Genomic DNA, 115,343 nt, shown 5'->3' on the forward strand with positions numbered 1-115,343 from the left:
TCATGGCAATACTTAAACGTCCCGATAACTCGTTTTTAGAGCTGGCTACGGTATTAGCAAAGGCTTCGCATTGCTGAAGCAGTTCTATCGATGCCTGATAAGTGATGGCGCCAGCGTCTGTAATTTCAAAACCACTGCGGCCACGTTTACATAATTTAATACCAAGCCTTACTTCTAAATCTGATAAATGCGCACTAATGGTGGAGCGGCCAATATTCAAACGTGACTCTGCGGCTGAAAGCCCACCACACTCAACAATTGCTACAAAAACGCGCAATAAGCGCAGGTCTACGTCATGAACTTGCATAGCTCTTCTTTTAGTTCGATAAATCTGGAATGAATAACGATAATTATGCATTTGTAAAACAACTAGAGCAAGCTAGACTCCATCTAAATAAAACTTAATCCTGTTCTTTAGGAGTTAAAAATGACATTTAAGTATGGTGTTGACCAATTAACGTTAGATAGCGTTAATGCTATTGCAGCCGGTACGTTACAGGCAGAGCTTTGCCAAGAAGCAATTGATAAAATTAATAAAAGCCGCCAAAACGTAGACAAAATGGCTGCCTCAGATAAAGCCATTTATGGTATCAATACGGGCTTTGGTCCATTGTGTGATACACAAATTTCTCCAGAAGAAACTAACTTATTACAAAAGAACTTATTGATCACACACGCTGTTGGTGTGGGTGAGCCAATCGCTAAACCTATTTCAAAGCTGATGCTAATCACCAAAGTACACGCATTAAGCCAAGGTTTTTCGGGTATTCGTTTAACCGTTGTTGAGCGTATGCTTAAGTTTATTGAACTTGATATTATCCCAGTTGTTCCAGAGCAAGGCTCAGTTGGCGCGTCGGGCGACTTAGCACCGTTATCGCACTTATTCTTACCTCTTTTAGGTGAAGGTGAGTTTTGGGTAAACGACACAATCAAGCCAGCAGCAGACGTATTAAAAGAGCACGGTTTAGCGCCTTTAGATTTACATGCTAAAGAAGGCCTAGCATTAATTAACGGTACTCAGTTTATTTTATCGCATGCCATTACTGCGCTTACTAAAATGCGTTACTTATTAGACCTTGCTGATGTAGCAGGTGCTATGAGTATTGAAGGTATGCAAGGTAGCGAATCGCCGTTCCGTGAAGAGTTACACGCAATTCGTGCTTTTAAAGGTAACGTTGAAGTTGCAGCGCGCATGCGTAGCTTTTTTGCAGGCTCTGAAAACATGGCTTCACACACTGATTGTGACCGTGTTCAAGACCCTTACTCATTGCGTTGTATTCCACAAGTTCATGGTGCATCACGTAACGCGTACTACCACTTAAAAGAGCTTGCTGAAACAGAAATGAACTCTGTAACAGATAACCCAATTGTGATCAGTGAAGAAGAAGCTATTTCGGGTGGTGGTTTCCACGGCCAACCACTTGCTATGGTTTTAGATTACGCATCAATCGCAGCGGCAGAGCTTGGTAACATTGCTGATCGTCGTTGTTACTTATTGCTTGAGGGCTTACACGGCTTACCACGCTTGTTAACGACATCGGGTGGCTTAAACTCTGGCATGATGATCCCGCAATATGTGACTGCTGCACTGGTAACAGAAAATAAATCATTGTGTTTCCCGCCATCAGCAGACAGCGTACCAACATCAATGGGCCAAGAAGATCACGTATCTATGGGTAGTATCTCTGGTCGTAAGTTAAACCAGATTTTAGGTAATCTTGATAAAATCTTTGCTATTGAGCTGATGTATGCAGCGCAAGCAATCGAATTTAGACGTCCTAACAAGTGTTCAGACATCATTGAAGAAAACTTTGCGCTAATTCGTAGCAAAGTTACCAAACTAGAAGAAGACCGCTTACTTAAGCCAGACATTGATGCCATGGTAGAACTTGTTAAATCGCAAGCGTTTAAAGTTAACTAAGGGAGCAAATAATGACTTTTCAAGAACAAATTAAGCAAGGTATCCCGAGCGTATTACCCGAGCCAAAACCGTATCCAAGTGATGCAAACCGTGCTCCAAAACGTAAAGACATTTTATCGGCTGACGAAAAGCAATTAGCGATTCGTAACGCATTGCGTTATTTCCCTAAAGAATGGCACAAAGAATTAGCCGCTGAATTTGCCGCTGAGCTTAAGCAATTTGGCCGTATTTATATGTATCGCTTTAAGCCTAACTATGAGCTTAAAGCGCGCTCAATCAGCGATTACCCGGCTAAATGCGAACAAGCTGCCGCTATCATGTTAATGATCGACAATAACCTTGATCCTGCAGTAGCACAGCATCCTGAAGAGCTAATCACTTACGGTGGTAACGGTGCGGTATTCCAAAACTGGGCGCAGTACTTATTAACTATGAAGTACCTAAGCGAAATGGAAGAAGACCAAACGCTACACATGTACTCGGGTCACCCTATGGGCTTATTTCCATCATCAGTTGAAGCACCGCGTGTGGTTGTAACAAACGGTATGATGATCCCGAACTATTCAAAGCCGGATGACTGGGAAAAATTCAATGCACTGGGTGTAACTCAATACGGTCAAATGACTGCGGGTTCATTTATGTATATTGGCCCACAAGGTATTGTTCACGGTACAACCATTACAGTAATGAATGCATTCCGTAAAGTGCTCGAAAAAGGCGAATCACCAAAAGGTAAGATCTTCTTAACTGCTGGTTTAGGCGGTATGAGTGGTGCGCAGCCTAAAGCAGGTAACATTGCTAACTGTATTACCGTATGTGCCGAGGTTAACCCTAAGGCAGCTATTAAGCGTCATCAACAAGGTTGGGTTGATGAGCTTATCGATAACATGCCAGAGCTAGTTGAGCGTGTACGTACGGCTCAGCAAAATGAAGAAGTGGTTTCAATTGCCTTTATCGGTAACGTGGTTGATGTATGGGAAAGCTTCTTAGCTGAAGATATTTTCATTCACTTAGGTTCAGACCAAACTTCACTTCATAACCCATGGTCAGGCGGTTACTACCCGGTTGATATTAGCTATGAAGAGTCAAATCGTTTAATTCGTGAAGAGCCAGAAGTATTCAAGGAAAAAGTACAAGCGACACTTAAGCGCCACGCCGATGCTGTTAACAAGCACACGGCAAAAGGTACTTACTTCTTTGATTACGGTAATGCGTTCTTGCTAGAAGCATCACGCGCTGGTGGCGATGTAATGGCTGAAAATGGTATTGATTTTAAATACCCATCTTACGTACAAGATATTCTTGGCCCAATGTGTTTTGACTACGGTTTTGGCCCGTTCCGCTGGGTATGTACGTCAGGTAAACCAGAAGATCTTGATAAAACAGATGCGATTGCTGCAGACGTTTTAAATAAAATCATGGCGGACTCGCCAGAAGAGATCCAACAGCAAATGCAAGACAACATCACGTGGATCAAAGATGCGAAGCAAAACAAACTTGTTGTTGGTTCGCAAGCTCGTATTCTTTATGCAGACGCACAAGGCCGCGCTGAAATCGCTAAAGCCTTTAATGATGCTATTAATCGTGGTGAAATTGGTCCAGTTGTACTTGGGCGTGACCACCATGACGTAAGTGGTACTGATTCACCTTTCCGTGAAACATCAAACATCTATGATGGTAGCCGCTTCACAGCAGACATGGCGATTCATAACGTAATTGGTGATGGTTTCCGTGGTGCTACTTGGGTATCTATCCACAATGGTGGCGGTGTTGGCTGGGGCGAAGTGATCAACGGTGGTTTTGGTATGCTACTAGATGGTAGTGAAGCTGCCGAGCGTCGTTTGAAATCTATGCTATTATTTGATGTAAACAACGGTATTGCTCGTCGTAGTTGGGCACGTAACGAAGAAGCTAATTTTGCGATTAAACGTGAAATGGCGCGTACCCCTAAACTTAAAGTGACCTTGTCTAATAACGTTGATGATGAAGTTTTATCAAACTTAGATTTCTAAGTTGTGTCAATGCAAAAAGGCCATGTTGTAACCGCAACATGGCCTTTTTTATTGCCAAAAATTATTAAATAGCGCATCGTTTAGGGAATAAATTTTTAGCTTAGCGAATAAGGAGATAGATATGACTAGACTACTTACAGGCGGATGCTGTTGCGGCGAAGTGAGTTTTAAAGTCGCTGATAACTTTAGGCGCTTTTTCTTCTGTCATTGCGAACAATGCCGCAAACTAACCGGCACTGCTCACGCTGCAAATTTGTTTACCTCACCTGATGCTATCGAATGGGTTAAAGGCCAAAATCACATCACGCGGTTTAATTACCCTGGTCGTGCATTATCTAGGGCGTTTTGTAAAACCTGTGGCTCTGCGCTGCCATTTGAATCACAAGACAGTAAATACCTACTTGTGCCTGCAGGCAGTTTAAATGAAGAGCCAAGTAAGGAATTAGACGCGCAAATATTCTGCGAAGAGCAAACCGAATGGCATAAAAAAGGTTCAAATGGCAAAAAGTTGATTGGTTTTGGTCGTGATTGAGCCCGATTAAAGGGGAAAGTTAGCGAGATACGAGGGTAAAGTTAGCGAGATACAAGTTTGTAGGAGGCGTTTCAACGCCGAACAAGTAGCTTCGATTTTACATCGCGTCCCAGAGCCTAAATCCTAGCACCTTATGTTTTCAAAAGTAGGCGTGAAACTTGTTTCGCGCGTTTGTAGGTCGTGCTTCAGCGCGTTTAAAAGAGAATTTAGAGAGATGCTAGAGTAAAGTTTGACCAGTTGGTCGAGTTTGATTAATCTGTAAAACACATTTTAAAAGGAGGTTTAATATGTTTAAAGTTTTAACCTTAGCTGCTTTAGTCTCGTTAGCTGTGCCTACAAACGCAAATGAAATTACAGCTGAGTTTATTAAAAAAGAGCTTGAACTTGCTCATTCTCAGTACATCAAAGGTTCGAGCGATAGTGCGCTTTATGCGTTAAATGCACTTGCAAGAATTCTTGAGCTTGATAGCGCTAAAACGCTGCAAACAGAGTTAGGCCCTAATAACCTTGCTTTTACTTATCTTCGAATTGGACTCATTCATGAGCATGCTGGTGATCAGCAGAAAGCCAACAGCTATTTTGCCAAAGCGATGAATGCTCACCAAGGCGAAAAACTTCAGCTTGCAGAGCTCAAAGCTTATATAACTAAATTAGATATATCAGCTGCTCACTTAATTTAAATATAATTGGAAATACAAGGAAGACGATGATCAAATGGCACGAACTAAATAAATATCAAAAAGCTGCATTTTGGTGCTTGATAGCTATTGTTGGTTGGTTCTCACCTGAGATTGCACTGTTATTTCATTTTGGTGGAATAGAAGTTGTATTTGCTTTTTTAGCAATGTACAGCTTGCCTATCATCAGAGGAGTGCGTTCTTACTTTCTAAAAATTAAAGAAAATCTGTTACTTGCCTATGTGTCATTTCAAAAAAGTGCCTCTGGTAAACCCAACGTATTTTTAATGCAAACGGCATTTTGCTGTCTTGCAGTCGCACTCACCGGCTCATTCTCTTTTGCAATGGTATTTTTATTGCCAGGAATGATGTTAAACAATATGCTTGTTTGATTGTATTAAAGTTAGCGAGATACGAGAGTAAAGTTAGCGAGTAATAAGTTGTAGGAGGCGTTTCAACGCCGAACAAGTAGCAGCGATTTTACATCGTGTCCCAGAGCCTAGTGCCTAATGTTTTTTCACGCGTTTGTAGGTCGTGCTTTAGCGGGATTAAAGAGTAAAGTTAGCTAGTTACAAGGGTAAAGTTGCTAGGAGATTTTACGCCGAATAACTAAGAATCATGGCTCAAGCCGTTCCTCCCAGAGCAATGGTAAAACACTGTAAATTATGAATGAATTGATAGAGATAGGTTTAAGCACAGTAAAGCAAGAGCAGTCTTTACCGTTTTCGATTTACTGCGCTAATGATGAACAACATATTGTTAATGTGCCTATCGCAAACCCATTACTTGTCGTTGTATTATCTGGCAGCAAAACGCTAATAGATACAGAAGAAGTTAACTGCAATGCAGGTGATTTTGTCTTTATGGCAAATACACCACAGGTTGCGATGCGTAACATTCCGCGAAACTTTGGCTATATTGCGCTATTGATTGAATTTGATTACACCGACTTTGAGTGCTTGAAATATCAAGCCAGCACAAAGAAAAATTTCATCACTGGGCAAGTCGATCCACTGTTTCAAATGACCTTAAAACAATTCATTGAATGGGCTGCAGTAACACCACCACAATTATGGCAAATTAGAAGACAAGAGCTGCTGCAAGTACTATATTCGCAGGGCTTCAAAGACTTAGGTTCAATTATTGAGCCACCAACACTGACTCATAAAGTACATACTATCATCGCTGGTGATTTAACGCATGATTGGGATGCAAGTAGTATTGCAGCTACGTTAGCGATGAGCGAATCGACACTCAGAAGAAAGTTAACCGCAGAAGACAGTAGTTTTCAATTAATTAAAGATAACGCGCGTTTAAGCCATGGACTACACTTGATTCAAAGTAGCTCACAGTCTATTGGCAGCATTGCACAGCAATGTGGTTTTTCGTCGCAATCTAGATTCACCGATAAGTTTAAACTTTTGTTTAATACGACTCCAACAGCCCTTCGTAAAACAATAATGAGCGAAGTAGGCTAATAATTGACAGTTTTGGTACTAATTTGATCTGTCTTTGCTAGGTATTATGATTATTCTTATTAATCGGAGAATATTATGAAATCATCAACATTGAAAATTGCTATACCGTTATTTTTGCTATGTTTATCTGGCACCACATTCGCTGAGACATTTACTCTAACAAGCAAAGACATTGCCCATGGTGACTTTATGGGGAGTGAGCAAGAGTTTAAAGGGTTTGGTTGTAATGGCGATAACCTTTCTCCACAACTTGCTTGGCAAAATGCACCTAAAGGAACAGAAGCATTCGCATTGACAGTTTATGATCCAGATGCGCCTACAGGGAGTGGCTGGTGGCATTGGCAAGTTGTGAATATCCCTAAGTCGGTATCAAGTTTAGCAAGCGGTGCAGGCAGTGCAGAGAAGAACGCAATGCCAAAAGGCAGTGTGCAGATCACAAATGATTACGGTTTCAAAGGCTTTGGCGGCGCTTGCCCTCCAGAAGGCCATGGCGCTCACAGATATCAATTTACACTACATGCGCTATCACAAAAACTTGAAATACCAGAGAACGCATCAGGCGCGTTAGCAGGTTATATGATTAATGCCTATTCGCTTGATTCAGCAACAATTGAAGCGCTTTATAAGCGTTGAGAGAGTTAGCGTGATACGAGTTAAAAGGGTAAAGTTAGCGAGATACAAGTTTGTAGGAGGCGTTTTAACGCCGAACAAGTAGCAGCGATTTTACATCGCGTCCTAGAGCCTAAACCCTAGTGCCTGATGTTTTCTAAAGCAGGCGTGAAACTTGTTCTCGCCTTTGTTTTTTAAATAGTCGCGGCGGAAAGACGCCGCTGCTTGTGAAACTGTATAGGCTCTAACATCCTGACTCGCATCTCGCATCTCGCATCTCGCATCTCGCATCTCGCAACTTTAATCTTCTTTCTTGGATTTTTTCGCGAGAATTTCAACTTCGGCTTTCTCGGTTACGCCTGCCATACTGAGGGCTGTGCTGCCTACTGATTCATATTCAAGTTTGATTTTATCGAGTTTAGCGTCGTTTTTGTCTGGCAAATTTAAGCTACGTGATGACATTCCTTTGGTTAAAACACCTAGGTTATCAAATACTTTTTCTTCACCGTTGTTCATAACGACTTTAATTTTCTTAAGATTCACAGTGCCATGGGTGCACTTAACTTTAATATGGCTGTAGTGGCTGCTGGTGATAGGGTTAACGGTATCGGTTTCGCTTTTGTAGCTGACCTTTTTCTCTGCGATTGTTTTCCAATCGTCATCACCAGCTAGGCTTTGAGTACTGGTTAAGGCCAAAAATGTGGTTAAAGCGATGAGTTTGACTATTTTCATTTGATTCCCTCCAAAAATTATCATCATTAAAATTTATAGCATATAAACAGGTTGGTTGCCTATGCAAAGTTCATAAAATAGAACCAAAAGCATTTTTTAATCGTATTAACTAATACGTTATAAATTCACCAACCTTAATCAGCATGCTATGCTAGTAAAGTGTCTATAAGTTTATGGATTTTCAATGAGATATTACTTTTGTTTAGTGGCTTTTTTACTATCAACCTCGTCAATTGCCAGCGCTCTGCTGGATGTAAAGCCGAGCAATAAAACACAGTTTTTGGCTCTGATAAAAGACAAACAAGGTGATTACAAAACAAAAGAGGGCAGCGATGCGGTTTGTCAAAGCGCATCTTTTTCATTGATAAAAGACCCAACGCAAGGCTTTAGCTTAGGGACGTTAATCGATTTTAGTGATTTACATAACGGCACGCAGGTAAAGAAGATACCTAACTTTTGCGTTGTCAGTTCGAAGTTAAAATACTTTGTAAATGGCATTGTTAGAACTAAGCGCTACTTTCGCTGTGATAATGAAGACGACAACGGTTCAACAACTGAGGATCTGCGTTTTAAAGAGAACGGCAGTATTACTTACACGCTGAATAAACCTGAAGTCTCATGTGTATTCGAGAAGCAATGAAATCCCATCTAACTGATGAATTTTAAAAGCCAAATTCGAAGGTAACTTGCCATATCCGTAAACATAAAAAAAGCAGCCTAGGCTGCTTTTTTAAGTTTTAGCAAATTACATTTGAGATTGCAGGTAATTCTCAAGCCCTGCGGTTTTGATTAACTGCTGCTGTGTTTCAAGCCAATCAATCTGTTCTTCTTGCTCATTTAAGATGTTATCTAGCGCTTCACGGCTGATGTAATCTTTTTTCTCTTCAGCAAGTTTAATTGCCGCTTTAAGATCAGGCAGAGAATCAAGTTCAAAGCTCATGTTAGCTTCGATCATTTCTTCAGAGTTTTCACCAATACGTAGGCGACCTAAATCTTGTAGGTTTGGTAAACCTTCTAAAAACAAAATACGCTCAATTAAACGGTCGGCGTTTTTCATTTTTTGAATAGATACTTTGTAATCAGCTTTGTCTAATTTAGAAAAGCCAAAATCTTTAAACATACGAGCGTGTAAAAAGTATTGGTTAATACCTACTAATTCATTCGCTAATACTTTATTAAGTGCAGCAATGACGCTTTTATCGCCTTTCATACAATTAGCCTCTATTCGCCCATTTGAGATTGATGGTAGTTTTGGCTACCAATTTTGTCGATTAGACCAAGCTGTTGTTCTAACCAATAAACATGATCTTCTTCTGTATCAAATAATAGCTTTTCAAGCACTTCGCGTGATTGATAGTCTTTTTCTTGCTCACAGATTGCAATTGCTTCTTTAACACAATCAACCACTTCTAGTTCAAGTGTTAAATCGTTTTGCATCATGCTTTTCACGTCTGAGCCAATTAATAGATCACGACGCTTAGTCATGTTTGGTACGCCTTCTAAAAATAGAATACGTTTGATCAACCAATCAGCGTGATCTTTTTCTTCTTCCATTTCGTGATTAAGACGTTCATACAGCTTATTTAGGCCCCAATCGTCATACATACGAGAATGAATAAAGTATTGATCTATAGCAGCTAATTCGTTTGCGAGTAGTTTGTTAAAACTATCTATGACTTTTTGATTACCTTTCATAATGCTGTCCTCAAATTCCAAGTTGCGGTAATTGTAGTATATAAAAACAAGATTGCAAACTTTTTCCTTTGTAAATCAGTTGTTTACTATTGAGTGTGATTCTCGTTTAAGTTTGCGTTAATGGTTGATAAATGAACAATTTATCGTTTCTATTCTTAAATGAAAAAGCCCTTACTAAGAAGGGCTTGTTGTTCTAAACAAAGTTTAATTTAGAAACTATAGGTTGCACCAAGTGTCACTGTAGTACCTAAACCTTTAATGTTATAGCCACCGTAGGTGTATGACTGGGCACGGGCAGGGTAGTAATCATTGTTAAATAGGTTTTCTACACCCATAAACGCTTGCCAGTTATCGCTAAAGTTATAACGACCGCTTAGGTTAAATAGGTTGTAACTGCTAATTGGCCCTTGGTCGCCAACATAGTCGCCGTCTGCATTTGGTTCAAAGCGTTTGCGTGAACCCACATATAAATAACTCACCGTAAGTGATAACTCATCATTAGGCTGCCAGTTTAAGTTAGCAGTGCCTTTTGGTGGGCTTATTTGGCGTGAACCTAAGTAAATGTCGTCTTCGGTGTTTTTACCTTCAACATAGCTGTAAGTTGCAACCAGTTTTAGAGTTGGGTTAATTTTATAATCAACTAATGTTTCGTAACCCCAAATCTCTTGCGGTGCACGTACCGGCTCATAAACACCGGTTACTTCATTAAAGCTGTTTGTGGTGCCAAACTCTGATGTACTGCGGTAAGCTGCAAATTCAAAACGTAAGTCATCAAACTGTGAGGTAAAACCAATTTCATAGTTATCAATGATTGATGCTTCTGTTTGAATTAGACCAATATCATTCACCGTTGCTGAACGTAGTAAGCGGCCAATATCTGAGATATCAGACCCTTGTGAATAATTGGCAAATGGGCTGAAAGCCTCAAGTAAATTGTATTTAACACCTACATTATAGGTGGTTGCATCGTAATCAATGGTGTCGCCTTTTACGCTAAGTGGCACAGAGCACTGTGTTTCTGAACGGCAAAGCTTTAAGGTATTGTAATCATCAACGGTTAAATCAATGCTCTCTTGGCGCACACCTGCTTTAATAACTAAATCATTATCGATTACCCATTTTGTTTGTAAAAAGCCAGCAAGGCTTTCCATATCCATTTCTGGTACCCAGACACGGCCATCTACAAGTGGCTGAGAAGTCACATCATTCAGTGCATCTAGGCCATAAATGAAGGTGGCTTCAACATTGTCAAAATCAACAAGGGTATTAAAGGTAGCGCGTGCCCCTTTCTTTTCAGAGCGAATAATTGATTGGCCGCCTTCGTAACCTTCGTCTGGGTTAGCTAGGTTGGTAGAAAAGAAAAACACATTCTCGATATCTTGCATGTAAAGGTCGAGCGTCATTTGTGTATTAGTAAACAGGGCGTAGTCTGTGTATTTTAAGGTAATGTTTTCGTTACCGTCTGGGCCTTGTGGTTTACCTTGCTTTTGCAGCTCTTTAGGTACATGAATGGCATACGTTTTTTCGCCATCGTTTAGGTTACCAACTACGTCACCTAAATCGGTTTTTTGTTGAGAGCTAAAGTAGTTATAGCTAAATTGCAGTTGTTTTTCATCGTCAAAATCATAACCAAGCTTGGTGAAGTAGTTTTCTGTTACTGCATCAGATAAACCATATTGTAAGCCAAGAATATCGCCTTCGGCGTCACGTTGAACACCATTTTCTTCGTAACTTGCGGTAAATAAATAGCTGAGTTTATCTGCTCGGCCATTAACCGCAGCAGAGACTCGCGCACCGGCGCTTTCTTCTAACTTAACTGCACTAAAACGTGACGATAGGCTGATCTCACCTTCTGGCTGACCATCACTTGTTGCCTGCTTTGTGATGTAATTAATAATACCGCCCGATGCACCATTACCATAAACAGAGGTAGCACCTTTGATCACTTCGATACGCGCAATGGCACTTGGGTCGAGTGTTTTAACTCCCAAAGAGCCGTTTCTGAGTGGTGTAGATTGTGGCACACCATCAATCATCACAAGTGGTGCACGGCCACGTAAACTCTGACCTGTATTACTCGAACTACCTGTATCTGGTGCAAGGCCTGGTACCATTTGCGCAAGTAAGCTTTGTAGTTCTGGATTAACTTTTAAATGTTCTTCAATTTGCTTTTGGCTAATAATCGTTACAGAAGCGGGTACTTCATCAATGCTTTCAAATACACGGCTGCCTGATACAACAACGTGTTCCATTTCTTCTGCGGTGAGTTTTTTATTGATGGCATCATCAGCAAATGCCTGGCTGCTAATTGCAAGAGCGACCAGAGTCAGTGAAGTTTTTAACATGTTTATCCTTGTTAAATCGGTATTTATTATGTGATTGTGCGGCAGTCTAAATGTAAAGAAGTGTAAAGGCAAGGCTAATGATAATTATTTGCAATAAATTATTGTATTGTTTTGTACCTACTTATTTAAATTAGTTATTAAGCAAATAGCTATTAGGATTAGCAGGACAGTAGCTGTGTTTTTATACCAATCCGTTGTTCTAAATGAGAAATTTTTAACGCAGTTAGCGACAGTTTTAATCCCTCAAAATGATTAAGTATTATTGCGGGTTGGTATTAGCTGGCGCTAGTTTAAAAAACGTTTTAAGTCGTCTGGAATAGGCATTGGTTTGAAAGGGCTAACATTAGTGCCGCCGGTATTACCGAGTGGGACCCAAACACGCGAAAATACAATTGAAGCTGCCATGCGAGCAAACTGACCAATTATTTCCTTGGCATTATGGGTTTTAAAACCAATTTTACACATCCACCAATGAGAGTAAGTATGCGCAATGATATAGCTTTGACCCAGAATATGAGCCCGCTCTAAGTGATAAAAAGCGGTTGTGTAATCTTCTTTCTTATAACTAGTTTTAGCCAATATCATTTCGGCGTTAAAGGCATTTTTGAGCTCAATATTCATGGCGAATGGTATGTTTAGTAAAAGTCGTTTATTTGTAGTGCCGTTTGTACCAAAAGTAAACACCTGAAATCGTGAAAAATAACGGTGACAAAGCAAATAGTAACCACAGTAGTTGCACTATAGGGCCTGCAAAATCACCAATATGAAACTTATATTTAAAGTTCCATGTTTGCGTGGTCCAAGAGCTTTGGCTGGCATCATAGCTTGCAACAATATCTGCTGAATATGGGTTTGCCCATACCCAACTATAGGCATGGCTTTCACCCGGGTTCTCTATTCTAAAACCAATGTTATCAGTTGACTTTTTCGGTAAATAAATTCTAAATAACTTACCCTTAGGAAATACAGTTTGTGCGTTATCAAACGCTTTTTGCACTTGAAAAGGCGTATCCGCTAAAGGGGGAATAACGGCTGGCGGTTTTGGTCTATCTTCAACTGTGCCTTGCATCACAAATTCTAATACGGCTTTGGTTTGTGGTTTCCAGTTAAACGCCATACCTGTGTAAGCAATTAAAATGAGTGGAATTAAAAAGTACACACCCAGAACGGTATGTAGCTGATACATCAACACTCTAAATTTAGCTTTACGCTTAATAGCCAAGCGCTTCATGCGATTTTTTGGTTTAACCCAAATATAAAAGCCGAGCAGAATTTCAATAATAAGAATGAGCGCACACACCGATACCCAGTTTCTTAGGGGGCGGTTTTTATCGCCATCTTCATAAAGTAGCCAGCGGTGCAAAGCCATGGTAAAGCCATAAATCGTAGTGTAGTAATCGTACTCATGTAACACTTGACCACTGTATGGATTAACACTTACATAGAGGTTGTTTGCCAATTGTAATTGCCAAGCAAGATCACTTCGCTCCTCAGGCATCAACAGGGTAACTGGTTGTTTGGTTGAAGCTGAAACATGTTTTATGAGGTCATCAAAATCAAGTGTTGAAGCCGCTGGCGTTACAGTCCATTTATCGCTTTGAGTAAGGTATTGAATGTCTTTTGCGTAAATAAGCAACGCACCGGTCAAACTTAAACAAATCAAAAATAAACCGCTTACTAAGGCAAGCAAGAAATGCGTACGACGTAACCACAACTTCAACAAGGTTTGTTCCTTCAGTTTGCTGTTAAAAAGAAAACTGAATGGTAAATGATAACGCGTAACATTTACACTAAAACTTGTTCAATGGTGCAGCTTTCAATTGCAAAGTTATCATGCAAAAAGTGACGTATTTCATCGTTATTGATGTTGTGTTTGGCACTAAACTTGAGCTCGCAATGAACGTGATGATCATCTACCTGCCATGTTTTGAGGTAATCAACATCAGTGATTGCAAATTGGGCTTTAAGCTCATTAATAGCATCTGTTAAAGCAAAATTATCAGGGGCTGCCTGCATCAAAATTTTACTGCTCGCCATTAACAACAAAACACCATGGTAAATGACATACACAGAAATCAGCATAGTGGCAATTAAATCAACAATATACCATTGATAAAGAATGATTAAGGTACCTGCTATTATCACCACCACAGAAGCTAATGCATCAGACACATTATGTATAAACGCAGCACGAATATTCATACTGTCTTTTGCGCCTGCTTTGTAAGTTAAAAGGGCGGTGACTAGGTCAACAACCAGTGCAAACCCAGCAACCCAAATGATTATCCAGCCATCAATGGGCTCAGGGTTTAAGTAGTTGGAGATGGCTTCAACAATTAGGTAACCACCAATCACAATTAAACTTAAGCTGTTAAATAGGGTTGCTAAAATTTCAGCGCGTTTGTAGCCGTATTGATAACGATCGTTGGCAGGTTTGGCGCCAATTTTTCGGGCAATTAGGGCAATGAATAACGACGAGGCATCACTTAAATTATGCAGTGCATCAGCAATTAACGATAAGCTGCCAGAAACAAGGCCGCCAATCACCTGAGCGACAGTTAATAACACATTGATTGCAACTGCCAGCATGAGTTGGCGGGTGCTTTGGTTATTTGTATCGTGATGATGATGGTGGTGTCCGTGTCCCATAAAAATACCGAGTTATTGATTTGCTTTATTTTTATACCATGCGTGCCGTGGTATTGAAATGTTTGTAATGATTTGTTCGTGTGCGGATTATAATTTACTGTTCAAATGCGGGTGGATTTGTTAATTTAGCGCCGTTGTACCAATTTTTAGTTCTAATTTTTAGGCTCAATGTGAAAGCTGCATTTATTATTTTGATAAGCGTATTATTGCTCCAGCCCTTGCTGGATAGCTTTGATGTGGCCGATCATAATGCTGCGTTTAATCACACCTCGGTACTGCTATCAGAAGAAATTGACCTTGAAGCCCATTGTGCAGCCAATGGCGACCACCTGTTACATCAATCAGAACATGCCGAGCTTAGCAAACAGTTGTCTGACTCAGCCGAGAAAGGCCATTGTCATGTTTGTCACAGCCCAGCGTTTGTCGATTCGCTGCAATTGTCTGAACCTACAGATGTCTATTTCACTAAAATTGAATCTCTTGATTTCAACTTCAAATCGGCTGACTTAGCACCGCTTCATCGCCCACCTATTTTAGCTCTTACTTAATCCAAAACCCTTTTTAGATTTTATTTGGGCTTAGCCCATTTTAAGTAAGAGACACTATATGTATTTAAGAAATTTTATGCGTTACGCATTGCTGTGCGTATGCTATATGGCTGTGACAAATATTTATGCGACAGAGCAAGCGCATAACCATCAAGAAAATGAGCAAGCTGAACATGCTAATGAAGTCAGTTTAACTGAGCAGCAACAGCAACTCGCTAATATCAAGGTTGAGCGCCTTGTACTGAAAAAACACAAGCAAACCTTGTATGCACCGGGCGAAATTAAAGCCAATGGCTATGCCAGTTATGTGGTGTCACCGCGTGTTGATTCTATCGTTGTAAAACGCCATGCCTTATTAGGACAGCATGTAAATAAAGGAGACTCTTTAGTTACTTTATTTAGTGGCGAAGTGGCCAGCCAGCAAACAGAATTTAGATTAGCAGAAGCCGAGTGGCAACGCGTTACTAAAATGACCCCGGGCACAGTCAGCGAAAAGCAAATCTTAACTGCCAAAGCCGAGTATGAAGTGGCTTATAGCCGGTTAGTTGCCTTTGGCTTATCAAAACAAGCTATTGCAAAAACACTCACCATAAGCCCAGAAAAACTCGGTGAATACACCCTGTTTGCACAAACATCGGGAGCTGTTTTAACCGATAACTTTGCCCAAGGTCAGCGAGTTGATTCGGGGATTGAGCTGATGCTAATAGCCGATGAATCTGCACTTTGGGTTGCTGCTCAGCTTTCAGCTAATCAAGACCGTACTATCAGTAATGGTTCTACGGCGCTGTTAGAAGTTAACGGCAATCGTTATCAAGCAAGGGTTATTCAAGAAGCACATACGATTGATAAACAAACACGCTCACGAACTGTTAGGCTCGAGGTAAAAAACACGCAGCATAGTTTGCACCCCGGCATGTTTGCCGATGTGTACTTTCATTTTGAAACCGATCAAGTGGTACTTGCCGTACCTGAAAATGCATTAACACGCAGTGCAGATGGTGACTGGCAGTTATTTGTCGTTGATGACGATGGCGGCTTTGCTGCCCAAGAAGTAACCCTTGGCAGAAGTTTTGGTGATTATCGTGAAGTATTAGGTATTAAAGCCGGGCTTGAAGTTGTCACCCAAGGTGCATTTTTTATTGCATCACAGCTAGCTAAAGGCGGATTTGATCCGCATAACCACTAGAGGTGACGCATGTTTAATTTATTAATTGAGGCGGTGATAAAGAACCGTCTACTGGTGGTATTGGCCTTACTTGCAGCGATTGCAGTGAGTGCATTTATGATCCCAAAACTTAATTTAGATGCCTTTCCTGATGTGACGAATGTGCAAGTTGCGGTGAATACCGAAGCACCAGGGCTTGCGGCTGAAGAAGTAGAGCAACTGATCACATACCCGATAGAAGCAGTGATGTATGCACTTCCCGATGTAGAGCAGGTGCGTTCTATTTCTAAAACGGGGTTATCGGGTGTCACTGTGGTATTTAAAGAAGGTGTTGATATTTACTTTGCTAGGCAACTGGTTTTTGAGCGTTTGCAGTCTGCTAAAGAGTTGATCCCAGCTGGTGTGGGTATGCCAACCATGGGCCCGAATACATCAGGGCTTGGACAAGTCTACCAGTATTTACTTGAAGCAAAACCTGATGCCAACATAGATAGCATGGCACTGCGTAGCTTAAATGATTGGGTGGTTAAATTACTTATATTACCCATTGATGGGGTGACCGATATTCTGTCTTTTGGCGGTGAGGTTAAGCAGTATCAAGTGAACATAAACCCCAATAAGTTACTTGCTTATGACTTAACACAGCAAGATGTTAGTGACGCTCTAGATGCTAACAACAGTAATGTGGGTGGCTGGTACATGAACCGTGGCCAAGAGCAGCTTGTTATTCGTGGTACAGGTTGGTTTACCCCAGGCGACAAAGGGCTTGCTGAGATTGCGCAAACGCCTATCAAAACCATTGATGGTACAGTCGTTAAAGTGGCCGATGTTGCGAATGTTGAGCTTGGCAGTGAAATTCGCCAAGGTGCCGTCACCTTGTCTAAACGCAATGAACAAGGCGAAATAGTCAATCGTGGTGAAGTGGTGACTGGTATCGTGCTCAAGCGAATGGGGGCAAATACCAAGCAAACGATTGATGGCATTAACGCGCGTATTGAGATGATAAATCAAGCACTGCCAAAAGGGGTTGAATTTAAAGCCATTTACGACCAAGCAGAACTTATTAGCCAAGCGGTACAAACGGTTATTGACGCACTGCTTTTAGCTTTTGTGTTTATTATCATTGTATTAGCGCTATTTTTGTTAGATTTAAGAGCAACATTTTTGGTGTTGTTGTCGATCCCTATTTCGATTGGTTTAGCACTGAGTGTAATGGCATGGCTTGGCTTGTCGGCAAACTTAATGTCGTTGGGTGGGATTGCTGTTGCCATTGGTATGCTGGTAGATGGCTCAGTTGTGATGGTTGAGAATGTATTTAGGCACCTAGGGCTTAAGCATAATCAACATAAGCCTTCTTCGCAGCTGGTGGCTATTGCTGCAAAAGAAGTGGCACGGCCTATCTTTTTTGCCTCTTTGATTATTCTAACGGTATTTTTACCGCTGTTTAGCTTTGAAGGCGTTGAGGCGAAGTTATTTCAGCCAATGGCAGTGAGTATTATGCTTGCGATTATTAGCGCTGTGATCGTTGCCTTGGTTGTGGTGCCTGCTCTGTGCGTGTACTTATTTGCCAAGGGCGTGACAGTAAAGCAAAGTATTTTGTTAAAACCTATCGATATGCTTTATCAACGGGCTTTACAAAAAGCATTGCAGGCCAAACGCAGCGTTTTAGCTATAGCAGGGTTATTGTTGATTGTAGCGGCCGTTATGTTACCTAGGCTGGGTACTGAATTTGTGCCAGAGCTTGAAGAAGGCACTATTAACCTACGTGTGACACTTGCTCCATCAGCAAGTCTCGATACGGCAATCTCAGTGGCACCAAAGCTTGAAGCCATGTTGCTTGAATTTAGTGAGGTAGAATATGCGCTTAGCCGAATCGGTAGGGCTGAAGTGGGGGGAGATCCTGAACCAGTTAACAACATTGAAATCTATTTAGGCTTAAAACCTCATGAGCAATGGGTAAACGCGAAAACGCGGGTCGAATTACAGCAACTAATGGAAGCCAAGCTTGAGCAGTTCCCTGGGCTTTTGTTTAACTTTTCACAGCCTATAGCAACGCGAGTAGATGAGCTTTTATCCGGTGTTAAAGCGCAATTGGCAATAAAATTATTTGGTAGTGACCTAGGCGTTTTAACTGAAAAAGGCCAAAAAATTGAGCAGTTAGTTCAGCAAATACCTGGTGCTAAAGATGTCGCGATGGAGCAAATAGGCGGTGAAGCACAGCTGATAGTTAAACCTAACCGTTTAGCATTGTCGCGCTTTGGCTTATCGGTGGCTGATTTAATGGATGTAGTTCAGCACGGTATTGGCGGGCAATCTGCAGGGCAAATCATTAATGCTAATGAGCGCTATGATATTTATGTGCGTATAGCAAAAAGCTTTCGGCAAAACCCAAATGTGATTGCTGATCTTCGACTGCAAACCCCAACGGGTGCCATTGTAAGGGTGGGGGATGTAGCCGATGTACAAATTGAGTCTGGCGCTGCGCAAGTTCGTCGTGATGATGTTCAAAGGCGGGTGGTTATTCAAGCGAATGTGCAGGGGCGAGATATGGGCTCTGTAGTTGCAGATATACGCGCTGCCATTGCCGATAAAATGCAGCTACCTAGTGGTTACAGTGTGGTGATTGGCGGTCAGTTCGAAAACCAACAACGGGCACAACAGCGACTTATGATAGTAGTGCCAGTGGCCTTATTACTGATTGCGTTATTGCTTTATTTTGCTTTTAGTAACCTATCGCAAGTGGTGCTTATTCTTGTCAATGTTCCCTTGGCTGTAATTGGTGGGGTGATTGCATTATATGTATCTGGGCAATACTTATCTGTACCTAGTTCAGTAGGATTTATCACGCTATTTGGCGTGGCGGTCTTGAATGGTGTGGTGATGGTCGAAAGCATTAATCAAAGGATTAGTGCAGGAGATAGCAAAGATAAAGCAGTATTTGAAGGCGCTGTTTCACGGCTAAGACCCGTACTGATGACCGCGCTTACCTCAATGCTTGGACTAATTCCAATGCTCCTAAGCACAGGAATAGGAGCCGAAATACAAAAGCCCCTTGCAACGGTTATTGTTGGCGGCTTGGTCAGTGCAACCTTCTTAACTTTATTTGTACTTCCGGTACTTTATAAGTCGATGAGTAAATAAAGCATAATGGGGCTAACTTTTAGTAGCCCCTTTTTAATGCCGTGTATTTCTGTAAAGGGCGTTTACACTATGCTAAAGCCCTTATAAACTGGGCGTTACAATAATGATGTAAAAAAGGAATACAGAGTGAGTAACGCAATTACAATTCGTCCGGCAGTCGCGAGTGATGCTGCAACAATCCTACATTTTATTACCGAACTTGCTATTTACGAAAAAGAACCCGACGCAGTTAAAACAGACGAGCAAGCTATTTTAAAAACGTTGTTCAGTGAAGGTGCAACGGCGCATAGTGTCATTTGTTTAGAGGGCGATACACCAATTGGCTTTGCTGTGTATTTTTATAATTACTCAACCTGGCTTGGTAAAAATGGTTTGTATTTAGAAGATCTTTACGTCAGTGCAGATAGCCGAGGTAAAGGTGCTGGTAAGCAAATTATGCAATATCTCGCTAAGCAAGCACTCGAAAAAGACTGTGGTCGTTTTGAGTGGGTGGTACTAGATTGGAATAAACCAGCCATTGATTTTTACGACAGCATAGGTGCTAAACCGCAAAACGAATGGATTATTTACCGCCTGACAGGCCAAGAGCTTATCGACTTTGCGCATCAATAAGTAATGTTGATATAGCTTAAAGTAACAAATAACAACATAAATAAAAATCATTTGCATTTGATCTTTTCTGTGTGTAGTTTAAATACACATAGAATGATTGGTATAAGTGCAGGTGATTTTTATGACTCAAACAACACGCCACACACCGTTAACTTCGAACGCCATTGATGACGCGCTTGCCCCTTGGCAAAGTGCAATTTATCAAGGCAACTTAGCATTTGAATCTGGCGAGCTTATTACTGCGCGTGATCATTACACCGTTGCGAGTAGCTGTGCCGAAACACTACTTGCACAGTTTTCTAATATTCCAATCAACCAGTCGGTAACTCGCTCGTTAGAGCATTGTATTGCAGCATTTGTTGTTGCCACTTTGAATCTTGCCGACACCTTTAAAGTCATGCAAAAACCCGATAAAGCCTGCACCTGGCTTTGTCATGCTCATCAACGATTAAGCGTGCTATTAAATCACCCAGAGCAGCAAGTTCGCACCTTGGTGCTGCACCATCATCATAAAACCTATTATGAGCTGGTTAAGTTTGCGAGCATGGCATCGGCATTTCCAACACTAATTAACCGAATCAACCAGCTATTAGCTGACTATCCCCATAAAACTCAGTTATTACATTAACGATAAGGAATCAGTATGCCTTTTACATTACCCGATTTAGCTTATGACTATGATGCACTTGAACCGCACATTGATGCGAAAACCATGGAAATACATCACACCTTGCATCATCAAACCTATATCAATAAAGCGAATGCTGCACTAGAGGGTAGCCATTACTCTGAGCAAGATGCTGAAACATTACTACGCACTATTTCATCAATGCCTGAGTCTTTACAAAAAGCAGTACAAGAGCATGTGGGTGGCCATCATAATCACTCATTATTTTGGCAAGTTATGTCACCTAATGGCGGCGGCGCGCCAAGTGCAGAGTTAAACACTGCAATAGTTGATACATTTGGCAGCTTTGACGCATTTAAAGAGCAATTTACTAATGCCGGGGTAAGCCGCTTTGGCAGTGGCTGGGCTTGGTTATGTGTTGATGAAAATAACCAATTGATTGTTGAAAGTAGCCTCAATCAAGATAGCCCATTAATGCATAATCATACGCCTATTTTAGGGCTTGATGTGTGGGAGCATGCATATTACTTGAAGTATCAAAATCGTCGCCCTGAATATATTGCGGCATTTTACGAAGTGATCAATTGGCCGGAAGTTGAGCGCCGATATTTAGCCGCAGTTAAATAGCTGTTTAAATAGTTAAGGTCCGAAACTGGCTAGTCAAAAAATAATATTCAGTTAAGCTAACGGTATTAGCGTGTAACGAGAAGAATTATGACTAGCCAACAATGGCAAACTGCAAGGCAAAGCCGCGACCCACGCTTTGATGGTGTGTTTTTTGTGGCGGTAAAAAGTACTGGCATTTATTGCAGACCCATTTGCCCCGCACCAACAGCACAAGAAAAGAACGTGGAATATTACCAATACGCCCACTTGGCTGCGCAAGATGGTTTTCGGCCATGTATTCGCTGCCGCCCAGATAGTGCACCGAATAGCCCTGCTTGGCTAGGTACTAAAACAACCGCATTACGCGCCAAACAACTGATTGATAAAGGCGAGGCCTACGACTGTGAGGTTTTAGCAGACAGGCTAGGGGTGTCGAGCCGCTATTTACGCCGTTTGTTTAATCAACATTTTGGACTGTCGATCACCCAATATCGATTATTTAACCAGTGCAATTTTGCCAAGCAGCTTTTACAAGAAACAGATTTATCGGTGGCAGATATCGCATTTGCTTCTGGTTTTAATAGTATACGTCGTTTTAATGATGCTTTTTTAAAGCAGTTAAATATCGCTCCTTCAAAGTTACGCAAGACAGATAAAAAACCAGCCTCAACATTAACTCTAACACTGGCATTTAGGCCGCCTTATAACTGGCAAGCACTCCATGACTTTTTGAAGCGCCGTTTAATTAGTGGCCTAGAATGGTTGAGCGCAACGAGCTATGGTCGCACTTTTAAAGACAAATATTGCGAAGGGCAATTCACAGCACATTTTGTTGAGCATAAAAATCATTTTAAAGTGGTTATTGATATTGATAACACTCGCTATTTACAGCAAGTGATCCATAACATTCGCCGTGTGCTTGATTTAGACGCCGACACGCACACTATTGAACAACATTTACATGCAGAGCTAAAAGGCGCAATGCCGCTTTGTGTTGGGCTGCGTTTGCCGGGAATTTGGTCTGAATATGAAGCAGGTATTCGTGCGGTACTTGGTCAGCAAGTGAGTGTTACTTCGGCTCACAATCTCGTTACACAGCTTGTAAGTGAGTTTAATCAGCAAAGTAATAACCACTATTTTCCAAGCCCTGAATGGGTTGCCAATTCTGAACTCGATTTTTTTAAAATGCCACAATCACGTAAAGATGCGCTACGGCGTTTAAGTGCTTATTGTCAGCAAAACCCAGATAATCAAGAGCTTGATAATTGGTTAGAGCTTAAAGGCATTGGCCCGTGGACAGTTAATTACGCCAAGCTACGTGGTCAAAGCCACCCTGATATTTTATTGGCAGGCGACTTAGGGGTTAAAAAAGCCCTCGCTGGAATCAGCGAATTTAATAGCGAGCACTGCGCGCCATTTCGCTCTTATTTAACTTTTCAACTATGGCAACAATTATGAGTATGCAACAAGTTATTATGCCAAGTCCCATTGGCGATATTACCATTCAAAGTACATCAAAAGGCGTAAGTTACGTTGGCTTTTACCCGGTGATTGCGATGCAAACAGAAGTTGTTGATGAGCACACCCTTACACCCATTTTAATATGTATAAGTGAGCTTAATGAATACTTTAACGGTGAGCGTACGCATTTTACTGTTCCCCTTGATACCCAAGGTACTCACTTTCAAAAGCAAGTTTGGCGTGCGCTGATGGATGTTGAGTTTGGCCAAAGCAAAAGCTACCAAGATATTGCACTTGCCATTAATAACCCAAAAGCGGTGCGTGCAGTAGGCGCTGCAAATGGTAAAAACCCGATTAGCATTATTGTGCCTTGCCACCGGGTTATTGGCGCAAACGGTAAACTCACAGGCTATGCAGGTGGCCTTGAAAGAAAAGAGTGGTTACTGAAACACGAAGGCTTGTTATAAAACAGCAATTTTACTGGGACAACGATTGAGATAATAAGAGTAAGGTAATAGATGATGTTGTCGCGCGATTAAGGTAGCATATTGCGACTTAAAATTTTGGACAACATCATGGCACAGCTGTACTTTTATTATTCTGCAATGAATGCAGGCAAATCTACCACACTTTTACAATCTGCATTTAACTACCGCGAACGTGGTATGGAACCGGTTATTTTAACAGCGGCTATTGATGATAGAGCAGGTGTTGGCAAGGTGTCTTCACGTATTGGTTTACAGGCTGATGCGCATATTTTTGATGCAGATAAAGATGTATTTGAGCTAATCAAATCATTAAATGAAGAGCAAAAGCGCCATTGTATTTTAGTTGATGAGTGTCAGTTTTTATCGAAAGACCAAGTAATGCAATTAACAGATGTGGTTGATGAGCTTGGTATTCCGGTGCTGTGTTATGGCTTACGTAACGATTTTAGAGGCGAGTTATTTAGTGGTTCACAATATCTACTTGCCTGGGCAGACAAACTAATTGAGTTGAAAACAGTGTGTCATTGCGGTCGTAAAGCTAACCATGTACTGCGTACTGATGAGCATGGCAATGCGATTGCAGACGGTAATCAGGTAGAAATTGGCGGCAACGACCGATATGTATCGGTGTGCCGCAAACATTATAAAGAATCGTTAAATCTCGGCCGCTAATGCCGAGATAAAGCTATCAATATCTTGCTTAGTGACGCCTAAATGGGTCACTAAGCGCAGTGGTTTACCCGGTGAAAACAGCATGTTTTGCTCTTTTAACGCATGTGCCACTGCTTTTAAATCGATATGTTCGGCAAAATTTGCGTAAACAATGTTGGTATCGATTTGAAAAGTTGACGTATCAAAACCAGTTAACGTGTTTAACTGCTCTGCTAAATACGCCGCGTTATCGTGATCTTCAGCAAGCCTTGCTACGTGATGCTCAAGTGCAAACTGGCCAGCAGCTGCCAGCATACCCGCTTGGCGCATACCACCACCGAGTACTTTACGCCAGCGGCGTGCTTTATCAATCAGTGCTTTGCTACCTAATAATAGTGAGCCAACAGGCGCACCGAGTCCTTTTGATAAGCAAATAGACACTGAATCAAAATATTGGGTGATCTCAGTGATATCAACACCTAACTTAACCGCCGCGTTATACACGCGGGCACCGTCTAAGTGCAGAGCAAGGTTATGTTTATTAACACACTCTCTGGCTTCTTTTAGATAACTTAGCGGGAGAACTTTGCCACCAATGGTGTTTTCTAAGCTAAGTAGTTTGGTTTTAGCAAAGTGAAAGTCATCAGCTTTAATTGCAGCCACAACTTTGTTTAAATCTATGCTGCCATCGGCATTATTTTCAATTGGTTGCGGTTGAATAGAACCTAATACAGCGGCACCGCCACCCTCAAATTTGTAGTTATGTGCTTGTTGACCACAAATATATTCATCGCCACGTTCACAGTGTGCCATTAATGCTAGTAAATTGGCTTGCGTGCCAGAGCTACAATAAAGAGCACTTTCGAAGCCATGGCGCTCAACAGCATATTGTTCAAGCTGATTAACGCTTGGGTCGTCACCATAAACATCGTCGCCTACTTGGGCGTCATTCATGACCGCGCGCATAGCTGCTGTTGGTTTTGTAACTGTGTCTGAACGAAAGTCGATCATCTTATTATCCTTATACTAGTTCGTTAAGAATGGCTTCGCGGTCGGCTTGGTCAAAATAGCTCCAAGCAATAAAGCGACTCATTTTTTGGCCTTGTGCCATTTTTATAACTTTTACTTCTTTCACATCAAGTGTGCTAAGTAGCTTTTTTACATGCGGTAAAGTGTCAGACTTAGAAACAAGTGATGTAAACCAAATACATTGCTCTGCAAACTCTTGGCTCTCAATACACATTTTACTGATAAATTCGCGCTCACCGCCTTCACACCAAAGCTCGTTTTGACGGCCACCAAAATTAAGCGCTTTTTGTGGCGCTTTGTTTAGGTTTTTCCATTTACGCTCAGTACCTGCTTTGGCCTGTTGCTCGCTGGCATGAAACGGTGGGTTGCATAAAGTTAGGTGAAAAACATCTTTATTCGATATCACGCCCGTAAACATTTTATCGGCGTTGTTTTGCTGCTTAACATTAATTTTGAGGCGGTTGAATTGCACAATTTGTTTAGCAATTTTAACAGACAAGGCATCAATATCGGAGCCCGTGAAGTGCCAGCCATATTCGTGATTACCAGTAAGCGGGTAAATCACATTTGCACCTGTGCCTACATCAAGCACTTTTACTTGCTTACCCGTCGGAATATAACCTTGGTTATCGCTTGCTAATAAATCGGCCAAGTGATGAATGTAATCCACTCTGCCAGGAACCGGTGGGCAAAGGTAGTTGTCGGGCAAATCCCAAAAATCGATTTTATAATGGCTTTTTAATAACGCTTGGTTGAGGGTTTTAACCGCTAATGCATTGGTGAAATCAATGGTATCAGTGCCCGCTGGTGTTTGCGTTATATAAGGTGTTAGGGCAGGAGTATCTTTGCATAGCAAAGTAAAGTCGTAGCCATTTAAGTGGCGATTTCGCGGATGCATTAAGGAAAACCTATCTGTTAGCCATATCAAAGGCTGATTGTACCAAATAAATCTTAGCTTTGAGTTAGTTTGCGGTGGATATATTTTTGCTTAGTAGCATTAATAGGTGGTGAGCAAAAATAAGTTGAGAACTGATTGAGTGGATTTGCTTAAAGTATGGGCTAGTTGAGGTTAAGAGCGAAAGAACGGGCATTTTGGCCATGATACAAGCAACTAAAATTAGTGTTTAAAAATTTCTACTCAAATTGGGTCACATTGGGTACTACCATAAGACATTTAAAGCTGATAAATTCGTAAGTGATTAAATCAAGGAAAATAATAAAAATCATGGTTAAAAAGATACTTAAAGGAATTGGTATAACATTTTTAGTGTTAATTAGCTTATTTGTACTTTTAGCAATTTGGACTGCGAATAAATCCTCTGCTTACAAAGCAACTGCTATTCCTTACCTAAATTCAGCAATTACAGATATCTCTAAATGGGACCCTCAGACTCTCAAAAACTATATGACCCCATCATCAATTGAAAATGCGACAGATGAAGATATTTCTAAAATCATGCGTGCATTCTCAAAGTTGGGCGAATTAAAAGAACTAGGTGAATTTGAATTTATAAATGTTAGCTCTAAAGCTGTTACCGGAGGTGGTTCTGGTACTTATGTTACTTATTTAATTCCAGCTTCATACACTAATGGAGACGCACAAATAACCGTCACATTAAAAGAAGAAGGTGAGTCATTTTCTATTTATAACTTCAATTTAAATTCGATGGCGCTTATTGATTAAGTTTAGGGGTAAGAGTAACGACTGGTCTCATTGTTTTAGTCTTTTCGTTAATAGTTGATGAGCCAAAATGTCACGTATCAATTCTCAAAGGACTAAATATGCAATAGCATGAACCCTCTACTAAGCCCTTTATGGGTTCATATTGTGTTTGGAAAGTCATAACAACAAGGAAGCCAATGAAACAACTATTCGCGGTGTGTTTATTCATTTTTATATCTTTTACATCTCAAGCAATGGGAAATACTGAGCAAGCTGAAAAAGTACCATTTGCAAAATCAGATGAAAGGAATGAGCAAAATAACCTAAGGCTTTACGAAATTTTTGTTCCTAAGAAAAATGGTGATCTTTTTTTAACAGAGATTAATTTGTACAAAGAGAACGAGCAAAGTGTTAGCTTAAAATTTGAAGATGCTCACATTTACCCAGATTTTAAAGAAACTTACATCGTTATTAACCCTAACTTGGTAAACACTTTCGAGATTTATTTAAATTACTCAACAACCAAAGATGGTGGCCTTGTGATGTGTGGCGGTAATAGAGTAAAGCTAAATATCAATGATTTATTATTCGTTGAAAGCCCTCCTGAAGTTATCCCACCGCCGAGGAAACCATAGCAGATTTTGCATGATATAAATTAAATTACTCCTAAAAAACATTGTTGTGAGGGTTAAAAGGTAAGGTTATGGTTCGTTGTCGGTAGTTAAACAGAACTGTAAAATATTTTGCTGCATTTCTGAATGGTTAAATCGGTTTCAATATGATTTAGTTTTATCAAAAATAGCAAGCGCAACTGGTTGTATTTAAATAGTTTATTTTCAAAGGAATGTTTATGTCTAAAATTAAAAAAATAGTGATAGCTGTAGTAATTGTGCTAAGCCTTGGCGCAATTGCTAAACAATACAATGAGCACAATCACACAGAGATGGCAATTAAAGAGTGTGGTAATAAAGACAACATCGCTAAAGTCGACTCTAAAGGTTTTGAATGTAAAGACTAATAGAGAATAGCGACAGTTGATTGATGTTATAAATACGAAGCAGCTGTTACGTTAAATAATGCTTTATGAATAAGGAGTTAGTTTAAACTATGAATGAAGCAGAGAAAAAAATCCTACAAGTCATTGAGCAATATGGGTGTTATGTAACATCAGTTTTTGATCCTGAAGGTGAGAGCCCCAACTTTACATATTCAACAGGTATCAGTAAAACATATGATGCACCCGAACTTATTATACTCGGTTTAAACAGCAAACTAGCCCACTCAATAGCAAATAATTATGCAGGACGTTTAAAAAATGGTGAGAAATTCTCAATTGGTGAATTCTATGAGGGGTTCTTAGAAGGTTTTGATGTTACTTTCTGTGAGGTATCACAAGAAAATAAACAAGAGTTTATGCTTTCAGCTTGTTGGTATAATAATGACAAATTTGAAGCATTACAGTTGGTGTACCCTACTACTAGTGGTATTTGGCCTTGGGATGCTGATGCAAACCAGAGCTTTTTAACACTTCAGCCTTGCCTAGCAACAAAGAGTGCGTGGTAATTTTTAAAAGGTCGTTTAGTTAACATTTGAGCGAGGTAGGTTCATTCACCTTTGTTAGCTGAATTCATGATGATTTCAAAAGGTTTTTATAACTCGAAAGTGAAAGGTTTGAATAAAGAACAAAGCAAGGAAAGTAGTATCTTATATGCTGTATTTACAACTGTTTTATTGTACTTCCTTTTTAAAATTACGTTAATTTTTTCTATGCAGTTAAATTGGCATTCAACCTGTCTAAGCTCGCTTTGGGATAATGCCAACTCTGTAGTGACACCTTTTTTAGGGTTTTCCATTGTCGCTGTATTAAGTTGTATTTGGTTTTTTTATTGCGCCATAAAATACAAACAAAAAGCAGGTAAAGCGGTATATCTTTTATTAGGCGTAGGGGCTGTGTTCTATTATTTTTGGTTTAGAGGCTTTTACGGTTTTTGGCAGCTAATGAGCTACGAACAAAAAGAAATAACAGTACAAGAGTTTTATGAAAAAACAGGTGGTACAGATAGACTCACTTCGTTGTTTGGTAACCGCCTCAGGCATCATGAACTGTGTAAGTCACCACATGACTAGATGAATTAAAATACAGATGAGACGTTTTGTGTGGTACCAATATCGGTTGCTGCAAAAATACACAGCATAGTTATTTCGCTCTTATATTCAAGAAAATGAGCAACGAGCGCATTTTATTTTTCTGAATACCTTTAGGACTAGGTAAAAATACGAGTTGGCAATGCTTTACGTTATTTGTTACTAATAGGTTTATTAATACCTGAGCGTGACATTGGCAGAAAGATTCGTGACGCGCGCAATATTAAAAAGTTATTTAAATATACAGCCCCGCGCTATTGCCGTTGTGCTGAGAGTTAGGTACAACGAGAGGTTAGAGATGAAATTATCAATCGTATATATAATTCTAGCTATTTCGTTTGGTATTTTATCTGTCGTGAGTGTTCCAAGAAATGGATGTTATGGCGCATTATGTAGTGACTTTCAATCTGTTGGTGTTATCACATTCATATTTTTTGGTTTAGCTTTATTGTTTTCTATTTTAGGCCTGTTGCGTTTATTAAAAAAAGTTAAACTCAACCAGTTGCATAAATATGATAGTAAAGATCTAAATAACCTTGATGGGTAAGTTGTACCTAACAAGTATCTAAACCAAAGGACGCAAAACAGCAGGCTTGTGCTTATAGTCAGCTAATTTCTGCCGTTAATGGCAAGTGTTATATTCTTAGGGAAGTTTGGTGAAAGACGAAGAGCTAATCAAAAATCTAATTCCTTTGTGGCATGGTGTTATGGCATGGGCAAAAGAAGTTCTGGTTCGTTCATATAAACTGGATGATGCGAAAGATATCTTGGGTCGAGAATACCGAGGAAAAAATCAAATTCCCGGAACGAATTGGTTTTATCGTACACACGGGATAGGTGTTGATGTATTCAAAACCCCCGAAGTCGGCGGAATTGATTTTGATTTCGGAAAAGATGAGCCAGATGAATGGCGGTTAATGATCTTTTTTGAAAAACAATTCAATGATGGTCAATTACCTTATGCAGATTATCAGCATCTAGCAGACGATGAAGAGCGTTTAGAGAAAGCAATCAAAATGGTCTTAAGCAATTGAGAATATAACAAGCCCATTATGGCAATTGGACGCAAAACGCTTTGCTTGCGCTCATTCTTCACTTAATTTAGCCTGCTATTTTACGCCTGTTAGGCAAGTGTTAAGTGCAAATGAATAAGAAAATATTATTTATAATCATGCTTTTGATGATTGCATCAATAAGTTATGCCAAGAGACCTGCGCCTAAAGAGGTGTCGGCCATCATTCATGGTAACCATGTTTATGTTGTCACTCATTGGGCTCATGATAACGGCACTGATCAAAATGGTGGCTACATTGACGTACTAGATGCAAAGACAGGTGTTAAAGATTGGGGTATTCAAATTTACAAAACAGAATATGACCCAAACATCGAGAAAGATATTCAAGATGTTTTTATCACAAACACTGAGATTAATTTCTTTGGTACTAGTCTAAAAGTAACAGATGAACTAGGTCGTAAATTTAACGTCGATCTAATTAATAAAACAGTGTCAAAAGCAAAGTAGGCACTTAACAAGGCCAGCTATGCAGGCCCCAAATATGCTTCGCAATTTTGGCCCATTCTGGCGGCGTTAGTCATCACCACGGATTTTTACTCTAATGAAATTAAAACATATTTTTTTGCTTCTAACTCTCCTGCCATTTTCTGTGCATGCTAAACAAGGCTTCACTATTTGGAGTGATTTAGTATCTCGTTCGGATTTAATAGCGCAAGTTTCAATTGAAGAGGTAATGAAAAACTCGGAGGGTTCAGGCACGTCAAAAGTAAAGATAAAAAAAATCCTCAAAGGCGACAATAAGACTGACTTTGTTCTTATTGATTGGAAAATAAGTACAATTCAATCTGCTTTATTCAACATATATAAAGATCATGTCGTTTTTCTGCAAAAAAACGAGAACGGAAAATATAGTGCAGCGGCATTGGGTAAGTCATTCTGGGAACTCGAAAAAAATTACACTAACCGAAAGCTCTATACAGATTCTAGTATGTTTTCTTTTTATTATATTGAGGAAATCCCCGAGCAATTATATGAAGAAATCGAGGTTCCAGCTACTGGCAATCGTAATTCTAGGTTGATTAAACGTATTTATTTAAACAAGCTTATAGAATATTTTACAACTAATAAAACATAACAATCTAATTAAGGTGTGACTGCTAACGCTTGGCTCAGTTTCGCTTCGCTACACAAGTTTAGCCCTGCATTATCAGTCTCTTAGTGTTGAGCTACCAAATAAATACTCTAAACATTTTTTGTCCTAATATGGTCATGCTCAACGTCTGCTCGCGCTCAATGATGGCTTTAAAATAGCTAATGGCAAAAGGCTGTCTCCTCCGTATATTTTAATTCCGTTACATAGAAGTCATCAAAATTTAGCCAAAGGCTTCTGTAACTAGAACTTCTAACATCGATAAATAATGGCTCTGCATTGGTGTTATTATTTAATCAAAATCTCATCGTGCCTGAGATTCTCATTTTGAATGGCAATCGCCAAGCCAAAACTTGCTTTGCTGAATAGACTGGCGTAACTTAACACTGGTACGATGAGTCTATAAGAATAAAAAGGTCAAACGTGACGATTAAACAAGAATCGGTGTTTATTAAACTCGCCGAAAGCCAAACTTTACATTTACGCCGTATCAGTAAGACTGATGCGAAAGGCCCTGCGGTGTTTTTTATGCATGGTGCCGTTGAAAATGGCAAAATCTTTTACACCCACAGCAATAAAGGTTTAGCGCCATTTTTAGCTGAGCATGGCTATGTTTGCTATGTGGCAGATTTACGTGGTCGTGGTGAGAGTAAACCTACGATTTCAAAGCATGCAAAGTACGGCCAAACCGAGGCTATTTTAGAAGATATCCCTGCATTTTTAGATAAAATTAAGCAGCTTGAAGGAGAGCCTGCTCGTTATTGGGTGGCGCACTCATGGGGTGGGGTGTTAATGAACAGTGTGTTTGCCCGTTTTCCTGAGTTGATTGATGATGTTAAAGCCTGCGGCTATTTTGGTTCTAAGCGTTCTTTATATAACCATCATCCGAGCAAGTATATTCAAGGTAATTTGATTTGGTATGGTTTGGCGCCATTAGTTGCCCGTAAGCATGGTTTTGTGCCGGCTAAAAAACTGAAATGGGGCAGTGATGATGAAACCCGTAAGTCACATTATCAAAGTATGCAGTGGGCTAAGCGTAAACCTTGGGTCGATACTGACGATGGCTTTGACTACGCCAACGCATTAGCTGATAAGGCACTTCCACCCATTATGCATGTGGCGGGTGTTAAAGATAAAGCCCTATGCCAGCCGATTGATATTGAAAAATTCATGGCAGAGTCTGGCATCGGCAAGCAAACGATGACCATTTATGGCCGTAAGTTTGGCCATAAGGTCGATTATGATCACATTAATATGCTTACTCACCCACAGGCGCGTTTAGATCAGTTTGTTGACTTGTTGAACTGGTTTGAGACTCACGCATAAGTGTGTGCATTGCGCTCTCGTAGCGTTTGTATTTCTCTAATGCTTTATCACTTAACGGCTGTCTTACAGCCGTTTTGCTGAGCGTTGCTACCGGTTTTTTTGACTTATAAAAATCTAAAAACTGTGTGCTGTATTCAATGTTTAAGAACTTACACAGGGCTGTTAGTGTTTGTTCGCTGTCACTGATAAGTGCTTCATAGCTTAAATCAAAAACCGCCTCTGGCATCACGTTTTGCCAATGCTCCATTAACTGCTGATACAAATCAAAATACTGTTTAAACTCTGGGAGTGAACAAAAATAAGGTTCGTTTTCAGCAAAATAGTTGCTAAAAACCGACCAAGCAATTGCATTATACTCGCGCTGCATATTAATAAACTTGGCATTAGGAAAGAGTAGGTAAATCAATCCAAGTGACTGATAGTTAGCAGGCAGCTTATTGATCATAAAGGGGCGTACAACTGGCGCTTGCTTTATTCGTTCAATATAAATATTACGGGCATTGTTAATTAGCCCTTGGTTCAGCTCTGCTAAGCAATCTGGGTAGGGGAGCTGTGTTTGTTGTTCAAGGTATGCAACAACCTGATTGCTGATACTGGCATCTTCGCCAAGGCTGGCAAAATCATCATGGCTTGCCAGCATTTGCTCTACCAGCGTTGAGCCACTTCTTGGCATGCCAATAATAAAAATGGGTGTAATTGTGCCCGTGAATGTTTTGTCTCTGGCATCAATTAGCTCTGCTGTATTTTGCTCTATGATGCGCTGATAAAATGGTACTAAGTCACGGGTGTTAAACTGCGTGAGTTTTGTTTGTAGCTTATTAGCTAGGCTAAAGTAGTTAAAAGCTTGTTCTGTATCATTTAACTGATCATAGCTTTTACCCAGGGCATAATAACACACCATTTTTAAGCGCAGATTATTGGTTAAAGTTAAAAACTGGTGTAGCTCATTTATGTAATTTTGTTCGTTGTTAAAACGCCCAAACTGCACTAACTCAAATAAAATGTACGCCTTTACAGGGTAATTTCCCATACCAAGGGCATGCTTTAAAATACCGTAGGCTTTGTCTAACTCGCCATAGGTTAAATAATGCTGAGCAAGATAGTAATGTGGCTCAGGGTTATGGCTGGCAATTGATTTTGCATATTCGAGTACGGTTAAGGCATCTTGTGGTGAATGCACGCCATTAAAAGCATCGGCAAGTGCATGGAGCGGTTCAAGCATGTGAGGTAGTCGCTCACAGGCTCTTTGTAAAAGGTAAACTGCAGCATCATAACGTTCTAAACGCAGTGCAATGCGGCCTAACCCAAATAACGCTTCGCCGTTTTCAGGATCTGAATCGAGAATGGTTTTAAAATGAAACTCAGCCTCTTTAAGCTTGTTTTCATTCAGTAGTTGATTCGCTTTTTCTAACAGCATAGTAATGGCGGGTTATTTGTTATTTTTATTTACTATAAAACGAAAAAGGCGAAATGTCTTTCGCCTTGGTTAACTATAAATATCCAGAATAAATCCGGGGTATCGACTTTCTAGGTTGATTGCTCAACCTAGAAAGCTGTTCTATTTAGAAAGTATACGTAGCTTTCACGTAATAGAAGCCGCCGTTGATACCATATGGCGACGTTTCGTAGTATTTACCACCCCAGTTATTGTTAGGGATGCCAGTACTATCTTCAAAATCAAGTTTCTCTGCTTCTTGGTCGAATAAGTTGGTCGCACCTACAGAGAAGCTAAGCTCTTCAGTTAGGAAGTAAGTCACTTCTGCATCGATCGTTACTGCCGCATCAGCTGTTTTCGCTGTTGCATCGTAATCTACGTGAACGCCTTGGTATTCGCCATAGTAGTTAACACGTGTAAATGCAGAGAAATTCTCCCACTGTTGTGCCCAGCTAAGCGTTGAACGGTGATTTGGTAAGTCATTTTCTAAACGGCTTACTTTAAACTCGCCAGTAATGTCTGTTGACTTAGTTACTTCAGTGTCGTTCCAGTTGTACGCTAAGCTGAATGTTGAGCTACCGCCTAACAAATCAGTTGAGTAGTTAGCTACAGCATCAACACCTTGCGTTGTTGTATCGAAGTCATTCGTGAAGAAGCTTACTTGTGCTAAGTTTTGTACGTTTGGTACGCCCGCCGCTTCAAGTGTGTCTTTGTCTGCTTGGCTTAACTCAATTTTATCTGATTGACTGATACGGTCATCTACTTGGATGTTGTAATAGTCAATAGTGAAGAATAAGTCGCCAAGGGTCCATACTGCACCGAATGTGTAACTTTGCGACTCTTCAGGTTGTAGCTCTGTACCACCTAATTGCACTGCAATTGGGTTTGTTGGTGGTAAAAGTGCCGAGTCAACAAGTACACCGCTGCTTAGGTTTGTTTGAACGTTACTTACATTCGCTTGACCAACAGTTGGTGCACGGAAACCAGTACTGATTGAACCACGAATGTTCAAGTCTTCAGTTAAGTGGTATTGACCAGTTAGCTTGTAGTTAGTAGTTGAACCAAATGAATCATAATCTTCATAACGTAACGCTAAGCCCATTAAAAAGTCTTCTGTGAATGGTGCTTCAACATCAACGTATGCAGCATAGTTACGGCGTGTGTATTCGCCTGCATCAGATGGTTTGAAACCAGGGAAACCATTTGAACCGATACCAAAACCTTGTTCAGTTAGTGGGCCTGCTGTGAAAGACGCTACATCACCAGATACAACAGTGAAGGTTTCTTCGTGCCATTCAAGACCACCGGCAACGTTTACATCGTAAGCTAAACCAAAGTCAAAACCTTTTGATAAATCAGCGTTAAAGTTTTTCTCTAACTGTGAGTATTTACCAGGGCTGAAATCGCGCGGGCTTTCCGGGCCTAATGATGCATTGATTGTGTCATAGATGAAGTAACGAGATTCGTTGTAACCAACTGTACCGCTTAAGTCATAGTAAGCACCCTCAAGGAAACCTGAAGTGATTTCACCTTTAGTACCAATTGTTAATGCAGTATCAGTGATGTTACCACCGAAGTTAGGTGTAAAACCGCCCGGAATCATTTCGTTAAACGCAAAACAATCTGGGTTGTTAGCTACTAGATCGATGTATCTTTGGTTATCTAAAACGTTATCATCAATCATGATATCGGTAGGACAGTTACCGCTCATATCGCCAGTTAAATCACCAACAAGCAGTGTTTCGCCGCCGTCATTTGAATAAACACCTGGGCGAGTGTGTGGGTTACGATAGTAGAAACCACCACGTACGTCACGCTCAGAGTAGTTACCAAACATGTAGAATTCAGATGAGTTGCTTAACTCAAGACCAATGTTACCAAAGATTGTAATATCATCATCAACTTCAGGTGCACCCCAAATTTGTGCTAAAGAAGATACTTCAGGTACACCTGCTGCGTTAAGTGCCGCCGCATCAGGGCGTTGTACTGAACGGCTAGTTGCATCAGCTGTTTTATATTGGAAGCTTAAGTTAGCAAAACCGCTATCGGTAAATGGTAGGCCCACGTTACCTGAAATTTGTGTTGTATCGCCATCACCTTCGTAGTATTCGCCTTGACGAATTTCGAATGAACCACCTTCAGAGGCATCTTTTAATACAAAGTTCATTACACCAGCGATTGCATCAGAGCCGTATTGTGCTGCAGCACCGTCACGAAGTACTTCTACTTGCTTTAGGGCAATACTTGGAATAACTGAGATATCAGCACCTTGAGCACCATCATTGATACCACCACCTAAGAAGGCGATAACTGATGCACGGTGACGACGTTTACCATTAACAAGTATTAATGTGCTGTCAGAAGGAAGACCACGTAAGTTAGCAGGGCGTACAAGTGACGCTGCATCACTAATTGGGTTTTGGTGAACGTTAAAAGAAGGAACTGAGCCTTTTAAAAGCTCTAGCATATCGGTGTTGCCGCCTTTATCTAGCTCTTCACCACCAATAATATCAATTGGTACAGGTGAATCACCGATTGAACGTGGCGCAGAACGAGTACCTACCACGGCAATTTTTTCTACGTTTTTGTTAACTTTCGTTTCTTCTGCTGCTTGCTCTGCAGCAACAACCGAACCCGACACAAACAGGCCAGCTGTTGTTGTCGCTAAAGCAAATTTAATTGCTTGTTGTAGCGCATTATTTTTGAATTTCATTCTGACTTCCCCAGTTAGAATATTTATGATTATGTCACCGAAGTTAAATAATAAACTTGGTGTAAATCTCTTATACAGCCTGTAAATTTATTTTGCAAATTGTTAATGTGATGTTGTTTTTGGCGTTTTTATTTGCACGTTATTATTGTTTTTTTAATTATGTGTATGAAATCAAAGGGGATAATTTATTCTAGTTTTTTCTTTTAAGTGTAAGAAAGTATATAAAATATCTAAAAATATTTTAAAAAAGGAATTTTTTGATTGGTTTTTAAGCGAAATTGGATTTGGAACGGTCTATTAGGCTTATTGCGGAATGTTGTTTAATTGCCATTGCTTTAATTTTTCTCGGTATTCATCCCAAACACATGGGCAACAACTACCACCACCACAACATTCATCTGGGGCCGGCTTTTGGGGTTTTGGCTCAGCCTGTTGTATAGGTGTGTTCATGTTTAATACTGAAAAATAATTACGAATAGAGTATTAAGAATAAAACAAAAACTAATATAAGTAAATTATGCTTTGTGAACTTCACATGCTGTGTGAAAATAACCAAATGCGATTATACAAAGTTATTCATCGAGCCCCATTCAGAGTGGCTAAAATTACCAAAAAGCGTCAGACTCTACGCTTCAAGCGCGCTATGGTAGCACTTAAAATCGCACTTGCCCAAGAAAAGCAAGAAACAAAAGAGATGCTTCATATCTATAGGCGATACACCCAAGGCCAAGCTACTAAAGAAGAATTGCATACTGCCAATGAGCAATTTTTAGATATATTAAAAGGACTCGGTTTAGGCGTATTTGCTGTATTACCTTTTGCCCCAGTGACAATTCCTTTGGTTGTAAAACTAGGTCAATGGGTTGGCGTTGATGTGCTACCTAGTTCATTCAATATCAATAAGTCGATTAAAGAGATTGATCAACAAGTAGAAAAAGAAGAAAAAGAGAAGCAAAACAAAGACTGATTAGGTTTTGCTTATCTGATTTTGCCTATACCTTTTGTATCAAGATATTGGTATGCTTAAATACCTTTTCTTTATATCGAGTCGTTTAATGAGTTCATTAATTCGCCATTCTTCTACGGGTATTCCCCTGTCATTTATTGCTAAAGCTGACCTATCAACGTGGTTCACCGAGCAGCCGCAAGCCTTACAAAATTGGCTAACAAATTGTGATTTTAAAAACAAAGGCATGGCCTTAATTGCTGATAGTGAAACCGGCTCACTTGAGCATGTGTATTGTTTAGTTAATGATTTGCAAAACTTTTGGTTAGCAGGTGACTTATCAACAAAACTGCCAGCAGGTTGTTATCAAATTCAAGGTGATGACAAGTTTGTAGAACAAGTAGCGCTGGGTTTTGTGTTAGGTGGTTACGAGTTTAGTGAATATAAAGAAAAACCATCGCCACGTGCCACACTAGCCATTAAAGATGAAAGCTTAGTTAAGCGTTTATCGCAGCATGCAAGTGCCATTAATTTAGTGCGTGATCTGGTTAATACGCCTGCTGCAGATATGATGCCGCAACACCTATCACAAGTGATGGCAGATTTAGCCGACACCTTTGATGGTGAGTTTAGCGAGTGGGTTGGTGATGAATTATTAGAGCAAAACTACCCAACAATTCATATGGTTGGTCGTGCGTCTGAGAATAAGCCTCGCTTACTTGATTTACGTTGGGGTGCAAAAGATGCTCCGCAAATTACCTTAGTCGGTAAAGGCGTGTGTTTTGATTCTGGCGGTTTAGATCTAAAACCAAGCTCAGGCATGCGTAATATGAAAAAAGACATGGGCGGTGCCGCACATGTTATTGGCCTTGCGCAGTTAATTATGGCTGCCAACCTACCAATTCGTTTACGCGTATTGGTACCTGCTGTTGAAAATGCGGTTTCTCGCAATGCATTTAGACCGGGTGATGTGATCAAAACTCGCAAAGGGATCACAGTAGAAATTGATAACACGGACGCTGAAGGTCGTTTAGTGCTGTGTGATGCACTTGCTGAAGCACAAAACGATAACCCTGATCTTATCGTTGACTTTGCTACCCTTACTGGTGCTTGTCGTGTAGCCCTAGGTACTGAATTACCGGGCTTTTTCGCAAATAACCGTGATGTTGCTAACAAATTGATGGATGCAGGCGAAAGTTGCCATGATCCTGTATGGCAACTTCCGTTATTTGATCAATACAAAGCATTATTAAAAAGTGACGTAGCTGATATTGCTAACTGTGCTTCCACTCCTTTTGGTGGTGCGATCACTGCAGCTCTTTACTTAAAAGAGTTTATTGAGCCAAGCACTCCTTGGGTTCACTTTGATGTCATGGCTTGGAACCTACGTGCATTACCGGGTCGCCCTACAGGTGGTGAGGCATTGGGTATTCGCGCTGTGTTTAATTACCTACAAGATCGCTTCCAATAATCTAGAGTTGGTAAAGCTCTAAAGGTAAATCATCGGGATCGGCAAAAAACGTAAATTGCTTCCCGGTGATTTCATCCACTCTTATTTCTTCAACCGAAATGCCTTGTTGTTCTAAATACTGTTTAGATTTTGCAATATCGGCAACTTTAAACGCCAAATGGCGTAGCCCTTGTGCCTCTGGATAGCTTGGTCTTTGTGGTGCTCCAGGAAACGAAAATAATTCTAATTGGCTACCATCAGGAAGTGCTAAATCTAACTTATATGAGTCACGTTCAGCACGGTATAGCTCATGAATAATCGGCAGTTTTAATACTTCATTATAAAAATGCTTTGATTTTTCATAGTTGCTACAAATGATTGCAGCGTGATGTATGCCTAATAATTCCATTATGTAGTCCATTTTTTGTTCATAAAAAAACGCGGACTAAGCCGCGCTTTTCTACTAAAGAGTGTCGAGGATTACTCTGCCGCTTTACATGCTGCAACAGCTGGTGCAACAAGTTCAAGGCCTGTTTTATCACATTCAGGTAAAGCTGCATCAGACACTGCAATAGGTGTCACGCGTTCGCCCCATTTAATGTAACTCGCCGCCCACGTTAAACCTGCACCAAAGGCTGCTGACATAATGTTTGAGTTTGGCTTGATAAGGCCTTGCTCAACAGCTTCACAAATTGCAATCGCAATTGTTGCAGCAGACGTATTACCGTAGTCGGCAATGTTTACCATTACTTTTTCATCAACTACTTTCAAACGTTGCTGAATAGCTTGGATAATACGTAAATTGGCTTGGTGAGGAACTAATACGTCAATGTCATCAAGCTCTAACTGTGCTTGGTTCAGTACGTCGTCACAAGCTTCACTCATACCTTTAACAGCACGCTTGAAGATCTCGCGACCTTCGAATAATAAGTTAGACGGGCCAATTGGCTCGTACTTATTTAAATCGCTACCAAAGTTTTCGATGTGCAAGATATCGCGATCTTCACTGTCACACCCGGTTTTAGTCGCAAGTAAACCAGATGGTGTATCTGAAGCTTCTAAAACAACCGCACCAGCACCATCACCGAATAATACAGCACTGTCGCGACGCGCCCAGTTGATGTACCAAGTCATGCGCTCAGCAGCAATAACGACCGCTTTTTTGATCATGCCTGCACGAATTTGTGCCGTTGCTGCTTGTAATGCATATAAAAAGCCTGAACATGCAGCGTTAGTATCCATTGCTGCTGCGCCAACCGCACCAATATTTTTCTGCACTAAAGAGGCCGTATTTGCCACCATAGTTGATGGTGTACAAGTCGCAAGAAGTACAAGATCAATGTCTTTACCATCAACACCAGCACAAGCAAGCGCTTGCTTTGCGGCAACGGTTGCTAAATCGGCAGTAGAAACATGGCTGACACGGCGAGATTTGATGCCTGTACGTGTTGTGATCCATTCATCATTGGTATCAACAATATTGCTAATTTCATCATTGCTGATGCTTGCTGGTGGTATACATTTACCCCAGCCAGTAATTTGGGCATAAGACATAATGTGTTCTCTTTATGTGGTCAGACTTGTTAAATTTTTCCGAAGTTATATCAAAATTCACTTGTTAACACTAGTTCATTGCTGCGCTATGTCGTAAATAATGGCATTTACTCAGTATTTAAGTTAAACCTAGTATAAAAAAGAGGCGATTATGAAAAAAATAAACCTAAAAATAAGCACATTATCGGTACTATCTTTATTATCTACGTTTGCGGTTAATGCACAAACCACCATCATTCATGCTGGAAAGATGCTGGTAGGCACTGATCAAGATGTCAAAGAGCAGCAAACGCTGGTTATTGAAGACAATAAAATTGCCGCAATAAAAGCTGGTTTCCTAACTAAGCAGCAATTAAATCTTAGTGATGCAGATGTTATTGATTTAAAAAATCAGATGGTATTACCGGGTCTGATTGATATGCATGTTCATGTTACCTTTGAACGAGATGTAAAACGTAACCCACACCAATGGGCCACTGAATACGAAGCCGATTACGCTCTGCGTTCTCTAAAGTACTTACAACGTACGGTTGATGCAGGTTTTACCTCTGTGCGTGACCTAGGTAGCAGTTATCAAGTTATTTTCCCATTAAAACGAGCAGTTGAACGTGGCGACATTGTTGGTCCGCGCATTTTTGCTGCAGGCGATATGATCACACCAACCGGCGGTCACGGTGATATGCATGGCTATCGTCGTGATATCACCAAAGCGACAGAAGGGGGTGGCTTGGGTGTGTGTGATGGCGCAGCCGATTGTACTCGTGCAGTGCGCGATGTAATTAAAAGTGGTGCCGATGTAATTAAAATAACCGCCACAGGTGGTGTTTTAAGTAATACAGCGGCAGGGGTTAATCAGCAATTTACTGATGAAGAACTCAGTGCCATTGTAAACACAGCCCATCATTTAGGCCGCAAAGTGACCGCTCATGCTCATGGCACAGAAGGTATAAAAGCAGCACTTAGAGCAGGTGTTGATTCAATCGAGCATGGCTCTTTTTTAGATAAAGACACGGTTAAGCTTTTTAAAAAGCAAGACGCGTATTTAGTTCCAACCTTACTCGCTGGCGCAACAGTAAAAGAAGAAGTGCTAAATAACCCAAATATGCCAAAAGCAATTGCTGATAAGGTGGAAGTAGTTGCGCCAAAAATGGAAGCATCGTTTAAATTAGCGTTAAAAAACAAGGTTAAAATAGCCTTTGGTACAGATTCAGGCGTATCTAAGCATGGTGATAATGCTAAAGAGTTTGAGTTATTAGTTAAATACGGCATGACACCAAAGCAAGCAATTAAATCAGCCACCGTTGAAGCTGCTAAACTATTAGGTCAAAGTGATAACCTCGGTGACTTGAGTGTTGGTAAACAAGCAGATATTATCAGCGTGAATATGAATGTGCTTGATAACATTAGTGAACTTAGTCAGGTTCAGTTTGTTATGAAGGGCGGTAAAGTGCTCAAACAGTAAGGGTTACTATGGGCGGTAAAATTAAAGAGACGTTATTTAATCATTTAATTGATGCAGAGCGGCAGCTTCTTGAGCCAGAGGTACGTCAATCTGCTGAAGCGCTTGATGCATTACTTGATGATGATTTTATTGAAATAGCCGCTGATGGCACGTCATTTAATAAGTTCCAAGTTTTAACCCGCCTGCCAACTGAGGTAGTACCGCAGTTTTATAATCAACATTTTAAAGGCCGAATGCTCAGTGATGATATTGCACAGCTGAGCTATCAAGCGGCCTTTAGACGTTCAGCTCGCTCAGAGTTTAACTACTCAGTTCGTATGTCACTGTGGCGTTTTAATGGTAAACAATGGCAAATGGTGTTTCATCAAGGAACGCCTTGTGCTGTTTTTACAATTTCAATGGACGATGATTAAGCTTTAAAGAGTCCGTTATGCAAACCGATCCGGCGATCAGTCGCCTACTAATTTTAAGAAGCGCCGCAATCGCCGTGCAGTTTGTTGCTGTTATTGCGGTGTATTTTCTTTTTGAATACCAAATCCCCTTACTGCCTTTACTTGCTGTAATTTGTATTGAAGCAATCTTTCAGCTTTTAAGTATATTCGCTTACCGAAATGTCACGAAAGCAAGGCCAGCAGCTGTGTTGATGCAGCTTACAGCCGACTTATTGTTTTTAACTATTTTGCTTTCATTAAGTGGTGGGGCAACCAATGCATTTGTTTCGTTATTACTGTTACCGATAATGATAGCGGCGGTGACGGTTAATGCGAAAGGGCTTGCTTACACAGCAGTGCTGGCAATCGCCGCTTATAGTTTTTTACTGATAAAAATGCCCGAACACACCATGCACCAAATGCAGATGACTCATCATTTTATTGGTATGTGGATTAACTTTGTTATCAGCGCTATCGTTATTGCCTTTGTAATTGGCACATTAAACAGCACGTTAAGAGCCAGAGAAGCTATTATTTCCAATACCCGCGAGCAACAATTAAGGCATGAGCAATTATTAACGCTTGATGGCGCTGCCGCACAAGTAACGCACCAGCTAGCAACGCCAATAGCAAATTTACAGCTGTTATTTGAAGAGTTACAAGAGCAGCAAGCTGATGATCCCATAGTGCAAGAAATGGCTAAGCCATTAGCACAATGTAAAGAGCAGCTTGCTCATTTTAGGTCACTTTCAAATGCACTAAGAACCGGTAAAACACAACAGGTAATTAGCGCTAAAACACTGCAAAACACGATTCAAGATGCGATGACTCTGCATTTTCCGGAGCAAAGCTTACAGTGGCTAAATGACGCCCCTGATTGTTCGATTTTAAGTGATGCCATGCTGTTACCGGCTATTTTAAACTTGTTGCAAAACGCCGTATCGGCAAATAACCATAATCAGCAACACAACATTGAGGCTAAGTGGCAAATCGATAAGCAAACACTTTCATTGTCGTTACGTGATTTCGGTCAAGGGTTTAGCGAGCAACAAATGGCATCATTAGGTGGTCACCTCATGCCGAGTAGCGATGGTATGGGGATGGCAGTTATGCTTTCTAATGTAACCTTAGAGCGCTTAAATGGGTCATTAACACTAAGTAATCACCCACAGCAAGGCGCGATTGCGATGGTTAGTTTAAAAATTGTATGAAACTTTTAATTATTGAAGACGATGTAAACCTAGCCAGCACCCTTGCAAGGCGCTTTACAAAACAAGGCTTTACATGTGAGCTCGCTCATAACGCTAAGCAAGCTTTACATCAAATAACCACTTTTGAGGCAAGCCATTTTCTAGTGGATTTAAAACTCGGGGATGATAACGGCCTTGCGCTAATTAAACCTTTAAGAGAACAATTTCCTTCAGCGCGTATCGTATTGCTCACGGGGTTTGCAAGTATTGCCAGTGCAGTAGAAGCGATACGTTTAGGTGCTGATGACTACTTACCAAAGCCTGTCGATTTCAATTCATTATTAAAAACAATCTTGGGTGATGTTGAAGCTGGTGCCTCATCGGTAAACCCAGAGCCAAGCCAAATAATGTCGCCAGAGCGTCTTGAGTGGGAGCATATTCAACATGTATTGCATAGCAACAATGGTAATATCTCTGAAACTGCGCGCCAACTGAATATGCACAGAAGAACCCTACAACGTAAATTGCAGAAAAAACCAGTACAACACTAAATTGATTGTTTATTAAACTTAAATAATTCTGCGGTTAATCCTAAAGTATGGTTTAGATATTAATAGGTACAAAACTCAGCCTTTTTGATTTGCTGCATTGCTGATCCTTAACTAAAGTCAAATTAACCCTGTTAGTTGTATGAGTCTGGCGTATGCATTTTTCAGAACTTAATTACTTCGCGATCTTTTTTGCTGCCCTTGCATCTTTCTTATTGGGCGCTGTGTGGTATTCACCTTGGCTTTTTAAACGTATTTGGATGGAAAGTTGTGGTTTAACTGAGCTTGACCTACAGAGTATTAACCCAGTTATGGTGTTTGGCGGCAGCTTTGTTTTATGTTGTTTAATTGCATTTAGTTTATCGTTATTTATTGGCGCAAATGTCAATGTGGGAGTAGCTGTTGGCACAGGGTTTATTATTGGCTTGTGTTGGGTTAGCTGTGCCTTAGGTATTGGCTATATTTTTGAACAACGCCCATTAAAATTGTTCTTAGTTAATGCAAGTTATTCAATATTACAGTTTTCTGTTATCGGCTTAGTTTTGGGGCTCTGGCCTTAACATGTTAAGGTAAGGTTTTATTTTAGCAATGTAGTTGTAATGGCAAAACCAAACAAAAAAGGCCCGACCAAAACAGTCGATATTTTTTGCTCACAATGTAAAACCCAATTATTTAAATACCGCAAAGGCGGAAAAGGGGCATTGGTTAAATGTTTTGTTGAGCGTATTAGCCAAGATTTTACCAATGAAACAGGTATCTGCCCTGACTGCCAACGTCAATTCGCCCGCGAAACCATGATCCGCGGCGCACCTGCTCTAAAAATTATCGGTGGTAAGGTAACGCATAAGTAGATTAGTATTTGCCACATTTTGATGTTGAATTTAAAGGAAATTATTCACGGATGAAGAAGGTATTTTTATTTTTTGCACTTGTTTTTATTAGTGCCTGTAGTGATCAAATAGAAAATAAAGAAGACTGCATATCGCGGATTGAGTTTATTTGGCTAGCTGAAAGTAACAGAGATAAAAACCGAGTCATAGTAATTTTCATGAATGCATTCGTAACGGAATATACTGAAATTTACGGTCATTCTACTCCTCCTCCTAGCTCTTCAGTGCAAGATAATTCAGAATTTATTTATCTACAATATACAGATTTCTGTGAGGATAAGTACCGAATTACAAAGCACTTAACTGATAAGATCGTTGCTACCTATCCGAACTTACCTGAATTACTTGTCAGCAATCAAAAATTTAAGCCGAGTATTAATACTATTGATGTGGATGGCCCTTACTGGAAACATAATCAAGAAGGAAAAGATTAACTTGGTTAAACATGCATTTGCTGCTTTGCTTATGGTTTTTGGCACTTTTCCCATTTTGACTTCGTGTGGAGAGGTAGCTTCTCATACAAAAATAAACATCAATGAATATGTGTTCGTAAGAGCAATAAACCCGAGCGATAACCTTTACAAATATGGCGCATTTAGACTTAAGCCTATAAAAAATGAAGCTAATGTCGTCCAATTTGATTGGATTACTGTCGAGTACCCAAACACCATATTGAAAATAGAAAGTGACACTACTCATTTAGGCAAATCATCCTTTTATGTGGCAGATGGTCTAAAGTTTGATGTTTTTTACCTTTCTTTATCTATTGCTGATCAAGCCTCTTTGTGGGTAAATGAAGTCCCTGCGGAGTTTAAAACCATGTATACCACTGAATTTTGTCAATCATCTTTGACAAAGCTAGAGCAGCTTAACCATGAAGATCTGAGTATTTGCTTTGAGTAAATATTAACTGTAATTAAAATACGGACATTTATCCTCGTTTATCCCTCATGCTCTGGTACTATTGACCGGTTTGCTGTTTCAATGAATGAAAACAACCCTCCCCATGGATTGGGCCAGTTGTATGGGTATAAACACATGAACAAAATGGATTCACGCACGTGATAGCACTTTTATTTGATATTATTGGCATGACAGGCACATTCTTAGTGGTTGGTGCTTTCTTTTTATTACAACTGAATAAAGCATCGCCAACCGGCCTTGTGTATAACATGATGAACTTAACAGGCGCGATTCTGTTACTAATTAGTCTTTGTTATAACTTTAACCTTGCTAGTTTTGTTATCGAAATTTTCTGGATAGCGGCGTCACTTATAGGTTTATATAAGTACATCAAGGCAAAGCGTACTGGTAATGTTGAAACAGCTTAATTAAGCTTAGCTCAATAAAATTAAAACCCATTTTTATCTGAAAGTGGGTTTTTTTGTATCCACTACCGAGAACTCTTCAACTAAAACTATAAAAACATTGCAAGCTTGCCAATCTTTTGTATTAATAGTGTAAACAAGGTGTTGCTTTTGCAGCATAGGCTATTAGTACAGGTATCTCGCAGCGTGAAGCTTTTAAGATGTTCAGCACTTTTTTCAATTGCAGTTGCCTCAACCATTCCACTGGTTGCAAACGCGACTGATGAGCAAGACTTATTCTCTTTAAGTTTTGAAGACTTACTTAATGTACAAGTCGATATTGCTAGTAAAACCAGCGAAACCCTGTCATCTGTTCCCTCGACAATGAGTGTATTTAGCCGTAAACAAATTCAAGCCCTTGGTGTTGATAACGCCTATGAGGTAATGAATTTTGTGCCAGGTATGCAATCTACCCGTGGCGATTGGGTTGGTGCCGTGCCTAAAGATCATGCTCGAGGTGTATACCTTGATAGCGGTAATGTACTGGTGATGATCAATGGTGAGCGTGTCAATGAATCATCATTTGGTAAAGCTTCTGTTTACATGCCTTATATACCTATTGAAGTCATTGAAAAAATAGAGTTTATTCGCGGTCCAGGATCGGCGCTCTATGGCAGTAATGCGTTTTTAGGGGTGATGAATATTGTTACCTCTAAAGAACGAAACGCACTGCAGCTTGTGGTTGGCAACAATGGTCGCTATGGGGCAACAGGGCAGTTTAATATCTCTTTAAGTGATGATAGTGCTCTCTTTGCGAGTTTTTCGTATGATCAAAAAGACGGCGAAAGCTATCCGCAGGGTGTAAAAGACCCTCTTGAAGCAATATACCTAGAAGCAGGTGTTGATTACAAAAAGCTGCAATTACGTGCTCGTTACAACGAAACATCCCTCGATGAATTTTTAAACCTTGCTGGCTATTCAACACAAAATCAACACACCAGTGATAACACCTTTGTTGGCATTAAATATAACTGGATTAATAACGATAAGTTAAAGCTGGATTCTAGTTACTCGTACACTAAACATAATATCTCAAGTGCAGGTTTAATCGCTGCTTTTGATGATATACCTGACTTTTTACTTGGCCCAGCTTGGCAAACAACCGATAGCAAATTTGAAACTGAACTGAGTTATCAATTTGATAATCAATGGCAGCTTGCCGCGGGTATAGAATACGCAGAGGCTAAACAAGTCGAAGCTGGGGTACGTACTAATTACTATGATGATGAGTCGATGTTAGTCATTATTGACCCCGCTTATTATCAGCAAGGGATTGTGACTGTGATGGACTTTCCTGAATTTGCATCACTTAAATATACCTTCGAAACATATAGCGCCTACGGGCAGTTAAAAATACCTTATTCAGATGCACTTACTTTATTTGTAGGGGCGCGCTATGACGATGTGAAAGACATCGACAGTAAACTTTCGCCTCGCCTTGCGGGCGTTTATGTAATAAACACAGAGCATACCGTAAAAGTGCAATATGGCGAATCGTTCAGAACCCCGGTTACTAATGAGCTTTTTTCAAATGATGATGTCACCGTAGGTAACCCATCACTTCGCTCTGAATCGGTCAAAACCACTGAGCTTGTTTGGCATTATCAAACCTCAGAGTTACAAGCTAATGCGGTGCTTTTTTATAATGAACTCAATGATTTTATAAATATTGAGCCAACGCAATCTAATGATGCCTTGTTTACTTTTACAAATTCATTTAATACTCAAAACAGTGGTATTGAGCTTGATGGTACTTGGCAATCAAGTAAAGAGTTCTCTGTAACAGGTACCTATACGCAATACTTTGAAGACCCAATTAATGCGAGCTTTAAGCGTTTTGCGAGCTTAGTGAGTAGTTATAATTTATCTGATAGCTGGCAAGTGAGTTTAAACCTATTGTGGCGTGATAAAGTAGAGGTAAGTTCAGTTACCGGTGCTCACTTTAAACAGTCTGCCTATAGCTTATTGGGTGGCAGCTTAAAATGGCAGTTAAACGCCAACAGTCAACTAATGCTTAAAGCAGAAAACCTGTTAGGTAAAAAATATAATGTGTTTGATCCACGAATGGACAATGGCGCTGTAGCTGGTACAACCGAAGATTTATCGTTACACTACCAGTTCAATTTCTAGTTGCGCTGCTCTCAAAGGTTTGAATGTCGTCATTAAGTAAAAAGTTAGTTATTGCAGGTGCAATGCTTTTATTGCTGCTTGTATTAGTTTTTTACGTTGGACGCGCTCACGACTATCAACAAGCAGAGCAACAAAGCCGTGTTCAAGCTACTCAGCTAAGTCATTATTTTTCAAGCGAATTAGCCCGATTTAAAACAATTCCTACCCTAGTTAGTGCCAATGATTTAGTTAAATCTTTTGTGGTTAAGCAAGGTATAGGCGAGCAGGCTGTTAATTATTATTTAGAAGATATACAACGTGCCAGTGGTGCATCAGATGTCTATTTAATGGATTTAACAGGCTCGGTGGTGGCAAGTAGTAACTGGCAAGTTGATTATACCTTTTTGGGTAGTAACTTTGCTTTTCGACCTTATTTTTATTTAGCCAAGCAAGGTGAAAAAGTAGCTTATTTTGCTTTAGGTATGCGCTCAAGTGAGCGGGGCATTTACTTTTCAGAGCCGGTTATTGATAAAGGCAAAGTTATTGCCGTTGTCACTTTAAAAGTGAATGCTAAAAAGTTTGAACAAGACCGCCAGCTACTAAATGCATCAGACAGCACCCACTTTTATATTGCACTAGAAGATAGCGTTATTGTGATGTCAGACGTTGAGGACTGGCGTTTAAAGTCACTTGAATCGCTTAACGACGAACAAATGGCTGCTTTGGTTAAGTCGCGCCGATACTTGTCTCATAAACCAAGTTTACTTAATCATAATCATAAGCCTTTAAGTGAACAAACCGCACAGCAAAACATTCAGCTTAATGACAAGCAAGCGCGCTTTATTAGCGCCACCGAAACAATAGACATTATAAACGCTAAAGCCAGTGTGCTGGTGGATGTGACTAATGTTGAGCTTGCACAAATACCTCGGCTGCTTTGGTTTAGTGTGTTTTATGCTATTGCTGTTGTGCTTATTCATATGGCGATGGTGCGCTTTGCGGGCTACAAAAAGCTCTTGTTTTCAAGACATAGCCTTGAGCAAGAAGTAATTGAACGGACCCAAGCGCTCGAAAAAGCGCAAAAAGCACTGATCCAAACAGCTAAGCTTGCAACGATAGGTCAATTAAGTGCGGGCATTAACCATGAGATCAATCAGCCCTTAAGTGCCATGAACACTTATTTAGTAAGTGCAAAGAGGCTACTTATTAAAGGCAATATTGAGCAAGCCAGCGAAAATTTAGTGTTGGTGCAATCTCTAATAGAGCGTGTTCACAAAATTGTCGCTCAGCTTAAGCATTTTAGTAAACCCGCACAAACTCAACTTAGGCAGCAAAGCTTAGCGAGCATGTTAAAAAATGCGTTAATGATCGCCAGCGCCCAGTTAAAGCAAGACGATATCGAGGTAAAAGCTGCTGATATTGACGCAAACATAACGGTGTGGGTCGACAGCGTTAAGTTTGAACAAGTCTTGGTAAATGTGATCACCAATGCCAGCCAAGCAATGAGTGAATCTGAAAAGCGCGAATTGAGTTTCGACCTCGAACTATTCGACGACCGAGTGAAGCTATCAATTCTTGATACAGGCCCAGGTATTGATCAACACGCATTAGGTAATATATTTGAGCCATTTTACAGTACAAAAACCAGCAACGGTTTAGGTTTGGGTTTATCTATTTCACGACAAATAATCGACTCATTTAACGGTCGATTATCGGCGCATAACCGCCCTGAAGGCGGCGCACAATTTATAATAACCTTACAAACAAATAAGGAACCATCATGAGTGTAGTTGCAGCGACCTGTAATCAGGTAATCGTTATTGATGACGAAGCGGTGATACGCGATTCATTAAAGCAACTCCTTGAGATTGAAGGTTATCAAGTTCAGTGTTTTAGTGAGCCTACAGCGGCACTGTCAAAATTGAGTCGTCGCTTTGAGGGAATTGTATTAAGCGACATAAACATGCCAAAAATGGACGGTTTGGCATTTTTAGAACAAGTTAAGGCATTTGATAGTGAACTGCCGGTTATTTTCCTGACTGGCTTTGCTGATGTATCTGTAGCCGTTAAAGCTATGCAACTAGGCGCTTATGATTTATTCGAAAAGCCACTGACAGAGCAATTGTTAGACTGTATCGCGCGCGCTTCAGAAAAACGTGCTTTAGTGATGGAAAACCGAGCCTTAAAAATTGCTGTAGAAAAAACCTCTGCGCCCGGTGTGCGAATTTTAGGTGAAACTGAGCAAATGCAACAAATGATGCATTTACTCAATGCAGTTATCGATACTCCCGCTGATGTTTTAATAGAGGGTGAAACAGGCACAGGTAAGGAGTTAGTTGCCCGTTACTTGCACGATCAAAGTAACAGATCAGCGGCTAATTTTGTTGCCATAAACTGCGGCGCAATCCCCGAACAGCTCATCGAAAGCGAACTCTTTGGTGCAGCCAGTGGCGCATATACAGGTGCTACGCAATCTCGCCAAGGTAAATTTGAATTTGCTAAAGGCGGTACTGTCTTTTTAGATGAAATAGAGTCAACGCCTGCAAGTTTACAAGTAAAGTTATTAAGGGTGCTTGAAGAGCGTAAAGTAACGCCTGTAGGTGATAACCACGCTATTGATTTAGACGTGCGTATAGTTGCAGCTACAAAAGTAGACTTAATGACCCTGGTCGAAGCAGGGGAGTTTAGAGCCGATTTATATTACCGCTTAAACTTAGTTAAAGTGAGTATTCCGGCATTACGAGACAGAAAGGCCGATATTCCACTGTTGTTTAAACATTTTAGCTCGATAGCGGCGACACGTTTTCATAAACCACCAGCACCTTTAAGTAGCGAAGCAAAGCAGCGACTCCTTGCCTACGATTGGCCGGGTAATGTGCGAGAGCTTAGAAATCAGGCCGAACGTGCGGTATTGCTTGGCTCTGATCTGGCCTTTGCCTCGTACAGCGATACAAACAGTGACAACGAGCTTGCTCAAGACTTAAGCCTTGCGGAGAAAATTAGTTTTTATGAGCAATCACTTATCGAAGAAGCGCTCGAGCGTAATAACGGCAGCATAAAAGAGACTATGGCTACATTACAAATTGCTCGTAAAACCCTTTATGACAAGATGACCAAGTACGGTATTAATCGTGAAATGTTCAAAGACTAAGCAACCCTTTCATATTAAACTCTTCATAATGGGTGGAACTGGTGACAGCATATTTTTAAAAATGTGTGGATATCCACCCATAAAAAACAGCTCCTTTTACGTCAATAAAGTTAATTCACTGTTATTTAACAGCTTTTTTAAAATTAACTAAGTTGGCAACCAACTTGCCTTAATAGTTAGGAACAACAATTTGAACCTAATAAGGGGCGCATAATGACAACAATATTCACTCATACAAAAACACGCGTAGCGGCGGCTGTGATTTTAGCGAGCACAGCTGGCTCAGCAATGGCAGCAGACTATGCGGTATACGGTAAAGCAGAAGTTCAAATAGCAAACACAGATACAGGCGTTATGCGTTATGCAGATGAAGGTACGCAAATAGAAGCACCTTTTTCTCGTATTGGTATTAAAGGTAGCCACAAACTAACTGAGTCACTTAAAGCAGTATTCAAATACGAAGTACAAGTAAAAGGCTTTGAGCATGACGATACCAGCGAGCCATTTTCAGCTCGTAATACTTACTTAGGCCTTGCAGGTGATTTTGGTGAAGTGGTTGTCGGTCGTAACGACACTCGTTTTAAATACTCAGAAGGTAAAGTAGACGGTTTTAACGAAACCCAAGCTGATATTGCACAGCTGATCCCAGGTCAAGACCGTATCGGTGATACCATTACCTACAGCTCTAAAACATACGGTGGCGCATCACTTGCACTAACTTATGCACCAAAAGATGACAGTAGCAACGATGAAGATGGTTTTGCGGCAACGGTTATTTATGGTGACCGTGCATTAAAATCAAAAGACTACTATGTTGCTATCAGCCATGTTGATGCACTCAATAAGTTAACAGCAAGCCGTGTGGTTGCAGCATGGAAACTTGATAACCTACAGTTAGCGGGTTTATTCCAGCGCAGCGAATCAACCGACGGTACGAAAGAAGGCAATGGCTATGCACTTAGCGCAAGCTATGCAATCGATAAATGGGTACCTAAGCTACAATATGTTAAAGACGACTCAAAAATTCGCCATGCTGAAGAAGGTAAACAATGGACAGCAGGTGTTGACTATGTTTTTGATAAACAAACCACAGCATACTTACTCTATACTGATTTAGATTTAGAACTTGAATCAGATAACAGCGTTGCAATTGGCCTTAAATACAAGTTCTAAGGAGTCGGTATGTCATTAGTAAATCAAACAAAAGATGGCTCACAGCCACGCCCATTAATGAGCACAGTAATGTTACTGCTTGGCCCATTAGTGATGTTATTAACTTGCTTAATCGATCCACCAGCGGGTATGAGTGTATCAGCACTACGTACCGCAGGCCTTGCATTTTGGATGGCTTCTTGGTGGGTAAGCGAAGTTGTGCCAATTCCTGCTACTTCATTATTGCCACTGGTTATATCACCTCTTGCTGGCATTGCAGCAATCAAAGGGGTCGCGTCACCTTATGCACACCCTTTGATCTTTTTATTCTTAGGCGGCTTTTTGATCTCAATCGCGATGGAGCGTTGGGGTTTACATAAGCGTATTGCGCTTAATACCATGCTTCGTGCTGGTACTAAGCCAAGCCTACAAATTTTAGCCATGATGTTAGTAACGGCATTTTTATCAATGTGGATGTCAAACACAGCAACCGCTGTGATGATGTTACCAATTGCTATGTCGATTACTATGTTGGTTAAACAGTCTAACCCTGAAAATGATCAATTTGGTAAAGCATTATTATTATCAATCGCTTATGGTGCAAGTATCGGCGGTATAGCAACCTTAATTGGTACCCCACCAAATGCACTTATGGCTGCGTATTTATCAGACAGCTACAAAATTGATATTGGCTTTGCTGAGTGGATGAAAGTAGGTGTACCACTTGCAACTGTTATGCTGGCTTTATGTTGGGTTTGGTTAACTAAGTTTGCTTATAAAGTAGATACAGATTGCGCCAAAGCAGCAAGTAAAGATACTAAATCGTTATTCTTGTCGCAGTTACAAGAGCTTGGTGCAATGCAGCGCGCTGAAAAAGGCGTAGCAGCCGTGTTCGTTTTAGCGGCATTATGCTGGATCTTCAGACCTGTACTTGCCGACTTATCGGGCTTAAAAATCTCTGATACGGGTATTGCTATTGCTGCAGCATTATTATTGTTCGTGTTACCGGCAAACAAAGGTGATGGTGAGCGTATTCTTGATTGGGAAAGTGCCGCTAAAGTACCGTGGGGCGTGTTGCTTCTATTCGGTGGTGGTTTAACACTGGCTGCGCAAATCAAATCATCTGGTCTTGCTGAATATATTGCTCACATGATTGAAGGGGCGAGTGCAATTCCATTGGTGTTAAGTGTTCTAGCAGTGGCAACCTTAATCACTTTCTTAACTGAGATCACCAGTAACACAGCTACAGCGGCAGGTTTCTTACCACTATTAGGCCCAGTTGCTGAGTCAGTATTTGGTACACCGCTGGTATGGGTCATTCCTGCGGCTATTGCGTGTAGCTGTGCGTTCATGATGCCAGTTGCGACACCGCCTAATGCGATAGTATTTGGCTCTGGGCAAATTCAAATGCGCGATATGATCCGCTCTGGATTTGCACTGAACATAATTGCTATTGCGATGATCACGGTAGTGACCATGACTATTGCCGCAGCGGTATTTGGTTTTTAGTTAAGCCTTTAAGTTTTCAATCTATTCCAACCAATAACAGCGCTCACTATGAGCGCTGTTTTTACATTTATAAAGTTGCTCAGATAAATATAGCTGGTTATAGTGGCTAAAATCGTTTATCAAGAGATGATGTTTTGACTGATATACACGCACAATTACAGAGTGAATTTATAAAACTCAATGACGCCTTTTTGGCCGAGCCTTATTTAGCTATTGATCAGCGTATAAAGCTTTTAAAAACGATTAAATCCCGCCTAATTGAAAATGAGCAAGCCCTTGTAGCAGCAACAAGTAAAGATTTTGGTTACCGTACCGAGTTCGATACGGTACTGGGTGACTTATTGCCAACAGTAAAGTCATTAACAGATACCATAAAGCGCTTACCTAAATGGTCACGAAACGAATCACGCAGTGTGGGTATCAGTTTATGGCCTTCATCGGCACATATTCATTACCAACCTAAAGGAGTCGTGGGTGTTATTGCGCCGTGGAATTACCCCATTCAATTAGCATTAGTACCGGCTCTTAGCGCATTAGCGGCGGGTAACCGCGTGATGTTAAAACTAAGCGAATTTACCCCACATACCAATGCTGTTATTAAGCAAATAATGGACGGTGACGTTGCTGAGCACTGTATTATTGTTGAAGGCGAAGCCGACACTGCCGCCTCTTTTTGTTATTTACCTTTTGCTCATTTGCTATTTACTGGCTCAACTTCAGTAGGGCGTAAAGTGATGCAAGCGGCCAGTAAAAACCTCACCCCAGTGACCCTTGAGTTAGGCGGTAAATCACCGGTTGTGATTCTTGATGATGTGAATATCAAAGAGGCTGCAAAAACCCTGTTATTTGGCAAGTTAAACAATGCAGGGCAAATATGTGTTGCTCCTGATTATGTGTTTGTGCCCAAAAAGCTTGAACATCAGTTAGTATTACAGCTTAGTGAGCTGTATAAAAAGCACTTTAAACAAGGTGTTGAAGGTAAGAACCTCACCTCTATTGTCTCTGATAAACAATATCAACGTTTAATTGCGACATTAAATGATGCAAAAGACAAAGGTGCTCAAGTGTTTGAGCCAATAGAAGGGCATCAAGTCGATGAACTTAAACATCGCATGGGTTTGCATATTTTAACGCAACTAAATGACGATATGCGGGTAATGCAAGAAGAGATCTTTGGCCCTTTACTGCCAATTATGAGTTATGAATCACTGCAACAGGTGATTGACACTATCAATGCCGATTCATCACCGCTTGCCTTGTATATTTTGGGTCATGACAAAGACAAAATCAGTAAGTTAAGTTCATCAATCAGAAGTGGTACATTGGCAATTAACGATGTATTGATGCAGGTAACAGCAGATCAGTTACCATTTGGTGGTATTGGTGAGTCAGGGATGGGGCACTATCATGGTATTGAGGGCTTTAAAACCTTTAGCCACGCACGAAATACCCTAGTATCAGGTAAGTTTAATCCACGTACCAGCTTATTGTTAAAGCAAAATAAGTTGCTGATCAAATTATTAAAATGGATGTACTTGCGCCGTTAAGCGCAAGTACACTGCTTGTTATAGACGCCCGTCAGGTGCGTATAAACCAGCCTGAATTTTTGCATAAATCGCGTCTGCTTTTTCTTTCGCAGCTTCAATTTCTGCAGGCATCATATTGCGCTCATCAAGCTTACGGCTATGGCTTGCATCCATGTTGCCGTTGTATTCAGCAATGGTATTCCAAATGTATGATTTTTCGAGATTCTTAGGAACACCTAAACCCTCGTAATACATCAATGCCATATTAAACTGAGCAAGAGTAAAGTTATTTGCTGCCGCTTTTTGGTACCAGCTAAGCGCTGTACGGTAATCTTGAATTACCCCTTCACCATTGGCGTACATAACCCCTAAATTAAACTGAGCTGCTGGGTGATTTTTTTGTGATGCCATTTCAAATAGTGAAATCGCTTTTTCTTTATCAAGTTTGACACCTTTACCTTCTTGATAAAGTACACCCAATGCGAACATTGAATCAGCATGTACTTTTTTTACTGCCTTCTCGTACAACTCTGCCGCTTTTTGGTAGTTGCGTTGTACACCAAAACCACCTTCGTACATTTTAGCAAGCTCATACATTGCAGGGGCATAACCTCTGTCTGCAAGGTAATTAAATTCATGAAGTGCTTCTTCAAAACGACCTTCATTCGCCGCTAATTGGGCATCTTCAAGACTGGCATTTGCTAAAGGTGACAAGATTAACGTGCTAGCGAGCAATAGTGTTTTAAAATTAGGCTTGATCATAGTCTGCCTCCAAATGTGTGTTAGGTATCAATAGCAAAGCATTGAGCTATTGATAAAATGCATTGCCAAACAGCCTCTGAGCAAAACATCACTTTTAGTTTAGCCCTAACAGCTGCAAATGCCCAATTTATAGACAGCGGCAAGCTTTGCAATTAACAAGTAGGCTTAAGATACAGATTTTACAGAAAATTTAAAGAAATAAAAAAAGCCCGTAGCGGGCTTTTTCGTGTCATATCTACCGTCACCGATATGAGCAATGTAGCAAGTAAAGTGTAACGTTTTATGTCTATGTTTGGGTCGAGGAAACAGACGACAATCAAGAGTTACGTCTTGAACTAACTTGGTTAAACAGCATCAAAGCCTTTAACAGCATGATGTTGTCGTGAGAATTGTTTAATTAACCAAGTTGTTGATAACGATTATTACTTAGGTTTAACCGTTCGTCAATACTTTAATGATAATTATTTTCATTTAATTACTGTTGCTGAATATTTGTTCTCGGTGGTATGTTTACTTTGTTTTTAACAGGATTTGAAAAAACTACAATGAAAAAGCTATCAAAGTATCTAATCGTATTTAGTTTGTTGTTCACCGTTGCTGGGTGTTCTCCTAGCTTTACTTACAATAACTTAGGTTGGTTATCAGGATTTTGGATTGATGATTATGTTGACCTCAACAGCGACCAAACTGATAAATTTAAGCATATCGTCAAAACCAGCCGCGATTGGCATCGAGAAACACAACTCCCTTTATACAAACGTGATCTTGAAAGCTTAAAGTCCATGTTAGATAAGCAAGTTGATCATAACGAACTTAAAGCACACTTCGTACAAGCAAAGCAGCATTGGCAAACGCTGGTTGATAAAATCGAGCCTGAACTTATTGATTTAGCAAACTCTCTTTCATATGAACAGCGAGTTGAATTTGTTGCTGCGCTGCAAGAAAACATTAATGATGAGTACAAAGAACACGAAGAGAAATCGCCTGAACAACATAAAAAAGAACGTTTAGAAGAAAACCTTGAAAACTACAAAGAGTGGTTCGGTACCAAGCTATCTGCACAGCAACAAACACTGATAGAAAACTCATCAAATACGCGAGTCAGTACATTTTTACTGTGGATGCAATACAAACAAAAGCGTTTAGATACATTAAAAACGCTGTTTATGCAAAAGCAAAAACCAGCAGATTTTAACCAACAACTTGCTGTTATCATTAATGATCGTTATGCCTTTATGAGCGATGAGTTAATTGCTGCCGATGATAAAAACCTTGATAACTACGTTAACTTGTTATTGGAGCTAAAGCCTACATTAACCGACAAACAGCGCCGTAACATTCACGATGAGTTTGATGAGCTTATTGAGGAAGTGGCTGACTTGATTGATGATTAGGTGTTAGTTACTAGGTGTACATGGGCGCGATGTAAAATTGCTGCTACTTAGCCAATGTACCTTTGAGAACAGTTTATGACTTGAAAACGAAAGTTAAAAAGTATTAGTTTTTCTGGTGTTTATGTAAACGTTTGCATTTTTATGCAAGTTTATTTAATAACTTGTTCCTAAATCAATTGTTTCGCGTTAAAATTAGGCAATTATAACAATAACGAGAAACCGGATGGATATTGGGGCGCTAAGAGGCACTCAAGCATTACGAAATAACGTTCTTAAATGGATGGGCTTTTGTCTTGGTGTTTTGGCTGGAATATTCGCCGTTTTCAATCTTTTTATTAATGACTTTTTTGTTCTTGGAGCATTAGAAGTCGTTTTTGCGTCATTTTGTTTTTATATATTTTTTTATACCCGAAAACGCAATGGTCATCTTTGGCAGTCCCTCACCTTATGCGTGTTTTTAACGCTACTTATCACGTTAGGTACCTACCTTGGTAATATAAAAAGTTTGCTGTTTATTTGGACATGCTCACTACCTGTTTTATTTTATCTGTTATTAGGTAAGCAATACGGCAAAGTTTTGTCGCTTCTAGTGGCTGTAGTGCAAGGCGTTATTCTATTAACCAAGCCAAGTCTTGAGCCTCTCAATAGTGTCAACTTTTTACTCAATTTTTCATTTACATATATCTGTATTTGGGCAGTATCTCATACCTTTGAAAATAGCCGTGCACAATATGGTAAGCGGTTAGAAAACTTGGCGTTACTAGACCCTTTAACCGGAGCTGGTAACCGCTTGGCAATGACCCATTATTTTGAAGTTGAACTTAAAAACAAAAATGGCTTGTTTATTTTAATGCTCGACCTTGATTACTTTAAGAATATAAATGATCAATATGGCCATGAAGTGGGAGACCGCATTTTAATTGAAGTAACCAGTTTCTTTAGACAGCGTATTAACAGAGGCTATGTTTTTCGTATTGGTGGTGAGGAGTTTGCTATTTTCTTACCTGATAGCGACCCGCAGAGTGCATATGAATTTGCAGATATGCTGCGCGAGCAGTTATCAACGACTATCCACAACATTGATGAGGAAGCAATCAATCTGACCATTAGTATTGGTGTTGCTTGCTACATGCCAAACCAAACCCTTAAAAACTTTATTAAGCGTGCTGACGATGCGCTATACCAAGCCAAACAGCAAGGTCGAAATAGAGTGGTAACGGCTTATGAGTTAAGCCAACAAAATAAAGCAGGTTAGCGTTTTAAACTTAACCTTTGTACATAGTGTCAAAGTCAGGAATGTTTGCTTCCCATACTGGAATATCTTTGCCTATGTATTCACGCATAGCATCAAAGAACAAGCGTGTTCTTACTGGTAAGTCTCTGTGTGGGTAAACCGCATACACAGCGCTGTAATCGAGTAATTCCATATCGGTTAAAATTGGCACGAGATCGCCACGTTTAACTTCGTCATCAAGAATAAATGCCGGTGCCAGAACGTAAGCATTGCCTGAAATGGCCTTCATTAAGAGTACTTCTGCATCGTTCGCACGAAAGACACTTTTGATATTTTGTTCAATAATATCGCCATCGGCATTACGATAACGAATACCGCCAATGCGTTTACTTGGACTTGAATAGCTAGCAGCGGGTAGTTCTTTTAAGTCTTCAACATGCTTTGGCATACCGTATGTTTCAATAAACTCCGGTGAAGCCAACAGCAACATGCGGTTGCGGGCAATTTTACGAGCAATGAATGATGAGTCTTTTGGTTCGCCAACACGAAAAGCCAAATCATAGCCTTCTGATACTAAATCAATCAGCCTGTCGTCTAAACGAAGCTCTACTTCAACTTGCGGAAAACGTTTTTGAAAGTCGTTAATTACCGGCTGAATATAACGCTTACCGATAATACTTGATGAGGTAATTTTTAACGTACCACGGGGTTCTTGGTGGTAATTCTCTGCAAGTCTTACGGTATCTGATAACAAATCTCTCAGTTCAGCTGCTTTTTTTACCATTTCAGCGCCTGCGGCAGTCAACGAAAAAGATCGCGTAGTACGATTAAGTAAACGCACCCCTAATTCATCTTCAAGACGGCTAATTTGTTTTGAAATGACTGAGCGGTCTATATTTCTAGACTCAGCAGCTTTAGCAAATGAGCCTCTTTCAATCACTTCAAGCAACATCAATAAGCGGCTGGTGGTATCCATAGCAGTTCCTTAAACTTTATTGGTGCCATTCTGGCATTAATGAATTTAAAAATCTATCATTTTTATCCGCTAATTAGTTCCGTAACATTGTCTCCAATCTATTAACAGGAGAGTCGTGATGAACAAATCTATTCTTGCAGTGGCAGTGACCATTGCGAGCTTAACGCTTGCAGGATGTGGCACAGAAGCCAATCAAGGAGCGCAGCAACAGCAATTACAACCTATTGATGTAGCACAAGTGCTTGTTAAGCCGGTACAAAATTGGCACACCTATACAACGCGTTTAGAGGCTCCACAAGAAGTTGCGCTTATGCCGCGTGTTTCGGGTGTTATCGATAAAATTAACTTTAAAGAAGGTGACAGCGTTAAAGAAGGCGATTTGCTTTTCACCCTTGATGCTCGTCCATTTGCTGCCGTAGTCGATAGCTTAAAGGCACAAATCGAAAGTGCTAAGGCAGCACTTGAGCAAGCTAAAAGTGAAGCAAAACGCGCAGATCGGCTAACTGAGCGAAAAGCGATTTCAACGGAGCAAGCTGAGTCTCGTAAATCAACACTAAGACAACGCGAAGCGCAATTGTTAGCTCTACAGGCTGAGCTTACTGCCGCAGAGCTTGATTTAGCATTTACGCAAGTGCGCTCGCCAATTGATGGCGTTGTATCTCGCGCTAACATCACCAAAGGTAACAACGTTCTTGCAGGTCAAAGCGTATTAACAAGCATTGTTTCAAACCAGCAAATGTATGCTTATTTTGATATTGATGAGCGCACGTGGAATCGTTCATTTGCTGATGTCACAGCTCAAAGTGAGCAAGCTGTTGTGATGCAAAAATTGGGTCAAACCAGCTTTAACTACAGTGGAAAAATTAACTTCATTGATAACCAAATCAACGAAACTACTGGTACTCTTCGTGTACGTGCAGTGTTTGAAAACGATGAAAAACAATTACGTGCAGGTTCATTTGCTCGTATCAAGCTTGCTGCCAATAAAGTGAGCGAAAAAGTCATCGTGCCAGAACGTGCAATTGGTACTGATTTAAAGAATCGCTTTGTACTTACTGTAGGTGAAGGCAATGTTCTTGAATATAAATTAGTAACTGTGGGTGAGCGTTACGGCAGCTTACGAGCAATTACATCGGGTCTAAACGAAAATGATGTGATTGCTGTGAATGGCCCGGCGCGTGTTGGTCCTGGTATGCCTATTTCACCAAACACAGTCACTATTAATAGCGATGGAATTGCATTCACTCTTTCAAATAATCACTCAGATTTGGTTGCTAAACAGTAGGTCAAAATGAAATTTTCACACTTTTTTATCCAGCGACCCATCTTTGCAGCGATGCTGTCGCTTATATTTCTCATCGCAGGGGCAATTTCGTTATTTCAATTGCCAGTGAGTGAGTACCCAGAAGTAGTGCCACCAACTGTTGTTGTGACGGCAAGTTACCCGGGTGCAAACCCAACGGTGATAGCCGAAACGGTTGCGACGCCGCTTGAGCAAGAAATCAATGGTACAGAAAACATGTTGTATATGTTTTCGCAAGCGACCAGTGATGGCCGTATGACTTTAACAGTTACCTTTGCATTAGGGACTGATTTAGACCGTGCGCAAGTACAAGTGCAAAACCGTGTTAACAGTGCGCTTCCACGCTTACCGCAAGAAGTTCAGCGTTTAGGTGTTGTAGCTGAAAAGTCATCACCAGATTTAACCATGGTGGTGCATTTGTACTCGCCTGAAAAAACGCATGATACGACCTACTTAGCGAACTATGCTGATTTGTATATCAAAGACCAAATAGCGCGTTTAGGCGGTGTAGGTGATGTACGTTTGTTTGGTGGTGGTCAGTACTCAATGCGTGTTTGGCTTAACCCTGATGCACTCTCAGCACGTGACTTAACAGCCATGGACGTAGTAAATGCATTACGCGCGCAGAACCAACAAGTTGCTGCAGGTAGTTTAGGTACACAACCAACTTCGAAAAGTAATCAATTTCAAATTCTGATGAATGTAAAAGGGCGTTTAAGCTCACAAGAAGAATTTGAAAATGTGATCATCAAAGTAGGTGAGCAAGGTCAGCTTACACGTTTAAGTGATGTTGCACGCCTTGAATTAGGCCAAGACACTTATGCACTAAGAGCGATGTTAGATGGTCAACCAGCACTTGCTATGCCTGTTTTCCAACGCCCTGGTTCTAATGCGATAGAGCTTTCTGATCAAGTGCGTGAAACCATGAAAGTATTATCAAAAGACTTTCCGGCAGGTGTTGAATACGACATTGTTTATGACCCAACTGTATTCGTACGCGGCTCAATTGATGCTGTTATTAAAACGCTACTAGAGGCAATCGCGTTAGTGGTTATTGTTGTAGTGGTGTTCTTACAAACCTGGCGTGCATCGGTTATCCCATTGATTGCGGTACCTGTATCTTTGATTGGTACGTTTGCGGTTATGCAATGGCTTGGTGTGTCGATTAATACATTATCGCTATTCGGCTTGGTTCTTGCCATTGGTATTGTTGTTGATGATGCCATCGTGGTGGTTGAAAACGTTGAGCGTAATATCGAGCAAGGCTTATCACCACTTGAAGCAACCCGTGTCGCGATGACCGAAGTAACAGGGCCTATTATTGCCATTGCACTCGTACTGTGTGCGGTATTTATTCCTACGGCTTTCATTACGGGTTTATCTGGTCAATTTTATAAGCAATTTGCATTAACCATTACTATTTCAACGGTTATCTCAGCGTTTAACTCGTTAACACTATCGCCTGCGTTATCGGCGCTATTACTGAAAGGTCATGATGCAAAACCAGACCGTTTAACTAAGTTATTAAACCGTGTATTCGGTAACTGGTTATTTAAACCTTTTAACCGCTTGTTTGATAAAGGCGCCAATGGCTACGAAAAGCTAGTACAAAAGCTAATTCGTATGAGTGTAATTGTATTAGTCGCTTATGTTGCACTTGTTGGTGGCACAGTTAAATTGTTCGATGCTGTACCAGGTGGCTTTATTCCACAGCAAGATAAACAATATTTAGTGGCTGTTGCACAGTTACCCGATGCGGCAAGCTTAGATAGAACTCAAGAAGTCGTGCAAGAAATGGAACAAATTGCATTACAAGTACCGGGTGTTGCAAACACAGTATCGTTTCCTGGTTTATCTGTGAATGGTTTCACTAATAGCCCTAATAGCGGCATTATGTTTACTCCACTTGCACCTTTTGAAGAGCGCCAAGATCCGAGTATGTCAGCAATGGCAATTGCGGCTCAATTAAATCAAAAGTTTGCCACTATTGATGAAGCGTTTGTTGCGGTATTCCCGCCACCGCCAATTCAAGGTTTAGGGACAACAGGTGGCTTTAAACTACAAATTGAAGACCGTGCTAATAAAGGCTTTGAGGCACTCTTTAATAGCTTACAAGCAACCATTGCTAAAGCACAGCAAGATCCTGCGCTAATGGGCCTTTACTCAACCTTTAGAATTCAAGTACCACAAATGGATATCGACATTGACCGTGAGCAAGCGCTTATTCAAGGTATTCCACTTGATGAAGTATTTAATGCCTTACAAGTGTACTTAGGTTCTGTGTACGTGAATGACTTTAATTTGTTTGGTCGTACTTATCAGGTCAATGCACAAGCTGATGCAGATTACCGCCAAGATCCAGAGCAAATATTGAATCTTAAAGTGCGTAACCGCATGGGTGAGATGGTGCCATTAGGCTCTGTATTAACGGTCACGCCAACAACAGGTCCAGATCGTGTAATGCACTATAACGGTTATCCAACAGCTGAATTAAATGGTAGCCCAGCGCCAGGTTATAGCTCAGACCAAGCACAGCATGCGATTGAAGCAATCCTTGCCGATACATTACCAAATGGTATCGAGTTTGAATGGACAGAAGTAACGTATCAGCAAATATTAGCAGGTAATACCATGGTGTATGTTTTCCCACTGGTTGTATTGCTTGTGTTCATGGTACTTGCTGCGCAATACGAGAGCTTAAGATTACCACTGGCTATAATTCTGATTGTGCCTATGACGATTTTCTCGGCCTTGTTAGGTGTGTGGCTTGTTGGTGATGACAACAACATCTTCACGCAAATCGCATTAATAGTATTGGTTGCACTGGCAAGCAAAAACGCCATCTTGATGGTTGAATTTGCACGAGATCAGCATAAAACGGGTCTGTCTCACCTTGAAGCCATTATTAAAGCATGTCGCTTAAGACTTCGCCCAATTTTAATGACGTCAATTGCCTTTACAGCAGGTGTTGTACCTCTTGTTTTAGCAACTGGTGCAGGTGCAGAGATGCGTCATGCCATGGGTAACGCGGTATTCTCAGGTATGATTGGTGTAACCGTGTTTGGCTTATTGTTCACCCCGGTGTTTTATATGTTAGTAACTAAAAAATCGCAGAAGGAGCAACATGATGCATAAGCCTCTTCAAGCAATCTTTAAACACGGCAAACTAGTTAGTGCAATGCTGTTAGCCGGAGCACTGGCAGGCTGCGCACAAAGTGTCGATATGAAAGAGCAGCAAGTGAGCCTGACACAATTTGTTAGCGATACACAAATTGGTGAACAAAACGAAGGTGCAAGCGAGAATAACTGGTGGCGCCGTTTAGATTCGCCGCAGTTAAACAATTTAGTGACTGATGCATTAGCAATGAATCACGACTTAAAAACCAGTCAACTTCAACTTGATGCAGCCATTGCCCGTTTAGGTGCAGCCCGCGCGGATTATTATCCGCAGGGCAGCCTAAGCGTGGGCGCAGAGCGAAGCAGCTTAGATGGCGTTATTACTCGCCAATCAAACGCTGGTGTTAATGTTAATTGGCAGCTTGATTTGTTTGGCCGTATTACCGCGCTTGTCGATGCTGCTAATGCAGGTGCACTAAACCAAGCAGAGCAGCTAAGAGCATTACAGGTTGAAGTGGTTTCAGCCGTAGTGCAAGGCTATGTAAGCTATCAAGGTAATGTGCAAAAGCAAGCTATCATTGAGATGCAAATCGAGGCGCTCGAGCAAAGTATTGATGTGCTCAAAGCGCGAGTAGAAGAGGGGGTTGCGAATGAGCTTGATCTTAACCGTACCCTTGCGCAGTTAAAGCAGCAACAAGCGCTTATTCCTGAGCTTAGTTACATGCAATATCGCGACCTCGCAACCCTTTCGGTACTAACAGGGCGACTTGCAAGCGACATAACTTTAATAGAAGAGCCTGAGTTACTCAGCCACGAATTTAGCGTGTCGTTTAATAAAGCGAGTGAAGCAATGGCTCTCAGACCAGATATTACCAGTGCTTTATATCAGTTTAGTCAGGCTTATTCACTGAGTGTTGCCGCCTCAAAAGCGCTACTGCCAGATATTAGTTTAGCAGGGTTTGCAGGTGTGGTGAGCTTAACCAGTAATGGCTTAGAAGATACTGTGCAACAATGGCAAGTAACACCAAAAGTTGAATGGTCATTGCTCAGCTATCCTGCATTATTAGCTCAGCGTGATGCACAGCAGTTTTTAAGTGAAGCCGCTTACAGTGACTATCAGAGTAAAGTATTAAAAGCCATTAGCGATAGTGAACTTACTTTACAAAGACTAGTCAAACAGCAGCAACAGTTAAGTTATGCTGATCAGCGTTTTAATTATGCGAATAAAGCATTTGGTCAAGCTCAAGCAATGTATCAAGAAGGACAAATTCCTTACTTAGAGTTGTTAGATGCGAGACAGGATGTTTTAATAGCGCAAGAGAACGCTGTTGATTCAACAATTGCTTCATTACAGGCCAAAGTAAGTGCTTATCAAGCGTTTAATGGTCGTTGGAGCTTTGAACTAAACAACCTTTAACCCAGAGTATTCAATGTCACATATTCAACAAACTACAGATCTTCCGTCAACAATGCGCGCGCTTGCACTGCTTGAGCCAAATGACGCGATTGCGTTATCTGAGCTTTCTGTGCCAGTACCGAGCCCTGAAGGCAATGAGCTCTTGATTAAAGTTGAATATGTGGGCTTAAATCATGGTGATGCCAACTTTGCAAAACAAGGTTTTTGTAAATGGCATTACCCGCATGTATTAGGCCATGATGCTGTTGGCGTGGTTGTTCAAGCAAATAAAGGTGTATTCCCTGGTGTGGGCGCACGTGTTGTATGGCACGCCAGCCTTGGTGACCAAGGTGTGTTATCTGAATACACAACGGTACCAAACTATGCGGTATCGGTTGTGCCAGATAACGTATCACCGGCAGACGCTGCAACCTTACCTTGTTCAGGTATGACGGCATTAATTGCTCTTGATAAGTTGCAGCTAAGCGAAGGGGATTCACTGTTTATTGATGCAGGTGCAGGCGGCGTTGGCCAATTCGCTATTCAATTTGCCAAGCAACGTGGTGCAACCGTGTTTACCACTGCCAGCAAACACAATCATAAGTTACTTAAGCAATTAGGTGCTGATGTTGTATTTGATTACAAAGACCCAAAACTTGAAGATAAAATTCGCCGTGAATTAGGTCCGCAAGGTTTTGATGCGGTGCTTGATTGTATTGGTGGCGATACCACCATTCGCAATGTTGAGCTAATGCGCTTTTGTGGCCGTATTGCTTGTTTAAATGAATTACCAAAATTTGAACAAGAACTGATGTTTAGACGCGCACCCAATATTGGCATTGTATCGTTAGGCGGAGCGTGGCTTGCAAATAGCTTATGTGCGCAGCAAAAGCTAAGCTTTATGGGTAACTTATTACTCGATAATGCAGCCCGTGGCGAGATCAAACTGCCACAAATTCATGCCGTTGATTTTACCGCTGAGGCTGTTTCAGCAGCTTTAAATAAACAACTTGCAGGTGGCTTTACTGGTAAACAAGTCGTGCAAGTAAGCGGTTAATTTTGCAAACTCACTGCCCAGTCATACTGTTTGATGGTCAGTGCAATCTGTGCCATTTTTGTGTGCAGTTCATTATTCGCTTTGATAAGCAAATAACCTTTAAGTTATGCCCAATGCAAAGCGATAAAGGTGAGCGTTTATTAAAGGCTTACAAAGTTAAAGATCCACTTTCCTCAATGTTAGTAATTGATAGAAGCCAGCTATATAAACAAAGTGACGCTGTGTTATTTATCGCAACACAATTAGGTTTTCCTTTTTCTGTAGCTAAGGTGTTTAAGCTACTGCCAAAAGGTTTTCGCGATCGTATGTATGATTGGGTTGGTCGTAATCGTTATCGGTTTTTTGGCAAGCAAACACAGTGTAAGTTACTGACCGAAGAACAAAAGCAGCACTTTTTATAAACATTTAGAGTAAAGCTTGCTATTCTCGTTATTGGGAACAAATCACAATAATAAGAATATGAACATACTCTTTCTAATCTTTAGTTCGGTCTACATTGCTTTACTGCTATTACAACCAGCACTTCCTCAGTCTTTTTTGGCGCTATTTAAAGCATTACCAATCGGCTTATTGATTGTGATGGTTTTAAAAGCACGCAGTCAGTTACAAAATCGCACTTTTATCACTTTATTTTTCGCTCTTAGTTTTTCAGCACTAGGTGATGTGTTGTTAGCCATTGATACGGGGCAACTGTTTATAGGCGGTTTAGCGGCATTTTTTGTCAGCCACGCTTTTTATATCATTACCATGTTGCCAATTAAAAACTGGCGACTAGACGTTGTATTTCTTTATCTATTTTTGGCCATCATCGTTTTTTGCTTATTCTATCCAAACTTAAATGACATGCTCGTTCCGGTACTTTTCTATATGTTGGTGATTACTATAATGGCAAGCCTTACTTGGATGACGGATAAATCGAACGGCTTTTTAGTGTTAGGTGGGGCTGTGTTTGTAATATCAGACTCTATTCTTGGCCTTAACCGTTTTTATTTAGAAATAGCGCATGCAGATATCGCAATAATGATAACGTATTACATTGCACAGTTTTTCTTGGTGACAGGTTTTTTGCAAGCAACAGGTAAACATAAATAGCCGCAGTGGCTCAGTGGTGATTGCCGTGATAAAATATGCGCGTTTTAATTTTCGAGATTTTCCATGGCAAATACAGCGCACGCACTGCACATTCTTGTTAAGCACAAAGAACAAGCTGAAGACATCATCAAGCAACTTAAAAAAGGGGCTAAATTTCAGACTTTAGCTAAAAAACATTCAACCTGTCCGTCGGGTAAAAAAGGCGGCGACTTAGGTGAATTCAGACGCGGTCAAATGGTGCCACAGTTTGACAAAGTAGCTTTCAGCGGCGAAATTTTAGAGCCACATCTAGTGAAAACGCGCTTTGGTTGGCATGTAATCAAAGTGCTTTACAGAACGTAAAGTTTAAAGCCTGCCTAAAACTAATAAGACACGTCGTTAGCGCTAAATATTTATTAGTGAGTTGAAGCCTGTGGTTTTAACTCATTTTTGGACAAAAACACGTTAGAGTATTTAATCAGTAACGCCCATTTAAGGGGCTGATAATTGTTTGCTAAAATGTGTAGCGAAGCGAAACCGAGCAAACTGTTAGCAGTCCCGCTTTAAATTCTTGTTATGTTTTCTTATATGCTGTCTATCATTTCTTGAAATCTATCTTTTTCAGCATAACCTTCAATCCAGCACCAACCTGCGAATAGTGACCATAAAAACCTACTAAATGATTTTATTTCATCGTAATCGTCAGTGATGTTTTTTAACAAAACAATTTGCTTATTAAAGCGATGGAAAAATTCAAATGATTCTGGTTGATTAAACTCTATATTATTTAGAACGTAGCCTGTACTTTCTTTAAAAGCCTCAAATTCTAGTAGCATATTTTTTAAAAGTTCATGATCCATGTTATTTAAAACAACATGCCATTTATCTTGTGAATCTGTTGCTTTCAACGAGAAGTAACTTTTAAATTCTTTTTGGTCTAGTAAGGTGTCTAACAAGTCTGACGGGTAAGAAGTTTCACACGCACTTAAAAAGTGGCTAATCATTTTCTGTTTAAAGTGTTTGTATTGAATTTGGTAATTGTTCTTAATAATTTTACGTTTACGGTAGTCGGGAATAAACACGGTAAAGAAGTAAAATAAAGCACTTACAAAAAGGCCTAATGAAATGTTCAATACAATACTATTACCGATAGAAAATTGATTGAATATAGGAAATTGGCTGTTAAATAAAAATGGTTCGTCACTCGCTTTAAGCATTAAAAAAATACTTAGCACTAATATTATGAATACCAATTTAGGTATATTTTTCACCAAACCTCTCCGAAAACATAACGCCTTAATAAACGGCGAAAAATAGTAGGCTAAAATAAGCGACGGAGGAGCGCAAGCCTACTGTTTTGCGTCCACGGTTTAATTAACTTGTTAGCTATCGAAATACACTTAGGCCAAAAGGTGCAAACCTGCCACGCTGCTGACTCCGTAAGCCCATAAAGTTTCAAACGCAGAGCTTAAAAAAATACGAGTACGAGCAGTTATTGTTTTTACCATAGACACCTCCTTTTTACTGTTTTCGTTTGCCAAAGGAACTAAACGAATGGTTAAGTAACGAAGTAAAATTAATAAAAGGGCTACAGAGCCAACAATCGCTAGAGGAATTGAACCTCCACCTAATACCCCTATTGGCCTAAATGTACTTTGCTAGATGCTATCTCCTAGATAGCTAACATGTTTATAGCGAGCGAATCGCGCGTTTTTCTACTACAGCGTCGCTCGTTTTTCAGAATGACTCATTTGTAGCAAAATTCTTAACTAATTGCCATTACTACTAAAATGCTGTAGTTCTAGCTTTTGTCTCAGGACAAAAACGAGTGATTGGTTCGCTTTCCTGACTATGCAAGCAATATACTTTGACGAAATAGAAAAGCAATTTTGAATGGCCGAAGTTCGCGCTTTTTAGTAATTCGCCTAAAAACGTCTTGGGGCATAATCAAGGTAAGGCTTATGTTCTGATTTTGGCACAGAACTGTCCTTCAGCACCAACCCATTTATATCCAAAAATGGTTTTCTACGAATAAGTTTATACACGGCAAAAGTGCCCAGAGTGTTTTTTAAACGTATATGTTGTGCACATTATGACTGTGCGCTATTATTTCTGTACTGATGCACAATAGGACAGTGCAAAAATATGGCTGTAAATTTTAAGGATGAGTGGCTCGAAACATTCTATGAAGAGGATAAACGGCATCGATTAATCCCTAAGGTTATCGAGAATGCTTAAATCGTAAGCTAGAAATATTAGATGCAGCGAAGGCTGAATCTGACTTAAGAGTACCACCAGGTAACCGGTTTGAACATCTTGAAGGTAACTTGAAAGGTTGGTGTTCAATACGAGTGAACAAACAGTATCGATTGATTTTTAAGTGGGTTGATGGTGTAGCAGAAAACACCTATTTAGACCCTCATAAGTATTGAGGTAAGATTTATGCGTATAACAAAGCGTCGTCCTGTGAGTGTAGGTAAAATGCTGAAGCTAGAGTTTTTAGAGCCTATGGACATTACATCAAAAACTTTAGCTGAAGCTATGGGTGTGCATAGAAATACGGTTAGTAACTTGATCAATGGCGGTAGCTTAACAGCGCCACTTGCAATTAAACTGGCTGCTGCCTTAGGGAATACACCCGAGTTTTGGCTTAATATCCAGCACTCTGTAGATTTATGGGATACGAGAAATCGTTATCAAGAAGAAGCTAAATCTGTAAAACCTTTGTTTTCTGCTCAAGAAACTTCACTACGTACATCACAAACTATTTAAAGAAGTCTTAACGTATATTGTTAATCCACTCTACAGGTTAGGCTGTTGAGTGTTCACACCTTAATTAGTTGCTTTGTACCAAGGGACTTTGTATTTATGGACTCTTTATTATAAGGACATTTTCAATTCATGATTAAAAACATAACCATTACAAAGCAAGATTACTTAGAGTACTCCAAATTTGCGGTGAGTAGGCTGTGTAATTCAAAAAGTAAAGCAAGCTCTAGTTTTCTTAAGAATATGATCATCTGGTTTGTATTGGCTGTAACTTTTATGTCTGTGTTCCAATTAAAGACTATTCGTTTTAATGATTTTCATTGGCAATCTGCGCTGATCACAGCAATTCCTTTTTCAATATTACTTATTGTTTTTCTATACAACATTAATAAATTCAAAAGACTATCAATTCCAAATGATAATGGTTTAGTGATTGGAAAGAAAAGCTTGGAGTTTCAAGCTGACGGAATAACTGAAATAAATAATTTAGGACATTGCTTCTATAAGTGGGAAGCAGTAGAGGTAATTGAAGAACATAAAGGTAACGTGTATATCTTTGTCGATAAATTGTCAGCCTTGATCATTCCGGCAAATTCTTTTGCTAGTGAAGCTGAAAAAGACGAGTTAAAAGCTTTCGTACAGAAGTTTTTATAATTAGCTTTTCATCTGACAATATTTTGTGGCAAGTCAAGTAATGCCCAGAGCCACGCTAACACGTAGGTGTTAGCGGGCATTGTTAATTTATTGAGGAGCTAATTAGCTTTCTCGACTAACTTAATTTAGTGTGGGCTGTACATCTAAGCCATAGCCAAACATTACAGCTAATACTAATACAACCGATGCTGCGAGCATTAGTTTAATTAGTAGAGGTAAACAGAATCTAAACCAATGGCCGAAAGGTAAACCTGTCATACCAATAAATACCTACCGTAAATTATTAATTTTTGTTGATTAATACTGAATGTTAGAAGGAGAGTGAATAACTACTAAATTAAGGGGTGATAATGTATTAAAATTTAAAATTACTGTAGTAATAATTGATTTGTTTTAAAAAGTTGCTTATTAAATTTTTTGAATTTTTATCAATTTTTATTTTTAATATGGTAGGGTTCTTTAAAGTTATAATTAAAAGCTCTTAGTCATATTATAGGTAGAAGGAATTATTTTAAATGAGTCAGAGGAAATCAACCCCATCACTTCCAGATCCTTTCCCGATAGATAAATTAAGAACACTACAATTCGGAAGCGCTGATGGACATAGAGATAAAGTTGAGGAGTTTGGCATTATAGAGACATCCTCGGTAAAACAGTTCTATACAAATCAACATTCAATAATAGTAGGGGCAATAGGTACAGGTAAAAGCACTCTATTTACTCTTATAAAAAATAATGCAAAAAAAATCGAGTCATATAAAAATGATTTAATTGTACCATTGGAAGAGGCTCTATCCTTTAATGAACTTTCTGAATTCGTAAATAAACACTATGCCGGCAAGGATGAAAGTACATTGTACCAACTATTATGGAAATTTAATATTTTGTTGAAAGTATCAATTACGCTTTCAAAACAAGAGGGTTTCCCTAAAAATGATTCTGAAAAAGCAGTTAATAACTTCTTAAATGATTCAAATAGCTCAGATAAATATTCAAACATTCTTCACAAATTAAATAATATAATTTCGAATGCTAATGTAAAGTTTGAAGCAAAGGTGGGTGATAATCCAATTAGCTTTGAAGCTGGATTATCACAGAAATCTCCAAAACCAGAAAAGAAGATTAACCTGGAGGAAGTACAGAGGGCAATATCTGAGTCAATTAGTGCACGAAGTTATGACTGTGCAAGGGTTATTATAGATAAAATTGATCGATTTGTAGCAGGGACCGAATATTATATACAAAGGCAGTATATAAACGCTTTGCTTGAAGTGGATGATGATCTAGCTGCTATTAATAATATTAATTTAAAAATATTCATAAGAGCAGATTTATTTGATCGTTTAGACTTTGCAGCACTAGGATATGATAAAGTAAACGATAATGTGATAAGGCTTAAATGGAGCCATGACGAGACTTTACGATTTTTAAGTTCAAGAATTATGGTTGCGTTGACAAAAGCTAAAATCTGCCGGTCAGAAGACATTTATAAAGCTACAGATTTAAGTGAGTTTGATTTAACCTGGAGAGAGAAAATTCTTTTAAGTTCAAAAGTCCCCGAATATATTAAAAGTTTTGTTAACAAAAAAGAAAAGTCTGAGCGGGCTACCAGCTTATACGCAAAGTTTGATAAAGCAATTATAACTAAAGTCTTTCCACGTTCTACTATCCATTTTTGCTCTAACGATAATAAGTATATAGAAATGGATGTTTTTGACTTTATTAAATCGCATTTTTTAGATGGAAATGATATTTGCACTCCAAGGTATATGCTTATTTTTCTAAAGGAAGTCGTAACGAAGGTTGCCTCTTACTATGATGATAACCCTGATCAGGTCTCAGAGTTAGTCCTTATAGAGAAAGACTTTGAGTGGGATTTGTTTAAAAAGTATTGTGTTTATCAAGCATATCTTTCAGCTAAGGATATATATATAAAAAACATTGAAAAAATCGACTCAAAGTGGACTAAAAATGTAAATGTGTTTTTGGCGAAAAGAGGGAATAAAACAAAGTTCGATTACAAATGGATCAGGGCAAACATTCCAGATATTTCAGAAAATGATGCCGTTGACTTTTTATCTTTTCTACAGGTTATAGGTTTCTTGAAAATTTCAGACGCACATCAAGATGTAAAAAAAAGAGGTTATGAGTTACCAATATTGTATAAATTATCGAATACACCTAGTGAAAGTCATTTATAAGGACATTCTCAATTCATGATTAAAAACATAACCATTACAAAGCAAGATTACTTAGAGTATTCCAAATTTGCGGTGAGTAGGCTGTGTAATGCAAAAAGTAAAGCAAGCTCTAGTTTTCTTAAGAATATGATCATCTGGTTTGTATTGGCTGTAACTTTTATGTCTGTGTTCCAATTAAAGACTATTCGTTTTAATGATTTTCATTGGCAATCTGCGCTGATCACAGCAATTCCTTTTTCAATATTACTTATTGTTCTTCTATACAACATTAATAAATTCAAAAGACTATCAATTCCAAATGATAGTGGTTTAGTGATTGGAAAGAAAAGCTTAGAGTTTCAAGCTGACGGAATAACTGAAATAAATAATTTAGGACATTGCTTCTATAAGTGGGAAGCAGTAGAGGTAATTGAAGAACATAAAGGTAACGTGTATATCTTTGTCGATAAATTGTCAGCATTGATCGTTCCGGCAAATTCATTTGCTAGAGAAGCTGAGAAAGACGAGTTAAAAGCTTTCGTACAGAAGTTTTTATAATTAGCTTTTCATCTGACAATATTTTGTGGCATGTAATGCACAGAGCCACGCTAACACACAGGTGTTAGCGGGCATCATTAACTTAGGAGCCAATTAGCTCACTCAACTAACTTAATTTAGTGTGGGCTGAACATCTAAGCCATAGCCGAACATCACAGCTAATACCAATACAATCGATGCTGCGACCATTAGTTTAATTAGTAGTGGTAAACAGAATCTAAACCAATGGCCGTAAGGGACACCAGCCATGCCTAAAATGCCCATAAGTACAGCATTGGTAGGAATGATCATATTTGAAAAGCCATCACCAAATTGATAAGCAAGTACGGCAACTTGTCTTGGTACACCCACTAAATCACCTAGTGGCGCCATTAGTGGCATGGTGACATAAGCTTGCCCTGAACCAGAAGGAATAAAGGTATTAAGCAGGGTTTGAATAACCAACATGCCTATTGCAGATATTTCAGCTGATACATAAGAAAGCGGTAACGACATACCATGTACAAGGCTATGCAGGATTTGGCCGTCTTCTAAAATTAGTGCGATACCCCGTGCAACACCAATTAACACTGCGGTGGTAACAAGATCAGATACGCCTTCTATAAATTTGTTTGCTGCTTCATCAGCAGATAGTTTGCCTAAAATTGCGACAACCACACCCCACGCAATAAAAACACCACCTAGCTCGTATAAGTACCAGCCCTTCGTTGCGATGCCCCATACTGCAATTGCAAGGGTAATAATAAAGCTGCCTAAAACTAGTTTATGGCGCAGGGCAAGTGCTGGGTAACTTGTTGCTGTTTGATTTTCCAGTGGGCAAGGCACGCCAATCATCATCGATTTAGACGGATCGTTCGCTACCTTTTTGGTGTATTGCCAAACATGATGAAAACCAATGAGCACAAATGGAATAAATATAGCTAAACGTAACCATAGACCAGAGTAAACAGGAATACCTGCAATTTGCTGTGCGATTAATACCGTAAATGGGTTAAATGCCGAAACACCATAACCAATACCATAACCTGCGACTATCATACCTACGGCGGTCATTGCGTCTAAGCGCATTGCCTTACAAAGCGCTACAAGAATAATAACAAAAGGGATATATTCACCGGCGGTACCGATACTGCTTGATGCTAAGGCAAAGCAAAACACCACCATAAAGATTAATCGTTGTGGCTTTTTACCATGTCGCTCTAAAAGCCTACCAATGAGTGCATCAACAGTGCCTGTGGCACGTGCAACAGCTAATACACCGCCAACAATTAACACAAAGAAAATAACATCTTGAGCAGCAGCAAAAGCGCGAGGTATGGCTTGTAATAAATCCCATGGGGTTAGGTAATGGCGCTCAGCAACCGTTTGATAGGTGCCCGCAACAACCATTTCGCGGCCAGATTCACTCAATGTAGTAGTGAAAAAACCTTGTGGTACTAACCAGGTCGCAATAAGCGCAACAACCATCATGCCCAGCAGTAGTATCAGGGTATGTGGAACTTTAAAACGTAAACCCATTTATTCTCCGTAATTATGTTAGGTTAAATTCTTGAAATCATAACATGATAAAAGCGGATTGGTTGTCTCTAAAATGTCCACACTGTTAATAATTGTAATAACTTCGATACAAAAAAGGCCAGAAAACTGGCCTTATAAGTTAATTTAAATTTTATTTAGCTAAACCAAATGGGTCATCAATGCTATGAGCAGGCTCGGTAAACCAGCGCGGACCTTCATCTGTCATATAAAAATGATCTTCTAAGCGAATACCAAACTCATCCGGTATAACGAGCATAGGTTCGTTACTAAAACACATACCTGTTGCGAGTGGGGTAGGGGTACCACCAACTAGGTATGGCCATTCATGAATATCTAAACCAATGCCATGGCCTGTTCTATGTGGGCAGCCTGGTGTTTGATATTCTGGACCCATGCCATTTTCGGCGAGGTACTGCCTTGCAGCATCGTCTACTTTGCCACATGGCTCACCATTTTTTGCGGCAGCAAAAGCAGCAAGTTGGGCATTTTTTTCGTGCTGCCAAAACATACGCTGACGTTCGGTTGCTTCACCAAATACATAAGTACGGGTAATGTCTGAGAGGTAATCATGCACTTTACAGCCAGTATCAATCAGTACCACATCACCTTTTTTAAGGGTTTGCGGGTTTTTAACGCCATGAGGGAAAGACGACGCAACACCAAATAACACAATACAAAAATAGTTACCCGGTGCGCCGACTTTTTGGTGCGCTTTTTTAATAAAGGCTTCAACTTCAGTGGTGGTAATGCCTTCATAAAGCATACTTGCTGTTGCTTTGTGTACTTCTAAAGTCATGTCCATAGCACGTTGCATTAAAGCAAGTTCGCTAGCTGATTTATGCATGCGGCAGTGAGCTGTAACGCACTGTGCGTTAACGATGTTATAATTGCCGTTAGCTTTATTAATGCCGTCGTAGATAAAAAACTGCGCGCTATCATCAATACCAAGGGTACCATCTTTGCTAATGCCCATTTCTGTAAGAACATCTACACACAGTTGATAAGGGTTTTCGTGCTCCTGCCAACCACGAATTGGGCCATCAATCACCATAAAATCGTTTAAGCTGCCAATTTCAAAAAACGGTGCTATGTATTGCACATCACCTTTTGCAGGTAAAATAGCGCCAACTAAACGCTCACTTGCGTACCAACGCATCCCTGTAAAGTAGGCTAGGTTAGTGCCTGCATTTAAGTAAATTGCATCAATATTGTTTGCTTGCATATACGCTTGTGCTTTTGCGATACGCGCATGAAATTCGTCATTTTGAATAGGGGTTAAATCTGTTGTCATATCTGACAAAGAGTCAAGCGCCTGCTCTGGCGTTTGTGTGCCAATACCATATGTTGTCATTGTGTACTCCTTGGTTTTTTGTGCATTGTGGCTTGAGTAAACAGTTGATGCAAACTGACTGCGACTAATCGCATAATATTCGTATTTATGTTTATAACTGTTAGCATGCGCAAAAAATAAGGAGCGACAATGCAAGTTAATTACTTAAAAAGACAAGCTGAATTTAAAGCCTTGCTAGAACAACAGGGTTACAGCGCCATGTTAGTACTTGGTCATGAAAATATTCGTTACTTAAGTGGTTTTAGCGGTAATGCTGCTTATGCATTAATTACTCAAAATGAGTGTGTGTTGATCACTGATTATCGTTACCATCAACGCGCAATCGCTGAAACAACAGGATTTGAAATTGTTTGTCGAGACAGAGACAACGAAACCCTTGGCCATTGTATAAATAGACACCTTTATCCAAACAGCCATGTCGCATTTGATGCAAGCTATGTCACGGTAGCAATTTGGCAAGGTGTGGAGGATGAGCTAAGCGGCCACACTTTAACAGCGGTAAACGGTTTAATTGAAAAACTAAGACGTGTTAAAGATAGCTGGGAAGTTGCACAAATTAAAGCTGCTGCGGCCATCGCTGATGAAGCATTAGCACAAACGCTACCTTATTTTAAACCGGGTGTGACTGAGCGTGACCTTGCCTTAGAGCTTGAATTTAGAATGCAAAAGCTAGGTTCAGAAGGCATGTCGTTTGCTACTATCATGCTATTTGCGGAACGCTCAGCCCTGCCGCACGGTAACCCGTCAGATCAGGTTTTAAAGCAAGGTGACTTTGTAACCCTTGATTTTGGTGCGGTTGTAAATGGCTATCGCTCTGATATGACCCGCAGTTACATCATTGGCGAAGCGTCAGAAAAACAAACCCGTATTTATAATACTGTTCTTGATGCACAAAATGCGGCACTTGAAATGGTTAAACCGGGTATTAATTGTTTAGATTTAAATGCTATATCAAACAAGGTGATTGCTGAGGCGGGCTTTGGCGAATACGCCGGTAAAGGGCTTGGCCATGGTTTAGGGCTGTTTTTACATGAAGTGCCATTCATCAACACATTGACAGACTACAATCTTGAAGTTGGTAATGTGATCACCATTGAGCCTGGCATTTATATACCAGGCTATGGTGGTGTGCGCCTTGAAGATGACATAGTTGTCACCGAGTCTGGCTTTGAGGTGTTAACCCATGCGCCTAAGCCATTTATAATCTAATTCTTAAATTAAAGGTTATTTTTTAGCATACGCTAAGCGGGCTAAACGTTCAGTTACATGGTAACTATCAAGCCCGCTCACTGCGACTGTGTCAATGGCTTCAATATCGACAAAGCCATCTTCTTGCAAGCAAGCCTCATCTAAGTAGATATCGGTTATTTCACCTATGATCAGCTCAGTGCCATTGATGGCAAGGTGGTGGTGTTCTCTCAGCTCAAGCGCATATTTAAGCTTACTTTCTTTAACAAAAGGCGCTGTAAAGTCATTTAGGTATTCAGTACTAAGCCCTGTTGCATCAAATTCAGACTCGTCCTTGTCGTAGCGTGCCGATGTTTGATGTGCTTTGTTATAAATGTCTTTGTTCACATGGTTAATCGTGTACTGTTTAGTGGCTAATAAGTTCTCTAGGGTATGGCGAGGCACTGAATGGGGCCTAATTATCATACCCACTAAAGGGGGATGTGCCCCAAGGTGAAATACTGAACTGACAATCGCTAAATTAGTTTGGCCATTATTATCTTGTGTGCCGACTAAGTTGGCACTTTTAAACCCCGACAAACTATTAATTAGATGGGCGCGGTAGCGGTTTTCTAAATCAGCAATGGCTTGTTTTGTTAAATGCATAAATTTCCTGTTACCAGTCTATGGGTTTTCCTTGCCAGTCAAAGTAGGCAGGATTTTGTGATTGTTGTAAATAGTCAGCATCACTTATCAATGAATACAGCTGCTCGGCTACAAACTCAGGGGTAAATAGCTTTCCTTCGGGCACATTTGCTTGAAAGGGCTTTGATAATGACGTATCAGTAGTACCTGGGTGAAATAACACGCAGTGGCATTTTTTATAGCGTCTGCTAAGTTCAATTGCTGCAGATTTAAATAACATATTTAATGCCGCCTTCGAAGCCCGATAGCTATACCAACCGCCTAACTTGTTATCACTGATACTACCAACACGTGCACTAAGAGCACACACCACTGTTGAAACTTGTGGCTTTAAAAGCGTTGAGAATAACGTCACACAGCGAATTGGTAATAGAGCATTTGTCGTCATGCTATTTATAAAGTGCTGCTCAGATATTTGTTCAAGTTTACGTTCAGGCGCATTATCTGGATCATGCAATAGGCCGTTAAATATCATCAACTGGGCCAAATCATAGTTGCCACCAGCAAGTTCTTTAGCAATGCCACTTAAGCTTTGCTCTGAGTAGTCTGTAATAAAATGCTGGTGGCTTATCTCATTGCTTGATGACTTATTTAAACTTGCCTTAAATTCACCTCGACTGATGGTTACTATATGACCCGTGTTTATTTGTTTATGAAGAGTAGTGAAATAAGCATTTGCAATTTCACTGCTTGCACCGCACAAAATATAGAGTTGCATTTTTGACCTGTTCTAAAAATATTTGAAAATTTTTTCGCTCAAACTATCACCAACTAATAAAATGATAGTAGCTCTGTTTGTCTTAATCTAACTCTACAAACACATAAAAAAAGGCGGGTAAAGATTTGACCATGCAAACATTAAGGATGCCTTAATTTACGGGGATTTCACCTTTTGAATTGGTAAGTCCATTTTACCAATTGAGCTGGCTTTAACGCTTTGTAGCTGACTAAGCTGCGTATTTATTACACTTTTATGTTTATAGATTGGTTATTCTTTTTTACGAGTATGTTAGAAAATTCGATCTATTAAATTAACGCTGACAATGATATTAATAAAAGGGATCAGTGTTTAGCTGCGTTCGTGCTTGGCTAAATACTGTGCAGTAAGTACTTTCAACTTAGTTAAAGAAAGGAGTATGAGAATGAGTGAACAATACGCTGCACTTCGCGGTAATGTTAGTATGCTTGGACAAATGCTGGGTCAAACCATTAAAGATGCACAAGGACAAGCCATTTTAGATAAGGTAGAAGAGATTCGCGCTTTATCTAAATCGTCACGTAGTGGTAACGAAGCCGACAGACAAGCGCTTATCGAAGTACTACACGCTCTCACAGATGAAGAACTATTACCGGTTGCACGCTCATTTAATCATTTTTTGAATCTTGCTAATGTTGCTGAACAATTTCATACCGTATCGCGCTTTAATGATGTTGGTTTTTGCAAACTAAACCCTCTCACTCAAACATTAAAAGCGTTAGCAACAGCATCAAAGCAAGGTCAAGTTGATCCTAATCACTTGGCACAAACACTCTCAAAACTCCACATCAATTTAGTACTGACGGCTCACCCAACTGAGGTGACACGCCGTACAATGATTAATAAACACGTTGAATTAAGTGATTGTCTTGCCTCTTTAGAGCGTAAAGACAACTTACCTAGTGAACGTGCAGATTTATTAAATCGCATTGCCCAACTTATTAGCCAAGCGTGGCATACCGACGACATTCGTCGCTCACGCCCAACGCCAATTGACGAAGCTAAATGGGGTTTTGCGGTTATCGAAAATAGCTTATGGCATGCCGTACCGCGTTTCTTACGCGAGTTTGGCGAAGACGTAAAAGCAGAGCTTGATTTAGAGCTACCTATTGATTTCAGTCCAATTGAATTTACTTCTTGGATGGGCGGCGACCGTGATGGTAACCCGTTTGTAACTGCTGAAGTCACACAGCAAGTACTTGATCATGGCCGCTGGATGGCACTTGATTTGTATTCGCGTGATATCGAAACGCTAAGCAATGAGTTATCTATGTCGGATGCAAGCGATGAGCTTATTGAGCTTGCGGGCCAAGACTTTGAACCTTATCGTGCGGTACTCAAAAAATTAAAGAATCAAATTGCTGAAACTGTGACGCATTTGGGCGCTAAAATTAAGAAAAAGCGCACTGATTCTGAAGATTTAATTACTGATATCGCGCAAATTAAACACCCAATCGAAGTGTGCTATCGCTCGCTTATTAAGACCAACATGAAAGTAGTTGCCGATGGCTTGCTGCTTGATGTTCTGCGCCGTATTAATAGCTTTGGTCTGCGCCTTGCAAAACTTGATGTACGTCAGGACTCATCGCGTCATGGTGATGTTTTCTCTGAGTTAACACGTTATTTAGGTTTAGGTGATTACCATCAATGGCAAGAGGAAGACAAACAAGCGTTTTTACTTGCTGAGCTAAACTCTCGACGTCCGCTAATTCCTAAGCATTGGCAACCAAGCCCAGAAGTACAAGAAGTGCTAGATACCTTCGATGTAATTGCAGCGCAAGATGCTCAAACATTTGGCTTGTATATTATCTCGATGGCACGTACCGCATCTGATGTGCTGGCAGTACAGTTACTGCTTAAAGAAAGTGGTTGTAAATTTAACTTACCGGTTGCGCCATTATTTGAAACGTTAGACGACTTAAATAATGGTAAAGAGGTTATCGAATGTTTACTTGATAATACTTGGTACCGTGGTCATATTCAAAACCAACAAAATGTCATGATCGGCTACTCAGACTCAGCAAAAGATGCAGGCATGATGGCTGCTGGTTGGGCACAATATGAAGCTATGGATAAGCTGGTTCAATTAGCCGAAAATCGCGGTATTGAGCTTATTTTATTCCACGGCCGTGGTGGTACTGTCGGTCGCGGTGGTGCTCCAGCTGCCCAAGCACTTCGCTCACAGCCTCCAGGTTCATTAAAAGGTGGCCTACGTGTAACAGAGCAGGGTGAAATGATCCGCTTTAAGTTTGGTTTGCCTGCGGTTGCTCTGCAAAGCTTAAATATTTATGCCGGTGCTGTTCTTGAAAGTAACCTGCTGCCGCCACCAGAGCCTAAGAGCGAATGGCGTGATGTTATGGAACTTATAAGTGCAGATTCGTGTGAGCATTACCGTCAAGTTGTTCGTCATGATGAAAATTTTGTTCCTTACTTTAGAATGGCAACGCCAGAGCAAGAGCTTTCTAAACTGCCACTTGGTTCTCGCCCTGCGAAGCGTAACCCGAACGGTGGGGTAGAAAGCCTTCGTGCTATTCCATGGATTTTTGCATGGAGCCAAAACCGTTTAATGCTGCCAGCTTGGTTAGGTGCATTAACAGGTCTTAAAGCTGCGTTAGATAAATATGGCATCGAGACACTTCATGAAATGAGCTTAAAATGGCCATTCTTCCGCGCTCGTTTAGAGATGCTAGAAATGGTATTTAGTAAAGCTGATACATGGTTAAGTGCGCATTACGATGATGCATTAGTAACTGAGCAATATAAGCCATTAGGCGTGAAGTTACGTCAGGAATTGAGCGAGGCTATTGAGCTTGTTCAATCGCTTAGCCCACAAAAGAGCTTACTTGCAGACCAACCTTGGATCAAAGAGTCAATCGGGCTTCGTAACCCGTACACAGATCCACTTAACTTATTACAAGTTGAGTTACTGCGTCGTGCACGCGAAGCAGATGAAAGCTCTGCAGGTGACATTGATAATGCCTTGATGATCACTATGACAGGTATTGCTGCAGGTATGCGTAATACTGGTTAATAGCTAGTATCATCAACCAATCGAGCATCGATTGGTAGGCTAATAACAAATCGTGCGCCGTGCTTACATGACTCGGCGCCTATTTTCCCTCTTAGATTATATTTAACCGCGTTAAATACCACGTTTAAACCAAGCCCTAAATGATTACCGCCTAAATTAGTGGTGTAAAATGGCGTAAATATTTCATGAAGTATTTCGTCATTTATTCCAACGCCGTTATCTTGATAGGTAATTTCAACCACATGTGTATAGGCTTTAACTATTACTTCGACAACACCTTGATCAGAATTAACAAAGCCATGCTCGCAGGAATTAATAACTAAGGTTTTTAATACATCACTTAATATAGTCGGATAAGACGTAATAATCACCTCATCGCCATGAATTTTAAACTCAATTTTTTTACCAAGGTGTTTACTCAAAGGGGATAAACGATGATTAAGAAAGCTTGGCAGCTGTATTTTGCTCATTGGTTTATCAAGGTGAATAGACACATTGAGTGCTTTGAACTCTTCGACTATTCCGGCTAGTCGATTAATGCTACTGATCACCAGCTCTTTAGCGCTATTTGTATCGGTAATAAACTTATGAAAATGCTTGCTAGAGAGCTCTCGAGCTTTAAATTTTTCTTCTAAACCTTCCATGTAATCATCTATTAGTGAACTTGCTGTCACTATGGTGCCAATAGGGGTATTAAGTTGATGCGCCATACCGGATACCAGTGCTGTTAAAGAGGCTATTTTTTCGATTTCAATCAGATGGTCTTGTGTATCTTTTAACTGTTCTAATGCTTTAGCTAATTTTTGTTTTTGTTTGTCTATGCTGTTAATGGCGATAAATGAGCCAAATAAAATAACAACTAAACAGATGCTTACAACAATTGTGAGATCTTTAAATGCATTGGCTTTAGTAGCTTTTATTTGCTCAGCACGAGTTAGGTTAGAAATTCTAACTTCTTTTGCAGCAACATCGGCTTCTGCAAGCGCTTTTGCTAAATTGACTTTGGCTTGTCTGGTTAAAATAGCTGCGTTAATGTACGAATATTGTTTATAAGCGCTAAGTGCATTTACATAATTTTTTTGTTGCTCGTAAAGCTCAGCAGTTAATTTTGCAATCGATAACAGGGCTTCAAAATTAGTATGGCTAACAGTGTGTGTATCAACGGATGCAAGCGTTGTGAGTGCTTTATCAGTATGTCCTTGTGCTTCATACGTTTCTGCTAAGCATAAAATAATATTAAGTTGCTCATTCTCAAGCTGTTTATTTTCAATAAGCGTCGAAGCTTCGTTGAGAACCTTTTCTGAGTCTTCTAAAAAACCCTGAGAACGTAATACTTTGGCTTTTAAAACCAGGCTTGAAGCAAGGTGAGTGGTGTAGTTGTGTTGGCTTTGCAGCCCAATAGCTTCATTGATAACCTTGAGTGCATTTGAGTACTGTTTTAATCCAATTAAAGCAAGCGCTAAGTTATTGCTAGCAAATGATTCGTTGAGAGTTTGATTTTTACTGTGGGAATAATCTCGATAGTAACTGAACGAGTCGGCAGCTTCTTTATAATGGTTTAAGCGTAGCTTTACCAAAGCGATATTATTTTCGGTTTGATAAACTAAACGCTCATCTCGAGATTGTGCAAATGGCATGGCATCGCGATAGTAAGCTAAGGCTTCTTCATATAGACCTAAGCGTGCATAAATCCCACCAGAAATATTGAAATAGCCATACATAAGGTCTTTTTCATCAGATTGAGAAACCATATTCATGTACTTAACAATGGTTTCCATGGCTTGTTCTAGCTTGTCAGTCTCAAGCAAAAACCAAGCTTTATAATTAGTGACTATAATCTTTTGTTCTAGTGTTAGTTCGGTAGTTTCAATCAGCGCATTGACAAACTCAAGCCCTTCTTGAGGTGAACTGGCGTAGCTTTGCCTTATTGAGGTTCTAAGCTTTTCAAACTCTTTAATGGGCATCGCTTTAAGTGTTGTTGAAACTAATAAAATCAACAAGATAAAGCCAAATAATATATCCAATCGCGCTTTCATGACACACCAATCCATTTAAAAGTGAGCATAAAAAACGCTCACCCATTTTGCTGTCTAAATAACGCTGAATATTATAAATTTTAACTAAATATAGGTTTATCTGAAAAAGCTGATTCTATGAAAGGAAAACTCATACTTGTGTTTAAAGTAAATAAGATATGAATTTGCATAACAACTCTTTAAAGTGGATCTAATCCTAAAATCTGAATTTTACAACTGGTCATACCTATTTTATTGCTAGGTATTGACTAGAGAGGCTATATCAATAAAATAGCCCAGCTTTTGATTCAGCTACCGTTAAGCCAAATCAACCCCCACGCTTTTTTAGAGTAACTTATGCCAAACGTGTCTACTTGCATCACTTATGATGCATCGACGTCACTCGTGATGATGACGTTAAGAGGGACTGCTAGTGCACAGGATGTGATAAATTTTTACCAGATTGCCCAACAATATTCAGAATTACATGGGTCAGAGAAAATACTCGTTGATGTGTCTGAGATGACGCACAATTTTGCACCTGATGATTTATTCACCATTATGCCGGAAGTGGCAAACTCTTTGAAAGAAGCTGTTGTAGCAATTGTTGTAAGTTTTGATGGTTTTATGCACGACTTATTTATGCAAAAAGCAAAGCGCTATAACTTACAAGCTGAAAACTTTGAATGTTTTAACAAAGCAAAAAATTGGCTGGTTCGTCAATAATTGGCCGAGCTAGTCATCGCTATTTTGTTGTGTATATATGGGCTTACAAATACCGCTAATTTTTAGCTTTTATTGTGCGATTTACCTTGATGTTTACCGCCAAAACCTAGCAATTCATTACGTAACCTTTTAAACTGTTTAGCCAATTAATAATTATAATTTGTTATGACAGCAACTAGGATAGATGCAAGCAAACTAGCTCAAAATTCAGAGCCGTTTAGCTTCAATGATCAACAAAAAAATTCTCTTTTTGCCCAGCTTAAACAGCAACGTGGCATCTTATATCAATCTGATATTTCTTCTCTTTGTCAGCAGTTTCAAGTTAGCCAACTTGAGTTACTAAAAGCCTGTGTACCCGTCGCAAGTTTATTTTCTGTCGCGCCTATTTCTAAATTCTATGTGGGCGCCATTGCAGTAGGGTTAAACAAGCAAGGCGAAACAAATTTTTATTTTGGCGCAAATGTTGAGTTTTCTCATCAAGCATTGAGTTTAGTCGTTCATGCTGAGCAATCAGCCATTAATAATGCATGGCTTAATGGCGCGCAAGCAGTGTTAAAAATTGCTATAAGCGATGCACCATGTGGTTACTGCCGTCAATTTATGAATGAATTGAGCACCGCAGACTCACTTGAGATTTTATTGCCAGAGCGCGATTTTAATCTACATGAGTTATTACCTTATTCATTTGGCCCAAAAGACCTAGGCAATGAAGCCTGTTTATTTTCTAATAAGCAAAGCGATAAACAGTTTACTGAGCTTTCAATTGATGATGCTAAACTTATTCAATTGGCACTCAATGCATACGTGCCTTACACAGGTAACTTTAGTGCGGTTAAATTAACGACTTTTGATGAAGGTGACTTTTACGGAAGTTATGCTGAAAATGCTGCTTATAGCCCAAGCCTTTCGCCATTGCAAAGTGCATTGAGTCAGTTTTATCTTGCGGGCTTAACCTTTGATGATAAAACAGTTAAGTCAATAACCTTGTTAGAAACACAAGGGGCAGAAAATCAGTATAAGGTGGCTAAAAGTGTGCTGGCAAGCTTTGAAAACCCACCAGCATTTGAGCACTGTGTTGCTAAACTAGTTTAGTAATAGTTTTGCAGCTTCAATGACGACGGCGACTGATTTTTTCTCAATCTCGCCGTGGTCAACATTCGGAATTTCTTGTTTAGTACGATTTACTAATACACCTGCAACACATGCTGCGCGTAAGCCAAGGGCGGCACACATAGTAAATAGTGTTGCTGATTCCATTTCATAATTCATTACGCCTAGTTTTTGCCACTCTTCACAGCTGCCTTGGAATGAGCGAGGAACATAGCCAGAATAGGTATCGTAACGCTCTTGACCCGGGTAGAAAGTATCACTCGATGCAGTAATACCAATGTGGAAGTTAATTCCTAGTTTATCACACGCACTTACCATAGCTTGTGTTGCAAAGAAGTCAGACACAGCAGGATAGCTGAGTGGTGCGAAATGCTGGCTAGCCCCATCTAAACGAACTGAAGCTTGGCTAATTAAAATATCGCCTTCATTAATGTGTGGCTGAATTGCACCGGTTGTGCCAATACGCAAAAAGGTATCAATACCTAGCTGGGCAAGCTCTTCAACAGCAATTGATGTAGATGGGCCGCCAATACCGGTTGAACAAACTACAACGCTGTGCCCGTTTAGCTCACCTCGGTATACATGAAATTCACGGGTCTTCGCTAAGCATTCTGGGTTATCGAGAAGTGTTGAAATGCGTGCTGAGCGGTCAGGATCGCCTGGGACAATCGCAAGGGTTGCGCCGTTTAAGTCCTGACGAGTAAGCCCTAAGTGAAATACCTTTTCCATTATTAAACCTTATTTTTGTCTAAAGCGTAATACTTTAATCATATGTGTTTAAAGTACAGGACAGATGTCCTATTAGATCACCAATGTTGCAAGAATTGCACAGATAACCTAAACCTAAAGAAGTAACGATAAAAGAGGATATATTATGCCTGCTTCATCTTCTATGAGTAAACACCATGAGTTTGCACGCTGTTTAGAAAGCTCGAAAATTTCAATTGGTGCGCCTTTTCATTGGTTAGCACTTGCATTTAAAGATATCGCTAATGCGCCCATACTGAGTCTAGTCTACGGATTAGTATTTACCTTGATACCTGCGACTATCATGTATTTTGTTTATCAGTTTGATACCCACTTAGTTATATTGCCTGCAGTCGTTGGCTTTGCATTAATTGGCCCTGCTTTTGCTGCCGGACTTTACGATGTTGCATGGGAGCTTGAAAAAGGCCATAAACCTACTTTAATGCACAGCCTTAAATCAATGTTTAGAAACCCAGCAGGTGAATGGGGCTTTGCGGTGTTATTAATGGTAATTATGATTGTTTGGATGCGCTTAGCGGCACTTATTCATGCATTGTACCCGAACGTTGTTAACCCGAGTTTTGAGCAGTTATCTGCGTTTTTAACGCTCGGTAGTATCGTCGGTGGTATCTTACTGGTCACTGTATTTGCTATTTCTGCGTTTACCCCGCAAATTATGATGGAACGCAGAGTTGATATTATGACTGCGGTAATTTCTTCAATGAATGCGGTTAAAACCAATTTTGGTGCCATGGTTGTCTGGGCTGGTTTGATACTATGTTTGGTATTTGTCGGCTTTATTACAGGCACTGCTGGGTTTATTGTCATTATGCCTTTATTGAGCTACGCCAGCTGGCATGCATACATTGCCGTTATCAAAACCAAGAAACCTAGAGGCTACGAATAATGAGTATTCACTTCGCTTGAATATAAATCTATAGCGGCAATCGCCTAGGTTGCCGCAAAATTTGACTTTCTTTTCGCGCATGTTATACCTGCCAAAATACAGCGCTCTTATTTGACTAGAGCAGTTTAAATTAATCTGCAATAAAAATATAAACATTTAATATCAGTAGTTTATGGATTTAATTGAGCAAGCAATTGTTGAGTCTCAAAAATCTAAGCTAAACACAAACCTGATTGCGTAAGTTTTTTAATTACGCATGAATATGCAGATAATAATCAGCGGAGTAGAGATGAGTAACACACATAAAGCATTCCACGAAAAACTAAGTCAGTGTCTTTGTCCTCCTGGCGATGGCGTATTTACAGTTAATACAGCAAAAGAACGTAAAGATGCGCTTCGTACTAAATTATACGGCCAAACAGACAATGTTGATGTGCTTTGGAAAGAGTCACTTGAAACACTGGCTGACTCTGAGCACAAAGCGGTAATTTTAGGTATTAGCTCTGACTGTGGCGGTGGTATTTTACGTGGTGCTAACTGGGGCCCACTATTTTTACGCTCTACCTTGATTGATCAACAACCACAAGCACGTGCCTTTGATTTAGGCGATGTACGTGTGATCCCACACTTATTACATGATAAGTACCTTAACGATGCAACCATTACAAACTGTCAAAAAGCATTATATGCTGATGAAGACAGCGAATACCATGTGTCGCCTTTGTCTATCACTGAAGATGTCTGTGATGGATTTTATGCAAATTACCCAGATAAGGGTATTTTTGGTATCGGTGGCGACCATTCAATTAGCTACCCGCTAACTAAAGCTTACTTAAAAGCAAAACGTGATGCAGGTAAACGCACTGCAATCATTCACTTTGATGCTCATACAGACTTATTAGTTGAACGTTTAGGTATCGATTTATGCTTTGGTTCGTGGTGTACACATATTCTTGAGTATTTACCTGCACCACGTAACTTAATTCAATTTGGTATTCGCTCTAGTGGCAAGCCTAAGCAACACTGGGAAGACACATTTGGTGTTAAACAACATTGGGCACACGAAATTATCGAACGTGGTGCTAAAGCCGTCGCAGAAGAGGTTATTGCACAGCTAAAAGCAGATAATGTTGATGAGCTTTATGTAAGTTTTGATATTGATGCGCTTGATGAAAGCTTTGCCTCAGCAACAGGGACACCAGAAGCGGGAGGTTTAACACCTCAACATGCATTAGACATTCTAGTTGCATTGGCTGACGAATTCCCAATTACTGGAGCTGACATGATGGAAATTGCGCCATTTACCGACAGCTCATTAATCGGTCAAACAAGTTCTGAAACAACACTAAGAGAAGGCGCTAAAATCTCAGCGTTTTTAATTAATGCAATGAATAAGTAATTGACTCTATAGCGGAAACACCCAGTTTCCGCTCATTCCTTTTTACTAAATAATATTTCAATATCTGCAACTTCGAGCTATATTATTATAAAAAATAATTATAATTTATTTGGTATCGCTCATTATGCGCACAATTCTGACCCTGTCATTGCTGCTTTTTCTGCAACCTTGTTTTGCAGCAATTACTGTGGTGACCGAAAATTTCCCTAATTTCCAATACCTTGATGAAAATGGCGTTTTAACTGGCACTGTGGTTGATAAAGTTAAATCAGGTTTAGAAAAAAGTGGCGTGGCTTATGAGCTGTCAGTTAATTCTTGGTCAATTTCGTATAATGCTGCATTGCGTGATAGTAAGACCTGCATTTTTTCTATAGCAAGTCTTCCGGCACGGGAAGATAAATTTACTTGGGTAGCGAAAATTGGTGGTTTTTCGGCGTCATTCTATTCGTTTAAATCTGAGCAAGTCAAAATAGCGAGTATAGATGAAGCTAAGAAATACCGAATTGCAGTATTAAAAAATAACTATTCACATATTTACTTAAAAGAAAACGGCTTTGATGAGCGTAATCAGCTGATCTTACTTGATAGTTTTGACAACATTTATGATGTACTTAAAAGCAGACGCTCAAGTATCGATTTAGTTATCCTCAGCGATGAACAATTTAAATATGAGCGCGATAGCGACAGCACCCTCGAAGATTTAAAACCGATATTAAAACTGCCCGTTGGAACACCTCAGTTATACTTTGCCTGCAATAAAAATATTAATCCTGTGACTCTTGAAAAACTTAATAAAGGCTTTGCTGCAAACGATTAAAAATAGCACTTGTTGATTACTACAAAGTGGCTATAATCAGCTACTTTTTGTCCATTCTCGCCAAACTCTATGTAGCCTAAACGAGCAAAAAGTTGTTTGCATTCAACACTCTGAATGCGCTTAATTATTAGGAGCTACAATGAGTGATTTACTCATTATTATGATTTTAATTTTGATCAGTGCATTGTTTGCAATGAGCGAAATTGCGATTGCGGCATCTCGTAAGATCAAATTACGAGTGATGGTGGACGAAGGCAATAAAAAAGCCCAAGCAGTGCTTAGCTTGCAAGAGCAACCTGGGGCATTTTTTGCCATGATACAAATTGCCCTCAACGCAATTGCCATTTTAGGTGGTATTGTTGGTGAGCAAGCATTATCTCCTTACATAGAACAAATCTTAGGCATGATTTATCAAGGCCCGTTATTGAGTCAAATCAGCTTTTTGATTTCGTTTTTGAGTATTACCTCTTTGTTTATTCTATTTGCTGACTTATTACCTAAACGGTTAGCCATGATTATGCCAGAGGCGGTTGCGGTAAACGTGGTGTCCATTATGCGCTGGGTGACCTTTGCGCTCACTCCTTTTGTTGTTTTCTTTAATGGTATAACTAATTTGGTTTTACGCGCGTTTAAAGTACCTGCTGAGCGAGAAGATATTGTCACTACAGAAGACATCGTTGCGATGATGGATGCAGGGGCAGAGTACGGCAGTTTACAGCAGCAAGAATATGAGCTAATTGGCAATGTATTTGATTTAGAAGCACGTTTTTTATCGAGTGTAATGACTCCTCGTGATCAAATTGTGTTTTTTGATGTAAAAGCTGATGCCCAAGAAGTTGCAACCAAAATTATTGAGCACCCCCATAATCACTTTTTAGTGTGTGATGGCAGTTTAGATAAATTAATTGGCTCGGTTGAATCAAAAGATATCCTTCGCAAGGTGCTAAAAGGGCAAACCGCTGAAATCGATAAAGAATTAATAAGCCAAGATATTTTTTATCTGCCAGAAACATTGAGTCTTTCAGAGGCGCTAAATACTTTCAAAAAAGCGGCAGAGCCGTTTGCCGTAGTGGTTAATGAGTACGCGCTAATGGTAGGTATTGTTACTGTTAAAGATTTAATGAAAGGATTTATGGGCGACTTAATTAGCCACCAGGGTGAAGAGTTAATTATTCAACGTGATAACTCATCTTGGCTGGTCGATGGTTTAACACCTGTGGTTGAGCTTGCTAAGGTACTTGAAATTGAAGAGTTCCCTGAACAGTCTCATTACGAAACAGTTGCAGGGTTTTTGATCTACACCATGAAACGCCTACCTAAACGCGCCGAGTTTATAAACTATGCTGGCTATAAGTTTGAGGTTGTCGATGTTGAAGGGGTGAAAGTCGAGCAACTACTCGTTACTCGCATTTCTGAACATGTTTAGCATAGCGTTTAAGGCCGCCGATGCGGCCTTATTCAAAGGCGCCTTTAACAATTGCTTTGCCTTTGCTTACCATATGAACACCCTTTGACCAGCATTCTGTTGGCGCAAGCGTTGTTTTATTAAGTAACACAAGATCGGCATCTGCATTTTGCTTAATTACACCTTTATTTATACCCAATATCTGTGCAGGGTTTGATGTAATCGCCATTAAAGCGTGTTCAATCGAAACATTATATTTTTGCACTGCTTCTACAAACGAGCCATGCAATGTGGACTCTTTGCCTACTTCAAGGCCAAGCAGGTTAAAGCTTTTGTCAAAAATAGGGAGGCTTGCATGGCCATCAGAGCTCATGGTTAGTTTTGTTGGGTCGACTTTATTCTCTAGGCAATAAGCTAGAGCGTGTGCGGCAGAGTATTCACCATGAGCAAGGTCATACTCGGTTGTACTTGTTGTAAAGTCGATAGTGCCACCGGCTTTACAAAACTCTACCCCAGCATTAAGTAAGTCGATATTACGATTCATGTGAGTTGGGTAAAATTGTGCTAGCGAAATATCGGTTAGCTTATCAACCTCATGCAATATCGATAAATGTGTATCAACAGGGCCAACATGAATGCTGACAGTGCCTTTTTTACCACTTAACATGCCAGCCACTTTTGCCTCAGCGGCAAGCTCTGCAAGATGTTGCACAGTGGGTTGGCTACTACGATGATCCGATATAGCAACTTCTCCAACGCCAATAAACTCATCTATGTACATTAAATCGCTGGTGATAGAGCCTGTCAGTGTTTTCGCAGGTAAATGATATGAGCCCGAATGACAAAAAACGTTGAGCCCAAGCTCTTTTAGCTCTTTTGCTTTAGCAATCAAATTACTATGAGTTCGGCTACTTGAGTCAGTGCCAAGAGCTGCAATAACGGTTGTTGTACCATGCAGTGTTGCATCAGTCAGGTTCATTTCTGGTGTTCTACTTGCAAAGCCAGCTTCGCCGCCTCCGCCAGTTATATGAACGAGTGAATCTACAAACCCCGGGGCCAAAATACAATGAGTGCCATCGACCGTGGTAATCCCCTGATAGGTATCGATAGTGATTTCAGGCTGTATATCAACTATTTTTGTGCCAGCAATAAGAACATCTTGAATGCCTAAAGGTGAGGGGGCGAAAACGTCTGCGCCTTTTATAAGTGTTAACATAATTAAATCTTTTACTGATAGTTAATAAAGTGTGCGAGAAAAATAAAAGCACTGGCAAGGCCAAACAAAGCCAAAGTGAAGCGCCAAATAAAACGTGCCCATTCACTCCAATCTAATTTAACAATACCTAAACAGCCAATGAGACTAGCAGAAGTAGGAATAAAAATATTCGTTAAACCATCACCCAACTGAAATGCCAACACCACAATTTGACGCGAGATATTTAGCAAATCACCGAGCGGCGACATTAGCGGCATTGTTATGGCTGCTTGTCCTGAACCTGACGAAACAAAGAAGTTAAATACACTTTGAAATAATAGCATGCCCCAAGCAGCAATATAATCGGGCACAACTGAGATGCTGGTGGCACTATAGTACAGCAAAGTATTAAGGGTTGAAGGCGACGTTAAATCGCTTCCGCCAAGTATTAAAATAACGCCTTTTGCAAGAGCAACCAAAAGCGCTGCAGGTAGGAGCTCTTGGGCACCTTCTTTAAATGCATTTGCGCTTTCATTGGCAGTTTGTTTTTTGAATAGGCTGGCGATTACAGCACAAGCAATACCAAGACAAAAGAATTGCGCTGCTAATTCAGGAATATAATACTGCCGAGCCATCACGCCCCAAATTACCCAAATAATGCCAGCTATAAAAGTAAGTAAGATTAGTGTATCTGCGTTATCTAAATTTATTGCACTGTCTTTGTGTTGGTTAGATTGTTGTTTAGTTGCTCTGATAGAGTTGGCATAGCGAATGGTGAATACAAGGCCAAATGAAGTAAAAACAAGCCAAGCAACCATTCTGAACCCTGCGCCAGAAAAAACGGGAATTTCAGCTATAGACTGAGCTATGGCAATGCTAAACGGGTTCATCCATGAGGTGGCAAAGCCAATTTGTGTAGCAACATAGGTTGTTAATACCGTTACTTTTGCGTCATAGCCAAGTTGCTTCATAATCGGGAATAACACAATACAAAAGGCGATGGCTTCTTCACCCATGCCGAAAACCGCACCACCTAAAGAGAAAAGCACAAATAAGAGAGGAATGAATACCCACTCAATATGTTGTGTTTTATTAATGAGTGCCATTATGCCGTTATTTATCGCACCAGTTTTTAAGATAATCCCAAACGCACCGCCAGTGATTAAAATAAACGCCATTACACCAATCGCTGCGCCATACTTATGACCTGAGACTAACCCTTCAAATAAGACATTAGCTAGGCCAATTTCACCACCTTCTGCAAAAAATGCTGGCGGGGTATGATCTGAGGCTGTTTGATATTGTGATAATTCAACGCTACGGCTATCTTTTTCGGCATTAAAGACACCGGGGGTTATAAATAGGCTGGCAAAATAGGCGATAACTGCGACGCACAACAAAATGATGCTCGCATCTGGCATCGCAAACTGTTTGTTTTTCATAAAGTCACTTAAAGGTCATTCGACGTTTATAAGTTAAGCAAGATATTGTAGCCCTTGCTAACAAAGATTAATACTGAGAGTCGTTAGTTTAAGATAACGTAAGCTCAAAAGTTTGGGCGACTATTAAGCCGCCCATAACTTGCTAAAAGCGATAGCTCAAACTTAACGTATAGCGACTGCCATAAGCATTATGGTTGATAGAATCAAAACCTCGACTTGAACCATATAGTTTAGGCGGTTCTTTATCGAAGATATTATCAATACGAGCACGGATTGATAATGCATCATTGATAAAATATCCGGCAGATAAATCCCATACTAGCCAGTCATCTACATCACGTTTTAACTCATCATTAAGCTCGCCAATTTCTTCTAGCTCATCTATTTCACGGCCACGAAGCCCTTCAATATCATCCTCATAGCTACTGGTATAATTGGCACCAAGATTTATGTAATAACTCTCGGCATCCCAGTCGATAGAGAATCTGCCTACATTTTCAGGGTACCGATAAGTGCCGATTAGCTTTTCGATTGCATCTGAACCGGGTTTGTTTCGCTCAAACTCTAAATAATGTGTACCATCAAAAGCGAGTGTTAAATTGCCTTTAGCAAAAAGAAAACGATGATCGAACTTAAAGTCGATTCCCGCTAAGGTTTGTGTGCCGGTATTTTCCAGTGGAATAACATGGTCTCTAAATAGTGGCAGGAATAGCTCATCTTCTCGCGGATTAAACTCACTAATATAGTTTGTTAGGATCTCTGAAAGATTAGCGCCATCACTTTCGATATTCAGACCTGCATTATCAGTTACTTCACACAGCTGCTGCTCGTACGAAATACCTTGTTGTCCTTGAGGTACTAAGCCACAGTGACGAAGAGAAGCATCCGTGATTGCTCTATCTAGCACTGCAGTCATATTGGTATCGATGACTTGTTCATGATCAAAATGCCAATAATCGACAGTTAGATTGGTATTTACTGATGGACTCCATGCAAAGCCAATGCTGAGCGCTTCAGATTCCTCGGCTTTGAGTGTTTGATTACCAAGTTCTAGGCTGTTAACACTGACTTCTGTACCATCACCCATACAGTATAAGTCTGCAACAGCTTGATTAACTCCGCAATCAAAGCTTGATTGTGTGGTACGTAATTTTACGCCAGCTTGAGTTAATGAAGGTGCTCTAAACGACGTTGACCAAGAGCTTCTAATGATCAGAGAATCTGAAGGGCGGTAGCTTAAACCCACTTTAGGGTTAAACGTTCCACCAAAGTCATCATAATGGTCGTAACGACCAGCAACTTGCAGTTCTAGCTGCTCAGTAACTGGCATATTCAACTCTACAAATGCAGCGTACTGCGTACGATCTGCTTCTGATAAGCTCGAGCCAAAACCAAAAACATCGACTAAATAACCATTTTCAGCACGCGCTTGTGAGTCCAAAGACGGAATATCTTTTAACTCTTCTCGGCGAGCCTCAATTCCAAATGCAGCATAAATGGGTAACTCATTAAATGTAAATAAATCGCCATTAAAGTTTAAATCCCAACCATAGACTGTACTTTCACCGCTTCTGCTTGGGTTAGCCTTTGCAAGATCAAGCACGGCATCGTTATTTGCCTCCCCTTGTAAAAATGGGTTGTAGAACGGCATTAACTGACCTTGCGCGCAATTGAGCTGTGTTCCATCGTATGTAGCTAATGATCCATCAGAGCATAATTCACCAGTGATTGCAGCATGAAATTGGTAGCGGTTAAAAATTCCATCAATTGCTTCTTGTTCTGACTTAGAACGAGAAAATGTTATACCTGACTCCCAACTCCAATCACCAATGTAACCAGCTAGGCTACTGACTAAGCGAAAGTTTTTAGTTTCCACTTCAACTGTACGCGGTGAATTAAAACGTGCATCAAATGCAAAGCCATACACATCTCGACCCGCTTGAGTGGTAAATGGATCAATATAAAGCTGGTCCATTAAGTCGTTACTGCCATCAGCGTTATCATAAATGAATAGCGCATCTTCTATGATAAACGGACCATCATCATCGTTTATTTGATTAATTGGTGCAGGTGATGAATAGGCTTTTGATTTAGTTTGGCTATAGAAGAAATCGGTATGCCAATCTAAATCACCTAAGGTACTGTTAAACATAAAGCCAGTTGAAAGGCTTTCAAATGGGGTTTCTAGGTAATCATCTTGGTTAGCATAGTAAGCACAAATTTGCTCACCATACTCAGTCGTGACAAGCTCTGTTTTACAGTTTGGCGCTGGTAGTTCATTGCCATCTCGACTGCTGTAATAATAAATGTTTGGTGAATTCTCAAGTTTCGGTAAATATGAGTAACCATTCACTAGATTAGGTGTTGCGGTATAACTTCTGTCGGTCGCTTTAAAGGCATTGCGGTCGTAAATATCAGCAAATACCGTTAAGTTACTTTCACCGATATTGGTTCCATAGACTAAGTTAAGTTGCTTCTTAGCTTCGTCATGACTGTCAAAACTATTGGTGTAAGAAGTGTTTACTTCAGCTCCTTGATAGTCATCTTTGAGAATATAGTTAATAACACCAGCGACAGCATCAGCACCATAAATTGCTGATGCGCCAGTGGCTAAAATATCAATGCGCTCGATTGCAGCAAGTGGAATTGAGTTTACATCAACAAAGTTTTCAGTGCCTGCTGCGAACGAGCTAGGTGCAACACGGCGGCCATTAATGAGTGTTAATGTGGCTGAGGGACCCATACCTCTTAAGCTTGCAGCGGATTGACCCGCTGGCGTTGAGGTTGATGTACCACCACTTTCAGATGTTGAAAAGGTACCGGATCCGCCTTTGAAAACGGATAAATCTTTTAATAATTCATGAATAGTGTTCGCTCCTGAGCGCTTGATTGCATCTTGGTCAAGCACTGTAAGCGGGATGGTTCCTTCTAAATCAACCCCTTTAATTCGTGATCCTGTTACTTCTACTCGTTCAATTTTTTCTGATTGTTGGTCGTTTTGAGCATACACAGCTTGTACTGGGCACAGCACAGCACTGATTGCTACAGCAATTGATAACTGACGAAACATATTGATTTACCTTTGTCTTAAAAAACACACGGCAAAACCGTGACGTTTTGAATAATTGTTATAATTTTTTAGACAGGGCAGTGGGTTATAGACACAACTAGCCCCTCACAGGAAGTGAGGTGTGGCTACTCGTCAAACCACTCCGAAAGGTAGTGTGGAGAGTAGAAATATGTGCAAAGCGATAATGCGTTTTTCAACATAATTCCAATCCGTAAGGTCTTTTGACAAAGCTAGCAATACAGTGCTAGCTTACTCGCGTTTTTAAATGTTCCTTTTTTTTATAGCAAGCAACAAAAAGCTGCGCAAGCAATTTTCTAATATTTTTTTACAAGAGTGTAACAATATGAACATCCTTAAGGAGCAAAAGACTAAATATCAAACTTCAGCTTTTTCTTTGGTATTTGGTTTGTTTTTCGCATCATTTGGCAGCAAAGTTTATGCAAATGATCAACAGCAAACGTTGGTGTTAGTCGGCGGATCTTTGACCACCTGCTCAAGTATGAGCCCTAAAAACTGTCTTTCGAGTAAACAGATTAGTGGTAAACAGAATAATCAATTTCGATTAAATAATGATGCTTTATCTGCAATAAAGACAAATTGGCCAACCAAGAATAAAAAAAATCGTCAGCAAACGCTTAAGGTTTTAGCACAGATTGCACGTCAAAACTCAGGTGTGATCACTAAAAGTGATATTTTATGGGCATGGCGTGATTTAGATAACAAGTTACTAAACGAACTCACTGATTCAGAATACAACTTTGTCATAGACTCACTTGAAGTTGCTGTATTAAATACAGATTCGACCCGCCAAAAAGAGCAGGTTAGTACAAGTGATAATAACGAAAGCGCAGCCAATGATATTTTAGACTTTGTTGCTGCTTCATTAAAAACAACCACCGAATCACCAACAATTTTAGCGGTTACGGCTTCAAGCAGAGACCCATATGAATCAGCTGACTTTTATGAAGGGCTATTAAACTTTAAGGGAGTAGAATCAAGCTGGTTACCTTTAACACCCGCCCTAGCAAAAGCGATTACCAGTAAGCAATGTGAGAGTTTGGATTCTTTACGCACTGACTCTATGGGTGTTGTTAATCGTGAGACAATTTACCCTGATCGAATTAAGGCCGAAGAAGCGCTTTGTGATAAAGGGGTCGATCATTTAGTTAAACTGATTGAAAACGCGACGGGTATTATGTTTAACGGTGGCGATCAGAGTTTAACCAGAAAAGTACTGTTTGATGATAACGGTAAGCAATATCCTTGGACTCACGCAATTTTACAAAGACCATTACTTGTTGGCACAAGCGCAGGTACAGCGGTGCAAAGTGGTGGTGAAAATGCCTACGGCACAGTGCCGATGATTTCAAATGGTACAAGTTTAGCGGCAATGAGAGAAGGCTCGTTTGCAGTGTCTGCGCCGAGTGAGCGCTGTGAAAATGAATGCGGTGATAAGCTTTCGGCTGATAGTCTTACTTTTGAAAAACAAGGTGGGCTTGGCAGCTTTACTTACGGTGTTCTTGATACACACTTTAGCGAGCGCAACAGAACAATGCGTTTGGCAAGGTTACTGGCAGATACAGGTCAACAGCATGGCTTTGGCATTGATGAGACCACCGCCCTTGTATCAATACGAGCCGGAGAAACATCACTAATGACGGTGATTGGTAAAAGCGGTGTCGTGCATGTTAAATCTGACGCTAAAAACAACGGAGCAATCAGTTATTGGCCTGCTGGTGCAGTTATTGATGTAACAAAAGATGGTTTTACTCTAGCTAAACGAACTGTTGATAATGCACTCCCTAGTATTAAAATTCCGCCACTGCCGATGCAGCGTTTTGGCACTATATTTTCAGATGCTAAATTACGTTCGCTTGTACAAGCTATGTGCTTAACACAAGAGCAACAAGCAGTCGCTCAGCATGATGAGTTTTTATTGGATTTAAATGCCACTGACGATACTCATTATTACCGTGTAAACACTAGTAGTACAGGCTGTGCGGTAGAAAACCTAGCCTTTAAAGTTAAGACATTTTAACGATGTAAGATACTGAAAAAGTAGTGGATTATTTGTTCATTATTAGTTAGCGTAAGGCTAATAATGAACAAACCATGGAATGGAGTTATGAAATATAACGTACTACTTTTATTTATTTTTGGCTGTTTATTTGCCTATTTATCTATACCAGTCATAGGTTATGGCTTGGCTATTGCGATTCCAACCGAAGTACTTTCAGCCTTTTATGACTTGTCACCTAACTTTGCTTTATCAATGGTTGATATCGTTACTTTAGGCCTTCCTTTGTTAGCGTTACTTTTAGTATTTTTACTCATTAGTAAGTCGCTGTACCTTAAAGATAAAGCGTATTCATACTTTATATTGCTGACACCATTTTTAGCGTTGCATTTATATTTTACTGTTAACACCTTTTCTGCAAATATTGATAACACCAGTTTACTGACTAGTCTGCCTAAGTATGTATTACTAGTGCTTTTTGTGGCGCTATTCTCTACGCATAAAAAACCAAGTTTTAGTTGATATAAGTCATACGCGAAAGTTCAACATATAAGCTAATCTGTAATTAATCAGTGAACGAAGTTGGTAACACAATGAAAAAATTACTGCTATTAACAAGTGGGGGTGATTGCCCAGGGCTCAATGGGGTGATCAGAGCGGTGGTTAAAGCAGCCGAACATGATGGCAATTGGCAGGTGTATGGTAGCCGAAGAGCATATTGTGGTGTGCTTGAAAAGCCAAATGATATTATACACTTAACTAGTGAAGTTGTGGCGGGTATTCATGTTCGTGGTGGAACAATTCTCGAAACAGTTAATAAAGGAAACCCAACCGCATTTCCTGCTGAAATAGCAGGTGAACAAGTGTTTATTGACCGCTCTGATGAGTTAATCAGTATTATTAAGCAACTTGGGTTTGATGCCGTTATAAATATTGGTGGTGATGGTTCACATAGGGTATCTCAGCACTTATTTGAACATGGCTTAAATATCGTAGGCGTGCCAAAAACTATTGATAACGACTTATATGGCACTGATTACACAATTGGTTTTCAGACTGCTGTCGACACCGCCACCGAAGCCATTGATCGTTTAATACCAACAGCGCAAAGTCATAACCGAGTGATTGTGACTGAGGTAATGGGGCGCGATGCCGGATGGATTTGTTTGCATTCAGCCATTGCAGCTGGCGCTGAAGTCGCACTTATTCCAGAAATTCCTTACGATATTGAAGCGATTAAAGCCAAATTAATATCACGTTTTGATAAAGGTCACGGATTTGCCAATATTGTTATTTCAGAAGGGGCAAAACCTGTTGCTGGTGGTGTTGTTAGTAAGCAATCAAATGAACTTGGTTACGAAAACCCTGTACTAGGTGGTATTGCTGAACAGCTTGCTTCACAGATACGTGTGGCACTTGATCTTGATGTAAGAGTAACCGTATTAGGGCATATCCAACGTGGAGGCACACCTAATGCGTTTGATAGGGTGCTTGCAGCAGAGTTTGGGGTGCAAGCATTCGAACTTGTTAAGAAAGGCCAGTTTGGTTTCATCCCTGTCAGTAAAGACGGTGAAATTAAACCAATCAGTTTAAAAGAAGCAACTTCTGAATATCGCGTCATCCCTCTAGAACATTCTTTAATAGCAAGTGCCCGCGCAATGGGCATGTGTTTAGGCGAATAACCTGCGAATTGATATAACTTCAATTCGCATAACTAATAGTTTTAAAACAACTTTCTCAGTTACCTTCGTAATAATTCAATTAGCAATTTATTTATTGCACAAAATTCATGCGTTAAAGCAAGCATTTTATTTAATGTAAAGTTCTTTAAAGATGGTTGATCTGTGCCTTTTTTAGTTTAGAATGATCGTTCACTCTAAACTAAGGAACTACACATGCAGCGCTCTCGCATTCCATTTTTTGCAGTGTCAGCTTTGGCTGGTGCTGTTTTATTATCAGGCTGCGGCCAATCAGAATCGGCTCAAGGGCAAACGCAGGCAGCTCAAGCTGTTCCTGTTGGCGTTATTGAGATGCAAAGCAAACCACTTACGCTAACTAAAGAATTACCGGGTCGTGTGGCTGCTTCACGTATCGCGCAAATTCGTCCGCAGGTTAACGGTATTATTCAGTCTCGTATGTTTGTTGAAGGTGCTGAGGTTGAAAAAGGCCAAGCTTTATATCAGATTGACCCATCTACATTTGAAGCTGAAGTAGCGACTAGTAAAGCGGCTATTACTAAAGCTCAAGCAAGTATTGCAAATGCCAAGGCAAAAGCAGAACGCTATAAAGAGCTATTAAGTATCAAAGCAGTAAGCCAACAAGATTACGACGAAGCTGATGCAGCATACAAAGGTGCAAAAGCTGATTTACTAACGGCTCAAGCGCAGCTTAAAACCGCTGAAATCAATTTAAACTACAGCAAAGTGTTAGCACCAATTAGTGGCCAAATTGGTAAATCAGATGTCACTGCCGGTGCTCTTGTGAGTGCTAATCAAGCAACAGCATTAGCAACCATTACTCAATTAGACCCAATCTATGTTGATTTAACCCAGTCAAGCAGTGAACTAACACGTTTGAAAAAAGCCATTGCTGCGGGTGATCTTGATAAAGATGCCGCTTTACATTCAAAAGTTGAATTAAAGATGGAAGACGGCAGTACTTATCAACATAAAGGTACATTGCAATTCTCTGAAGTGACTGTTGATCCAAGCACAGGCTCAGTAACCTTACGTGCTGAATTTCCTAACCCTGAAAAATTACTGCTGCCAGGTATGTATGTTCGTGCAGTGATTGTTGAAGGTGTGAAAAGTGATGCGATTTTAGCACCACAACGTGGCGTAAGCAGAAACACCAAAGGTGAGCCTACTGCCATGGTTGTAGGCAAAGACAATACCGTAGAAGCACGTGTGCTTAAAACTGATCGTACTGTTGGCTCAAATTGGTTAGTGACAGATGGCCTAAACAGTGGCGATAAGTTAATTGTTGAAGGCTTACAGAAAATCCGCCCAGGTGCACCAGTCAATGCAATGCCTGCAGAAACAGCAGCTAACAGCCAGTAACGGAGAAACTTAATGTCACGATTTTTTATTGATCGGCCCATATTTGCATGGGTGCTTGCTATCGTTGTGATGCTGGCAGGTATCTTAGCAATTAGAAGTTTGCCGGTTGCGCAGTATCCATCAATTGCACCACCTGCAATTAGTATTCAAGCCACATACCCTGGTGCGTCGGCCCGTACTCTAGAAGATACGGTTACACAGGTTATTGAACAAAAAATGAAAGGGCTAGATGGCTTGCTCTACATGTCTTCAACCTCTGAGTCTAACGGCTCAGCGACGTTAACCTTAACCTTTAGTGCAGATACAGACCCGGATATCGCACAGGTTCAAGTACAAAACAAATTGTCGCTTGCAACACCGTTATTACCAGAAGAAGTACAACGTCAAGGTGTGTCGGTTGCAAAATCTGCTCGTAACTTCCTAATGGTTGTAGGCTTTGTATCTGAAGACGGCAGTATGAACAACATCGATATCGGTGATTATGTTTCATCAAACGTGCTTGATATTGTCTCGCGTGTAAACGGTGTTGGTGAAGTACAGTTGTTTGGTTCTCAATACGCAATGCGTATTTGGTTAGACCCAGCTAAATTACTAAAATACTCATTAACTCCTGCTGATATTAGTGCTGCAATCAGTGCTCAAAATGCGCAGGTTTCAGCAGGTCAACTAGGTGCATTGCCAGCGGTGAGTGGCCAGCAATTAAATGCAACGGTGACTGCACAAAGCCGCTTACAAACACCTGAGCAATTTAGAAATATCTTTGTAAAAACCAATGCTGATGGTTCAGTTGTTCGTTTAAGTGACGTTGCTGATGTTGAATTAGGTGGCGAAAACTACGGTGTTGTTGCGCGTTTCAACGGCAAACCGGCATCAGGTTTAGGTGTTAAGCTTGCCAGTGGTGCTAATGCACTTGATACAGCAGATGGCGTAAAAGCGGCCCTTGCTGAACTTGAGCCTTTCTTCCCTGAAGGTTTAACAACGGTTGTTCCTTACGATACGACGCCATTCGTATCGCTTTCGATTGAAAAAGTTGTTAGCACTCTAATCGAAGCTGTTGTGCTGGTGTTCTTGGTAATGTACTTATTCTTACAGAACTTCAGAGCAACACTTATTCCGACTATTGCAGTACCTGTTGTATTGCTTGGTACGTTTGCCATCTTGCAAGTGTTTGGCTTCTCAATTAATACCTTAACCATGTTTGCAATGGTACTTGCCATCGGTCTACTTGTAGATGATGCAATCGTCGTCGTTGAAAACGTTGAACGTGTAATGACCGAAGAGAACTTATCTCCTCTTGAGGCAACACGTAAATCAATGGATGAAATCAAAGGTGCCCTTGTTGGTATTGCGATGGTTCTGTCGGCAGTATTCGTGCCTATGGCGTTCTTCCCAGGCTCGACAGGTGTTATTTATCGCCAGTTCTCAATTACCTTGGTAACTGCGATGAGTTTATCAGTGCTTGTTGCATTGATTTTAACGCCAGCTTTATGTGCGACAATGCTAAAACCAAGTCATGTACATAACGATAAATCTTTATTTGGTCGTTTCTTCCTTGGCTTTAACCGTGGTTTTGACAGAACGAACTCGGGTACACAAGGTTTTGTATCTCGCATGATCAAGCACAGTAAACGCTACTTACTTATTTACGGTTTAATCGTGGGTGGCATGGTGTTTATTTTCTCACAATTACCATCGGCATTCTTACCAGATGAAGACCAAGGTATTTTGTTTAACCAAGTAAGCTTACCTGCCGGTGCAACAACAGAGCAAACTTTAAAGGTTGTTGAAAAGATGGAACACCACTTCTTAGAAGAACAATCAGAAGCGGTTAGGTCTATCTTCACGGTAACAGGTTTTAGCTTTGCTGGTTCTGGTCAAAATGCGGCAATCGGCTTTGTGGGTTTAAAACACTGGGATGAGCGTCAGCGTCCTGATTTAACCGTTGGTGCGGTTGCGGGTAAAGCCATGGGATATTTCTCAACGATTAAAGAAGCGTTCGTGTTTGCTTTCCCACCTCCTGCAGTTGTTGAGCTTGGTACTGCAAACGGTTTTACCTTGTTCTTACAAGATAGGGTTGGTCTAGGTCACGAAAAGCTACTAGAAGCACGTAACATGTTTTTAGGTATGGCTGCACAAAACCCGGTGTTATCAGGTGTGCGCCCGAATGGTCAAGAAGATAAACCAGAGCTCGAGCTTGATATTGATTTAGCGAAAGCCGAAGCATTAGGTCTTACTCAAGCAAATATCAATAATACGTTATCAACGGCTTGGGGTAGTAGCTATGTAAATGACTTTATTGACCGTGGTCGTGTGAAAAAAGTGTACTTACAAGGTACGCCTGAATCACGCATGGTGCCAGAAGACTTAGATGAGTGGTATGTACGTAACGCCAATGGTGACATGGTGCCATTTACAGCCTTTGCTCATTCTTATTGGACATACGGCTCACCACGTCTTGAGCGTTATAACGGCTTTTCAGCGATGGAAATCCAAGGTGCGGCTGCACCGGGCTACAGTACTGGTCAAGCGATGGCTGAAGTTGAGAAAATGGTTAAGAAGTTACCACCAGGTGTATCGTTCGAATGGACAGGTATTTCATATGAAGAACGTTTAAGTGGTGGTCAAGCGCCATTACTTTATGCACTTTCATTGTTGGTTGTATTCCTATGTTTAGCGGCGTTATATGAGAGCTGGTCAGTTCCTGCAGCGGTTATGCTCATTGTACCGCTTGGTGTATTTGGTGCGTCGGTCGCGTCATTTGTATTTAATTTATCAAACGATATTTATCTCCAAGTGGGTCTATTAACCACCATAGGTCTGGCATCAAAAAATGCCATCTTAATTGTAGAGTTTGCTATTCATAAAATGGATGAAGGTATGAAACTTGTCGATGCCGCGGTTGCAGCTATTCGTCTACGTTTACGTCCAATCTTTATGACATCAATGGCATTTGTGTGTGGTGTACTACCACTGGCAATTGCATCAAGTGCAGGCTCAGGTGCACAAAACGCACTAGGTATTGCTGTTATTGGCGGTACTCTTGCGTCATCGACCATTGTGGTAATCTTTGTGCCGCTGTTCTTTGTACTGGTGCGCCGAGTATTCCCAGGCAAAACAAAATCAACTAATGAGGAGCAGGCATAATGAAAGCTAAACTTATCTCAGTGTCTGTTGCTGCACTTATGTTATCTGCCTGTAATATGGCGCCAGATATGGAGCAACGTGAATTACCCGTTGCTCAAAACTATGATATCCAAGGAACAGCGGGCGATATAAATGCGCTCAATTGGCAGTCATTTTTCAGTAATGCGCAACTTCAACAGTTGATTGCGCTAACGCTGGAAAACAACAAAGATATTAAAACTGCTGCACTGAATGTGCAGCAGGTTAGAGCAATGTATCAGATTGAAGATTCAGCGCTTTACCCAAGCATAGATCTCAATGCATCGGGTACCCGTCAGCGTCTTCCGGCAGATTTATCTGGTACTGGTCAAGCAACTATCTCTGAAAACTATTCAGCAACTGTAGGCTTAACCGCTTACGAAATTGATCTTTGGGGCAAAGTACGCAACCAATCAGAGCAAGCATTACAAAACCTATATTCGGCTGAATACAGTTTAACTAGTGTACGTATTAGTTTGATCTCCGAATTAGTAAATGCATGGCTTAACTATGCGACGGATAAAGAGCTTTTGGCACTTGCAAACGAGACTTTAAAGTCTCAGCAGGAGTCTTTAGAGCTAACCCGTAAAACATTTGCATTAGGTGCTGCTTCTCAATTAACGCTATCGCAACTTGAAAGTACAGTAGCAACCGCTAAGGTCGATATTGCAAATTATCAGCGTTTACTTAAGCGCGATAAAAATGCCCTCGATTTTCTAGTGGGTAAAACCGTCACTGCGGATTTATTACCAAGTGAAAGTATAGATGATGTACTTAGTTTGCCTGATGTGCCAGTAGGGTTACCGTCTGAGCTATTGACTCAGCGTCCTGATATCAAAGCTGCAGAGCATGATTTATTGGCTGCCAATGCAAACATTGGTGTGGCAAAAGCGGCATTCTATCCAAGCATCAGTTTAACCGCGAATGCGGGGACAGCTTCTGCTGACTTGAGTAACCTTTTTGATTCGGGCTCAGGTACTTGGAGCTTTGTACCTTCGGTAAACTTGCCTATTTTTAATATGGGACGTAATCAAGCTAATCTCGATGTTGCAAAAGCACAGCAAGAAATGGCAATAACCAGTTACGAGCAAACCATTCAACAGGCATTTAAAGAAGTCTCTGATGCCCTTGCTGACCGTGAAGGTTATATGCATCAGCTAGATGCCCTTAATGACTTGTATCAAAGTAATGAGCTATCTTTTACTTTATCGGATGCACGTTTTCAAAAAGGCGCCGATAGCTACTTGCAAGTATTGGATGCACAACGAAATTGGTACAGTGCAGGACAACAGTTAATTTTGGGTAAGCAAGCGTATCTAGCGAGCCAAATTAATTTGTATAAAGCACTAGGTGGCGGCTGGAATGCACAAAAAACTGTGCAATAAATCAGCAAAAGCATAATTTATTTAAGGTTTTGCAGGTTCTTAGTTGTTTTGACTCTCCTCAAAGATTAAGATCCTGTAAACCTTGTTTAAATTAAAGTTAACCCTAGTCAGTAAAGCTTGGAGAAACCATGACGCAAAAAACGAAAAGACACAATGACCCTGCGCTTGCTGAGGCAAGACGTAATCAAGTGCTTTGTGCCGCAGCGGATTGTTTTCGACGTAAGGGTTATCATGGCGCGGGAATGGCCGAAATTTCTAAAACCGCGGGTATGAGTGCTGGCCATATCTACAATTACTTCGCCAGTAAAGAAGCAATTATAGAATCGATTGTTGAGCGTGATATGGAAGAAATGTTCTCAATCTTTAAAGAGTTTGCAGATAAACCCGGCGATCGTGTCACTGTATTACTAGATGGTCTAGGCAGAGGCGTTGAGCGCCATACCGATTTGAATCAAGGTGCGCTTGATTTAGAAATGCTCGCCGAAGCTGCTCGTAATGAAAAAGTGGCTAACTTATTACGAGAGTCAGATAGCCACGCTCGTGATTCTATGCGTGAATTATTAGTTGGTGAAAGAGGGCCATTACAAGGCACAGCACTTGAAGAAGTGAATGCCCGTATTGAAGTGATGTTTTCAGTAATGGGTGGCCTGTTACTGCGTAAAATGCTCAACCCAGATTTAGATATTCATGAGTTACTTAAAGCGCTACGTCCAACAATGAAAACCTTATTGTTACCATTTGAATAAAGCGCTTATTAAAAGCGCTCTATAGACCATTGGATTGCCATAATGGCAATTAGCACTGAGCCTGCTGGCATAATAGCTTTTTTGTACCAGGAGTTATTTCTAAGTAGCATTAGTAGTGGTAAACAGATTGCTAAAATAACCAGTTGACCAATCTCAACCCCTAAATTAAAGGCTAAAATACTCATTAGCTGGTATTCATTTGATAAACCAAGCTCACCTAAAACACTCGCAAACCCCATACCGTGTAATAGACCAAAACAGAATGTGATCCAGCCTAAGCGCACAATCATTGGCCAAATATTATTTATTGCAGCAAATAATACAGAAAGCGCGATACCTAATTCTACCCATCGGGTGTTTGGCGATATGATATTCATAGCAGTCGCTGTTAGGGTAATTGAGTGAGCAAGTGTAAAAGCGGTGATGATCCAAGCTGTATCAATTAGAATTTGTTTTTTAGACTCGACACGTTGCCACTCGCCTTGCTTACGAACTAACACACAGCCCAGTAATATGGCAATTAAGAACAAAATATGGTCTGTGCCCATCCAAATATGTAATATGCCTTGATGTACATATTCAATAAACGTTGTGGTGAAGCTTTGCTCTTTAAAGTTTATAACTTGTTTTGACGTATTTTGTTCAAATACACGGCTTGATTTAGCAATGGCAGCAATTGCCTGATGATGCTCATCTATATCAAACAGGGCAGTGTAATTAACTGTTATAGAACTATCAGATGGACAATCAACTTGTAGTGGCACATGGATATACGACTGATTAAAGTGGTTATCTATACTGAGTTCACCATCAAACGTGACCTTGCAGCTTTGACTTTGTTGTAACACATTAAAATGGCTATTTAGATAGTCTAATACTGCTTGCTGCTGTGATGTAATTTCATGCCATGTAATTACATTATCCTGATTTTTATCGAAGTTGAGCGCTTTATCGAGATCATTCACCGAGGCTTGCCAAGAGCCTACTAGCAATAGCTTATTGCTCGTTTGTTGTTCTAAATTAAGATAAGCGGTGCTTTGCTGGTGGGCGTGACAGATAGAGCTAAAAATTAATAGAAATAGCGTAAACAACAACGACTTTTTCATTTTTATTCCTAAGATAATACAAGGAGACGAGTCTAATACTCGAATTACCGCCTATTTTTTAAAGCGGAAATAAAAAGAGGCTGCCACTATAGCAATTACAAAGGTTTATCGACTAGGTCATCTATCTTAGAAATACTGGCTTTGCTCGTATTTATAAATTGTTTCTACGCTTTGAAAGATTAGTTAGCATTGAGTACGGCTGTATAAATAATTTCACTTGGACTACCTGATTGTGATCCGCCAATTGGCTCACGGCTTATTGCAAGTAAAGTGATATTTTGTGGTTTAAATAATGCGTTGCGGGCAATTTCTTTGCTATCTGCTTTTGGCAATAAAGCAATAGGGATGGCGCTCGGGTGGCCTTTTAAACGGATCCACAACTGGTAGTCATGATCAGTTTGTAAACTTATGCCGCTAGCAGCTTTAAGTAAAATACTGTGATCGCTTATTTCTAAATTCCAAACTGGATTATTTGCTGAGTTATAAAACGTTACTGAGTGAGTGATTTTATCACTAAACGACTCTTGCGGTTGCCAAGTAATTAATACCAACACAATACAGACTGCTGTTGCAATAGCAGCCCAAGCCTTAAATATTCCATATTTAGGTTCTTTTGCTTTTTTCTGTGTTGGTAAAAAAAGTGGGTCAATCCGTTTTGTTATTTTATCCCAAACTTGCTGATCAGGTGGGTTAGATTCAATCGCGTTTTCTAGGTTTTTTATATGTCTTTGCCATAAGGAGGTTGCGTATCGGGCTCGAGGAGAGGTGCGCATTAAGCGGCTAAATCTATCTCGGGCATGGCCATGTAAAGTGCCTAAAACATATTCTGCTGCAAGTAAATTAAGTAGCGTTTGGTCATCGTATTTCATAACGAATTAGGCTCGGGTTGATTTAAATTTTTAACGAAAGCTCTACTAAAAACCTGTGATTATTAGGCATGGCTTTTAATTTAGACTAGCAGGGAAAGAGTAGTTGGCAAATCTATGCAATTGGTTCTATGTAAATTATTGTAAGTTATTCATAAAATAGTGAAAAAATGTCCTAAACTAAAATAGTAAGCTTTTTTATAAATGCTAAGTTACTGATTTTAAATAGCCAGTAGGGGTGATTAAACGGCTTTTACTGGAGTGAAACTTGCAACGTATTATGCAATTAGAATAACAAGGAGTGATTATGTGGGCAGCATTTAGTTACTTAGCTTTAGCGATTGTATTTATAATTGCGGCTATTCGGGTAGAAACTGTTTACTTTGCGCTGTTTTTTTATTGGACGGCTTTGTCGTTACTTTTGGTTAGTGGCGCATACTTTTTTAATATCGCACGTATTTTCAGAAAACGTGAAAATGGCGTTATTCCAATCTACATTCGTTGGGCTTTTATTCCATTTTTATTGGGTGCACAACTTTATAATGCTTGGTCGAGAAAACACGACAAAGTACCGCCTTTACAACAAATCAATGAGCATTTGTTTTTAGCCTGTCGTTTATTTCCTTCAGATATAGATACCATGAAAGAAATGGGTATTACAGCTATTTTAGATGTAACCTGTGAATTTGATGGCCTTGAATGGTCTTCTACGCAAGAGAATATTCGTTATTTAAATATCCCTGTACTTGATCATAGCGTGCCAACACGCGCGCAATTACACCAAGCGATTAATTGGATTGACCACCAAGTAAAAGCAGATAGACGTGTCGTAGTGCATTGCGCACTAGGTCGTGGTCGTTCAGTATTTGTGATGGCAGCTTACCTACTTAGCCAAAATAAAGATGCCGATGTGCACCAAGTACTCGCGCAAATTAAAGAAACGCGAGAAACAGCAAATTTAAACAAGCGCCAGCTTCGTCATCTTGTTCGTCGTCATCGTAGGGGTGACTTATTAATCAAGAATAAAGCAGTTCTTATTGCTAACCCAGTTTCTGGCACAAAGCTGTGGGAAGAGAAGCGCAAGCAAATTACCTCTCGTTTATCTGAGTATTATGATTTAACTGTTTACACCACCTCAGAGCAGGTAAATGGTATTGAGTTAGCCAAAGAAGCACTTGAATTGAAGCCTGATGTAGTAATCGCCTGCGGCGGCGATGGCACAGTGACAGAAGTTGCAAGTGTACTTGTAAATACAGAGTGTAAACTGGGTATTATTCCTTTAGGCACTGCCAATGCACTCGCTCATGTGTTGATGGGTATTAAATCGAAGCTTATTCCGGTTGAGCAGGCATGTGAGCTTATTATCGAAGGTCAAGATAGCCGAATCGATACTGCAGTATGTAATGGCGAACGTATGTTATTACTTGCAGGCATTGGATTTGAACAAAAGATGATTGAAAAAGCCCATCGTGATGCTAAAAATGAGTCTGGGCAATTGGCTTATTTACAAGGGTTTTGGCAAGCATTAGGTGAACATGAAGCGCAAGACTATGTTGTTAGTATTGATAATAACGATGAGCAAACAATCAATACCACCAGTTTAATCATCGCCAACGCCGCGCCATTTACTACCTTACTTGCTCAATCTGCAGGGCAGCCAGATCATCAAGATGGTTTACTTGATGTAAATTGGCTAACACCTAGTGCCGATTCTAAAGCGAGTACCTTAAGCATTGCGGAATTAGTTTTCTCAAGCATTACGCAAACTAGTTTTGCTATTAACAGTCACCACACAAATGCTAAACGAGTGACAGTACAAGCAGAAAAAGGGTTGAGCTATGTTATTGATGGTGAGGTGAAAACCGCAGATAAACTAGAGGTAGAGATATCACCGAAATCGCTTTCGGTGATTGTAGCTGCTGAAGATTAAGTGATTACTTCTTGATGCTTTTCCATTGGAATTTGCCATCATCAGCTTGGTCATTATTGATAAATGTATCAATATATAACTGCTCTACTTTTTCTCGTGCCCAAGGGGTCTTTCGTAAAAATTTAAGGCTCGACTTTACACTTGGGTCATTTTGAAAGCAGCGTACGTCTACGTGCGCTGCCATACCTTGCCAACCAAGTTTTTCTTCAAGTTTAGTAACGATGTCGGCTAGTTTAACGCCATGTAACGGATTATTTGGTTGATTGTCCATGATAAATCTTAGGTTATTTGCAACCGCGCAATAGTACCTTATCTGTGAGTTTTAAGCTAATTGACGTGAATCGTTTTCGCTTGTTTAGGGTAAATAATCTTGCCATTAGCATTTAGTCTGAGCCAAGCCAAATCACTGTTTGAAAAATTAGGCTGTTTAGCAGTGCAAATTAACGTAATATCGCCAACGGCAATATAAGCACCTTCGGTATAGCGTTTATTTTCATACCAACACACTTTTTGATTGTTTAATGCCTCTTGACCATCAAGCACGATTAGTGGTTTTTCCTTTGCTAGTGCTTGGTTTAGAAACCCTAAAGTAAACAAAGTACTTAACAGTAAAATTTTCTTTAACAAAATACGCCTCCCGTTGGGCAGATCTGTATAACTACACTAAGCTTATGACAAGGAATAAATAATAAAAAGGTGAACACATGCAATTTGATAAAAATATGATCGACGAACTTACCCTGCTTGCAAAATTTCCTCGCAACTCTCAAATGCAGGGAATTAAAATTCATTCCGATGCCGAAAGCTCAATTAAAGATGCAGCAAAACGTCTTTATGATAAAGGTATTACAGATAGTCCTGATGGAGGCTATTTAACCGACTTAGGGCTCGATTTAATTAACCATGTGAGTGTGATTAACTCAGCGCTTAGATAACAAATAAAAAAGGCCCGAAGTGTTCGGGCCTTTTTAACTACAAATCTTAAAGATTAAACTGCATCTGGCTGATTTTGTGGTGCAGCATCAATAAAGGCATCAAGCTTATTACATTGCTCATATACAGCAGCAATTTTAGGGTACTTGGTCATATCAACTTTAAAGCGCAAGGCATTAAATACTTGCGGCACTAAGCACACATCAGCAAGCGTTGGTTTGTTGCCCACACAAAAAGTGTTCGCTTCATTAAGTAGCTTTTCGATACTCTCAAAGCCCACTTCAACCCAATGCTTATACCAGGTCGTTTTTGCTTCTTCATCAACACCAAGATCGTTAGCCAAGTACTTTAATACACGCAAATTATCGATAGGGTGGATATCGCACGCTACGGCATAACATAAATTGCGGATCTGAGCTTTTTGCCATGCATCACCAGTCAACAAAGGTGTTTCTGGGTGAGTTTCTTCTAGCCACTCTAAAATAGCCAGCGATTGCGCAAGTACACCTTGATCAGTTTCAAGTGCTGGCAATAACCCTTGTGGGTTCTTAGTTAGGTACTCGTCACTTTGTTGTTCTGATTTTAATAAATTAACCGTCACTAACTCGTGATCAATGTTCTTTAAATTAAGCGCAATGCGAACTCGGTATGCAGCTGATGAACGAAAATAGCTATAAAGTTTCATTATACGTCCTGTTTACCTGTGAAATGTTTTTTAATAGTGCGCCAACAATCTGTGTAGTTAGGCTGACGCTCTTTACCTTCAAGGGCATATTTAGTTGGTGAAATAACGTAACGCGATTCGAACATAAATGCCAAAGTGTTTTCGTAGCGTTGTGGTTCAAGCTCTGCATTTGATGCTTTTTCGAATACATCTGCTTCTGGACCATGTGGCGACATACAGTTATGTAAGCTAGAACCACCTGGTACAAAGCCATGTTCTTTGGCATCGTACACACCTTCGATTAAGCCCATAAACTCACTCATAATATTACGGTGGTAATAAGGTGGGCGGAAAGTGTTCTCAGCCACCATCCAACGTGGAGGGAAGATAGCAAAATCGATATTAGCGACACCTTCTGTACCCGATGGTGATGTTAATACAGTAAAGATTGAAGGATCTGGGTGATCGTAACTTACTGTATTCATAACATTAAATCGAGCAAGGTCATACTTGTAAGGTGCACTGTTACCCGTCCAAGCAACCACATCTAATGGCGAGTGGCCAATATCACAACGGAACATATTGCCATTGAATTTAGCAACGAGTTCGAAATCACCTTCAATATCTTCGAAAGCCGCTACAGGGTAGTGGAAGTCACGGTCATTAGCATAACCATTGGCACCCACTGGGCCGCGCTCTGGTAAAATATAGGCATGGCCATAGTTTTCACAAATATAACCACGGGCTGTATCAGTAAGTAAATCAACTGCGAACTTAATGCCACGAGGAATAACAGCAATTTCTCCTGCACGAACGGTTAGTTGCCCGCACTCGGTTCTAAGTAATAGCTCACCTTGTTGCGGCACAAATAACATTTCACCATCAGCATTATAAAAGTAACGGTGTTGCATTGATTTATTAGCGACATAAATATGAATACCAATACCTGTTTGTGCATTGGCACTACCGTTGGCAGCCATAGTGACTAAACCATCTATAAAATCAGTTGGTTGTTCTGGAATTTCAATTGGATCCCAACGTAGCATTGTCGGTGGTGTTGGCACTTCTGTAATAGGAGCGGTGCGAATAAGGCCATTATCAATTGGCGTGTAATCACCTTGTATTACTGATGGGCGAATGCGGTAAAACCAAGTACGACGGTTATCAGCACGGGGCGCTGTAAATGCCGTTGTGCTGAACTGCTCAGCATATAAATCGTATTTAACTTTTTGCGGGCTGAATTGACCGATAGGTAATGCACCGGGTAATGCTTCGGTTTCAAATTCATTACCAAAGCCTGTCATATATTGTAATTCGTTATTCATCACTAGACTCCTGAAAGGTTTTAGGTAAGATACTCTCATGTGAGACTAAATTCAAACTACATTGAATTTACTTGTGTAAATATTCTTTGACAGTAGTGCAGCCATGACGACAGATAATCAAACAACGCTCGATTTAAAACAGTTCTTACCTTATTCATTAACCAATATTGCAATACAAATGAGTGAGCAGTTTAGTGAGCTATATCAACAGCAGTTCGATTTAACCGTGCCACAATGGCGTATAATTGCGAATTTAGCGCAATATGGTGAGCGCACTGCCAAAGAATTATGTGATATGGCACAAATGGATAAATCAACGGTGTCTCGAGCAGTAAAGTCTTTACTGACCAGAAACCTTATAATAGCTAAAGAAAACCCTAAGGATAAACGCGCAAGTTTGTTATCACTATCCGTTGAGGGGAACTGTTTGCATGAGCAAATTGTGCCATTAGCAAATGAGTGGCAAGTAGGTTTAGTGAGTGACTTAGATAGCCAAGAACTTAAACAATTTATGAACACTCTTATTAAGCTTTCCAATCACTTAAATAAAAATGTGTAATTCTGTAATCAAGGCTTTATAGCAAT

At 40.2% G+C, this 115,343-nt stretch carries 108 protein-coding genes and 2 pseudogenes (1 of these 110 only partly in view); 76 read left to right on the forward strand and 34 right to left on the reverse strand.

The features are described from left to right. Positions 1-307, reverse strand: the 5' end (the start) of a protein-coding gene (locus MTF66_RS00530; protein WP_248525919.1) for a LysR family transcriptional regulator. It extends 590 nt beyond the left edge of the window; only the first 307 of its 897 coding nucleotides appear in the window; it begins with the start codon at positions 305-307; its stop codon lies off the left edge, out of view. Positions 308-427: 120 nt separating this feature from the next. On the opposite strand from MTF66_RS00530, the gene hutH reads away from it, so the two are divergent. The 7 genes from hutH (at position 428) to MTF66_RS00565 (ending at position 7,253) form a co-directional block, all read left to right on the forward strand. Then, complete coding sequence (hutH, locus tag MTF66_RS00535) at positions 428-1,921, forward strand: histidine ammonia-lyase (protein WP_248525922.1); 1,494 nt, start codon at positions 428-430, stop codon at positions 1,919-1,921. An 11-nt stretch (positions 1,922-1,932) separates the two neighbouring features. Then, on the forward strand, positions 1,933-3,933 hold the full coding sequence (locus tag MTF66_RS00540; RefSeq protein ID WP_054563828.1) for a urocanate hydratase: 2,001 nt from the start codon (positions 1,933-1,935) through the stop codon (positions 3,931-3,933). 121 nt (positions 3,934-4,054) lie between these two features. Then, positions 4,055-4,465 (forward strand): GFA family protein, encoded by a 411-nt coding sequence (locus tag MTF66_RS00545; protein ID WP_248525924.1) that lies wholly within the window; start codon positions 4,055-4,057, stop codon positions 4,463-4,465. Positions 4,466-4,752: 287 nt separating this feature from the next. Further along, on the forward strand, positions 4,753-5,145 hold the full coding sequence (locus MTF66_RS00550; protein WP_248525926.1) for a hypothetical protein: 393 nt from the start codon (positions 4,753-4,755) through the stop codon (positions 5,143-5,145). 26 nt (positions 5,146-5,171) lie between these two features. Then, entirely contained in the window at positions 5,172-5,534 is a 363-nt protein-coding gene (locus MTF66_RS00555) for a hypothetical protein (protein ID WP_248525928.1), read from the forward strand. 273 nt (positions 5,535-5,807) lie between these two features. Beyond that, on the forward strand, positions 5,808-6,620 hold the full coding sequence (locus MTF66_RS00560) for an AraC family transcriptional regulator (protein WP_248525930.1): 813 nt from the start codon (positions 5,808-5,810) through the stop codon (positions 6,618-6,620). Between the two features lie 75 nt (positions 6,621-6,695). Further along, the gene (locus tag MTF66_RS00565; protein WP_248525932.1) at positions 6,696-7,253 is read left to right on the forward strand and encodes a YbhB/YbcL family Raf kinase inhibitor-like protein; all 558 of its coding nucleotides are present in this window, start codon (positions 6,696-6,698) and stop codon (positions 7,251-7,253) included. A 276-nt stretch (positions 7,254-7,529) separates the two neighbouring features. Here the strand turns inward: MTF66_RS00565 and MTF66_RS00570 are convergent, their stop codons facing one another. Further along, positions 7,530-7,961 (reverse strand): hypothetical protein, encoded by a 432-nt coding sequence (locus MTF66_RS00570; protein ID WP_248525934.1) that lies wholly within the window; start codon positions 7,959-7,961, stop codon positions 7,530-7,532. 184 nt (positions 7,962-8,145) lie between these two features. Between MTF66_RS00570 and MTF66_RS00575 the strand changes: the two genes are divergently transcribed. Then, on the forward strand, positions 8,146-8,601 hold the full coding sequence (locus tag MTF66_RS00575; protein ID WP_248525936.1) for a hypothetical protein: 456 nt from the start codon (positions 8,146-8,148) through the stop codon (positions 8,599-8,601). A 105-nt stretch (positions 8,602-8,706) separates the two neighbouring features. On the opposite strand, the gene bfr (MTF66_RS00580) is transcribed toward MTF66_RS00575, so the two are convergent. The 6 genes from bfr (MTF66_RS00580) to MTF66_RS00605 form a co-directional block, all read right to left on the reverse strand. Continuing rightward, on the reverse strand, positions 8,707-9,171 hold the full coding sequence (gene bfr, locus MTF66_RS00580; protein WP_054552095.1) for a bacterioferritin: 465 nt from the start codon (positions 9,169-9,171) through the stop codon (positions 8,707-8,709). Between the two features lie 11 nt (positions 9,172-9,182). Beyond that, the gene (gene bfr, locus MTF66_RS00585) at positions 9,183-9,656 is read right to left on the reverse strand and encodes a bacterioferritin (RefSeq protein WP_054552096.1); all 474 of its coding nucleotides are present in this window, start codon (positions 9,654-9,656) and stop codon (positions 9,183-9,185) included. Between the two features lie 209 nt (positions 9,657-9,865). Then, a complete protein-coding gene (locus tag MTF66_RS00590) occupies positions 9,866-12,001 on the reverse strand; it encodes a TonB-dependent receptor (protein ID WP_248525938.1) in 2,136 nt (711 codons plus the stop codon). A 285-nt stretch (positions 12,002-12,286) separates the two neighbouring features. After that, positions 12,287-12,622, reverse strand: coding sequence for a DUF3703 domain-containing protein (locus tag MTF66_RS00595; protein WP_248525939.1), 336 nt, complete (start codon positions 12,620-12,622; stop codon positions 12,287-12,289). A 28-nt stretch (positions 12,623-12,650) separates the two neighbouring features. Then, on the reverse strand, positions 12,651-13,721 hold the full coding sequence (locus MTF66_RS00600; RefSeq protein ID WP_248526477.1) for a PepSY domain-containing protein: 1,071 nt from the start codon (positions 13,719-13,721) through the stop codon (positions 12,651-12,653). Positions 13,722-13,786: 65 nt separating this feature from the next. Then, entirely contained in the window at positions 13,787-14,650 is an 864-nt protein-coding gene (locus tag MTF66_RS00605) for a cation diffusion facilitator family transporter (protein WP_248525941.1), read from the reverse strand. 170 nt (positions 14,651-14,820) lie between these two features. Between MTF66_RS00605 and MTF66_RS00610 the strand changes: the two genes are divergently transcribed. From MTF66_RS00610 to MTF66_RS00650, 9 genes are all read left to right on the forward strand, one after another. Continuing rightward, positions 14,821-15,198: a hypothetical protein gene (locus MTF66_RS00610; RefSeq protein WP_217876967.1), complete on the forward strand. Its 378-nt coding sequence runs from the start codon at positions 14,821-14,823 to the stop codon at positions 15,196-15,198. A 58-nt stretch (positions 15,199-15,256) separates the two neighbouring features. After that, positions 15,257-16,384 carry an efflux RND transporter periplasmic adaptor subunit gene (locus tag MTF66_RS00615; RefSeq protein ID WP_248525943.1) on the forward strand — a complete coding sequence of 376 codons (1,128 nt, stop codon included), beginning with the start codon at positions 15,257-15,259 and terminating at the stop codon, positions 16,382-16,384. Between the two features lie 9 nt (positions 16,385-16,393). Then, on the forward strand, positions 16,394-19,504 hold the full coding sequence (locus tag MTF66_RS00620; RefSeq protein WP_248525945.1) for an efflux RND transporter permease subunit: 3,111 nt from the start codon (positions 16,394-16,396) through the stop codon (positions 19,502-19,504). Positions 19,505-19,630: 126 nt separating this feature from the next. After that, a complete protein-coding gene (locus tag MTF66_RS00625) occupies positions 19,631-20,116 on the forward strand; it encodes a GNAT family N-acetyltransferase (protein ID WP_054552102.1) in 486 nt (161 codons plus the stop codon). Between the two features lie 121 nt (positions 20,117-20,237). After that, on the forward strand, positions 20,238-20,744 hold the full coding sequence (locus MTF66_RS00630) for a hypothetical protein (RefSeq protein ID WP_248525947.1): 507 nt from the start codon (positions 20,238-20,240) through the stop codon (positions 20,742-20,744). Positions 20,745-20,759: 15 nt separating this feature from the next. After that, the gene (locus MTF66_RS00635; protein ID WP_248525949.1) at positions 20,760-21,371 is read left to right on the forward strand and encodes a superoxide dismutase; all 612 of its coding nucleotides are present in this window, start codon (positions 20,760-20,762) and stop codon (positions 21,369-21,371) included. A gap of 87 nt (positions 21,372-21,458) precedes the next feature. Further along, positions 21,459-22,808, forward strand: a complete 1,350-nt coding sequence (locus tag MTF66_RS00640; RefSeq protein WP_248525951.1) for a DNA-3-methyladenine glycosylase 2 family protein — start codon at positions 21,459-21,461, stop codon at positions 22,806-22,808. A gap of 2 nt (positions 22,809-22,810) precedes the next feature. Continuing rightward, the gene (locus tag MTF66_RS00645) at positions 22,811-23,278 is read left to right on the forward strand and encodes a methylated-DNA--[protein]-cysteine S-methyltransferase (RefSeq protein WP_248526478.1); all 468 of its coding nucleotides are present in this window, start codon (positions 22,811-22,813) and stop codon (positions 23,276-23,278) included. A 108-nt stretch (positions 23,279-23,386) separates the two neighbouring features. Continuing rightward, positions 23,387-23,971: a thymidine kinase gene (locus MTF66_RS00650; RefSeq protein WP_248525953.1), complete on the forward strand. Its 585-nt coding sequence runs from the start codon at positions 23,387-23,389 to the stop codon at positions 23,969-23,971. Here the strand turns inward: MTF66_RS00650 and ltaE are convergent. Continuing rightward, complete coding sequence (ltaE, locus tag MTF66_RS00655; protein ID WP_248525955.1) at positions 23,954-24,961, reverse strand: low-specificity L-threonine aldolase; 1,008 nt, start codon at positions 24,959-24,961, stop codon at positions 23,954-23,956. The genes MTF66_RS00650 and ltaE overlap by 18 nt on opposite strands. Before the next feature lie 10 nt (positions 24,962-24,971). After that, the gene (rlmF, locus tag MTF66_RS00660; protein WP_248525957.1) at positions 24,972-25,877 is read right to left on the reverse strand and encodes a 23S rRNA (adenine(1618)-N(6))-methyltransferase RlmF; all 906 of its coding nucleotides are present in this window, start codon (positions 25,875-25,877) and stop codon (positions 24,972-24,974) included. A 327-nt stretch (positions 25,878-26,204) separates the two neighbouring features. Between rlmF and MTF66_RS00665 the strand changes: the two genes are divergently transcribed. From MTF66_RS00665 to MTF66_RS00710, 10 genes are all read left to right on the forward strand, one after another. Beyond that, positions 26,205-26,663 carry a hypothetical protein gene (locus MTF66_RS00665; RefSeq protein WP_248525959.1) on the forward strand — a complete coding sequence of 153 codons (459 nt, stop codon included), beginning with the start codon at positions 26,205-26,207 and terminating at the stop codon, positions 26,661-26,663. 176 nt (positions 26,664-26,839) lie between these two features. Next, positions 26,840-27,277: a hypothetical protein gene (locus MTF66_RS00670; RefSeq protein ID WP_058584251.1), complete on the forward strand. Its 438-nt coding sequence runs from the start codon at positions 26,840-26,842 to the stop codon at positions 27,275-27,277. 215 nt (positions 27,278-27,492) lie between these two features. Next, positions 27,493-27,660, forward strand: a complete 168-nt coding sequence (locus MTF66_RS00675) for a hypothetical protein (RefSeq protein WP_165385119.1) — start codon at positions 27,493-27,495, stop codon at positions 27,658-27,660. A gap of 89 nt (positions 27,661-27,749) precedes the next feature. Beyond that, positions 27,750-28,205, forward strand: coding sequence for a DUF4262 domain-containing protein (locus MTF66_RS00680; RefSeq protein WP_248525961.1), 456 nt, complete (start codon positions 27,750-27,752; stop codon positions 28,203-28,205). A 66-nt stretch (positions 28,206-28,271) separates the two neighbouring features. Continuing rightward, complete coding sequence (locus tag MTF66_RS00685) at positions 28,272-28,769, forward strand: hypothetical protein (protein WP_248525963.1); 498 nt, start codon at positions 28,272-28,274, stop codon at positions 28,767-28,769. A gap of 316 nt (positions 28,770-29,085) precedes the next feature. Beyond that, positions 29,086-29,334, forward strand: a complete 249-nt coding sequence (locus tag MTF66_RS00690; protein WP_248525964.1) for a hypothetical protein — start codon at positions 29,086-29,088, stop codon at positions 29,332-29,334. A 109-nt stretch (positions 29,335-29,443) separates the two neighbouring features. Next, a complete protein-coding gene (locus MTF66_RS00695; RefSeq protein ID WP_248525966.1) occupies positions 29,444-29,821 on the forward strand; it encodes a hypothetical protein in 378 nt (125 codons plus the stop codon). A 146-nt stretch (positions 29,822-29,967) separates the two neighbouring features. Continuing rightward, complete coding sequence (locus MTF66_RS00700) at positions 29,968-30,309, forward strand: hypothetical protein (protein WP_248525968.1); 342 nt, start codon at positions 29,968-29,970, stop codon at positions 30,307-30,309. A 94-nt stretch (positions 30,310-30,403) separates the two neighbouring features. Next, the gene (locus MTF66_RS00705) at positions 30,404-30,937 is read left to right on the forward strand and encodes a hypothetical protein (protein WP_248525969.1); all 534 of its coding nucleotides are present in this window, start codon (positions 30,404-30,406) and stop codon (positions 30,935-30,937) included. 438 nt (positions 30,938-31,375) lie between these two features. After that, entirely contained in the window at positions 31,376-32,278 is a 903-nt protein-coding gene (locus MTF66_RS00710; RefSeq protein ID WP_248525971.1) for an alpha/beta fold hydrolase, read from the forward strand. Here MTF66_RS00710 and MTF66_RS00715 read toward each other — a convergent pair. The 3 genes from MTF66_RS00715 to MTF66_RS00725 form a co-directional block, all read right to left on the reverse strand. Next, positions 32,211-33,695, reverse strand: a complete 1,485-nt coding sequence (locus MTF66_RS00715; RefSeq protein ID WP_248525973.1) for a sulfotransferase — start codon at positions 33,693-33,695, stop codon at positions 32,211-32,213. The two genes, MTF66_RS00710 and MTF66_RS00715, sit on opposite strands and share 68 nt — an antisense overlap. 145 nt (positions 33,696-33,840) lie before the next feature. After that, a complete protein-coding gene (locus MTF66_RS00720; protein ID WP_248525975.1) occupies positions 33,841-36,426 on the reverse strand; it encodes a TonB-dependent siderophore receptor in 2,586 nt (861 codons plus the stop codon). A 303-nt stretch (positions 36,427-36,729) separates the two neighbouring features. Continuing rightward, positions 36,730-36,876, reverse strand: coding sequence for an oxidoreductase-like domain-containing protein (locus MTF66_RS00725; protein ID WP_248525976.1), 147 nt, complete (start codon positions 36,874-36,876; stop codon positions 36,730-36,732). Between the two features lie 106 nt (positions 36,877-36,982). Here MTF66_RS00725 and MTF66_RS00730 point away from each other — a divergent pair, with 106 nt between their 5' ends. Both MTF66_RS00730 and MTF66_RS00735 read left to right on the forward strand, forming a co-directional pair. After that, positions 36,983-37,393, forward strand: coding sequence for a hypothetical protein (locus MTF66_RS00730; RefSeq protein WP_054563995.1), 411 nt, complete (start codon positions 36,983-36,985; stop codon positions 37,391-37,393). Between the two features lie 88 nt (positions 37,394-37,481). Further along, the gene (locus MTF66_RS00735) at positions 37,482-38,843 is read left to right on the forward strand and encodes a M17 family metallopeptidase (protein ID WP_248525977.1); all 1,362 of its coding nucleotides are present in this window, start codon (positions 37,482-37,484) and stop codon (positions 38,841-38,843) included. A 1-nt stretch (position 38,844) separates the two neighbouring features. On the opposite strand, the gene MTF66_RS00740 is transcribed toward MTF66_RS00735, so the two are convergent. Then, the gene (locus tag MTF66_RS00740; protein WP_055199156.1) at positions 38,845-39,231 is read right to left on the reverse strand and encodes a VOC family protein; all 387 of its coding nucleotides are present in this window, start codon (positions 39,229-39,231) and stop codon (positions 38,845-38,847) included. A gap of 71 nt (positions 39,232-39,302) precedes the next feature. Beyond that, the gene (locus tag MTF66_RS00745; protein ID WP_248525978.1) at positions 39,303-40,376 is read right to left on the reverse strand and encodes a ketoacyl-ACP synthase III; all 1,074 of its coding nucleotides are present in this window, start codon (positions 40,374-40,376) and stop codon (positions 39,303-39,305) included. A gap of 151 nt (positions 40,377-40,527) precedes the next feature. Here MTF66_RS00745 and MTF66_RS00750 point away from each other — a divergent pair, with 151 nt between their 5' ends. The 15 genes from MTF66_RS00750 to MTF66_RS00820 all read left to right on the forward strand — a co-directional run bounded on the left by MTF66_RS00750 (position 40,528) and on the right by MTF66_RS00820 (position 55,732). After that, the gene (locus MTF66_RS00750; RefSeq protein WP_248525979.1) at positions 40,528-41,838 is read left to right on the forward strand and encodes an amidohydrolase family protein; all 1,311 of its coding nucleotides are present in this window, start codon (positions 40,528-40,530) and stop codon (positions 41,836-41,838) included. A gap of 8 nt (positions 41,839-41,846) precedes the next feature. Next, entirely contained in the window at positions 41,847-42,251 is a 405-nt protein-coding gene (locus MTF66_RS00755) for a DUF4440 domain-containing protein (protein WP_054563972.1), read from the forward strand. Between the two features lie 17 nt (positions 42,252-42,268). Next, positions 42,269-43,480 (forward strand): HAMP domain-containing sensor histidine kinase, encoded by a 1,212-nt coding sequence (locus MTF66_RS00760; protein ID WP_248525980.1) that lies wholly within the window; start codon positions 42,269-42,271, stop codon positions 43,478-43,480. After that, positions 43,477-44,010: a response regulator transcription factor gene (locus tag MTF66_RS00765; protein ID WP_248525981.1), complete on the forward strand. Its 534-nt coding sequence runs from the start codon at positions 43,477-43,479 to the stop codon at positions 44,008-44,010. Before MTF66_RS00760 ends, MTF66_RS00765 begins: the two co-directional genes overlap by 4 nt. Positions 44,011-44,162: 152 nt before the next feature. After that, complete coding sequence (locus tag MTF66_RS00770; protein ID WP_054563975.1) at positions 44,163-44,567, forward strand: DUF1761 domain-containing protein; 405 nt, start codon at positions 44,163-44,165, stop codon at positions 44,565-44,567. Between the two features lie 39 nt (positions 44,568-44,606). Further along, on the forward strand, positions 44,607-44,858 hold the full coding sequence (locus MTF66_RS00775; RefSeq protein WP_054563976.1) for a hypothetical protein: 252 nt from the start codon (positions 44,607-44,609) through the stop codon (positions 44,856-44,858). 50 nt (positions 44,859-44,908) lie between these two features. Continuing rightward, a complete protein-coding gene (locus tag MTF66_RS00780) occupies positions 44,909-45,331 on the forward strand; it encodes a hypothetical protein (RefSeq protein WP_248525982.1) in 423 nt (140 codons plus the stop codon). A 1-nt stretch (position 45,332) separates the two neighbouring features. After that, positions 45,333-45,800, forward strand: a complete 468-nt coding sequence (locus MTF66_RS00785; protein ID WP_248525983.1) for a hypothetical protein — start codon at positions 45,333-45,335, stop codon at positions 45,798-45,800. Positions 45,801-45,958: 158 nt separating this feature from the next. After that, positions 45,959-46,228, forward strand: coding sequence for a hypothetical protein (locus tag MTF66_RS00790; RefSeq protein ID WP_054552127.1), 270 nt, complete (start codon positions 45,959-45,961; stop codon positions 46,226-46,228). 183 nt (positions 46,229-46,411) lie between these two features. Further along, entirely contained in the window at positions 46,412-48,394 is a 1,983-nt protein-coding gene (locus MTF66_RS00795) for a TonB-dependent receptor domain-containing protein (RefSeq protein ID WP_248525985.1), read from the forward strand. 23 nt (positions 48,395-48,417) lie between these two features. Further along, positions 48,418-50,157, forward strand: a complete 1,740-nt coding sequence (locus MTF66_RS00800) for an ATP-binding protein (RefSeq protein WP_248525987.1) — start codon at positions 48,418-48,420, stop codon at positions 50,155-50,157. Continuing rightward, entirely contained in the window at positions 50,154-51,524 is a 1,371-nt protein-coding gene (locus MTF66_RS00805; protein ID WP_248525989.1) for a sigma-54 dependent transcriptional regulator, read from the forward strand. The genes MTF66_RS00800 and MTF66_RS00805 overlap by 4 nt, the downstream gene beginning before the upstream one ends. A 213-nt stretch (positions 51,525-51,737) precedes the next feature. Continuing rightward, entirely contained in the window at positions 51,738-52,697 is a 960-nt protein-coding gene (locus MTF66_RS00810) for a porin (RefSeq protein WP_248525991.1), read from the forward strand. Between the two features lie 57 nt (positions 52,698-52,754). Further along, a complete protein-coding gene (locus MTF66_RS00815; protein WP_248526479.1) occupies positions 52,755-54,185 on the forward strand; it encodes an SLC13 family permease in 1,431 nt (476 codons plus the stop codon). A gap of 134 nt (positions 54,186-54,319) precedes the next feature. Beyond that, a complete protein-coding gene (locus MTF66_RS00820) occupies positions 54,320-55,732 on the forward strand; it encodes a coniferyl aldehyde dehydrogenase (protein WP_248525993.1) in 1,413 nt (470 codons plus the stop codon). Positions 55,733-55,750: 18 nt separating this feature from the next. On the opposite strand, the gene MTF66_RS00825 is transcribed toward MTF66_RS00820, so the two are convergent. Beyond that, the gene (locus MTF66_RS00825) at positions 55,751-56,473 is read right to left on the reverse strand and encodes a tetratricopeptide repeat protein (protein WP_248525994.1); all 723 of its coding nucleotides are present in this window, start codon (positions 56,471-56,473) and stop codon (positions 55,751-55,753) included. A gap of 545 nt (positions 56,474-57,018) precedes the next feature. Here MTF66_RS00825 and MTF66_RS00830 point away from each other — a divergent pair. Continuing rightward, complete coding sequence (locus tag MTF66_RS00830) at positions 57,019-57,867, forward strand: DUF6279 family lipoprotein (protein WP_248525995.1); 849 nt, start codon at positions 57,019-57,021, stop codon at positions 57,865-57,867. Between the two features lie 223 nt (positions 57,868-58,090). Next, complete coding sequence (locus MTF66_RS00835; RefSeq protein ID WP_248525996.1) at positions 58,091-59,122, forward strand: GGDEF domain-containing protein; 1,032 nt, start codon at positions 58,091-58,093, stop codon at positions 59,120-59,122. Between the two features lie 10 nt (positions 59,123-59,132). On the opposite strand, the gene MTF66_RS00840 is transcribed toward MTF66_RS00835, so the two are convergent. Beyond that, positions 59,133-60,077, reverse strand: coding sequence for a LysR family transcriptional regulator (locus MTF66_RS00840; RefSeq protein ID WP_055199166.1), 945 nt, complete (start codon positions 60,075-60,077; stop codon positions 59,133-59,135). Positions 60,078-60,195: 118 nt separating this feature from the next. Here MTF66_RS00840 and MTF66_RS00845 point away from each other — a divergent pair, with 118 nt between their 5' ends. The 7 genes from MTF66_RS00845 to ppiC all read left to right on the forward strand — a co-directional run bounded on the left by MTF66_RS00845 (position 60,196) and on the right by ppiC (position 68,384). Continuing rightward, complete coding sequence (locus tag MTF66_RS00845) at positions 60,196-61,362, forward strand: efflux RND transporter periplasmic adaptor subunit (protein ID WP_248525997.1); 1,167 nt, start codon at positions 60,196-60,198, stop codon at positions 61,360-61,362. Between the two features lie 6 nt (positions 61,363-61,368). Continuing rightward, positions 61,369-64,515 (forward strand): efflux RND transporter permease subunit, encoded by a 3,147-nt coding sequence (locus tag MTF66_RS00850; protein ID WP_248525998.1) that lies wholly within the window; start codon positions 61,369-61,371, stop codon positions 64,513-64,515. Then, on the forward strand, positions 64,508-65,914 hold the full coding sequence (locus MTF66_RS00855) for a TolC family protein (protein WP_248526480.1): 1,407 nt from the start codon (positions 64,508-64,510) through the stop codon (positions 65,912-65,914). Before MTF66_RS00850 ends, MTF66_RS00855 begins: the two co-directional genes overlap by 8 nt. Before the next feature lie 13 nt (positions 65,915-65,927). Continuing rightward, the gene (locus MTF66_RS00860; protein ID WP_058584276.1) at positions 65,928-66,950 is read left to right on the forward strand and encodes a zinc-binding dehydrogenase; all 1,023 of its coding nucleotides are present in this window, start codon (positions 65,928-65,930) and stop codon (positions 66,948-66,950) included. Between the two features lie 2 nt (positions 66,951-66,952). Beyond that, on the forward strand, positions 66,953-67,351 hold the full coding sequence (locus MTF66_RS00865; RefSeq protein WP_282453998.1) for a thiol-disulfide oxidoreductase DCC family protein: 399 nt from the start codon (positions 66,953-66,955) through the stop codon (positions 67,349-67,351). A gap of 58 nt (positions 67,352-67,409) precedes the next feature. Continuing rightward, positions 67,410-68,042, forward strand: coding sequence for a lysoplasmalogenase (locus MTF66_RS00870; protein ID WP_248526000.1), 633 nt, complete (start codon positions 67,410-67,412; stop codon positions 68,040-68,042). 63 nt (positions 68,043-68,105) lie between these two features. Next, positions 68,106-68,384 carry a peptidylprolyl isomerase PpiC gene (gene ppiC, locus MTF66_RS00875; RefSeq protein WP_055021968.1) on the forward strand — a complete coding sequence of 93 codons (279 nt, stop codon included), beginning with the start codon at positions 68,106-68,108 and terminating at the stop codon, positions 68,382-68,384. Positions 68,385-68,605: 221 nt separating this feature from the next. Here the strand turns inward: ppiC and MTF66_RS00880 are convergent, their stop codons facing one another. Then, positions 68,606-69,238: a hypothetical protein gene (locus MTF66_RS00880; protein ID WP_248526001.1), complete on the reverse strand. Its 633-nt coding sequence runs from the start codon at positions 69,236-69,238 to the stop codon at positions 68,606-68,608. A gap of 928 nt (positions 69,239-70,166) precedes the next feature. Between MTF66_RS00880 and MTF66_RS38630 the strand changes: the two are divergent. From MTF66_RS38630 to MTF66_RS00895, 3 genes and pseudogenes are all read left to right on the forward strand, one after another. Then, positions 70,167-70,453 (forward strand): annotated as a pseudogene (locus MTF66_RS38630) (type II toxin-antitoxin system RelE/ParE family toxin). A 10-nt stretch (positions 70,454-70,463) separates the two neighbouring features. Further along, on the forward strand, positions 70,464-70,793 hold the full coding sequence (locus MTF66_RS00890) for a HigA family addiction module antitoxin (RefSeq protein WP_248526002.1): 330 nt from the start codon (positions 70,464-70,466) through the stop codon (positions 70,791-70,793). Between the two features lie 129 nt (positions 70,794-70,922). Beyond that, positions 70,923-71,444, forward strand: a complete 522-nt coding sequence (locus MTF66_RS00895; protein WP_248526003.1) for a YcxB family protein — start codon at positions 70,923-70,925, stop codon at positions 71,442-71,444. A gap of 120 nt (positions 71,445-71,564) precedes the next feature. On the opposite strand, the pseudogene MTF66_RS38635 reads toward MTF66_RS00895, so the two are convergent. Beyond that, positions 71,565-71,708, reverse strand: a pseudogene (locus MTF66_RS38635) (YfcC family protein); the annotation flags it as partial. Between the two features lie 251 nt (positions 71,709-71,959). On the opposite strand from MTF66_RS38635, the gene MTF66_RS00900 reads away from it, so the two are divergent. Together MTF66_RS00900 and MTF66_RS00905 are read left to right on the forward strand one after the other, a co-directional pair. Continuing rightward, positions 71,960-73,645, forward strand: a complete 1,686-nt coding sequence (locus tag MTF66_RS00900) for a P-loop ATPase, Sll1717 family (RefSeq protein ID WP_248526004.1) — start codon at positions 71,960-71,962, stop codon at positions 73,643-73,645. 15 nt (positions 73,646-73,660) lie between these two features. After that, positions 73,661-74,182, forward strand: coding sequence for a YcxB family protein (locus tag MTF66_RS00905; protein WP_248526005.1), 522 nt, complete (start codon positions 73,661-73,663; stop codon positions 74,180-74,182). A 111-nt stretch (positions 74,183-74,293) separates the two neighbouring features. Here the strand turns inward: MTF66_RS00905 and MTF66_RS00910 are convergent, their stop codons facing one another. Together MTF66_RS00910 and MTF66_RS00915 are read right to left on the reverse strand one after the other, a co-directional pair. After that, positions 74,294-75,700, reverse strand: coding sequence for a YfcC family protein (locus MTF66_RS00910; RefSeq protein ID WP_248526006.1), 1,407 nt, complete (start codon positions 75,698-75,700; stop codon positions 74,294-74,296). Positions 75,701-75,851: 151 nt separating this feature from the next. Beyond that, complete coding sequence (locus MTF66_RS00915; RefSeq protein WP_248526007.1) at positions 75,852-77,072, reverse strand: Xaa-Pro peptidase family protein; 1,221 nt, start codon at positions 77,070-77,072, stop codon at positions 75,852-75,854. Positions 77,073-77,201: 129 nt separating this feature from the next. Between MTF66_RS00915 and MTF66_RS00920 the strand changes: the two genes are divergently transcribed. Further along, positions 77,202-78,281 carry a Xaa-Pro peptidase family protein gene (locus MTF66_RS00920; protein ID WP_248526008.1) on the forward strand — a complete coding sequence of 360 codons (1,080 nt, stop codon included), beginning with the start codon at positions 77,202-77,204 and terminating at the stop codon, positions 78,279-78,281. 15 nt (positions 78,282-78,296) lie between these two features. On the opposite strand, the gene MTF66_RS00925 is transcribed toward MTF66_RS00920, so the two are convergent. Further along, positions 78,297-78,905: a flavin reductase family protein gene (locus MTF66_RS00925; RefSeq protein ID WP_248526009.1), complete on the reverse strand. Its 609-nt coding sequence runs from the start codon at positions 78,903-78,905 to the stop codon at positions 78,297-78,299. Positions 78,906-78,915: 10 nt separating this feature from the next. Beyond that, positions 78,916-79,662 (reverse strand): SDR family NAD(P)-dependent oxidoreductase, encoded by a 747-nt coding sequence (locus MTF66_RS00930; RefSeq protein WP_248526010.1) that lies wholly within the window; start codon positions 79,660-79,662, stop codon positions 78,916-78,918. A 424-nt stretch (positions 79,663-80,086) separates the two neighbouring features. Between MTF66_RS00930 and ppc the strand changes: the two genes are divergently transcribed. Beyond that, positions 80,087-82,732: a phosphoenolpyruvate carboxylase gene (ppc, locus tag MTF66_RS00935; protein WP_248526011.1), complete on the forward strand. Its 2,646-nt coding sequence runs from the start codon at positions 80,087-80,089 to the stop codon at positions 82,730-82,732. Here ppc and MTF66_RS00940 read toward each other — a convergent pair. Then, on the reverse strand, positions 82,729-84,768 hold the full coding sequence (locus tag MTF66_RS00940) for a tetratricopeptide repeat-containing sensor histidine kinase (RefSeq protein WP_248526012.1): 2,040 nt from the start codon (positions 84,766-84,768) through the stop codon (positions 82,729-82,731). The genes ppc and MTF66_RS00940 overlap by 4 nt on opposite strands. A 336-nt stretch (positions 84,769-85,104) precedes the next feature. Between MTF66_RS00940 and MTF66_RS00945 the strand changes: the two genes are divergently transcribed. Beyond that, positions 85,105-85,473, forward strand: a complete 369-nt coding sequence (locus MTF66_RS00945; RefSeq protein WP_248526013.1) for a hypothetical protein — start codon at positions 85,105-85,107, stop codon at positions 85,471-85,473. A gap of 165 nt (positions 85,474-85,638) precedes the next feature. After that, positions 85,639-86,565, forward strand: a complete 927-nt coding sequence (gene cdd, locus MTF66_RS00950) for a cytidine deaminase (protein ID WP_248526014.1) — start codon at positions 85,639-85,641, stop codon at positions 86,563-86,565. Here the strand turns inward: cdd and udp are convergent. Next, positions 86,557-87,312 carry a uridine phosphorylase gene (gene udp, locus MTF66_RS00955; protein ID WP_248526015.1) on the reverse strand — a complete coding sequence of 252 codons (756 nt, stop codon included), beginning with the start codon at positions 87,310-87,312 and terminating at the stop codon, positions 86,557-86,559. The genes cdd and udp overlap by 9 nt on opposite strands. 145 nt (positions 87,313-87,457) lie before the next feature. Here udp and MTF66_RS00960 point away from each other — a divergent pair, with 145 nt between their 5' ends. The 4 genes from MTF66_RS00960 (at position 87,458) to MTF66_RS00975 (ending at position 91,879) form a co-directional block, all read left to right on the forward strand. After that, positions 87,458-88,237 carry a DUF2189 domain-containing protein gene (locus MTF66_RS00960; protein ID WP_054564098.1) on the forward strand — a complete coding sequence of 260 codons (780 nt, stop codon included), beginning with the start codon at positions 87,458-87,460 and terminating at the stop codon, positions 88,235-88,237. 289 nt (positions 88,238-88,526) lie between these two features. Beyond that, entirely contained in the window at positions 88,527-89,636 is a 1,110-nt protein-coding gene (locus MTF66_RS00965) for an arginase family protein (RefSeq protein ID WP_248526016.1), read from the forward strand. 124 nt (positions 89,637-89,760) lie between these two features. After that, a complete protein-coding gene (locus tag MTF66_RS00970) occupies positions 89,761-90,453 on the forward strand; it encodes an ABC transporter substrate-binding protein (RefSeq protein WP_248526017.1) in 693 nt (230 codons plus the stop codon). A 139-nt stretch (positions 90,454-90,592) separates the two neighbouring features. After that, positions 90,593-91,879, forward strand: coding sequence for a hemolysin family protein (locus MTF66_RS00975; protein WP_248526018.1), 1,287 nt, complete (start codon positions 90,593-90,595; stop codon positions 91,877-91,879). Between the two features lie 28 nt (positions 91,880-91,907). Here MTF66_RS00975 and iadA read toward each other — a convergent pair whose 3' ends face one another. The 3 genes from iadA to MTF66_RS00990 form a co-directional block, all read right to left on the reverse strand. After that, complete coding sequence (gene iadA, locus MTF66_RS00980) at positions 91,908-93,074, reverse strand: beta-aspartyl-peptidase (RefSeq protein ID WP_248526019.1); 1,167 nt, start codon at positions 93,072-93,074, stop codon at positions 91,908-91,910. An 11-nt stretch (positions 93,075-93,085) separates the two neighbouring features. Further along, positions 93,086-94,495 (reverse strand): putative basic amino acid antiporter YfcC, encoded by a 1,410-nt coding sequence (gene yfcC / locus MTF66_RS00985; RefSeq protein ID WP_248526020.1) that lies wholly within the window; start codon positions 94,493-94,495, stop codon positions 93,086-93,088. 142 nt (positions 94,496-94,637) lie between these two features. Beyond that, positions 94,638-97,565: a TonB-dependent receptor domain-containing protein gene (locus tag MTF66_RS00990; protein WP_248526021.1), complete on the reverse strand. Its 2,928-nt coding sequence runs from the start codon at positions 97,563-97,565 to the stop codon at positions 94,638-94,640. Between the two features lie 343 nt (positions 97,566-97,908). On the opposite strand from MTF66_RS00990, the gene MTF66_RS00995 reads away from it, so the two are divergent. The 7 genes from MTF66_RS00995 (at position 97,909) to MTF66_RS01025 (ending at position 107,934) form a co-directional block, all read left to right on the forward strand. After that, positions 97,909-99,603: a cyanophycinase gene (locus MTF66_RS00995; RefSeq protein ID WP_248526022.1), complete on the forward strand. Its 1,695-nt coding sequence runs from the start codon at positions 97,909-97,911 to the stop codon at positions 99,601-99,603. Positions 99,604-99,690: 87 nt separating this feature from the next. Further along, complete coding sequence (locus tag MTF66_RS01000; protein ID WP_248526023.1) at positions 99,691-100,104, forward strand: hypothetical protein; 414 nt, start codon at positions 99,691-99,693, stop codon at positions 100,102-100,104. Positions 100,105-100,175: 71 nt separating this feature from the next. Beyond that, the gene (locus MTF66_RS01005; RefSeq protein WP_248526024.1) at positions 100,176-101,264 is read left to right on the forward strand and encodes a 6-phosphofructokinase; all 1,089 of its coding nucleotides are present in this window, start codon (positions 100,176-100,178) and stop codon (positions 101,262-101,264) included. 213 nt (positions 101,265-101,477) lie between these two features. Continuing rightward, on the forward strand, positions 101,478-102,641 hold the full coding sequence (locus MTF66_RS01010) for an efflux RND transporter periplasmic adaptor subunit (RefSeq protein ID WP_248526025.1): 1,164 nt from the start codon (positions 101,478-101,480) through the stop codon (positions 102,639-102,641). 12 nt (positions 102,642-102,653) lie between these two features. After that, positions 102,654-105,785, forward strand: coding sequence for an efflux RND transporter permease subunit (locus MTF66_RS01015; protein ID WP_248526026.1), 3,132 nt, complete (start codon positions 102,654-102,656; stop codon positions 105,783-105,785). Beyond that, positions 105,785-107,188 (forward strand): efflux transporter outer membrane subunit, encoded by a 1,404-nt coding sequence (locus tag MTF66_RS01020; protein WP_248526027.1) that lies wholly within the window; start codon positions 105,785-105,787, stop codon positions 107,186-107,188. Before MTF66_RS01015 ends, MTF66_RS01020 begins: the two co-directional genes overlap by 1 nt. Before the next feature lie 128 nt (positions 107,189-107,316). Then, positions 107,317-107,934 (forward strand): TetR/AcrR family transcriptional regulator, encoded by a 618-nt coding sequence (locus MTF66_RS01025; protein WP_058584303.1) that lies wholly within the window; start codon positions 107,317-107,319, stop codon positions 107,932-107,934. A gap of 8 nt (positions 107,935-107,942) precedes the next feature. Here MTF66_RS01025 and MTF66_RS01030 read toward each other — a convergent pair whose 3' ends face one another. Both MTF66_RS01030 and MTF66_RS01035 read right to left on the reverse strand, forming a co-directional pair. Beyond that, a complete protein-coding gene (locus MTF66_RS01030; RefSeq protein ID WP_248526028.1) occupies positions 107,943-109,040 on the reverse strand; it encodes a HupE/UreJ family protein in 1,098 nt (365 codons plus the stop codon). A gap of 179 nt (positions 109,041-109,219) precedes the next feature. After that, entirely contained in the window at positions 109,220-109,909 is a 690-nt protein-coding gene (locus MTF66_RS01035; protein WP_248526029.1) for an anti-sigma factor domain-containing protein, read from the reverse strand. A 304-nt stretch (positions 109,910-110,213) separates the two neighbouring features. On the opposite strand from MTF66_RS01035, the gene MTF66_RS01040 reads away from it, so the two are divergent. Beyond that, positions 110,214-111,836, forward strand: coding sequence for a diacylglycerol kinase family protein (locus MTF66_RS01040; RefSeq protein WP_248526030.1), 1,623 nt, complete (start codon positions 110,214-110,216; stop codon positions 111,834-111,836). Between the two features lie 4 nt (positions 111,837-111,840). On the opposite strand, the gene MTF66_RS01045 is transcribed toward MTF66_RS01040, so the two are convergent. Next, on the reverse strand, positions 111,841-112,107 hold the full coding sequence (locus tag MTF66_RS01045; RefSeq protein WP_248526031.1) for a VF530 family DNA-binding protein: 267 nt from the start codon (positions 112,105-112,107) through the stop codon (positions 111,841-111,843). 56 nt (positions 112,108-112,163) lie between these two features. Next, entirely contained in the window at positions 112,164-112,463 is a 300-nt protein-coding gene (locus tag MTF66_RS01050; protein ID WP_248526032.1) for a DUF1496 domain-containing protein, read from the reverse strand. A gap of 77 nt (positions 112,464-112,540) precedes the next feature. On the opposite strand from MTF66_RS01050, the gene MTF66_RS01055 reads away from it, so the two are divergent. Next, positions 112,541-112,771 carry a TIGR02647 family protein gene (locus MTF66_RS01055; protein ID WP_054563059.1) on the forward strand — a complete coding sequence of 77 codons (231 nt, stop codon included), beginning with the start codon at positions 112,541-112,543 and terminating at the stop codon, positions 112,769-112,771. Positions 112,772-112,824: 53 nt separating this feature from the next. Here MTF66_RS01055 and maiA read toward each other — a convergent pair whose 3' ends face one another. Next, positions 112,825-113,454, reverse strand: coding sequence for a maleylacetoacetate isomerase (gene maiA / locus MTF66_RS01060; protein ID WP_248526033.1), 630 nt, complete (start codon positions 113,452-113,454; stop codon positions 112,825-112,827). Next, entirely contained in the window at positions 113,454-114,758 is a 1,305-nt protein-coding gene (hmgA, locus tag MTF66_RS01065) for a homogentisate 1,2-dioxygenase (protein WP_058584309.1), read from the reverse strand. The genes maiA and hmgA overlap by 1 nt, the downstream gene beginning before the upstream one ends. Before the next feature lie 103 nt (positions 114,759-114,861). On the opposite strand from hmgA, the gene MTF66_RS01070 reads away from it, so the two are divergent. Then, positions 114,862-115,317: a MarR family winged helix-turn-helix transcriptional regulator gene (locus MTF66_RS01070; protein WP_248526034.1), complete on the forward strand. Its 456-nt coding sequence runs from the start codon at positions 114,862-114,864 to the stop codon at positions 115,315-115,317. The last annotated feature ends 26 nt before the right edge of the window (positions 115,318-115,343 follow it).

The organism is Pseudoalteromonas sp. 2CM39R (genome assembly GCF_023161845.1).

Coding starts and splice junctions, on each gene's coding strand:
- hutH (WP_248525922.1), top strand. CDS start 428: ATGACATTTAAGTATGGTGTTGACCAATTAACGTTAGATAGCGTTAAT.
- MTF66_RS00540 (WP_054563828.1), top strand. CDS start 1,933: ATGACTTTTCAAGAACAAATTAAGCAAGGTATCCCGAGCGTATTACCC.
- MTF66_RS00545 (WP_248525924.1), top strand. CDS start 4,055: ATGACTAGACTACTTACAGGCGGATGCTGTTGCGGCGAAGTGAGTTTT.
- MTF66_RS00550 (WP_248525926.1), top strand. CDS start 4,753: ATGTTTAAAGTTTTAACCTTAGCTGCTTTAGTCTCGTTAGCTGTGCCT.
- MTF66_RS00555 (WP_248525928.1), top strand. CDS start 5,172: ATGATCAAATGGCACGAACTAAATAAATATCAAAAAGCTGCATTTTGG.
- MTF66_RS00560 (WP_248525930.1), top strand. CDS start 5,808: ATGAATGAATTGATAGAGATAGGTTTAAGCACAGTAAAGCAAGAGCAG.
- MTF66_RS00565 (WP_248525932.1), top strand. CDS start 6,696: ATGAAATCATCAACATTGAAAATTGCTATACCGTTATTTTTGCTATGT.
- MTF66_RS00570 (WP_248525934.1), bottom strand. CDS start 7,961: ATGAAAATAGTCAAACTCATCGCTTTAACCACATTTTTGGCCTTAACC.
- MTF66_RS00575 (WP_248525936.1), top strand. CDS start 8,146: ATGAGATATTACTTTTGTTTAGTGGCTTTTTTACTATCAACCTCGTCA.
- bfr (WP_054552095.1), bottom strand. CDS start 9,171: ATGAAAGGCGATAAAAGCGTCATTGCTGCACTTAATAAAGTATTAGCG.
- bfr (WP_054552096.1), bottom strand. CDS start 9,656: ATGAAAGGTAATCAAAAAGTCATAGATAGTTTTAACAAACTACTCGCA.
- MTF66_RS00590 (WP_248525938.1), bottom strand. CDS start 12,001: ATGTTAAAAACTTCACTGACTCTGGTCGCTCTTGCAATTAGCAGCCAG.
- MTF66_RS00595 (WP_248525939.1), bottom strand. CDS start 12,622: ATGAATATTGAGCTCAAAAATGCCTTTAACGCCGAAATGATATTGGCT.
- MTF66_RS00605 (WP_248525941.1), bottom strand. CDS start 14,650: ATGGGACACGGACACCACCATCATCATCACGATACAAATAACCAAAGC.
- MTF66_RS00615 (WP_248525943.1), top strand. CDS start 15,257: ATGTATTTAAGAAATTTTATGCGTTACGCATTGCTGTGCGTATGCTAT.
- MTF66_RS00620 (WP_248525945.1), top strand. CDS start 16,394: ATGTTTAATTTATTAATTGAGGCGGTGATAAAGAACCGTCTACTGGTG.
- MTF66_RS00630 (WP_248525947.1), top strand. CDS start 20,238: ATGACTCAAACAACACGCCACACACCGTTAACTTCGAACGCCATTGAT.
- MTF66_RS00635 (WP_248525949.1), top strand. CDS start 20,760: ATGCCTTTTACATTACCCGATTTAGCTTATGACTATGATGCACTTGAA.
- MTF66_RS00640 (WP_248525951.1), top strand. CDS start 21,459: ATGACTAGCCAACAATGGCAAACTGCAAGGCAAAGCCGCGACCCACGC.
- MTF66_RS00645 (WP_248526478.1), top strand. CDS start 22,811: ATGCAACAAGTTATTATGCCAAGTCCCATTGGCGATATTACCATTCAA.
- MTF66_RS00650 (WP_248525953.1), top strand. CDS start 23,387: ATGGCACAGCTGTACTTTTATTATTCTGCAATGAATGCAGGCAAATCT.
- ltaE (WP_248525955.1), bottom strand. CDS start 24,961: ATGATCGACTTTCGTTCAGACACAGTTACAAAACCAACAGCAGCTATG.
- rlmF (WP_248525957.1), bottom strand. CDS start 25,877: ATGCATCCGCGAAATCGCCACTTAAATGGCTACGACTTTACTTTGCTA.
- MTF66_RS00665 (WP_248525959.1), top strand. CDS start 26,205: ATGGTTAAAAAGATACTTAAAGGAATTGGTATAACATTTTTAGTGTTA.
- MTF66_RS00670 (WP_058584251.1), top strand. CDS start 26,840: ATGAAACAACTATTCGCGGTGTGTTTATTCATTTTTATATCTTTTACA.
- MTF66_RS00675 (WP_165385119.1), top strand. CDS start 27,493: ATGTCTAAAATTAAAAAAATAGTGATAGCTGTAGTAATTGTGCTAAGC.
- MTF66_RS00680 (WP_248525961.1), top strand. CDS start 27,750: ATGAATGAAGCAGAGAAAAAAATCCTACAAGTCATTGAGCAATATGGG.
- MTF66_RS00685 (WP_248525963.1), top strand. CDS start 28,272: ATGATGATTTCAAAAGGTTTTTATAACTCGAAAGTGAAAGGTTTGAAT.
- MTF66_RS00690 (WP_248525964.1), top strand. CDS start 29,086: ATGAAATTATCAATCGTATATATAATTCTAGCTATTTCGTTTGGTATT.
- MTF66_RS00700 (WP_248525968.1), top strand. CDS start 29,968: ATGATTGCATCAATAAGTTATGCCAAGAGACCTGCGCCTAAAGAGGTG.
- MTF66_RS00705 (WP_248525969.1), top strand. CDS start 30,404: ATGAAATTAAAACATATTTTTTTGCTTCTAACTCTCCTGCCATTTTCT.
- MTF66_RS00715 (WP_248525973.1), bottom strand. CDS start 33,695: ATGCTGTTAGAAAAAGCGAATCAACTACTGAATGAAAACAAGCTTAAA.
- MTF66_RS00720 (WP_248525975.1), bottom strand. CDS start 36,426: ATGAAATTCAAAAATAATGCGCTACAACAAGCAATTAAATTTGCTTTA.
- MTF66_RS00725 (WP_248525976.1), bottom strand. CDS start 36,876: ATGAACACACCTATACAACAGGCTGAGCCAAAACCCCAAAAGCCGGCC.
- MTF66_RS00730 (WP_054563995.1), top strand. CDS start 36,983: ATGCGATTATACAAAGTTATTCATCGAGCCCCATTCAGAGTGGCTAAA.
- MTF66_RS00735 (WP_248525977.1), top strand. CDS start 37,482: ATGAGTTCATTAATTCGCCATTCTTCTACGGGTATTCCCCTGTCATTT.
- MTF66_RS00740 (WP_055199156.1), bottom strand. CDS start 39,231: ATGGAATTATTAGGCATACATCACGCTGCAATCATTTGTAGCAACTAT.
- MTF66_RS00745 (WP_248525978.1), bottom strand. CDS start 40,376: ATGTCTTATGCCCAAATTACTGGCTGGGGTAAATGTATACCACCAGCA.
- MTF66_RS00750 (WP_248525979.1), top strand. CDS start 40,528: ATGAAAAAAATAAACCTAAAAATAAGCACATTATCGGTACTATCTTTA.
- MTF66_RS00755 (WP_054563972.1), top strand. CDS start 41,847: ATGGGCGGTAAAATTAAAGAGACGTTATTTAATCATTTAATTGATGCA.
- MTF66_RS00760 (WP_248525980.1), top strand. CDS start 42,269: ATGCAAACCGATCCGGCGATCAGTCGCCTACTAATTTTAAGAAGCGCC.
- MTF66_RS00765 (WP_248525981.1), top strand. CDS start 43,477: ATGAAACTTTTAATTATTGAAGACGATGTAAACCTAGCCAGCACCCTT.
- MTF66_RS00770 (WP_054563975.1), top strand. CDS start 44,163: ATGCATTTTTCAGAACTTAATTACTTCGCGATCTTTTTTGCTGCCCTT.
- MTF66_RS00775 (WP_054563976.1), top strand. CDS start 44,607: ATGGCAAAACCAAACAAAAAAGGCCCGACCAAAACAGTCGATATTTTT.
- MTF66_RS00780 (WP_248525982.1), top strand. CDS start 44,909: ATGAAGAAGGTATTTTTATTTTTTGCACTTGTTTTTATTAGTGCCTGT.
- MTF66_RS00800 (WP_248525987.1), top strand. CDS start 48,418: ATGTCGTCATTAAGTAAAAAGTTAGTTATTGCAGGTGCAATGCTTTTA.
- MTF66_RS00805 (WP_248525989.1), top strand. CDS start 50,154: ATGAGTGTAGTTGCAGCGACCTGTAATCAGGTAATCGTTATTGATGAC.
- MTF66_RS00810 (WP_248525991.1), top strand. CDS start 51,738: ATGACAACAATATTCACTCATACAAAAACACGCGTAGCGGCGGCTGTG.
- MTF66_RS00815 (WP_248526479.1), top strand. CDS start 52,755: ATGAGCACAGTAATGTTACTGCTTGGCCCATTAGTGATGTTATTAACT.
- MTF66_RS00825 (WP_248525994.1), bottom strand. CDS start 56,473: ATGATCAAGCCTAATTTTAAAACACTATTGCTCGCTAGCACGTTAATC.
- MTF66_RS00830 (WP_248525995.1), top strand. CDS start 57,019: ATGAAAAAGCTATCAAAGTATCTAATCGTATTTAGTTTGTTGTTCACC.
- MTF66_RS00835 (WP_248525996.1), top strand. CDS start 58,091: ATGGATATTGGGGCGCTAAGAGGCACTCAAGCATTACGAAATAACGTT.
- MTF66_RS00840 (WP_055199166.1), bottom strand. CDS start 60,077: ATGGATACCACCAGCCGCTTATTGATGTTGCTTGAAGTGATTGAAAGA.
- MTF66_RS00845 (WP_248525997.1), top strand. CDS start 60,196: ATGAACAAATCTATTCTTGCAGTGGCAGTGACCATTGCGAGCTTAACG.
- MTF66_RS00850 (WP_248525998.1), top strand. CDS start 61,369: ATGAAATTTTCACACTTTTTTATCCAGCGACCCATCTTTGCAGCGATG.
- MTF66_RS00855 (WP_248526480.1), top strand. CDS start 64,508: ATGCATAAGCCTCTTCAAGCAATCTTTAAACACGGCAAACTAGTTAGT.
- MTF66_RS00860 (WP_058584276.1), top strand. CDS start 65,928: ATGTCACATATTCAACAAACTACAGATCTTCCGTCAACAATGCGCGCG.
- MTF66_RS00870 (WP_248526000.1), top strand. CDS start 67,410: ATGAACATACTCTTTCTAATCTTTAGTTCGGTCTACATTGCTTTACTG.
- ppiC (WP_055021968.1), top strand. CDS start 68,106: ATGGCAAATACAGCGCACGCACTGCACATTCTTGTTAAGCACAAAGAA.
- MTF66_RS00880 (WP_248526001.1), bottom strand. CDS start 69,238: ATGCTTAAAGCGAGTGACGAACCATTTTTATTTAACAGCCAATTTCCT.
- MTF66_RS00890 (WP_248526002.1), top strand. CDS start 70,464: ATGCGTATAACAAAGCGTCGTCCTGTGAGTGTAGGTAAAATGCTGAAG.
- MTF66_RS00895 (WP_248526003.1), top strand. CDS start 70,923: ATGATTAAAAACATAACCATTACAAAGCAAGATTACTTAGAGTACTCC.
- MTF66_RS00900 (WP_248526004.1), top strand. CDS start 71,960: ATGAGTCAGAGGAAATCAACCCCATCACTTCCAGATCCTTTCCCGATA.
- MTF66_RS00905 (WP_248526005.1), top strand. CDS start 73,661: ATGATTAAAAACATAACCATTACAAAGCAAGATTACTTAGAGTATTCC.
- MTF66_RS00910 (WP_248526006.1), bottom strand. CDS start 75,700: ATGGGTTTACGTTTTAAAGTTCCACATACCCTGATACTACTGCTGGGC.
- MTF66_RS00915 (WP_248526007.1), bottom strand. CDS start 77,072: ATGACAACATATGGTATTGGCACACAAACGCCAGAGCAGGCGCTTGAC.
- MTF66_RS00920 (WP_248526008.1), top strand. CDS start 77,202: ATGCAAGTTAATTACTTAAAAAGACAAGCTGAATTTAAAGCCTTGCTA.
- MTF66_RS00925 (WP_248526009.1), bottom strand. CDS start 78,905: ATGCATTTAACAAAACAAGCCATTGCTGATTTAGAAAACCGCTACCGC.
- MTF66_RS00930 (WP_248526010.1), bottom strand. CDS start 79,662: ATGCAACTCTATATTTTGTGCGGTGCAAGCAGTGAAATTGCAAATGCT.
- ppc (WP_248526011.1), top strand. CDS start 80,087: ATGAGTGAACAATACGCTGCACTTCGCGGTAATGTTAGTATGCTTGGA.
- MTF66_RS00940 (WP_248526012.1), bottom strand. CDS start 84,768: ATGAAAGCGCGATTGGATATATTATTTGGCTTTATCTTGTTGATTTTA.
- MTF66_RS00945 (WP_248526013.1), top strand. CDS start 85,105: ATGCCAAACGTGTCTACTTGCATCACTTATGATGCATCGACGTCACTC.
- cdd (WP_248526014.1), top strand. CDS start 85,639: ATGACAGCAACTAGGATAGATGCAAGCAAACTAGCTCAAAATTCAGAG.
- udp (WP_248526015.1), bottom strand. CDS start 87,312: ATGGAAAAGGTATTTCACTTAGGGCTTACTCGTCAGGACTTAAACGGC.
- MTF66_RS00960 (WP_054564098.1), top strand. CDS start 87,458: ATGCCTGCTTCATCTTCTATGAGTAAACACCATGAGTTTGCACGCTGT.
- MTF66_RS00965 (WP_248526016.1), top strand. CDS start 88,527: ATGAGTAACACACATAAAGCATTCCACGAAAAACTAAGTCAGTGTCTT.
- MTF66_RS00970 (WP_248526017.1), top strand. CDS start 89,761: ATGCGCACAATTCTGACCCTGTCATTGCTGCTTTTTCTGCAACCTTGT.
- MTF66_RS00975 (WP_248526018.1), top strand. CDS start 90,593: ATGAGTGATTTACTCATTATTATGATTTTAATTTTGATCAGTGCATTG.
- iadA (WP_248526019.1), bottom strand. CDS start 93,074: ATGTTAACACTTATAAAAGGCGCAGACGTTTTCGCCCCCTCACCTTTA.
- yfcC (WP_248526020.1), bottom strand. CDS start 94,495: ATGAAAAACAAACAGTTTGCGATGCCAGATGCGAGCATCATTTTGTTG.
- MTF66_RS00990 (WP_248526021.1), bottom strand. CDS start 97,565: ATGTTTCGTCAGTTATCAATTGCTGTAGCAATCAGTGCTGTGCTGTGC.
- MTF66_RS00995 (WP_248526022.1), top strand. CDS start 97,909: ATGAACATCCTTAAGGAGCAAAAGACTAAATATCAAACTTCAGCTTTT.
- MTF66_RS01000 (WP_248526023.1), top strand. CDS start 99,691: ATGAAATATAACGTACTACTTTTATTTATTTTTGGCTGTTTATTTGCC.
- MTF66_RS01005 (WP_248526024.1), top strand. CDS start 100,176: ATGAAAAAATTACTGCTATTAACAAGTGGGGGTGATTGCCCAGGGCTC.
- MTF66_RS01010 (WP_248526025.1), top strand. CDS start 101,478: ATGCAGCGCTCTCGCATTCCATTTTTTGCAGTGTCAGCTTTGGCTGGT.
- MTF66_RS01015 (WP_248526026.1), top strand. CDS start 102,654: ATGTCACGATTTTTTATTGATCGGCCCATATTTGCATGGGTGCTTGCT.
- MTF66_RS01020 (WP_248526027.1), top strand. CDS start 105,785: ATGAAAGCTAAACTTATCTCAGTGTCTGTTGCTGCACTTATGTTATCT.
- MTF66_RS01025 (WP_058584303.1), top strand. CDS start 107,317: ATGACGCAAAAAACGAAAAGACACAATGACCCTGCGCTTGCTGAGGCA.
- MTF66_RS01030 (WP_248526028.1), bottom strand. CDS start 109,040: ATGAAAAAGTCGTTGTTGTTTACGCTATTTCTATTAATTTTTAGCTCT.
- MTF66_RS01035 (WP_248526029.1), bottom strand. CDS start 109,909: ATGAAATACGATGACCAAACGCTACTTAATTTACTTGCAGCAGAATAT.
- MTF66_RS01040 (WP_248526030.1), top strand. CDS start 110,214: ATGTGGGCAGCATTTAGTTACTTAGCTTTAGCGATTGTATTTATAATT.
- MTF66_RS01045 (WP_248526031.1), bottom strand. CDS start 112,107: ATGGACAATCAACCAAATAATCCGTTACATGGCGTTAAACTAGCCGAC.
- MTF66_RS01055 (WP_054563059.1), top strand. CDS start 112,541: ATGCAATTTGATAAAAATATGATCGACGAACTTACCCTGCTTGCAAAA.
- maiA (WP_248526033.1), bottom strand. CDS start 113,454: ATGAAACTTTATAGCTATTTTCGTTCATCAGCTGCATACCGAGTTCGC.
- hmgA (WP_058584309.1), bottom strand. CDS start 114,758: ATGAATAACGAATTACAATATATGACAGGCTTTGGTAATGAATTTGAA.
- MTF66_RS01070 (WP_248526034.1), top strand. CDS start 114,862: ATGACGACAGATAATCAAACAACGCTCGATTTAAAACAGTTCTTACCT.